Source organism: Actibacterium naphthalenivorans, from assembly GCF_014196965.1.
Lineage (GTDB): Bacteria > Pseudomonadota > Alphaproteobacteria > Rhodobacterales > Rhodobacteraceae > Actibacterium_A > Actibacterium_A naphthalenivorans.
In genome coordinates this window covers 447,927-560,071 of the sequence record NZ_JACIEQ010000002.1, presented here as the reverse complement: position 1 = coordinate 560,071, position 112,145 = coordinate 447,927, and the positions used below count along the sequence as shown (strand labels likewise).

Annotated in this window: 110 protein-coding genes, 2 tRNA genes and 1 riboswitch (1 of these 113 only partly in view); of the genes, 60 read left to right on the top strand and 52 right to left on the bottom strand. The window is 65.3% G+C overall.

Going from position 1 to position 112,145, the window contains the following annotated elements; all coding sequences use genetic code 11:
• Positions 1-645, top strand: partial view of a lysine--tRNA ligase gene (locus tag GGR17_RS11070; RefSeq protein ID WP_054539030.1) — the 3' end only. The gene continues 936 nt to the left of window position 1, outside the view; the window shows 645 of its 1,581 coding nt (coding positions 937-1,581); its start codon lies off the left edge, out of view; it ends in the stop codon at positions 643-645.
• A 3-nt stretch (positions 646-648) separates the two neighbouring features.
• On the opposite strand, the gene GGR17_RS11065 is transcribed toward GGR17_RS11070, so the two are convergent.
• A complete protein-coding gene (locus tag GGR17_RS11065) occupies positions 649-1,554 on the bottom strand; it encodes a CHAD domain-containing protein (RefSeq protein ID WP_054539029.1) in 906 nt (301 codons plus the stop codon).
• A 260-nt stretch (positions 1,555-1,814) separates the two neighbouring features.
• Here GGR17_RS11065 and GGR17_RS11060 point away from each other — a divergent pair, with 260 nt between their 5' ends.
• Positions 1,815-4,130: a glycosyl hydrolase family 28-related protein gene (locus tag GGR17_RS11060; protein WP_328705647.1), complete on the top strand. Its 2,316-nt coding sequence runs from the start codon at positions 1,815-1,817 to the stop codon at positions 4,128-4,130.
• Between the two features lie 53 nt (positions 4,131-4,183).
• Here the strand turns inward: GGR17_RS11060 and GGR17_RS11055 are convergent, their stop codons facing one another.
• Positions 4,184-4,675, bottom strand: coding sequence for a HugZ family pyridoxamine 5'-phosphate oxidase (locus tag GGR17_RS11055; RefSeq protein WP_054539028.1), 492 nt, complete (start codon positions 4,673-4,675; stop codon positions 4,184-4,186).
• Between the two features lie 83 nt (positions 4,676-4,758).
• On the opposite strand from GGR17_RS11055, the gene GGR17_RS11050 reads away from it, so the two are divergent.
• Positions 4,759-5,355 carry a rhodanese-like domain-containing protein gene (locus GGR17_RS11050; protein ID WP_054539027.1) on the top strand — a complete coding sequence of 199 codons (597 nt, stop codon included), beginning with the start codon at positions 4,759-4,761 and terminating at the stop codon, positions 5,353-5,355.
• A 4-nt stretch (positions 5,356-5,359) separates the two neighbouring features.
• Here the strand turns inward: GGR17_RS11050 and GGR17_RS11045 are convergent, their stop codons facing one another.
• Entirely contained in the window at positions 5,360-6,004 is a 645-nt protein-coding gene (locus GGR17_RS11045; RefSeq protein WP_054539026.1) for a hypothetical protein, read from the bottom strand.
• A gap of 149 nt (positions 6,005-6,153) precedes the next feature.
• Here GGR17_RS11045 and parA point away from each other — a divergent pair, with 149 nt between their 5' ends.
• From parA to GGR17_RS11030, 3 genes are all read left to right on the top strand, one after another.
• Positions 6,154-6,783, top strand: a complete 630-nt coding sequence (gene parA / locus GGR17_RS11040; RefSeq protein WP_037208181.1) for a ParA family partition ATPase — start codon at positions 6,154-6,156, stop codon at positions 6,781-6,783.
• 86 nt (positions 6,784-6,869) lie between these two features.
• Entirely contained in the window at positions 6,870-7,277 is a 408-nt protein-coding gene (locus tag GGR17_RS11035) for a universal stress protein (protein WP_054539025.1), read from the top strand.
• A 27-nt stretch (positions 7,278-7,304) separates the two neighbouring features.
• A complete protein-coding gene (locus GGR17_RS11030; protein ID WP_037208175.1) occupies positions 7,305-7,625 on the top strand; it encodes an antibiotic biosynthesis monooxygenase family protein in 321 nt (106 codons plus the stop codon).
• An 8-nt stretch (positions 7,626-7,633) separates the two neighbouring features.
• Here GGR17_RS11030 and GGR17_RS11025 read toward each other — a convergent pair whose 3' ends face one another.
• Positions 7,634-7,957, bottom strand: coding sequence for a DnaJ family domain-containing protein (locus tag GGR17_RS11025; RefSeq protein WP_054540395.1), 324 nt, complete (start codon positions 7,955-7,957; stop codon positions 7,634-7,636).
• Between the two features lie 83 nt (positions 7,958-8,040).
• Entirely contained in the window at positions 8,041-10,236 is a 2,196-nt protein-coding gene (gene uvrB, locus GGR17_RS11020; RefSeq protein ID WP_054539024.1) for an excinuclease ABC subunit UvrB, read from the bottom strand.
• Positions 10,237-10,368: 132 nt separating this feature from the next.
• Here uvrB and GGR17_RS11015 point away from each other — a divergent pair, with 132 nt between their 5' ends.
• The 4 genes from GGR17_RS11015 (at position 10,369) to GGR17_RS11000 (ending at position 14,453) form a co-directional block, all read left to right on the top strand.
• Entirely contained in the window at positions 10,369-10,680 is a 312-nt protein-coding gene (locus GGR17_RS11015) for an ETC complex I subunit (protein ID WP_054539023.1), read from the top strand.
• Positions 10,681-10,724: 44 nt separating this feature from the next.
• Positions 10,725-10,801, top strand: a tRNA-Arg gene (locus GGR17_RS11010).
• Positions 10,802-11,337: 536 nt separating this feature from the next.
• Complete coding sequence (locus GGR17_RS11005; protein ID WP_054540394.1) at positions 11,338-12,321, top strand: glycosyltransferase family 2 protein; 984 nt, start codon at positions 11,338-11,340, stop codon at positions 12,319-12,321.
• On the top strand, positions 12,318-14,453 hold the full coding sequence (locus GGR17_RS11000) for a hypothetical protein (RefSeq protein ID WP_054539022.1): 2,136 nt from the start codon (positions 12,318-12,320) through the stop codon (positions 14,451-14,453). Before GGR17_RS11005 ends, GGR17_RS11000 begins: the two co-directional genes overlap by 4 nt.
• An 8-nt stretch (positions 14,454-14,461) precedes the next feature.
• On the opposite strand, the gene GGR17_RS10995 is transcribed toward GGR17_RS11000, so the two are convergent.
• The 8 genes from GGR17_RS10995 to GGR17_RS10960 all read right to left on the bottom strand — a co-directional run bounded on the left by GGR17_RS10995 (position 14,462) and on the right by GGR17_RS10960 (position 23,113).
• A complete protein-coding gene (locus GGR17_RS10995; protein ID WP_052071387.1) occupies positions 14,462-14,860 on the bottom strand; it encodes a GtrA family protein in 399 nt (132 codons plus the stop codon).
• Positions 14,857-15,759 carry an NAD-dependent epimerase/dehydratase family protein gene (locus tag GGR17_RS10990; protein WP_054539021.1) on the bottom strand — a complete coding sequence of 301 codons (903 nt, stop codon included), beginning with the start codon at positions 15,757-15,759 and terminating at the stop codon, positions 14,857-14,859. Before GGR17_RS10990 ends, GGR17_RS10995 begins: the two co-directional genes overlap by 4 nt.
• 13 nt (positions 15,760-15,772) lie before the next feature.
• Positions 15,773-17,017, bottom strand: a complete 1,245-nt coding sequence (locus GGR17_RS10985; protein ID WP_054539020.1) for a class I SAM-dependent methyltransferase — start codon at positions 17,015-17,017, stop codon at positions 15,773-15,775.
• A 1-nt stretch (position 17,018) separates the two neighbouring features.
• Positions 17,019-18,095 carry a CDP-glucose 4,6-dehydratase gene (rfbG, locus tag GGR17_RS10980; protein ID WP_054539019.1) on the bottom strand — a complete coding sequence of 359 codons (1,077 nt, stop codon included), beginning with the start codon at positions 18,093-18,095 and terminating at the stop codon, positions 17,019-17,021.
• Positions 18,092-18,865, bottom strand: a complete 774-nt coding sequence (gene rfbF, locus GGR17_RS10975) for a glucose-1-phosphate cytidylyltransferase (RefSeq protein WP_037208156.1) — start codon at positions 18,863-18,865, stop codon at positions 18,092-18,094. Before rfbF ends, rfbG begins: the two co-directional genes overlap by 4 nt.
• A gap of 156 nt (positions 18,866-19,021) precedes the next feature.
• Positions 19,022-20,473 carry an FGGY family carbohydrate kinase gene (locus GGR17_RS10970; RefSeq protein ID WP_054539018.1) on the bottom strand — a complete coding sequence of 484 codons (1,452 nt, stop codon included), beginning with the start codon at positions 20,471-20,473 and terminating at the stop codon, positions 19,022-19,024.
• Complete coding sequence (locus GGR17_RS10965) at positions 20,470-21,717, bottom strand: NAD(P)/FAD-dependent oxidoreductase (RefSeq protein WP_054539017.1); 1,248 nt, start codon at positions 21,715-21,717, stop codon at positions 20,470-20,472. The genes GGR17_RS10970 and GGR17_RS10965 overlap by 4 nt, the downstream gene beginning before the upstream one ends.
• Positions 21,707-23,113 carry an NAD(P)/FAD-dependent oxidoreductase gene (locus tag GGR17_RS10960; RefSeq protein WP_054539016.1) on the bottom strand — a complete coding sequence of 469 codons (1,407 nt, stop codon included), beginning with the start codon at positions 23,111-23,113 and terminating at the stop codon, positions 21,707-21,709. Before GGR17_RS10960 ends, GGR17_RS10965 begins: the two co-directional genes overlap by 11 nt.
• Before the next feature lie 179 nt (positions 23,114-23,292).
• On the opposite strand from GGR17_RS10960, the gene GGR17_RS10955 reads away from it, so the two are divergent.
• From GGR17_RS10955 to GGR17_RS10940, 4 genes are all read left to right on the top strand, one after another.
• Positions 23,293-24,048 (top strand): DeoR/GlpR family DNA-binding transcription regulator, encoded by a 756-nt coding sequence (locus GGR17_RS10955; protein WP_054539015.1) that lies wholly within the window; start codon positions 23,293-23,295, stop codon positions 24,046-24,048.
• A gap of 37 nt (positions 24,049-24,085) precedes the next feature.
• Positions 24,086-24,598 carry a TRAP transporter small permease subunit gene (locus GGR17_RS10950; protein WP_157445564.1) on the top strand — a complete coding sequence of 171 codons (513 nt, stop codon included), beginning with the start codon at positions 24,086-24,088 and terminating at the stop codon, positions 24,596-24,598.
• Positions 24,595-25,917 carry a TRAP transporter large permease gene (locus GGR17_RS10945; RefSeq protein ID WP_054539013.1) on the top strand — a complete coding sequence of 441 codons (1,323 nt, stop codon included), beginning with the start codon at positions 24,595-24,597 and terminating at the stop codon, positions 25,915-25,917. Before GGR17_RS10950 ends, GGR17_RS10945 begins: the two co-directional genes overlap by 4 nt.
• A 102-nt stretch (positions 25,918-26,019) precedes the next feature.
• Positions 26,020-27,066, top strand: a complete 1,047-nt coding sequence (locus tag GGR17_RS10940; protein WP_207642734.1) for a TRAP transporter substrate-binding protein — start codon at positions 26,020-26,022, stop codon at positions 27,064-27,066.
• Positions 27,067-27,208: 142 nt separating this feature from the next.
• Here the strand turns inward: GGR17_RS10940 and GGR17_RS10935 are convergent, their stop codons facing one another.
• Genes GGR17_RS10935 through GGR17_RS10925 form a run of 3 tightly spaced genes read right to left on the bottom strand, consistent with a single transcriptional unit; the run spans position 27,209 to position 29,879 of the window.
• Positions 27,209-27,688, bottom strand: a complete 480-nt coding sequence (locus GGR17_RS10935; RefSeq protein WP_054539011.1) for a VOC family protein — start codon at positions 27,686-27,688, stop codon at positions 27,209-27,211.
• A 50-nt stretch (positions 27,689-27,738) separates the two neighbouring features.
• On the bottom strand, positions 27,739-29,724 hold the full coding sequence (locus GGR17_RS10930) for an oxidoreductase (protein WP_054539010.1): 1,986 nt from the start codon (positions 29,722-29,724) through the stop codon (positions 27,739-27,741).
• Entirely contained in the window at positions 29,721-29,879 is a 159-nt protein-coding gene (locus GGR17_RS10925; RefSeq protein ID WP_160173122.1) for a hypothetical protein, read from the bottom strand. Before GGR17_RS10925 ends, GGR17_RS10930 begins: the two co-directional genes overlap by 4 nt.
• A gap of 454 nt (positions 29,880-30,333) precedes the next feature.
• Between GGR17_RS10925 and GGR17_RS10920 the strand changes: the two genes are divergently transcribed.
• Entirely contained in the window at positions 30,334-30,987 is a 654-nt protein-coding gene (locus tag GGR17_RS10920) for a TetR/AcrR family transcriptional regulator (RefSeq protein WP_054539009.1), read from the top strand.
• A gap of 41 nt (positions 30,988-31,028) precedes the next feature.
• Here the strand turns inward: GGR17_RS10920 and GGR17_RS10915 are convergent, their stop codons facing one another.
• Entirely contained in the window at positions 31,029-31,403 is a 375-nt protein-coding gene (locus tag GGR17_RS10915; protein ID WP_054539008.1) for an antibiotic biosynthesis monooxygenase family protein, read from the bottom strand.
• Complete coding sequence (locus GGR17_RS10910; RefSeq protein ID WP_054539007.1) at positions 31,400-31,723, bottom strand: NIPSNAP family protein; 324 nt, start codon at positions 31,721-31,723, stop codon at positions 31,400-31,402. Before GGR17_RS10910 ends, GGR17_RS10915 begins: the two co-directional genes overlap by 4 nt.
• 72 nt (positions 31,724-31,795) lie before the next feature.
• Here GGR17_RS10910 and GGR17_RS10905 point away from each other — a divergent pair, with 72 nt between their 5' ends.
• The gene (locus GGR17_RS10905; protein WP_054539006.1) at positions 31,796-32,479 is read left to right on the top strand and encodes an ArsR/SmtB family transcription factor; all 684 of its coding nucleotides are present in this window, start codon (positions 31,796-31,798) and stop codon (positions 32,477-32,479) included.
• Between the two features lie 17 nt (positions 32,480-32,496).
• Here the strand turns inward: GGR17_RS10905 and GGR17_RS10900 are convergent, their stop codons facing one another.
• From GGR17_RS10900 to GGR17_RS10890, 3 genes are read right to left on the bottom strand one after another with little or no spacing between them, the layout of a single operon-like run.
• The gene (locus GGR17_RS10900) at positions 32,497-33,609 is read right to left on the bottom strand and encodes an ABC transporter permease (RefSeq protein WP_054539005.1); all 1,113 of its coding nucleotides are present in this window, start codon (positions 33,607-33,609) and stop codon (positions 32,497-32,499) included.
• A 10-nt stretch (positions 33,610-33,619) separates the two neighbouring features.
• On the bottom strand, positions 33,620-36,391 hold the full coding sequence (gene rbbA, locus GGR17_RS10895) for a ribosome-associated ATPase/putative transporter RbbA (RefSeq protein ID WP_054539004.1): 2,772 nt from the start codon (positions 36,389-36,391) through the stop codon (positions 33,620-33,622).
• The gene (locus tag GGR17_RS10890; protein ID WP_054539003.1) at positions 36,388-37,458 is read right to left on the bottom strand and encodes an HlyD family secretion protein; all 1,071 of its coding nucleotides are present in this window, start codon (positions 37,456-37,458) and stop codon (positions 36,388-36,390) included. Before GGR17_RS10890 ends, rbbA begins: the two co-directional genes overlap by 4 nt.
• A 522-nt stretch (positions 37,459-37,980) precedes the next feature.
• On the opposite strand from GGR17_RS10890, the gene GGR17_RS10885 reads away from it, so the two are divergent.
• Complete coding sequence (locus GGR17_RS10885; protein ID WP_037210230.1) at positions 37,981-38,925, top strand: hypothetical protein; 945 nt, start codon at positions 37,981-37,983, stop codon at positions 38,923-38,925.
• Here GGR17_RS10885 and GGR17_RS10880 read toward each other — a convergent pair.
• The gene (locus tag GGR17_RS10880; RefSeq protein WP_054539002.1) at positions 38,903-40,663 is read right to left on the bottom strand and encodes an alpha/beta hydrolase; all 1,761 of its coding nucleotides are present in this window, start codon (positions 40,661-40,663) and stop codon (positions 38,903-38,905) included. The two genes, GGR17_RS10885 and GGR17_RS10880, sit on opposite strands and share 23 nt — an antisense overlap.
• Positions 40,664-40,903: 240 nt before the next feature.
• On the opposite strand from GGR17_RS10880, the gene GGR17_RS10875 reads away from it, so the two are divergent.
• The 4 genes from GGR17_RS10875 to GGR17_RS10860 are packed head-to-tail and all read left to right on the top strand — an operon-like array spanning position 40,904 to position 48,424.
• The gene (locus GGR17_RS10875; protein WP_162231820.1) at positions 40,904-42,976 is read left to right on the top strand and encodes a caspase family protein; all 2,073 of its coding nucleotides are present in this window, start codon (positions 40,904-40,906) and stop codon (positions 42,974-42,976) included.
• A 31-nt stretch (positions 42,977-43,007) separates the two neighbouring features.
• On the top strand, positions 43,008-44,066 hold the full coding sequence (locus tag GGR17_RS10870) for a S1 family serine peptidase (protein WP_082386593.1): 1,059 nt from the start codon (positions 43,008-43,010) through the stop codon (positions 44,064-44,066).
• A 15-nt stretch (positions 44,067-44,081) separates the two neighbouring features.
• A complete protein-coding gene (locus tag GGR17_RS10865) occupies positions 44,082-44,951 on the top strand; it encodes a rhodanese-like domain-containing protein (RefSeq protein ID WP_054538999.1) in 870 nt (289 codons plus the stop codon).
• Entirely contained in the window at positions 44,951-48,424 is a 3,474-nt protein-coding gene (locus GGR17_RS10860) for a CHAT domain-containing protein (protein ID WP_054538998.1), read from the top strand. Before GGR17_RS10865 ends, GGR17_RS10860 begins: the two co-directional genes overlap by 1 nt.
• Positions 48,425-48,458: 34 nt before the next feature.
• On the opposite strand, the gene GGR17_RS10855 is transcribed toward GGR17_RS10860, so the two are convergent.
• The 10 genes from GGR17_RS10855 to thiD are packed head-to-tail and all read right to left on the bottom strand — an operon-like array spanning position 48,459 to position 55,821.
• Positions 48,459-49,196: an ABC transporter permease gene (locus tag GGR17_RS10855; RefSeq protein ID WP_054538997.1), complete on the bottom strand. Its 738-nt coding sequence runs from the start codon at positions 49,194-49,196 to the stop codon at positions 48,459-48,461.
• Entirely contained in the window at positions 49,193-49,918 is a 726-nt protein-coding gene (locus GGR17_RS10850; protein ID WP_054538996.1) for an ABC transporter ATP-binding protein, read from the bottom strand. Before GGR17_RS10850 ends, GGR17_RS10855 begins: the two co-directional genes overlap by 4 nt.
• Positions 49,915-50,589, bottom strand: coding sequence for a TenA family protein (locus tag GGR17_RS10845; protein WP_082386592.1), 675 nt, complete (start codon positions 50,587-50,589; stop codon positions 49,915-49,917). Before GGR17_RS10845 ends, GGR17_RS10850 begins: the two co-directional genes overlap by 4 nt.
• Positions 50,586-51,518 carry an ABC transporter substrate-binding protein gene (locus tag GGR17_RS10840; protein ID WP_054538995.1) on the bottom strand — a complete coding sequence of 311 codons (933 nt, stop codon included), beginning with the start codon at positions 51,516-51,518 and terminating at the stop codon, positions 50,586-50,588. Before GGR17_RS10840 ends, GGR17_RS10845 begins: the two co-directional genes overlap by 4 nt.
• Positions 51,515-52,498 carry a HesA/MoeB/ThiF family protein gene (locus GGR17_RS10835; protein WP_054538994.1) on the bottom strand — a complete coding sequence of 328 codons (984 nt, stop codon included), beginning with the start codon at positions 52,496-52,498 and terminating at the stop codon, positions 51,515-51,517. Before GGR17_RS10835 ends, GGR17_RS10840 begins: the two co-directional genes overlap by 4 nt.
• Entirely contained in the window at positions 52,495-53,088 is a 594-nt protein-coding gene (locus GGR17_RS10830; RefSeq protein ID WP_054538993.1) for a thiamine phosphate synthase, read from the bottom strand. The genes GGR17_RS10835 and GGR17_RS10830 overlap by 4 nt, the downstream gene beginning before the upstream one ends.
• A complete protein-coding gene (locus tag GGR17_RS10825; RefSeq protein WP_054538992.1) occupies positions 53,088-53,858 on the bottom strand; it encodes a thiazole synthase in 771 nt (256 codons plus the stop codon). The genes GGR17_RS10830 and GGR17_RS10825 overlap by 1 nt, the downstream gene beginning before the upstream one ends.
• 1 nt (position 53,859) lies before the next feature.
• The gene (thiS, locus tag GGR17_RS10820) at positions 53,860-54,057 is read right to left on the bottom strand and encodes a sulfur carrier protein ThiS (protein WP_037211344.1); all 198 of its coding nucleotides are present in this window, start codon (positions 54,055-54,057) and stop codon (positions 53,860-53,862) included.
• Positions 54,035-55,024 (bottom strand): FAD-dependent oxidoreductase, encoded by a 990-nt coding sequence (locus tag GGR17_RS10815; RefSeq protein ID WP_054538991.1) that lies wholly within the window; start codon positions 55,022-55,024, stop codon positions 54,035-54,037. The genes thiS and GGR17_RS10815 overlap by 23 nt, the downstream gene beginning before the upstream one ends.
• Positions 55,021-55,821: a bifunctional hydroxymethylpyrimidine kinase/phosphomethylpyrimidine kinase gene (gene thiD / locus GGR17_RS10810; protein WP_054538990.1), complete on the bottom strand. Its 801-nt coding sequence runs from the start codon at positions 55,819-55,821 to the stop codon at positions 55,021-55,023. The genes GGR17_RS10815 and thiD overlap by 4 nt, the downstream gene beginning before the upstream one ends.
• A gap of 57 nt (positions 55,822-55,878) precedes the next feature.
• Positions 55,879-55,980, bottom strand: a riboswitch (TPP riboswitch).
• 234 nt (positions 55,981-56,214) lie between these two features.
• On the opposite strand from thiD, the gene GGR17_RS10805 reads away from it, so the two are divergent.
• The 5 genes from GGR17_RS10805 (at position 56,215) to GGR17_RS10785 (ending at position 60,159) form a co-directional block, all read left to right on the top strand.
• Positions 56,215-56,538: a helix-turn-helix domain-containing protein gene (locus GGR17_RS10805; RefSeq protein ID WP_054538989.1), complete on the top strand. Its 324-nt coding sequence runs from the start codon at positions 56,215-56,217 to the stop codon at positions 56,536-56,538.
• Entirely contained in the window at positions 56,535-57,776 is a 1,242-nt protein-coding gene (locus tag GGR17_RS10800) for a type II toxin-antitoxin system HipA family toxin (RefSeq protein ID WP_054538988.1), read from the top strand. The genes GGR17_RS10805 and GGR17_RS10800 overlap by 4 nt, the downstream gene beginning before the upstream one ends.
• A 160-nt stretch (positions 57,777-57,936) precedes the next feature.
• Complete coding sequence (locus GGR17_RS10795; RefSeq protein WP_054540392.1) at positions 57,937-59,169, top strand: amidohydrolase family protein; 1,233 nt, start codon at positions 57,937-57,939, stop codon at positions 59,167-59,169.
• A 106-nt stretch (positions 59,170-59,275) separates the two neighbouring features.
• Entirely contained in the window at positions 59,276-59,698 is a 423-nt protein-coding gene (locus GGR17_RS10790; RefSeq protein WP_054538987.1) for an organic hydroperoxide resistance protein, read from the top strand.
• Positions 59,695-60,159 (top strand): MarR family winged helix-turn-helix transcriptional regulator, encoded by a 465-nt coding sequence (locus GGR17_RS10785; RefSeq protein WP_054538986.1) that lies wholly within the window; start codon positions 59,695-59,697, stop codon positions 60,157-60,159. Before GGR17_RS10790 ends, GGR17_RS10785 begins: the two co-directional genes overlap by 4 nt.
• Before the next feature lie 51 nt (positions 60,160-60,210).
• On the opposite strand, the gene GGR17_RS10780 is transcribed toward GGR17_RS10785, so the two are convergent.
• Both GGR17_RS10780 and GGR17_RS10775 read right to left on the bottom strand, forming a co-directional pair.
• Entirely contained in the window at positions 60,211-61,185 is a 975-nt protein-coding gene (locus tag GGR17_RS10780) for an alpha/beta fold hydrolase (protein ID WP_054538985.1), read from the bottom strand.
• A gap of 147 nt (positions 61,186-61,332) precedes the next feature.
• On the bottom strand, positions 61,333-63,078 hold the full coding sequence (locus GGR17_RS10775; protein ID WP_054538984.1) for a DedA family protein: 1,746 nt from the start codon (positions 63,076-63,078) through the stop codon (positions 61,333-61,335).
• A gap of 593 nt (positions 63,079-63,671) precedes the next feature.
• On the opposite strand from GGR17_RS10775, the gene GGR17_RS10770 reads away from it, so the two are divergent.
• Genes GGR17_RS10770 through GGR17_RS10755 form a run of 4 tightly spaced genes read left to right on the top strand, consistent with a single transcriptional unit; the run spans position 63,672 to position 68,492 of the window.
• Positions 63,672-65,321 (top strand): glucan biosynthesis protein, encoded by a 1,650-nt coding sequence (locus GGR17_RS10770; protein ID WP_054538983.1) that lies wholly within the window; start codon positions 63,672-63,674, stop codon positions 65,319-65,321.
• A complete protein-coding gene (locus GGR17_RS10765) occupies positions 65,318-65,530 on the top strand; it encodes a hypothetical protein (protein WP_054538982.1) in 213 nt (70 codons plus the stop codon). Before GGR17_RS10770 ends, GGR17_RS10765 begins: the two co-directional genes overlap by 4 nt.
• Positions 65,531-65,533: 3 nt before the next feature.
• Complete coding sequence (gene mdoH, locus GGR17_RS10760) at positions 65,534-67,342, top strand: glucans biosynthesis glucosyltransferase MdoH (RefSeq protein WP_054538981.1); 1,809 nt, start codon at positions 65,534-65,536, stop codon at positions 67,340-67,342.
• A 1-nt stretch (position 67,343) separates the two neighbouring features.
• Positions 67,344-68,492, top strand: a complete 1,149-nt coding sequence (locus tag GGR17_RS10755) for an OpgC family protein (protein ID WP_054538980.1) — start codon at positions 67,344-67,346, stop codon at positions 68,490-68,492.
• Positions 68,493-68,617: 125 nt separating this feature from the next.
• Here GGR17_RS10755 and doeB read toward each other — a convergent pair whose 3' ends face one another.
• The 10 genes from doeB to ehuR all read right to left on the bottom strand — a co-directional run bounded on the left by doeB (position 68,618) and on the right by ehuR (position 78,709).
• Positions 68,618-69,619, bottom strand: a complete 1,002-nt coding sequence (gene doeB, locus GGR17_RS10750; RefSeq protein ID WP_054538979.1) for a N(2)-acetyl-L-2,4-diaminobutanoate deacetylase DoeB — start codon at positions 69,617-69,619, stop codon at positions 68,618-68,620.
• Positions 69,616-70,803, bottom strand: coding sequence for an ectoine hydrolase DoeA (gene doeA, locus GGR17_RS10745; protein ID WP_054538978.1), 1,188 nt, complete (start codon positions 70,801-70,803; stop codon positions 69,616-69,618). The genes doeB and doeA overlap by 4 nt, the downstream gene beginning before the upstream one ends.
• A 12-nt stretch (positions 70,804-70,815) precedes the next feature.
• Complete coding sequence (eutC, locus tag GGR17_RS10740; RefSeq protein ID WP_054538977.1) at positions 70,816-71,808, bottom strand: ectoine utilization protein EutC; 993 nt, start codon at positions 71,806-71,808, stop codon at positions 70,816-70,818.
• Positions 71,808-72,803, bottom strand: a complete 996-nt coding sequence (gene eutB, locus GGR17_RS10735; protein ID WP_054538976.1) for a hydroxyectoine utilization dehydratase EutB — start codon at positions 72,801-72,803, stop codon at positions 71,808-71,810. Before eutB ends, eutC begins: the two co-directional genes overlap by 1 nt.
• Positions 72,800-73,597 carry an aspartate racemase/maleate isomerase family protein gene (locus GGR17_RS10730; protein WP_054538975.1) on the bottom strand — a complete coding sequence of 266 codons (798 nt, stop codon included), beginning with the start codon at positions 73,595-73,597 and terminating at the stop codon, positions 72,800-72,802. The genes eutB and GGR17_RS10730 overlap by 4 nt, the downstream gene beginning before the upstream one ends.
• The gene (locus GGR17_RS10725; RefSeq protein WP_054538974.1) at positions 73,594-74,031 is read right to left on the bottom strand and encodes a universal stress protein; all 438 of its coding nucleotides are present in this window, start codon (positions 74,029-74,031) and stop codon (positions 73,594-73,596) included. Before GGR17_RS10725 ends, GGR17_RS10730 begins: the two co-directional genes overlap by 4 nt.
• Positions 74,032-74,046: 15 nt before the next feature.
• On the bottom strand, positions 74,047-75,333 hold the full coding sequence (locus tag GGR17_RS10720; RefSeq protein ID WP_054538973.1) for a TRAP transporter large permease: 1,287 nt from the start codon (positions 75,331-75,333) through the stop codon (positions 74,047-74,049).
• A 10-nt stretch (positions 75,334-75,343) separates the two neighbouring features.
• Complete coding sequence (locus GGR17_RS10715; protein ID WP_235974480.1) at positions 75,344-75,865, bottom strand: TRAP transporter small permease; 522 nt, start codon at positions 75,863-75,865, stop codon at positions 75,344-75,346.
• Positions 75,866-76,035: 170 nt separating this feature from the next.
• A complete protein-coding gene (locus GGR17_RS10710) occupies positions 76,036-77,046 on the bottom strand; it encodes a TRAP transporter substrate-binding protein (RefSeq protein WP_054538971.1) in 1,011 nt (336 codons plus the stop codon).
• 256 nt (positions 77,047-77,302) lie between these two features.
• Entirely contained in the window at positions 77,303-78,709 is a 1,407-nt protein-coding gene (ehuR, locus tag GGR17_RS10705; RefSeq protein WP_207642702.1) for a MocR-like ectoine utilization transcription factor EhuR, read from the bottom strand.
• Positions 78,710-78,774: 65 nt separating this feature from the next.
• Between ehuR and GGR17_RS10700 the strand changes: the two genes are divergently transcribed.
• The 9 genes from GGR17_RS10700 (at position 78,775) to GGR17_RS10660 (ending at position 89,246) form a co-directional block, all read left to right on the top strand.
• Positions 78,775-79,275, top strand: a complete 501-nt coding sequence (locus tag GGR17_RS10700; protein WP_054538970.1) for an Lrp/AsnC family transcriptional regulator — start codon at positions 78,775-78,777, stop codon at positions 79,273-79,275.
• A gap of 132 nt (positions 79,276-79,407) precedes the next feature.
• Positions 79,408-80,847, top strand: coding sequence for an NAD-dependent succinate-semialdehyde dehydrogenase (locus GGR17_RS10695; protein ID WP_054538969.1), 1,440 nt, complete (start codon positions 79,408-79,410; stop codon positions 80,845-80,847).
• Between the two features lie 16 nt (positions 80,848-80,863).
• On the top strand, positions 80,864-82,234 hold the full coding sequence (locus GGR17_RS10690) for an aspartate aminotransferase family protein (RefSeq protein WP_054538968.1): 1,371 nt from the start codon (positions 80,864-80,866) through the stop codon (positions 82,232-82,234).
• 720 nt (positions 82,235-82,954) lie between these two features.
• On the top strand, positions 82,955-84,016 hold the full coding sequence (locus GGR17_RS10685; RefSeq protein ID WP_054538967.1) for a dipeptidase: 1,062 nt from the start codon (positions 82,955-82,957) through the stop codon (positions 84,014-84,016).
• Between the two features lie 55 nt (positions 84,017-84,071).
• On the top strand, positions 84,072-85,667 hold the full coding sequence (locus GGR17_RS10680; RefSeq protein ID WP_054538966.1) for an ABC transporter substrate-binding protein: 1,596 nt from the start codon (positions 84,072-84,074) through the stop codon (positions 85,665-85,667).
• Positions 85,668-86,741 carry an ABC transporter permease gene (locus GGR17_RS10675; RefSeq protein ID WP_054538965.1) on the top strand — a complete coding sequence of 358 codons (1,074 nt, stop codon included), beginning with the start codon at positions 85,668-85,670 and terminating at the stop codon, positions 86,739-86,741.
• Complete coding sequence (gene nikC / locus GGR17_RS10670) at positions 86,741-87,652, top strand: nickel transporter permease (protein WP_054538964.1); 912 nt, start codon at positions 86,741-86,743, stop codon at positions 87,650-87,652. Before GGR17_RS10675 ends, nikC begins: the two co-directional genes overlap by 1 nt.
• Complete coding sequence (locus GGR17_RS10665; protein ID WP_054538963.1) at positions 87,652-88,509, top strand: ABC transporter ATP-binding protein; 858 nt, start codon at positions 87,652-87,654, stop codon at positions 88,507-88,509. The genes nikC and GGR17_RS10665 overlap by 1 nt, the downstream gene beginning before the upstream one ends.
• Positions 88,506-89,246: an ABC transporter ATP-binding protein gene (locus GGR17_RS10660; protein WP_054538962.1), complete on the top strand. Its 741-nt coding sequence runs from the start codon at positions 88,506-88,508 to the stop codon at positions 89,244-89,246. Before GGR17_RS10665 ends, GGR17_RS10660 begins: the two co-directional genes overlap by 4 nt.
• Positions 89,247-89,555: 309 nt before the next feature.
• Here GGR17_RS10660 and GGR17_RS10655 read toward each other — a convergent pair whose 3' ends face one another.
• A complete protein-coding gene (locus tag GGR17_RS10655) occupies positions 89,556-90,485 on the bottom strand; it encodes a LysR substrate-binding domain-containing protein (protein ID WP_054538961.1) in 930 nt (309 codons plus the stop codon).
• Positions 90,486-90,590: 105 nt separating this feature from the next.
• On the opposite strand from GGR17_RS10655, the gene GGR17_RS10650 reads away from it, so the two are divergent.
• From GGR17_RS10650 to GGR17_RS10625, 6 genes are all read left to right on the top strand, one after another.
• A complete protein-coding gene (locus tag GGR17_RS10650; RefSeq protein WP_054538960.1) occupies positions 90,591-91,235 on the top strand; it encodes a peroxiredoxin in 645 nt (214 codons plus the stop codon).
• A 61-nt stretch (positions 91,236-91,296) separates the two neighbouring features.
• On the top strand, positions 91,297-91,740 hold the full coding sequence (locus tag GGR17_RS10645; protein WP_054538959.1) for a Dps family protein: 444 nt from the start codon (positions 91,297-91,299) through the stop codon (positions 91,738-91,740).
• A 61-nt stretch (positions 91,741-91,801) separates the two neighbouring features.
• Entirely contained in the window at positions 91,802-92,671 is an 870-nt protein-coding gene (locus tag GGR17_RS10640; RefSeq protein WP_054538958.1) for an MBL fold metallo-hydrolase, read from the top strand.
• Between the two features lie 124 nt (positions 92,672-92,795).
• Entirely contained in the window at positions 92,796-93,110 is a 315-nt protein-coding gene (locus tag GGR17_RS10635) for a hypothetical protein (RefSeq protein ID WP_157445561.1), read from the top strand.
• Positions 93,111-93,397: 287 nt separating this feature from the next.
• The gene (locus tag GGR17_RS10630) at positions 93,398-93,736 is read left to right on the top strand and encodes an antibiotic biosynthesis monooxygenase family protein (RefSeq protein ID WP_054538957.1); all 339 of its coding nucleotides are present in this window, start codon (positions 93,398-93,400) and stop codon (positions 93,734-93,736) included.
• Positions 93,737-93,761: 25 nt separating this feature from the next.
• On the top strand, positions 93,762-94,634 hold the full coding sequence (locus GGR17_RS10625) for a sigma-70 family RNA polymerase sigma factor (RefSeq protein ID WP_054538956.1): 873 nt from the start codon (positions 93,762-93,764) through the stop codon (positions 94,632-94,634).
• Positions 94,635-94,810: 176 nt separating this feature from the next.
• On the opposite strand, the gene GGR17_RS10620 is transcribed toward GGR17_RS10625, so the two are convergent.
• Positions 94,811-94,900, bottom strand: a tRNA-Ser gene (locus GGR17_RS10620).
• Between the two features lie 156 nt (positions 94,901-95,056).
• Between GGR17_RS10620 and GGR17_RS10615 the strand changes: the two genes are divergently transcribed.
• The 3 genes from GGR17_RS10615 (at position 95,057) to rpmA (ending at position 96,991) form a co-directional block, all read left to right on the top strand.
• The gene (locus GGR17_RS10615) at positions 95,057-95,881 is read left to right on the top strand and encodes a DUF2059 domain-containing protein (protein ID WP_054538955.1); all 825 of its coding nucleotides are present in this window, start codon (positions 95,057-95,059) and stop codon (positions 95,879-95,881) included.
• 197 nt (positions 95,882-96,078) lie between these two features.
• Positions 96,079-96,702: a 50S ribosomal protein L21 gene (locus tag GGR17_RS10610; protein ID WP_054538954.1), complete on the top strand. Its 624-nt coding sequence runs from the start codon at positions 96,079-96,081 to the stop codon at positions 96,700-96,702.
• A gap of 19 nt (positions 96,703-96,721) precedes the next feature.
• A complete protein-coding gene (gene rpmA / locus GGR17_RS10605) occupies positions 96,722-96,991 on the top strand; it encodes a 50S ribosomal protein L27 (protein ID WP_037207477.1) in 270 nt (89 codons plus the stop codon).
• A gap of 59 nt (positions 96,992-97,050) precedes the next feature.
• Here the strand turns inward: rpmA and GGR17_RS20500 are convergent, their stop codons facing one another.
• Positions 97,051-97,182, bottom strand: coding sequence for a hypothetical protein (locus GGR17_RS20500; RefSeq protein ID WP_255353420.1), 132 nt, complete (start codon positions 97,180-97,182; stop codon positions 97,051-97,053).
• 165 nt (positions 97,183-97,347) lie between these two features.
• Here GGR17_RS20500 and GGR17_RS10600 point away from each other — a divergent pair, with 165 nt between their 5' ends.
• The 4 genes from GGR17_RS10600 (at position 97,348) to GGR17_RS10585 (ending at position 101,353) form a co-directional block, all read left to right on the top strand.
• Positions 97,348-97,887: a GNAT family N-acetyltransferase gene (locus GGR17_RS10600; RefSeq protein ID WP_054538953.1), complete on the top strand. Its 540-nt coding sequence runs from the start codon at positions 97,348-97,350 to the stop codon at positions 97,885-97,887.
• A 72-nt stretch (positions 97,888-97,959) separates the two neighbouring features.
• Positions 97,960-98,997: a GTPase ObgE gene (gene obgE / locus GGR17_RS10595; RefSeq protein WP_037207482.1), complete on the top strand. Its 1,038-nt coding sequence runs from the start codon at positions 97,960-97,962 to the stop codon at positions 98,995-98,997.
• Positions 98,985-100,091, top strand: a complete 1,107-nt coding sequence (proB, locus tag GGR17_RS10590; protein ID WP_054538952.1) for a glutamate 5-kinase — start codon at positions 98,985-98,987, stop codon at positions 100,089-100,091. Before obgE ends, proB begins: the two co-directional genes overlap by 13 nt.
• A complete protein-coding gene (locus tag GGR17_RS10585) occupies positions 100,088-101,353 on the top strand; it encodes a glutamate-5-semialdehyde dehydrogenase (RefSeq protein ID WP_054538951.1) in 1,266 nt (421 codons plus the stop codon). The genes proB and GGR17_RS10585 overlap by 4 nt, the downstream gene beginning before the upstream one ends.
• On the opposite strand, the gene GGR17_RS10580 is transcribed toward GGR17_RS10585, so the two are convergent.
• Positions 101,354-101,956, bottom strand: a complete 603-nt coding sequence (locus GGR17_RS10580; protein ID WP_054538950.1) for a histidine phosphotransferase family protein — start codon at positions 101,954-101,956, stop codon at positions 101,354-101,356.
• 30 nt (positions 101,957-101,986) lie between these two features.
• On the opposite strand from GGR17_RS10580, the gene GGR17_RS10575 reads away from it, so the two are divergent.
• The 3 genes from GGR17_RS10575 (at position 101,987) to GGR17_RS10565 (ending at position 103,912) form a co-directional block, all read left to right on the top strand.
• Complete coding sequence (locus GGR17_RS10575; RefSeq protein ID WP_054538949.1) at positions 101,987-102,169, top strand: DUF3553 domain-containing protein; 183 nt, start codon at positions 101,987-101,989, stop codon at positions 102,167-102,169.
• 145 nt (positions 102,170-102,314) lie between these two features.
• Positions 102,315-103,094, top strand: a complete 780-nt coding sequence (locus GGR17_RS10570; protein WP_054538948.1) for a GNAT family N-acetyltransferase — start codon at positions 102,315-102,317, stop codon at positions 103,092-103,094.
• Complete coding sequence (locus GGR17_RS10565) at positions 103,091-103,912, top strand: lysophospholipid acyltransferase family protein (protein ID WP_054538947.1); 822 nt, start codon at positions 103,091-103,093, stop codon at positions 103,910-103,912. The genes GGR17_RS10570 and GGR17_RS10565 overlap by 4 nt, the downstream gene beginning before the upstream one ends.
• Before the next feature lie 78 nt (positions 103,913-103,990).
• On the opposite strand, the gene GGR17_RS10560 is transcribed toward GGR17_RS10565, so the two are convergent.
• Positions 103,991-104,611 (bottom strand): thiamine phosphate synthase, encoded by a 621-nt coding sequence (locus tag GGR17_RS10560; RefSeq protein ID WP_054538946.1) that lies wholly within the window; start codon positions 104,609-104,611, stop codon positions 103,991-103,993.
• A 134-nt stretch (positions 104,612-104,745) separates the two neighbouring features.
• Between GGR17_RS10560 and GGR17_RS10555 the strand changes: the two genes are divergently transcribed.
• The 4 genes from GGR17_RS10555 to GGR17_RS10540 are packed head-to-tail and all read left to right on the top strand — an operon-like array spanning position 104,746 to position 109,115.
• Positions 104,746-105,492 (top strand): RNA methyltransferase, encoded by a 747-nt coding sequence (locus GGR17_RS10555; protein ID WP_037207501.1) that lies wholly within the window; start codon positions 104,746-104,748, stop codon positions 105,490-105,492.
• Between the two features lie 56 nt (positions 105,493-105,548).
• On the top strand, positions 105,549-106,697 hold the full coding sequence (ctaA, locus tag GGR17_RS10550) for a heme A synthase (RefSeq protein ID WP_054538945.1): 1,149 nt from the start codon (positions 105,549-105,551) through the stop codon (positions 106,695-106,697).
• Complete coding sequence (locus GGR17_RS10545; RefSeq protein WP_054538944.1) at positions 106,694-108,172, top strand: carboxypeptidase M32; 1,479 nt, start codon at positions 106,694-106,696, stop codon at positions 108,170-108,172. The genes ctaA and GGR17_RS10545 overlap by 4 nt, the downstream gene beginning before the upstream one ends.
• A 10-nt stretch (positions 108,173-108,182) precedes the next feature.
• On the top strand, positions 108,183-109,115 hold the full coding sequence (locus GGR17_RS10540) for a glycosyltransferase family A protein (RefSeq protein ID WP_082386591.1): 933 nt from the start codon (positions 108,183-108,185) through the stop codon (positions 109,113-109,115).
• A gap of 7 nt (positions 109,116-109,122) precedes the next feature.
• On the opposite strand, the gene GGR17_RS10535 is transcribed toward GGR17_RS10540, so the two are convergent.
• Positions 109,123-109,914 carry an enoyl-CoA hydratase gene (locus tag GGR17_RS10535; protein ID WP_054538942.1) on the bottom strand — a complete coding sequence of 264 codons (792 nt, stop codon included), beginning with the start codon at positions 109,912-109,914 and terminating at the stop codon, positions 109,123-109,125.
• Between the two features lie 103 nt (positions 109,915-110,017).
• On the opposite strand from GGR17_RS10535, the gene GGR17_RS10530 reads away from it, so the two are divergent.
• Positions 110,018-110,395: a PaaI family thioesterase gene (locus GGR17_RS10530; RefSeq protein ID WP_235974471.1), complete on the top strand. Its 378-nt coding sequence runs from the start codon at positions 110,018-110,020 to the stop codon at positions 110,393-110,395.
• Positions 110,396-110,504: 109 nt separating this feature from the next.
• On the opposite strand, the gene speE is transcribed toward GGR17_RS10530, so the two are convergent.
• Both speE and speD read right to left on the bottom strand, forming a co-directional pair.
• Positions 110,505-111,350 (bottom strand): polyamine aminopropyltransferase, encoded by an 846-nt coding sequence (gene speE, locus GGR17_RS10525; protein ID WP_054538940.1) that lies wholly within the window; start codon positions 111,348-111,350, stop codon positions 110,505-110,507.
• Positions 111,347-111,853, bottom strand: a complete 507-nt coding sequence (speD, locus tag GGR17_RS10520; protein ID WP_054538939.1) for an adenosylmethionine decarboxylase — start codon at positions 111,851-111,853, stop codon at positions 111,347-111,349. The genes speE and speD overlap by 4 nt, the downstream gene beginning before the upstream one ends.
• Between the last annotated feature and the right edge of the window lie 292 nt (positions 111,854-112,145).

Genomic DNA, 112,145 nt, shown 5'->3' with positions numbered 1-112,145 from the left:
CTGAGCTATTTCATGTATCAAAAGCCGAAGACGGCCAAGCGCATGTATTTCGACGTGATCCCCAAGGCGATGGACGAATATCATCAGCAGCTGCGCGCCTATGCCGATCAGGATATGGCGGCGCGGGTGAACAACCCGGTGTTCCATATCCATGGCCGCAACGTGCCGGTATCGAACATGGTGGTCCCGTTTTCGATGCTGCTGAACCTGGCGTCGGTGTCGTCGGCGGAAGACAAGGAAACCCTGTGGGGCTTCATCCGCCGCTATGCGCCCGACGCGCGTGCCGAGACGCATGCCGATCTGGATGCGGCGGCGGGCTATGCGGTGCGCTACTTCAACGACTTCGTGAAGCCCGGCAAGGTCTATCGCGCACCGGACGCCAAAGAGCGCGCGGCGCTGGAGGATCTGTTGGCCCGGTTGAAGGGCTGGGACGGCGGGCCGGATGCCGAAGCCTTGCAGAGCCTTGTGTTCGCTGTCGGCAAGGACCACGGGTTCGAGCCGCTGCGCGACTGGTTCAAGGCGCTTTACGAGGTGCTTCTGGGCGCGTCGCAGGGGCCGCGGTTCGGCGGGTTCATCGCGCTTTACGGCGTGGCGGAAAGCATCGCGCTGATCGAAAAGGGGCTGTCGGGCGAGTTGCTGGCCTGAAGATCAGCCGGACGTGCCCCGCCAGAGCTTCCACCAGGCACGCCATCTGCTGACCATCGCCTCGGCCGGTTCCGCATAGAGCCGGCCGCCGAGCGCCAGGGCCTGGGCCTGAAGCTCATCGCGCCGGGCCTCGATCATCCGGTCGAACGCATCCCACATTTCCGGCGTGTCGGGCAGGGAGGGTGCCTGCCGGATATGGGTTTGCAGCACGGTCAGGTCATGGTGATCGCCCAGCATCTCGCTCAGTTCCTTGGCGGCCTCTGTCTGTACGTCCATCGGGGCCGGCCAGATCGGGCTGAGCGCGCGGGCGTGGTACCAGTGGTATTTCACGCGCTTGCGCCATTCATGAACCCGCGCGTCTGACGGCGCCTCTGCGAAGGCCTTCATCGCGGCGCGGCCGCGCGTCCATGTCTGGGAGAGGCCGTCGGCGAGGGCGCCGAAACCCTTCTGTTCGATCTTCCAGCCCGTGGCGCGGTTTCGGATCGTCACCAGCGTGGCGCGGAACCCGGCAAGGTCGCGCAGGGTTTCCGGCGCGGCGGTGGCGTTTTCGCGGCCGCCTTCCAGAAAGGCCAGCACGGGCGCGAAACGGGTTTCGGTGCCCGGATCGGGGGAATGGGCCATCAGCTTGTGAAAGGTCTCGATCATGCCTTCGCGGTCGCGCAGCCCCGACAGGAGCCGGGCGGCATCGCGGATGGCGGCGTTTTCGCGGGCATAGCCGGGGAAGGCCGGGCGTACCAGCCGGATCAGGCCGCGCAGCTTTTTCGCGTGTTTGCGCACCTCGTGCACTTTTGTGTGCAGGTCCATCTGCGGATCGTCGATCTCTGCCAGTGCGGCGTCAATCTCTTCCAGCGCGATCCGGCGCACCGCCTTTTCCACGGATTTGTCCTTGAGGCGGAACATATAAGCCATTTTCTTTCCTTCCCGACCAACGGGTTGGGCGACCCGCGCGTTCCCTATTCATATAAGCGATCCGCAGCCGGTTTGCAGGCATGAACGGCCGCAATCCGCGTTTTTCCGATCCGGGCTTAAGCGCGCGTTAAGCCTTTTGTGTTAGCCCTTTGATCCGGCCCGGACCTGTGTCTCCGGGTGATCTCCTCACAGAGTGGCTGAAAATTGAGCGGCGCTTCGGCCCCCGGCGTTTCGGGCTGTCCGATGGGCCGGGTGCGCGCATGCGCGATTGGAAAGGGGTTTCGATGAACAAGGCAATTACCGACGGGCTTCTGCTGATGCCACCGGAATTCGCGAACGGGCTGGACGTCTGGTCGAGCGAGGATGGCGTGCCGGGGTCGGCGATCTATGAGGGGGCTGCGAATGCGGCGCTTGTCTCGGCGGATCAGGATTTCGGCGGGTGTCTGGAACTGTCGAAAACCGCCGTGACCCAGAAACTGCGCTATATGGGGCAGACACCGATCCTGCCCGGCTGTTACCTGCGGGTCACCGCGCGGGTGAAGGCGATCAGTGGCAACCTGCCGGATGTGCGCATCGCGGCCTGGGCGGGGGATGGCGGCGGCGGCCATGTGAGCGGGCTGACCGAGACAGGCGCCGCCACCACGCTGACCGCCTATGGCCAGGTGGAAACCGTGAGCGCGATCATCGGCACCGGCGCGCGCAGCGGGGTCGATATGGCCTGGGGCACCACGCCCATCTACGCCCATATCGGCCTTGATCTGACCGGCCCGACCGGCGGGGTGGTGCGGATCGACGATCTGGTGGTCGAGGATATCACCAGCGCCTTTCTGCGCACCATGATGGACTGGGTCGACGTGACCGATTTCGGCGCCGCCGGCGATGGCGTCACCGACGACCGCGCCGCGTTCGAGGCGGCGGATGCCGCGGCGGCGGGCCGGTCGGTTCTGGTGCCGGCCGGAACCTATTATCTTGGCGATCACGTCACCTTTGAAAACAAGGTGCGGTTCGAAGGCACGGTGGCGATGCCGCTGGACGCGCGGCTGACGCTGACCCGGAACTTCGATCTGCCAAGCTATATCGACGCCTTTGGCGACGAGCTGGAGGGGTTCAAACGCGCACTGGCGGTGCTGTTCAACTATTCCGACCATGACAGCCTCGACATGAAGGGGCGGCGGCTGGACATTGATCAGCCGGTGGATGTGCAGGCGGCGGTGGCGAACAAGAATACCTATGCGATCCGGCGGGTGCTGCGGAACGGGCAGATCAACGCCGTTGCCTCGGGCAACTGGAACACGGATGTCCATACCTCGCAGGCGAGCTATTCGACGTCGAACCCGCTGCAGCTGACCGGGGTGGCGAATGTGGCCAACATCCCTGTCGGCTCGCTGGTCGAAGGGCTGGGCGTGGGGCGCGAGATCTATGTGCTGAGCAAGAACGCCGGCGCGGGCACTCTGACCCTGAGCAAGCCGCTGTTCGATGCGGCGGGCACCCAGACCTATACGTTCAGGCGGTTCAAGTATCTGCTGGATTTCAGCGGCTTCGCCAGCCTCGACCGGTTCGTGCTGTCCGACATGGAATTGCAGTGCAACGGCGAGGCCAGCGGCGTGATGCTGGCCCCGGCCGGGCTGATCTTTCACATGCGCGACTGTTTCGTCACCAAGCCCAAGGATCGCGGCATCACCTCGATCGGCACGGGGTGCCAGGGGATGCTGATCGACCGGTGCCAGTTCCTGTCGAACGAGCAGACGCTGCGCGCGCAGGACCGGACCAGCATCGCGCTGAACGTGAATGCCAATGACAGCAAGATCCGTGACAACCGGGTGGTGCGCTTTGCCCATTTCGGGGTCTGGTCGGGCAGCGGACATGTCATCACCGCCAACCACTGGTTTCAGGGCGATAACGAAACGGCGGGCATTCGTCAGGCGGGGATCGTGCTGACCTCGACCAATGTGAAAACGACGATCACGGCGAATTACATCGACAACAGTTCGATCGAATGGACGAACGAGCATGACGAGGCGCCCGACCATTCCAATGAATACTCCTTTGGCGGGCTGACCGTGACCGGCAATATCTTCACGGTCAACGACGTGGCGCCGTGGTTCCGCTGGATGGTGGTCAAGCCGGTGGGGCCGGGGCATTACATCCACGGGTTCAACATGTCGGGCAACGCGTTCAAGGCGGTCAACGGCGATGTGGACAGGGTGGATATGGTCGATACCACCTATGCCGATCTGGACCGGGGCAGGATGCGCAACGTGACGGTGGGCGGAAATGCCTTTACCGGGGTGACGCAGGTGATCGCCAACCCGGTGATGCTGCAGTTCGACGTGAACACCGACGTCGCCACCTGGAACTGCGATTTCGCGGGCTTCCTGCCGTTTGACGGCCGGGCCCGCAATGCGGTTTCGGTGGTGGCCGAGGGGGCCATTCAGGATGGCGGCGGCGCGGTGGTCGCGGCCATGCCCTATGCCAAGGTCGAGAAGGGGGCCAACAAGTCTGAAATTCAGCTTGTCTGGCCGTCGCCCTGCCACGGGCGGGTCAATGTCACGGCGCGGATGGACAACGCCACCTGACCTGCGCGTTCTGACGTGTCTTGTATGCCCCGCGGTCTCTGGCCGCGGGGTTTTCACATGCCCGGCAGGTCGGACGGCTGCAGTTGATAGGCCTTGCCGAAACCGACGTTGAGATGCGCGCCCTGAATGTCGAACCGGACGAAGTGGAAATCGGCGAACCCGATATAGAGCCGCGCCTTGGGATGGGTGGCCAGGTAGTGCGCCGCCAGGGCGGCGTGTTCGGGCGCGTCGCGCGGCACGAAGCGGGCCGTGGCCATCAGGCTCAGGCGCGGGTGGGTCAGCGGATCGCCCGTCGGACCGGGTTCGCCCAGCAACAGCGCGCAGGACGGATCGGCGCGCAGCGCCCTGGTGTGATGCGCAAGCTCTGACACGAAGCTGAGCGGCGCACCCTGCGGCGTCTGCCCGATGGCGATGCGCGAGACATAGGGGTGGCCGGTTTCGGGATCGCGCACCGCCAGGGCGCCAAAGCGGGCCTCGCGGATCAGCGCCCGGGCCAGCGCGCGCGCGTCTTCATCTGTCGGGCGTATCGGGTTTTCTTTTGGCATGTGTTTGCTCGGCTGAATTTCCGCTATCCTGCCCCCTGCGCCGCGGCCTGCACAGAGTCGGGCGCCGAATTGAGGAGGATGTCATGCGAATTTTGGCAGCATGTGCGGCATTTCTGCTTCTGGCCCTGCCGGGGCAGGCGGAGGAGCTGAAGGTGATGATCGGCAGGGATCTGCCGCAGGTGGTGGTGCAAACGCCCGACGGGCCGGTCACGATCATGCGCGAACAGGACAGCGCGAACGAGGTGACGGGAGAGTGGGCGCGCACTTCGCGCGACTGTCCGCCGTTCTGCATCCAGCCGATGACGCCCGCCGAAGGGGTCACGACGATCGGCGAGCTGGAGCTGCTGGAGATGCTGCAGGACCCCGAGGCGCTGGTGATCGACAGCCGCACCCGTGATTGGTATCTGCGCGGCACAATCCCCGGCGGGCGGCCCATCCCCTATACCGAGATACTGGACCGGCTGGGTGATCTGGGCTGCGAGGCCGATTTCGATGGCTGGGATTGCAGCGCGGCCAAACGCGTGGCGCTGTTCTGCAACGGGCTGTGGTGCGGGCAATCGCCGACCGCGATCCGCAGCATGGTGGGCGCGGGCTATCCGCCGGAGCGGATCTTTTACTACCGTGGCGGGATGCAAAGCTGGCGGATGCTGGGGCTGACGGTGATGACGCCCGGCGGCTGACCGGCTAGAACGCCAGCCAGGTGCCCAGTTTGATGGCCAGCGGATCGTGCCCCACGGCGCCGGCGCTGAGCCCGAGTTCCACGAACGCCCGGCTGTTCATCCGGTGAACGTAAGACGGCACCACCCGCAGATAGGGCGTGGCATCGGGGTAATCGCCGGCCTGCAGTTGCACGATCAGCAGCGCATCCCGGGCGGTGCGCAGCCCGAACGTCGTATCGGCTTTCAGAACCGGGGTCGTGCTGCTTTCGCGCAGTTCCGCCAGCGTATCGACCGAGACCCAGCCCTGGCCCCAGCGCGTTGCCACGCCGCGCCCCCAGGACAGGCCGGGGCGAAAGGTGAGCGCGCCCTCCGACGTGCCAAGCCCCAGTTCGGCCGCCAGACGGTTCGGCCCCTCGGCCCGGTCGAGCCGGTGGCGCAGGAACAGCACGCCCTGCCGGTCCGCCTCTTCGTTCTGGCCGGCGTCGAGGCCGAGGGTCAGCGCCGGCCGCAGCCCGTATTCCAGCAGGACCGAGGCATAATCGCCATCCCCGTCAATCGCGGCGGTCTGCGAGAAAGACAGGAACACCTCCCCCTCGTCGCGCAGCCATGCCCCGGCGGGGATGTCCGTTGCCCACATGAGCAGGGCCAGAAGGGGCAGTATTGCGCGCATGACGATCTCCCGCGTACCAGTCTGGGGCGCGGTTGGTTAACGTAGGGTTAATCCGCCTTTCCGGGCGCTAACCGGGCATGCTGCGTCATTAAGGGGTGCGAATCTGGCCGGACCCTGACATTCTGCGCTGCAGCATCGAAGGACATGCCATGACAGGCCGGATTATCACGATCGCGCAACAAAAGGGCGGAAGCGGAAAAACCACGCTGGCGGCCAATCTGGCCGTGGCCTTCACCCGCCAGGGTCTGCGCGTCGCGCTTCTGGACACCGATCCGCAGGGCAGCCTCGGCCGCTGGTTCATGGCCCGCGCCGAACGGCTGGGTGATCCCGGCATGGCGCTGTCCACCGCCTCGGCCTGGGGGGTGGGGTATGAGACCGGCAAGCTGGCGGGAGACCACGACATCGTGCTGGTGGACACGCCGCCCAAGGCCGACAGTGATCTGCGCCCGGCGCTGCGCGGCGCGCAACTGGTGCTGGTGCCGGTGGCCATGTCGCAGGTCGATCTGTGGGCGACCGAAGGGGTGCTGGATCTGGCCCGCCGGGAAGGGCGCCCGACGATGCTGATCCTCAACCGCACCCGCGCCGGCACCAAGCTGAACGCCGAAGTCGCGGGCAAGGCCGCCGAGCTGGACGCGGGCCTGGCCGAGGCGGTTCTGGGCAACCGCGTGACCTTCGCCGAAACCCTGGGCCTTGGCCTGGGCGTGCTGGAGGCCGGGCGCAAAAGCAGCGCCGCGGCCGAGGTCGAAGCGCTGGCGCAAGAGGTGCTCGCCGCGGTCTGAGCCGGTTTCGGCAACCTGACCTGCGTCAAGGTGGCGCGCCCGTTGTCGTGCCAGTCTGGCCGGAGCACAACAGGAGGCTGCACCCGATGTACCACCATATTATCGTTCCCATCGCGCTGGATCACGGCCCGAACACCGCAACCGCACTACAGATCGCCCGCGCGCTGTTGGCCGATGACGGGAAAATCACCGCGCTTCACGTGATCGAAGCGGTTCCGTCCTACGTGGCGCAATACCTGCCCGAGGGACAGGAAGAGAAAACGCGCGACGCGGTTCAGACCGCTCTGGTCGCCGAACTGGGGGGTGTGATCGATGTGAAGCCCGCCGTCGTGACCGGCCATGCGGGCCGGACCATCGTGGAATATGCGCAGGAACATGGCGTCGACTGCATCGTCATCGCCTCTCACCGGCCGGGGCTTCAGGACTATTTCCTCGGCTCCACCGCTGCCCGCGTGGTGCGCCATGCGACCTGCGCGGTACATGTGGTACGCTAGCCCATCGCGGGTTCAAGGGAGGATCGGATGCCGACGATTTCAAAAGGCGCGGCGCTGCAGACGGTGATCACCACCTTCGAGGTGACGCCCGGCACATGCCAGGACATTCTCGACGAGCTGGTGGACGCCTATGAGGCGGTCATCTCGAAACAGCCGGGGTTCATCGGCGCGGGCCTGCATGTGAACGACGCGCAGACGCGCATCGCCAATTATTCGCAATGGGAAAAGCGCGAGGATTTTCAGGCCATGCTGCGCACCGAGGAGATGCGGGTGCGCAACCGGCGGATCAACGCGCTGTGCAAGGGGTTCGAGCCGGTGATGTATGACGTGGCCGGGGTGTTCGGCTAGGGGCGCCGTCAGCGGGTGCTGTAGAACTTTCGCCGCGCCTCTTCCTGAATGGCGCGCTTTTGTTGCAGATCGGCAAAGGCCGCCATTGCACGTTTGCGTTCGGCGGGGTCGGTTGTGGCGGCCAGCTTTTGTGCCTGGGCCTTCAGGGCCTTGCGCAGTTCCACCTCCTGCGGCAGGGCGCCGGCCTCTGCCATGATGCGAAACCCGGCCGCTTCGGCGAAATCGCCATGGCCGGGCGGGGGCAGGGGTTTGCCCGCGCCCTCGAGGTTGTCGAACTGGCCTTCGGCCTGGGCCTTGCGAATCTGGTGTTCAGAGAGCTTTGACCATTTCATGGCAAAAACCATAGCACGGCGCGCGCGGCGGCGGAATTGGCGCGATGGTGCTCACGCCCGCGTTTCGGTTTCCCCGAAACGACCTACCGCCCCCGCCGCTTGACGCCGCCTCTCTGCCCGGGCCTTCCCGCCGTTGACCGCCCGCGCGCATTTACGGCGGCGTCGCTGGCCGCCTCCACCGCCGATTGCCGCGCCAGCGGGTCGTCGGAGATCGCGAGATCCACCGCCTCCAGCCGTTTGACCTCGTCGCGGAGCCTTGCGGCCTCTTCGAATTCCAGGTTCTCGGCGGCCTTGCGCATCGCCGCCCGAAGCCCGTCCAGATGCGCCTCGAGGTTGGCGCCGTGCAGGGGCTTGTCGACCGTGGCGGTGACGCGGTTCATATCCACATCGCCCTTGTAGAGGCCGGCCAGAATATCCTCGACGTTCTTCTTGACGGTCGCGGGGGTGATGCCATGCTCCAGGTTATAGGCCATCTGCTTTTCGCGGCGCCGGTCGGTTTCGCTGATGGCGCGCTCCATCGAGCCGGTGATGCGGTCGGCATAGAGGATGACCCGCCCCTCGGCGTTACGCGCCGCGCGCCCTATGGTCTGGATCAGCGAGGTTTCCGAGCGCAGGAAGCCCTCCTTGTCGGCGTCCAGAATGGCGACGAGGCCGCATTCGGGGATATCCAGCCCCTCGCGCAGCAGGTTGATGCCGATCAGCACGTCGAAGGCGCCCAGCCGCAGGTCGCGCAGGATCTCGATCCGTTCGATCGTGTCGATGTCGGAATGCATGTAGCGGACCTTGATGCCCTGTTCGTGCAGGTATTCGGTCAGGTCTTCGGCCATGCGTTTGGTCAGCGTGGTGACCAGCGTGCGGAAGCCATCGGCGGTGACCTTGCGGATCTCGTCCAGCAGGTCGTCCACCTGCATCTCGACGGGGCGGATCTCGACCTGCGGATCCAGCAGCCCGGTGGGGCGGATCACCTGTTCGGTGAAGACGCCGCCGGTCTGCTCGATTTCCCACTTGGCGGGGGTCGCCGATACGAACACCGATTGCGGGCGCATCGCGTCCCATTCCTCGAACTTCAGGGGGCGGTTATCCATGCAGCTGGGCAGCCGGAAGCCGTGTTCGGCCAGCGTCATCTTGCGGCGGAAGTCGCCCTTGTACATGCCGCCGATCTGCGGCACCGAGACGTGGGATTCATCGGCGAAGACAATGGCATGATCGGGGATGAATTCGAAAAGGGTAGGGGGCGGCTCGCCCGGGGCGCGGCCGGTCAGATAGCGCGAATAGTTCTCGATCCCGTTGCACACGCCGGTCGCCTCGAGCATCTCCAGATCGAAATTGGTGCGCTGTTCCAGCCGCTGCGCCTCCAGCAGCTTGCCCTCGTTCACGAGCTGGTCAAGCCGGGTGCGCAGTTCTTTCCGGATGCCGATGATCGCCTGTTTCATCGTCGGTTTCGGGGTCACGTAATGCGAGTTCGCATAGATGCGGATGCGGTCGAATGTATCCGTTTTCGAACCTGTCAGCGGGTCAAACTCCGTTATCGCCTCCAGTTCCTCGCCAAAAAACGACAATTTCCAGGCGCGGTCTTCAAGGTGGGCGGGCCAGATTTCAAGGCTGTCGCCGCGCACGCGGAAACTGCCGCGCTGAAAGGCTGCGTCGTTGCGGCGATAGGCCTGGGCGATGAGATCGGCCATCACCTTGCGCTGGTCATATTCCTGCCCCACGATCAGATCCTGCGTCATCGCGCCGTAGGTCTCGACCGACCCGATGCCGTAGATACACGAGACAGACGCCACGATGATCACGTCATCACGCTCCAGCAGGGCGCGGGTGGCCGAATGGCGCATCCGGTCGATCTGCTCGTTGATCTGGGATTCTTTCTCGATATAGGTGTCAGACCGCGCGACATAGGCCTCGGGCTGGTAATAATCATAGTAGCTGACGAAATATTCCACGGCATTGTCGGGGAAAAAGCCCTTGAACTCGCCGTAGAGCTGGGCCGCCAGCGTCTTGTTCGGGGCCAGGATGATGGCGGGGCGCTGGGTTTCCTCGATCACCTTGGCCATGGTGAAGGTCTTGCCGGTGCCGGTGGCGCCCAGCAGCACCTGATCCCGCTCGCCATTGTTCACGCCGGCCGAAAGCTCGGCGATCGCCGTGGGCTGATCACCGGCGGCGGTGAAATCGGTCTTCATCACAAAGCGCTTGCCGCCTTCCAGCTTGGGGCGGGACTTCACATCCGGCGCGGGCGCGTGCAGCACCGGGGCGGATTTGTCGGAATGGGCATAGGGCATGGGCGAATCCTCTGGCGGCTCTTCACATTTGATCCGTTTTTGTTCCGGTTCAAGGGCGCGTGCGGTGGTTTCGCCTCTTGCGCGGGCTTCCGGGATTTCCGATAAAAGCACCACAGCATGAGGGAGAGCGCCATGCAGGCCCGTATCTATCAGCCCGCGAGAACCGCGATGCAGTCCGGCACTGCCAGGACCCGCCACTGGGTGCTGGAGTTCGCCCCGGCCAGCCCGCGTTCGGTGGACCCGCTGATGGGCTGGACCAGCTCGTCCGACACGCAGGCGCAGGTGCGGCTGCGGTTCGACAGCAAGGAGGCCGCGCTGGACTATGCGCAGGAGCATGGCATCGACGCGATCGTGCTGGAGCCGAAAAAGCGCAAGCCCAACATCCGCCCCCGCGGCTATGGCGAGAATTTCGCGACCGAGCGGCGCACGGTCTGGACGCACTGAAGACTTGCCTTTACCGGGGCTCTCGCGCAAAACGCGTGGCATGCGGTCCCGTAGCTCAACTGGATAGAGCACCTGACTTCTAATCAGGATGTTGAGGGTTCGAGTCCTTCCGGGATCGCCAGCACCTGAACGACCTTGGGGTCCACAGAGCTTGGCAATCAGCTTTGCCGTGCCATGGCCGTCGCGCGGCTATATCGCAGGTGACGGGCGCGGCCGGGCTTGACCTGTGCGCAAGAAGATGGGATTTTTTGCCAAAGGGGCGGCGTTGCGTTCCTTGAATTATATCATAGCCAGCATTTTGCCAGCCAAACAGCTTTTGAACCGCTTCAGATAAGCCTCTGGGCTTGTCGCTATTTGTCAGATCACAGGGCGGAACCCTGTATATTGCGGCCACAGCCCCTTTCGGGCCGGTGCTGGGCCGACGGGACGGTGACGGAATGTATGCGTTTCGGGCAGAGCCAGCCATGCGGTTTCGGAATGAAACAGCCCTGTCGGCGACTCGAGTCCTCCCGCCACCGTGCCAGCGATCTGATCGGAACCAGACACACGCTCCCATCATAGCTCCGGCGCCCGGCCGGTATTCCCGCGCGCGGGGCGAGGCCCTCCTGATTGCAATCCGGCCGCGTTTCCGGCCCTCGGATGAACAAAGAGTTTGACGTGAAAACCATTTCGGTCATTTCCCCCTGCTTCAACGAAGAAGACAACGTCGCGGCCTGTCATGCCGCGGTGAGAGAGATTTTCGAACGCGAGCTTCCGGGCTACCATCGGCAGCACATCTTTGTGGACAATGCGTCTTCGGACAGAACCGTAGAGATATTGCGCGAGATCGCCGCCAGCGATCCCGATGTCAGCGTTATCGTGAATTCGCGGAACTACGGCGTCTTTCGCTCCACTTTCAACGGGCTGCGCCATGCCACGGGCGATGCGATCCTAGTGATGCTGCCGGTCGATCTGCAGGACCCGCCGGAGCTTTTGCCGGAATTCGTCCAGCTTTGGGAAAGCGGGTATGATATCGTGGCCGGCGCGCGCTCCGACCGCGAGGAATCGCTTGTTCTGCGGGGGTGTCGCTGGGCGTTCTACCGCATCGTCAACAGCCTGTCCGATTTCGAGATTTCACCGGATGTCGGAGAGTTTCAGCTGATCGACCGCAAGGTGCTGGAGGCGGTGCTGAAGCATGAGGATCATTACCCCTATATCCGCGGCATCATCGCGTCGGTCGGGTTCAAGAAAATCATCCGCCCTTATACCTGGAAGGCCCGCAAGCGGGGCATTTCCAAGCATAATGTGTTCATGCTGGTCGATCAGGCGCTGAACGGCATCTTCGCCTTCACCCGCGCGCCGCTGCGGATGTGCACCTTCGCCGGCATCGCGATTTCGATCTTGTGCGTGCTGTTCGCGCTGTTTTCCGTGATCGCCTATTTCCTGTCCGATACCGCCGCACCACGCGGGACGACGACCATCATCGTGGCGCTGTTCTTTCTGTCGGGCATTCAGCTTTTCTTCATCGGGATGCTGGGGGAATACGTGACCTCGATCCACAGCCAGGTCCGCCGCGGGCCTTTGGTGATCGAGAAAGAGACGATCAACGTCGCGGGCGCCGAGGCGGGGCGCGCGCCTCGCTCCGTCGGGGCAAAGGCATGAACGCCGGGCGCGAGCAGGCCGGGGTCGCCGACCGCCGGCTTCTGCCTACAGCCCTGTTCGGAGTTGCCGCGCTTGCTGCCTTTGGCGCCGCCGTCGCCGGCGGCGGCACGCCGGACAAGGGCACCTGGTTCGCGCTGTGCGTCTTGCTGGGCTGCACGCTGGGTTTCGCGTTTGCACGGCTTGATGCGCCGCGGGCAGGGGCCCTTACGGCGCTGCTGTTCGCGGGCGGCGCGGCGCAGCTTCTGGTGACCGATCCGGGGTGGTATCAGTTCATTCACCTTTCCCCCGACGGTATCGCCGAGGCATGCCTGTTCGCGCTGATCGCCGCGCAGGGTGTGCTGTCGCTGCTGGCGGTGGTGATGGTGGCCGGACGCGATCGGCTGCAAAAGGTGATAGGCGCATTCGGCCTGTTCAGACTCGTGTCACTGTTCGTGCTCAGCGGGCTCTTTACCGTATCCATCATGGGGTTCATGTGGCGCGGCGATTATCTGGGCTATCTGCTTCATCTCGTTGCGGGTGGTATTTTCGCGGGGATCGGCCTGCTGAACGTGTTGGCGATCGTCACGTCCCCCGATCTGCCGCAGCTCGCCCCCGGCCCGCGCATGGCGGAGCGTCTTTCACACGCCGTTCCGGTGGTGGCACCCCTCGTGCTGTTCATGGCGGCGGTGGCGCTGTCCTGGCTGGCTTTCGAAGGCATCCCGATCGTCGAGGATGAAACCGCCTATCTGTTTCAGGCGCACACCTTCGCGGGCGGGGCGGTGATGGCGCCGCCACTGCCCGCAGGCACCGCGCCCGCCTTCGAATACTACCTTTTGCAGCCGGACGGCCGCGGCTGGTACGCGGTGACGGCGCCGGGCTGGCCGGCCGTGCTTGCGATCGGGGTGCTGCTTGGCGCCCCGACGTTGATCAACCCGTTGCTTGGCGGGCTGTCGGTCTGGCTTGGCCACGGGTTCTGGAAACGTGTCGGCGGGCGCGGGCAGGCCGATCTTGCCGCGCTGCTGATGGCCGCGTCGCCCTGGCTGCTCGGGATGTCGGCGTCTCTCATGACCCATCCGCTGTGCCTGGCGCTGACGCTCGGCGCCTGGCTGCTGCTCGCCATCGCGCGCGACCGGGCCGATAGCGGGGCAACGGGCGTGACGGCCCTGGCCTTTGCGGCGGGGCTTTTCATGGGATGGCTGTTTCTGACGCGTGCCCTTGAAGGCGTGCTGCTGGGGGGGCTGAGCGGGATCTGGCTGTTGTGGCGCTTCGGGCAGCGGCGGCGCTACGGGCCGGTTTTCGGCTATGCCCTGGGCTGTATCGCGACCGGGGCGCTGTTGTTCCCCTATAACATGGTTTTCACCGGGCACCCGCTCGCGACGCCGCAAACCGTTTATCTGGCCGCGCTCTGGGGCGCGGGGGCGAATGCGTTCGGTTTTGGCAAGGATATCGGGCCGCCGGGCGGCTGGGGCACGCTGGACCTGTGGCATGGCCATTCCTTTGCCGAGGGTCTGATCAACCTGACCAACGGCCTCGGCTCTCTGAATTTCGAGCTGTTCGGCTGGACCTGCGGATCGCTGATTCTGATCTGGTGCTATCTGCTCTGGGCGCGGCCGCAGCGGCCCGACCGTCTTATGCTGATTGTCGCGGCCAGCGTTGTCGGCCTGCATTTTTTCTACTGGTTCACGGCGACCTTCTATATCGGCCCGCGCTATTGGTTCGGTGCGTTTTTCGCCTTCGTCATCCTGTCGGTGGCGGGCGCCTCGGGGGTCATCGACCGGCTGCAGGGCGCGGGCTTCGCCGTCGCGCGGCACCGGATCGTGACGGCGATCGTGATTTGTTGCCTGTTCGGCGGCATCGTCACCACCAGCTGGCGCGGGGGAGAGCGTTACAGCACCCGGGCGGGGCTCGGGCGGCTTATCGCGGCCTATCAGATGCCCGAGGCGCCGGAGATCGGGCCGGAGGGGGCCATCGTCTTCCTGCCCTGCCAAGAGCTTGCGGAAGCGGCCATGTACCGGAATGACCCCTATCTGCGGCCGGGGCGCACGATCTATGCGCTCGACCGTGGCGCCGCCGGGAACGAGGCGTTGCTGGGCGCGTTTCCCGATCGCACGCCGGTGGTCGCCACGACCCTGCGCCGGGAATGCAGCGAATAGCGGCGGCGTCAGGCGGGACGCGGGCGCATGACGAAAGAGACCAGAACGAATGTCAGAACCGCCGCCAGCGGTGTCAGCAGCGCCTGTGCCGTCAGCGGTGAAAGGCCGGCGCGGATCACGCCATGCAGGACATAGGCGTTCAACAGGTAAACGGCGATGTAACATGCGGCATAGGCCGGAAGCCGGGAAAACCCGCCGACGCGAAAGACAAACCGCGCGGTGGTGAAGTAATTCCACAAAACCCCCACGAAGAAGGAAAGGAACAGCGCCGGTTGCGGCGGCGTTCCGATCAGGATCAGCGCGGCGTAAAGCCCGTAGCCGAACAGCGTGTTGATCAGCCCCACCAGCACGAAGCGGGCGAAACGCCGGATCGTCTGATGGCGCGCGGCGCTGGCGATCCGTTTCATGGCGTATCCTGCCGCCACCGGGCGATCGTATCGGCGATGCCGGTTTCAAGGTCGAAGGCGGGCTTGAACCCCAGCGCGCCCAGCCGCGCGACATCGCCGACCAGAACCGCCGGATCATCCGCCGCGCGGGGCAACGCCCCCAAAACGGGCAGATCGGGGCGGCCCATCTGCCGGGCCGCTGTCCGCACGAGGTCGCGCACGGCGATGGCTTTGCCGCTGGCGATGTTCACTGCGCCCTCGATGCCCGCGCCCGCGACCAGCGTCAGGGCGCGGGCCACATCGGCGGCATGCAGATAGTCGCGTTGCTGCAGGCCATCGGTGCAGCGCACGGGCACCCCCTGTGCCAGCCCCTCCAGCAGATCGCTGATCAGCCGCCCCTTCGGTTCGCCCGGACCATAGCAAAAGAAAATCCGCGCCTCGGCCACCGAAATCCCCAGCGCCGCCTGCGCAGCCCGGAGCAGCCCGCCGGTCGCGGCCTTCGCCGCGCCGTACAGGCTGGCCGGGTTCAGCGGGGTCGTCGCCTCGGACAGGACCGGCGCGCGCCAGTCATATTCGGCGCAGCTTCCGGCGAAGATCAGCCGCTCTCCGCCGCCCGCCGCGAAGGCGCGCGTCAGCGAAAGGGTGGCTGTCGCCCAATCCAGATTGGATAGTGATGTCCAGCGATCGCGCGGCCCGTCATGCCACGCCAGATGCAGCATATGGCTGGCCGCCGCACCCCGCACCGCCGCCCCGGCCGCCGTGATATCCAGCAGGTCGCATTGCAGGCTGCGCGTGATATGGGGCTGCGGCCGGGCCTGCCGCCCGATGGCCACCACCTCCCACCCGGCATCGGCGAGGGCACGGGTGCAATGCCGGCCGATAAAACCGTTCGCGCCGGTCACGAGGATGCGTTGCGCCATACCGGGCCGCCCTTCAGCCGATTACGGTGATCTTGGGAACCGCGGTGACGAACCGCACACCCTTCTGCCGCAGATCATCCAGCTGCGCGACGATCTCCTCCCGGATGTTCCACGGCAATATCAGGATATCATCCGGCGGGGTCCGGGACAGCGCCTCGACCGGGCGCACCGGGATACGGCTGCCGGGCAGAAGCGTGTTCTGCTTGGCCGGATTCCGGTCCACCACATAGTCGATCAACTCGGGGCCGACCCCGCAATAGTTCAGCAGCGTGTTGCCCTTGGCCGCCGCGCCATAGGCCGCCACGCGCCGGCCTTCGGTCTTTGCCGCCCTCAGATAGGCCAGCAGCCCGTCGCGCACCGCCTGAACACGTGCCTCGAACCCTTCATAGCCTTCGGGCCGGTCCAGCCGCGCCGCGTGTTCCGCCTGACGCACCGCCGCGACGGCCGGCTGTTCCGCCCGGCCCGAAGCCGCGCGGCAGGCATAAACCCGAAGCGAGCCGCCATGGGTCGGCAGGGCTTCCACATCGAACACCCGCAGGCCCGCATCGGCGAAAATGCCTTCGACCGCGACGAGGGAAAGATAGGAATAATGTTCGTGATAGATCGTGTCGAACTGCACATCCCGGATCAGATTGGCCAGATGCGGGAATTCGACCGTGTAAACCGCATCCTCCGACAAAAGCGTGGCCACGCCGGCGACGAAATCGTTGATGTCGGGCACATGCGCCAGCACATTGGCCGAACAGATCAGATCGGGCCGGATGCCCTCGGCGACCAGCGCATCCGCCAGCGCCTTGCCGAAGAAATCGACACGGGTGGGGATGCCCCTGGCCTCGGCCACGGCGGCCACGTTCGCCGCCGGTTCGACGCCAAGCACGGGGATTCCCTGCGCCGCGAAATATTGCAGCAGATAACCGTCATTCGACGCGATCTCGAGCACCAGAGAGGAAGGCCCGAGACCGAACCGCCCGGTGGCGGCTTCGGCGTAATCGCGACAATGCGCCAGCCAGCTATCCGAAAAGGACGAGAAATAGGCATAGTCCTGATTGAAGATCTCCGCCGCCGGAACGACGTCATCGACCTGCACCAGAAGGCATTCATCGCAGACCCGCGCATGCAGCGGGTACATCGGGTCGGGCACGCCCGCCCGTTCCGGCGGGACGTAGGAATTGGCCAGCGGCGACAGGCCGAGGTCGACAAGGCTGCGCGTCAGCGGGGCGCCGCAATGCCGGCATTTCGGGGGCGGGAGTGCCGTCATGTCATATACCTTTTTGCGTGAAGGCCCGAATCTGCTGGCGTGTCACGTCGGCGGCCTGCGCGCCCGCGGCCCAACGGGCGTACCAATCCGCCGTCATGGAAAGCGTTTGCGAAAAGTCGAGAGTGGGCGTCCAGCCCAGTTGCCGCTGTGCCTTGCTGGCGTCCAGGCGAAGAATTCTGGCCTCATGCGGGGCGTTGGGGTTTTCGACAACCTCCAGCCGGCCCCGCCCCAGCGTTTCGACCAGGCCCCGGGCAAGCGCGATCACGGGCCGTTCGTTTTCCGCGCCGGGGCCGAAATTCCAGCCGCTGTCAAAGCCTTCCTCGCCGGAGTGCAGCTTTTCGGCCAGTGCCATATACCCGGCCAGCGGTTCCAGAACATGCTGCCACGGGCGGATCGAGCGGGGCGCGCGGATGACGGCGCGCTGTTCAGGCCCCAGACAGCCGCGGATGATGTCGGGCACCAGCCGGTCTTCGGACCAGTCGCCGCCGCCGATCACGTTTCCGGCCCGCACCGTGGCGATCCGGGCAGGGTGGCCTTCGGGCGCATGGGGTTGGAAAAAGCTCTGACGCATCGCGGCGGCGGCTATTTCCGCGCACCCCTTGGAGGCGGAATAGGGGTCGCGCCCGCCGAACCTGTCCGCTTCGGTGTAGGGCTCGGCGCGCTCGAGGTTTTCATAGCATTTGTCGGAGGTGGCGATAACGACCGCCCGCACCGACGGCGCCCGGGCGACGGCCTGCAGCAAGGACACCACGCCCAGTACATTGGCGGCAAAGGTTTCGACCGGAAGGTGATAGGACCGGCGCACAAGCGATTGCGCCGCGAAGTGAAACACGATTTCCGGCCTGTCACGGGCCAGTGCCGCGTCCAGCGCGGCCTCGTCGTTGATGTCGGCGATGGTCTGGGCGATGCGGTCGTCCAGCGCCAGCAAGGACCACAGATTGGGCAGGCCTTCGGGGGCAAGGGCAAAGCCGCTGATGTGCGCCTTCAGCATGTCGAGCCAGGCCGCAAGCCAAGCCCCCTTGAACCCGGTATGTCCGGTGATCAAAACGCGGCGATCCTGCCAGAAGTCAGGTGTCATTGCCAAAGCTTCCAGGGGGCCTGGCCGCTGTCCCACAGCTCGTTCAGGTAATTCGCGTCGCGCAGCGTGTCCATCGGCTGCCAGAACCCGGAATGGCGGTGGGCCTGCAACTGATCCGTCTCGGCAAGGGTGCGCAGCGGCTCATGCTCCCACACGGTCTGATCCGAGGGCAGAAGCTCGGCCACCGTGGGCGACAGAACAAAGAAGCCGCCGTTGATCAGCCCGCCTTCGCCCACGGGTTTTTCCGAAAAGGTCGTGACCGTCTCGCCGGCAAGTTCAAGCTGGCCGAACCGGCGCGGCGGCGGCACGGCGGTCACGGTGGCGGCTTTGCCATGGGCGCGGTGAAAGGCGACAAGTTCGGTGATGTTCACATCGGCGACACCGTCGCCATAGGTCAGGCAGAAGGCGTCTTCGCCCTGCAGCAGATGCATCACCCGCCGCAGACGGCCGCCGGTCATGCTGTCCTCGCCGGTGTCGACCAGCGTCACCCGCCAGGGTTCCGCGTGGTTCTGAATGATCTCGGTGCGGCCATTGGCCAGGTCGAAGACGGCATCGCTGACGTGAAGATGATAGTTCGCGAAATATTCCTTGATCACATATCCCTTGTAGCCAAGGCATATGATGAAATCGGTGACGCCCCAATGGCCGTAGATCTTCATGATATGCCAAAGGATCGGTCGGCCTCCGATCTGAACCATCGGCTTGGGAATGCGCGTGGTTTCTTCGCTCAGGCGGGTTCCGTAGCCGCCTGCCAGAATTACACATTTCACGATTTCACCCTCAAAAACAGTCGTGGGAAAAGCAGTGGTCCTATGTCTGAAAACTTAACGCCATTCCTTGTTGAAAAAAAGACAATTGGGGGGCGAAACAGGTGAAACCGGTGCGATCAATCCGCAATGACCGCAAGATCGGCGGGGGCCGTGGTGTCAGGATGCGTCTTCGCCGGTTCCACCGGCGCCGAAACCCCGCACCATCGCGCAGGCGGCATCGAAGGCATGGCCGAAGCCGGGCGGCTGGGCGCGCGGGGTGATCCTGCGGCCCGTGGCATTTGCCGCGACCGGCTGGCCGGCGGCTTCGGCCGCCAGGGTGGCCGCGCCGACGGCGGTCAGCTCGGGGGCGTCCGAAACGATCAGCTCCCGCCCCAGCGTGTCGGCCAGAAACTGGCAGAAATAGCGATTGGCGGTCATCCCGCCGTCGATCGGGATCGGGGCGCCGACCGGCTGATGGCGCGCGATCGCCGCGACGACCTGAGCGGTGCGAAAGGCCACGCCCTCCAGCACGGCCTGCATCATGTCGCGCGGTCCGGTGTCCAGCGACAGCCCCATCCAGGCGCCCCGCGCGCGGCGATCCCAGTGCGGGCAGGCCAGACCGGCCAGCGCCGGCACAAACACAAGGCCGCGGCCGATGGCGGGCGGGGTGGTGAAATCGTCGATCTCGGCGAAATCGGCGAACAGCCCGAGGCCGCGCGCCCAGTTCACCGCCGCAGACGCGGCATAGACGCCGCCATCCAGCGCATAGACAGGCGCCGCCCCGGCCTTTTGCCAGGCGACGGTGGGCAACGGCCCGTCCTCTGGCCGGTGCAGGGCAGGGCCGGACACGCTGAGGGCGAAGGCGCCCGTGCCGAAGGTGATCTTGGTATCCCCGGCGTCGCGGCAGCCGTGACCATGAAGCGACGCCTGTTGATCCACGATGCTGGCGGTCAGCGGCACCGCGCGCGCGCCGCAGGCGAGCGCCCCCAGCGCGCCGGTTGTCGGGCCGATCGCGGGCAGCGCCTCGGGCGGCACGCCGAACAGCGCGCAAAGCTCGGTGTCCCAGGTGCAGGTGGCCAGATTCATCAGCGCCGTGCGCGAGGCGGTGGCGACGTCGGTTTCGAACCGGCCTGTCAGGCGGTCGCGAAAGAAGGCATCGGTGGTGCCCAGCCGCAGCCGGCCCTGCGCGGCCAGCGTTGCGGCCTGGGGGATCTCGCGCATGATCCAGCCCAGTTTCGAGGCCGAGAAATAGGCGTCGAGCGGCAGGCCCGCACGGTCGCGCACAAGCGGTTCGGCTCCGGCGCGGCGCAGATCTTCGATGTGATCCCTTGTCCGGTCGTCCTGCCAGACGATCACCGGCCCCAGGGCCCGGCCGGTGTGACTGTCCCAGGCCAGGCAGCTTTCGCCCTGATTGGCCAGGCCGACGGCGGCCAGATCGGCGATCCCGTCGGCGGCGTCCAGACAGGCGCGCAGGTTGGCGATCAACTCTTCGGGGTCATGCTCAACCCATCCGGGGCGCGGATAGGATTGCCGGTGCGGCAGGCCTAGCAGCGGGGTGATCCGGCCCGCCGCATCAACCAGCAACGCGCGCGTGCTCGTGGTGCCCTGATCAATGGCCAGTGCCTTCATGCCGGGCCGTCCTCGAATGAGAGTTCCGCCACCCCCTCGGCCCCCGCCGGAAGTGCGTTGAGGGGCAGGGTGATGCGTCGTTCCGGCAGGGCCGACAGCGCCCGCGACAGAACCACCTCGCCGTTCACCCGAAGGATCAGCCGTCCGCGCGCCGGGCGGGTGACACGAAGCTGGAAGTGCCGCAGCGCGGCAGGGGCCGGACAGGCAGAAAGGGTTTGCGGCAAGATGTATTTCAGAACATCACCTTGTAATTCAATCTTCATGTTCTGAGCGAAGTCTGGAACTTCGTCGCCAAGGCTTTCCGCAATCGCCCGCCCGATGATCCGGCCTTCATTCCAGCTCCAGCCGGCCGTCTCCACGGGGCGCAGCAGGTTGCCGGCCGCGAAATAGGCCGGGTCGGAGCAGCGGCCGAACTGATCCACCACGGGCCCGCCGGTGGCCGGGTCCATCGTCAGGTGGCTGTCGCGCACAAGCGCCGCCTCCGGCCGGAAGCCGCCGGTCACGATCACACCGTCACAGGCGAGGCGTCGCCGCGCGCCATCCGCCGTCTGCAGGCTGACGCCGGTCACCCGGTCGCGGCCTTCGATGGCGGTGATTGATGTGTTGCGCAGCAGCGGCACGCCCTGCAGGCGCGGCAGAAGGCCGGCGGGCCTGCGTGCCGTCACGCGCGGCCCGGGCTCGATCATCGCGGCGGGGCGGATGCCCAGATGGCGGCAAGTCAGCAGCGCCGAGAAGGAAACAAGCTCCGTTCCCAGAACCACCGGATTGCGGAACGGGCGCAGCGCCTGCAGATGCACCATCCCCTGAAGCGCCCCGGTAGAGAGCACGCCGCCCGGCTTGGTGCCGCCGATCAGACGCGCGGCGCGCGTGCTTTCGCGCACCCCGGTGCACAGCAGCACCCGGCGGGCGGTGATCTGCCGCAGCCCGCCCGCGCTTGCCACGCTCAGCCCTGACCCCGGATGCAGGGCAGTGACGGTCACGCCGGTTTTGACGAGGGCCCCCGCCGCCTGCGCCCGCGCCAGCAGCCGTGCGGCATAGGCCGGGCCGCGCAGCAGCCGGTGAAATTCGCGCATCCCGAACGGGGAATGCCCGCAGTGGCGCGGGATGCCTCCGGCCTGCGCCTCGCGCTCCAGCACCAGAACCGAGCCGACGCCGCGCGCCTTCAACTCGGCTGCGGCGGCAAGGCCCGCCGGGCCGGCGCCAACGATCACCACATCGGCGAAACCCGGAAGATCACCGGTCATCTTCTGCCTCCGCCATCGGCTGGGTCAGCCGCCCTTTGGTCAGGGCGGCCAGCGCGGCAGAGCAATAAAACCCCTGGCACCGCCCCATCGTGACCCGCGTGCGGCGTTTCAACCCGGCAAGGCTTTGCGCCGCCAGCGGGCCGGACAGGGCCGCCTCGATCTCGCGCCGGGTGACCCGCTCGCAATGGCAGACGATGCCGCCGTTTCCCGGGCATTGCCAGTCGCGCCGGGCATATTCGCTGATGCCCGTCACCTGTGGCCAGACCGGGGCCCCCAGCGGCGTGCGCTGGTGCCCGAACTCGGCACAGAGCCGGTGAACATGCCGCGCCGTGCCGAGGGCGGAGCTGAGCCCGGTCGACCGGATCGCGCCGACGGTGACATAGTTCAGCCCGGCATGGGCGCGGATCTGATAGTCCTTGAATTCCGACGCCGGGCGCAATCCGGCATAGATCGCCGTCACATCCTGCCCGGCCAGCGCCGGCAGTATCTCTTCGCCGCGCGCGCGCAGGGCGGCGAGCGTTTCGGGCACCAGCGCGGCGGTTTCCCGGTCGTCCTGATCCTCGGCCGTGGGGCCGACGATCAGGTTGCCGAACGCGGTGCGGCAGACAACGATCCCCTTGGTGATCTTGCTGGGCACCGGCAGCAGGATATGCGTGGCCAGCGCGGCCGCCGGTTTGTCATAGACGATGAACTGCCCCTTGCGCGGGCGGATGGTGAAATCGCTGTGGCCGATCAGCCGCGCGTCGATCCGGTCACCATAAAGCCCGGCGGCATTGATCACGATCCCGGCGGAAAGCGGGCCGCGGGTGGTTTCAAGCCGCCACATCGCCCCGTCGAAACCGCCCCCCGTCACCTCGCACCCGCGTAGCAGCGTGGCGCCGTTGGCAAGCGCCTGCAGCAGATAGGCATGGGGGGCGGACCACGGGTCGATCAGATATTCCCGGGGCACGCGGAAACCGGCCCGCACACCGGCCCCCAGCCCGGGTTCGAGAGCGCGGGTTTCGGCAGCACTCAGCGGGGCGATATCGGCCACGCCATTGTCCCGCGCCTGTTGGATCAGGGCCGGCAGCAGGGCTTCCTCCTCTTCGGTCCAGGCGACGACGAGTGCGCCGGCGCGGATCAGGGGCAGGCCGAGTTTGTCATGGATTTCAAGGTATTCGGCGTAGCCCTCGGCAATACAGGCGGTCTCGAGCGCGCCGGGCGGCGCGTCGAACCCGGTGTGCAGGATCGCGCTGTTGCCCTTGGATGCCCCATCCAGAATGTCGGGCGCCTTTTCGATCACGGCCACCCGCGCGCCCTCGAGGGTGAAACGCCGCGCGATGGCGCAGCCGATCACACCCGCGCCGATGACCGCGACGTCGAATGATCCTTGCAAGGCGGAAGGGGCGGCTGGCATCGCGCGACGGATCCTGTTGTGGTCGGGCATGGCGTACGCAAACTGCTGTTTTTCTGACAGCACGTGACCGTTCAGTCAATAAATTCAGTGTTGTTGCACAAAATCCGGGCATCTTGCGGCGAAAGATGTTGACACGGTCACGGCGACCAACTTGCCTTCGGGTGCATCGGGGGCCTTGCGTGAAACCAAAACAGCGTCAGAAGCGGATCGTGGAATTTGTCGGCCAGCACGGCCAGACCAGCGTGGAGGCGCTGGCCCGGCAGTTCGATGTGTCGGCCGAGACGATACGGCGCGATCTTGCCCATCTGGCCGAAACCGGCGCCCTGCAAAAGATACATGGCGGCGCCAAGCGCCTGCGGCTGCACACCGAGGGCAGCTTTCAGGAAAGGATGGCCGAGCATTTCGAGGCCAAGCAGGTGATCGCCGGCAAACTGGCTGTGCTCGTCGAACCGGGCGACACGCTTTTCATCGACACCGGCACCACCACGCAGATCTGTGCCGAGGCGCTGGCCGGGGTCGGGGGGCTGACCGTGATCACCAATTCGCTGGGTATCGCGACAACGCTGGGGCGCGCGGGCAATGGCACACGGGTGTTTCTGCTGGGTGGATCGTTCAGCGGCGACAATTCCGAAACCGTGGGCCCGATCGCGCTGGACCAGATCGGGCAGTTCCAGGCCGATCACGCGGTGCTGACGGTGGCGGCGCTCGATCCCGTGGTCGGCGCGATGGATTCGAATTTCGACGAGGCACAGGTTGCCCGAAAGATGATCAACCACGCGCGCAATACGGTGGTTGTTGCGCATCGCGCGAAGTTCGGGCGCAAGGCGGCGTTCCGCGTCTGTCGTCTGGACGAGATCAATGTTCTTGTCTGCGACGAAGCGCCGGACGAGGCCTTCGCCGCCGCGCTCGGCGCGGCGCGATGTGACGTAAGATAGGCCCGGTAAACGGGCGTGGATGCAGGGAAAATGGCGCATGCCGAATGTGATAAGAACCTATGTCCGGCTGATTGACCGCATGTCGGATTATGTCGGCTATGTCGCGATGTATCTGATCTTTCTGATGGTCGCGATCCTGTTGCTGGACGCGGTCATGCGCAACGTGATCCAGATACCGCTGCACTGGGCGATCGAGGCCGCGCAGTTCACGCTGGCCGCCTATTATTTCATGGGCGGCGCGATGACGCTGAAGAACAACGACCATGTGCGGATGGATCTTTTCTACGAACACCTGTCCGAACGCGGCAAGGCGTGGATGGATCTGGCGACGATCGGCTGCCTGCTGTTCTATCTCGTGGTGATGCTCATCGGCTCGATTTCCAGCCTTGAATACGCCATCCAGACGGGCGAGCGCCGGTTCTCGATGTGGAACCCTTCGATGATCCCGATAAAGGTGCTTATCGTGGCCTGTATCGTGCTGATGGTGCTGCAGACGGTCTCGCTCATCTTCAAGCATGTCGCCACCCTGCGGGGGGCGGACCTGTCATGAGCTATGAACTGATCGCGATTCTGATGTTCGCATCGATGATGGTGCTGCTGATGACCGGGCAGCGCGTGTTTGCCGCCATCGGTTTCGTGGCCGCGGGGGCGGCGCTGTTGCTTTACGGCCAGGGCGCGGTCGAGATGCCGTTCAACGCCACGTTCAAGCTGTTCAACTGGTTCCCGATGCTGACGCTGCCCCTGTTCATCTACATGGGCTACATCCTTTCAGAGGCGGGGATCGCCGAAGATCTGTACCGGATGCTGCATGTCTGGTTCGGGCGGGTGCGCGGCGGGCTGGCCATCGGCACGATCTTCCTGATGGTCATCATTTCGGCCATGAACGGGCTTTCGGTGGCGGGCATGGCCATCGGCGCGACCATCGCCCTGCCGGAGATGCTGCGGCGCGGCTATGACAAGGTGCTGATCACCGGCGTGGTGCAGGGGGGATCGTCGCTCGGCATTCTGGTGCCGCCCAGCGTGGTCATGGTGCTTTACGGGATGATCGCGCGGCAACCGGTCAGCCAGCTCTGGCTGGCGGGTGTCATGCCGGGGCTGCTGATGGCGGCGATGTTCGTGATTTATGTGGTGATCCGCTGCCGCATCAACCCCGAGCTTGCGCCGACTGTCTCCGACGAGGATCTGAACATGCCGTTGAGCGACAAGCTGCGGCTGTTGCGGGCGGGGATCATCCCGTTCCTGATCTTCTTCGCCATGACGGGCCTGTTCATCATGGGCATCACCAGCCTTGTCGAAAGTTCGGCCGTGGGGGCGAGCGCGGCGACGCTGGCGGCGGCCATCAAGGGGCGGCTGACCTGGCGGATGATCCACGAAACCGCGCGCAAGACGCTGTCGATCTCGTGCATGTTCCTGTTCCTGATCCTCGCGGCGCTGGCCTTCGGCGCGGTGTTCGACGGTATCGGCGCGGTGCGCGCGATCGAGTCGCTCTTCATCACCCGCTGGGATCTGTCGCCCTGGCAGATCATCATCATGATGCAGATCAGCTTTATCGTGATGGGCATGTTCCTGGATGACACGGCCATGCTGGTGATCGTGGCGCCGCTTTACGTGCCGCTGGTCAAGACGCTTGAATTCGATCTGATCTGGTTCGGCGTTCTCTACACGATGACCTGCCAGATCGCCTATATCACGCCGCCCTTCGGCTATAACCTGTTCCTGATGCGCGCGATGGCCCCCGAAGAGATCGGGCTGCGCGACATCTACCGTTCCATCTGGCCTTTCGTGGCGATGATGGCCCTGACAATCGCCCTTGTGATGATCTTTCCGCAGCTTGCACTTTGGCTGCCCCAAACCGTCCGCGGAGGCTGAGCGGCATAACACCCGGCCCAGGCGGGCCGTATCCCGACCCAACAAAGGAGTAGACAGAAAATGACCAAAGACACCAAGAACCAGTCACCGTCGGAAAAGATCCTGCAAAGCCGCCGCCAGTTCATGCGGCGCGCGGGGCTGGGCGGCGCCGCCGCCGCCGGGGCGACGCTGTCGGCGCCCTTCGTGAATGCCCAGAGCGCGCCGATCAAGTGGCGGTTGCAGACCTATTCTGGGGCGCCGCTGGGCGCGCATGTGATCAAGCCGCAGATCGAGGCGTTCAACGCCGCCGCCAATGGCGAGATGGAGATCGAGCTTTACTACGCCGATCAGCTTGTGCCCACGTCGGAGCTGTTCCGCGCGCTGCAGAACGGCACCATCGACGCGGTGCAATCGGATGATGCCACCATGGCCTCGCCGGTCGATATCTCCGTCTTTGGCGGCTATTTCCCGTTCAACACCCGCTTCAGCCTCGATCTGCCGGCGCTGTTTGCCTATTACGGCCTGAACGAGATCTGGGAAGAGGCCTACGGCGAGGTCGACAACGTCAAATGGCTGTCCGCCGGGGCGTGGGATCCGCTGCACATCTTCACCAAGGACCCGATCCGCAGCCTCGCCGACATGAAGGGCAAGCGCGTGTTCGGCGTGCCGACGGCGGGCAAGTTCCTGTCGCGCTACGGGCTTATCCCGGTGACCGTGCCGTGGGACGATGTCGAGGTCGCGCTGCAGACGGGCGAGCTGGACGGCGTGGCCTGGTGCGGCTTCACCGAAGCCTACGAGGTCGGCTGGGCCGATGTGTGCAACTACGCCCTGACCAACAGCGTGACCGGCGCCTGGTGCGGCTCGTATTTCGCGAACCAGAAAAGCTGGGATGCGGTGCCGGCGCATCTGCAGCAGTTGTTCATGTCGACCATCGACCAGTCGCATTACTACCGGAACGTCTGGTATTGGGGCGGCGAGGCCAAGCTGCGGGTCGAGGGCGAGAAGATGGAGCTGACCTCGATCCCGTCCGAGGAATGGGCGCAGGTCGTGGCCGACTCCAGCGAATTCTGGGATGACATCGCATCGTCCAGCCCGCGTTCGGCCCAGGTTGTGCAGGCGTTCAAGGATTACGCCGCCGTGATGGAAAAAGCGGGCTATCCTTACCGCTGAGCGATCTGGCATCCCCCGGCGCCGCGCAGGCGCCGGGGGATGCCAGTGTCTTCGTTTGCGGGCAACGCCGTTGCCCTGAAGCGGCATCAAGCCAGACGCGTCTGGCTTGCCTCCTTGTCGTTGCCTTCACCGCACCGCGATATCAGCCCGTCATTTTCATGGATGCGGGGGGCTGATAGATTTCGATCCGCGTCCCGTCAGGATCGGTGCAAAAGACCAGCTCCGTCGATTCGCCGTTGGGGAGCGGAATTGTCGTGCGGGTTTCGTGCAGGATATGGGCGCCGCACGCCTCCAGATGCACGGCTGCGGCGTCGACGTCCTCGACCGTGAAAGACAGATGGGTCAGCCCCGTCCGGGTCATCGGGTTCAGCCCGCCGGCAGGCACGGGGCTGGGCGTTTCGAATTTGATCAGCTCGACGACGAAATGGTCAAGCACCATCATTTGCGTGAGCATATCGATATCGCTGTCCAGGCCCAGCAGCTGCTGGCATTCGTTACCCACGTTGAACGCGGCGGCCTCCTTGAAGCCAAGCCCGTTCATATAGAACGCCTTGGCGCGATCCATATCGGCGACGCAGACGCCAGAATGGGAATAATTGAGATTAAAGGGTCGGTTAGACATGGTTCTCTCCCTGCCCGATTGTATTTCGTTTCCTCATGATGTGGGCCGCATCACAGGCTCAGAGCGATGTTGAAACCGTCATGGATGGCGGCATGAAGATAGCGGGGGCTTGCGCAATCCCCGAGCAGCTCGACACGGCCGCCAAAGCCGGCGGCCGTCAGCTCGTCATAGATATCGTCATTCGGGATGTTGTAGCCGATACAGGCGATGTGATCGGCGGTCAGCTCGATCGGCTGCTTCTCGACGAAAGAGCCGATGACAACGTCGCCGCGCTGATTGACATCGGCGAGATAGCTGTGGGTGTGCAGAGCAAACCGGCCCGTGGCGTTAAGCCGGCGCAGCGCCGGACGTGCCCGCCAGGCTGTGGCCATTTGCGGCGCGAGATCGCCAAATCGCGTGACGAAGGTCACATGCGCGCCCTTGTCCAGCAGGAATTCGGCGACCCCGACCGCCTCGAAATGGCCGGTGTCATCCTCGACGATCACCATCTGCCCCGGTTCGACCGTGACATTGCCCGAGAGCAGTTCGGCAGTGTCCAGAAGCCGCGCCCCGAGGTTGGGCTGCTTTACGGCCGGCGCGCCCAGTTGCCAGCCATCGTCGCGCGGGGTCGCGCCCGTCGCCAGCAACACGACATCGGGCCCGGAGGCGAGGATGTCGTCGGTTTCGACATAGCTCGAGGTGCGCACATCCACGCCAAGCGCATAGACCTGTGCTTCCAGCCAGTGGATGATGTCGGCCAGCCCTGCGAGATAGGGCACCGGCCGCACGAGTTTGAGCGTGCCGCCCAACGCGGGCATCGCTTCGTGCAGTTCAACCTTGTGGCCTGCCAGCGCGGCAACCCGCGCGGCCTCCATGCCGGCCGGGCCACCGCCGATCACCAGCACCTTCCTGGGTGCGCCGGTTTTCGGCACGCCGCCCATGAACGCCCCTTCGCGCCCGACCTGCACGTTCACGGTGCATTGCAGCGGCATGCCCATGAAGATGTTCGAAATGCAAAGCTGGTTGCAGCCGATACAGGGCCGCACGGCATCGGGCCCTTCCTCCATCGTTTTCTTCACGAGGTGGGGATCGGCGATCGTGGCGCGGGTCATGCCCACCATATCGGCCTCTCCCTCGGCGATCACCTGCTCGGCCTCATCGAGCGAGCGGAAGCGGCCCGACATGAAGGTGATAAGCCCCGTGGCCTCGCGCACGCCCCGGTTCAGTTCCAGCTCGACACCCGCGGGGTTGTTGAGCGCCGGCACGATGCTTTCAGGGCTGTGATATCCGCCAACCGACATGTTGAGGAAATCCAGAAGCCCGTCGGCTTTCAGCATGTTCATGGCTTCGATGATTTCGGGCGTGGTCAGCCCGCCGTCCAGAACTTCCGGCCCGACCCGCATGCCCATGACGAAATCGTCCGACACCGCCTTGCGGCATTCTTCCAATACCTCACGGGCAAAGCGCACGCGGTTTTCCAGGCTGCCGCCATATTCATCGGTGCGCTGGTTGCTCCAGGGCGACAGGAACTGCATCGCCAGATATCCGTGCGAACCGGCAAGCTCGGCACCATGCAGCCCGCCTTCGTCGCAGCGCCGCGCACCTTCGGCAAAGGCATTGACGATGAAACGGATGTCCTCGCGGGTGAAGGCGCGGGTGGGCACGCCGGTGAACATGCCGGGCAGGGCCGAGGGCCCCTTTTGCACGACCTGCCAGCCCGAATAGATGCCGCCCCCATGCCAGAGCTGCTGAAACACCCGCATGCCCGTGGGCTCGATGGCCTCCATCAGCTTCCGGTAGCCGGGGATCACATCATCAGTCCAGCTGTGGATGTTGCGCGCATAGTTGCGAGACGCTTCATCGACCCAGGAGCCTTCGAGAATGGTCAGCCCCACACCGCCCTCGGCGCGTGCGAGATGATAGTTGATCAGCTCGTCCGAGATCGTCCCGTCGGCAAAGGCCGTGGCGTGGGCGGTGCGCACCACGCGATTCTTGATCGTGAGGTTTCGGATGGTCAGTGGTGACATCACCCGTTTGAAGGATGTTGCAATGTTCATTCTTTTGTCTCCGATGGTTTTGAGGCGCGCTGCTGGTCGGTGATCATGGCGAGCGCCAGCCTGGCCGTGCGGTCGCCGAAGGCGTTTACCGGCTTGACGGAAAGCAAAAGAGAGCTTGCGGGCCATCCATGCGCCCACTTTGCGTTCTTTGACATCGCATCATTCCTCCCGGTCGTTCTGTCGTCTTGTGTGGCGTATTAATACGCTCGTATTAAAGGTGTGCCGGGAGTGGGCTGAATTTGTCAAGAAGAAGTTGGCCGGTCCGCGCGAACGGGCATTTCGCCGGCGCCCGCAAGGTTCGGCTGTCCGGCGCGGCCCTGGTGACTGCCGTCACCGGCGCGCCGGGCAGGTCCGGCGCCGGGGCGTGTCCGAACGGCGTTGCGCCCTGAAGACCGAATACACACAGGGCGGGGCTGTTTTTCTTCCATAAGCGGCAATGTCTTGACTGTGTTTTTTGATCTTGCGCATAAACGTGATGCCGCGCGGCCCGTCTCATGATGTGAGCGTGCCAACACCCATTTGACGGAGACCATTGGCATCCGCACCGACGAGAGGCTTTCAGGTATGGCCCCCAAGAACCAATCGCGAAAATCCCCCTCCGACGGAGCGATGAAGCTGATTCTCGCTGCCGAGAAGCTGTTCGGGGAACACGGGATCGAGGGGGTCTCGCTTCGTCAGATCATCAACGCGGCCGGCCTGGTGAACAGCTATTCGATCCACCATCACTTCGGTTCGAAAGAAGGGCTGGTCCAGGCGGTTTTCGACAACCGTGTGCCGGCTTTCGAAGAGGCTTGCCGCGCCCGGCTCGACGCCGAAAAGGCGGGGCAGGGGGAGCTGACGCTTCGGGGCCTGCTGGCCGCGCGTTTCATGCCGCTGGTCGAATGCTTCGACGAACAGACACGTCAATCCTATTCGCGGTTTCTGCTGCGGCTGCTCTACCGAAGCGAGGCGGTGCATCCCTATCTGCGGTCCGAAGTTCCGCAACCGGCGATCAACGAGGTCTACAACCGTCTGCGCAATCATTTCGCGGATTTGCCGAACGCAGTCTTTATCAGCCGGTTCCGCTTCGCCTCCGACATGTTCTTCGGAGCGATCGTGGAACAGCGCCGGCTGAAGCGGCAGGCTCCGGAGCTCTATCAAAGCGACGCGGCTTATTGGAACGAGATCCTGGAGATCATCGAACACGTCTTTCACGTGCCTTACCGGGGCCGCCCCGCCGCGCCGTTGACCGGTGCTGATAGAGGCACCGATCCTTTGGGGTGAAGCCCAGGCAAGGCAGAGATGGGCATCGCCTGGGCGCCGCGTCAGCCGCCGCCGGCCCTGATCCCGCCGCCGTCATCGTGATGCCCAAGCGAATCCGCGGGCGCTTCGGCGCGGTCGTTCATGCCGTAATCGCGGATCACATGCGCCACCCGGAGGCGATAGTCGGCAAACACGCCACCGCGCCCATCCGCCTGGGCGGCCCTGTGCTTGATCGTGTTGCGCCACCGCGAAACCGCATCCTCATCGGCGAAGAACGACAGCGAAAGAAGTTTGCGCGGGTCGGACAGGCTCTGGAACCGCTCGACCGAAATGAACCCCTCGATCTGTTCCAGCACCGGGCGCAGCCCCGCCGCGAGGTCGAGGTAGCGGTCGCCCTGGCCATCCTGCGGTTCGACTTCGAATATGACGGCGATCATTCCCGGCCTCCATGCGGCGCCGAGGCCAGTTTCAGAAAGGTGCGGTCTTCGCGCAGCAGGAATTTTTCGGCCTGCGCGAATTCATAATTCTCGCGCCCCAGCGGATCGGCCGCCAGCCGGGCGCGATAGGCTTCGTATTCGGCAAGGCTTTGGACATTGTAAATGCCGTAGGCGAGCGTGCTGGAGCCTTCGTGGGGCGCGAAGTAGCCCACAAGATCGGCGCCGCAACGCGGGATCGCCTGGCCCCAGTTGCGTGCGTATTGAACGAACTGGTCTTTTTTCGTCGGGTCGATTTCATAGCGGATCACGCAGGTCAGCATGGCAGGTCCTTTCTGTTGATGCGAATGTTCTAGCCGATTGCGCGGGGGTAATGCTTCGGTTAGCGTCGAACCATGAGAGAAGGCCCCGATATCTCCCGTATCTCCAGCCTGATCGGTGATCCGGCCCGCGCGAGCATGCTGACCGCCCTGATGGCGGGCAAGGCGCTGACGGCGAGCGAGCTTGCCCGTGAGGCGGGGGTGACGGTGCAGACCGCCAGCTCGCATCTGGGCAAGCTGGAACGCGGCGGGCTGTTGCGCCTTCGCAAGCAGGGGCGGCACAAGTATTTTTCACTGGCGGGCGACGACGTCGCGCATGTGCTCGAGGCGCTGATGGGGCTGGCGGCGGATGCGGGGCATCTTCGCACGCGCCCGGGGCCGAAGAATGCGGCCTTGCGCGAGGCACGGGTCTGTTACAACCATCTCGCCGGAGACATGGGCACGCGCCTGTTCGACAGCATGATGGCGCGGCAATTCCTGTCGCAGCCAGGGGATGACCTGACGCTGAGCCCGGGCGGCGTACGCTTTGTGCGGGAGTTCGGGATTGATCTGGACGCTCTGGCGGCAAACCGGGCGCCGCTGTGCCGCGAGTGCCTTGACTGGAGCGAGCGACGTTCGCACCTTGCCGGAAGCCTCGGGCGGGCGTTGTTGCATCGGATCGAAGAACTGGGCTGGGCCCGGCGCGATCGCGAAACCCGCGCCGTGCTTTTCACCCCCCGTGGCAGGAACGGCTTTGAAGAGTTGATTGCCGCACCCTGAGGCGCGCGGCGCCGGGGCTATCGCAGGAAACGCCGGAACCGCGCCAGAGACAGAAAGAACAGCACCGCCCCGATGGCGGCAAGCGCCAGCAACTGCGGCCAGACGACCGACAGCCCGGCGCCGCGGAGCAGGATCGCCTGCGACAGGATCACGAAATGCGTGTTGGGCGCGAGGAGCATGAGGTTCTGGATGACGTCCGGCATGCTCTCGCGCGGGGTCAGCCCGCCGGAAAGCACCTGCAGCGGCAGCAGCACCAGCATCAGCAAAAGCCCGAACTGCGGCATCGTCCCCCCCAGCGTGGCAAGAAAGATCCCCAGGGAGTTGGTGGCGATAAGCATCAGCACGGTGCCCAGCAGGAACAGCAGCACCGAGCCCTGGATGGGCACGTCCAGCACGCCCTGCACCACCACAACGATTGCGAACACAGAGGCCACCAGCACCACCAGCCCCATGGCCCAGATCTTGGACACCATGATCTCGATCGTGGTGACCGGCATGACCAGCAGATGTTCGACCGTTCCGTGTTCCTTCTCGCGGATCAGCGCGGCACCCGTCAGAATGATCGACAGCATGGTGATCGAGGTGATCACATTATCGATCGCGCCGAACCAGCCCCCGTCCATTTCCGGATTGTAGCGCGCGCGCAGGGTCAGATCGACGGGCAGGTCCGGAGCGGCCCGGTAGCTGTTGGCGAATTCCGACACCTCGCTGGTCACGATCTGCTGGATATAGCCGTTGCCGGTGAAGGCCTGGCTCATCCGGGTCGCGTCGATGTTGAGCTGGATCGCCGGTACCTCGCCCGCCAGCAGGTCGCGCTGGAAATTCGGCGGGATATCGAGCGCGAATGTATTCTGCCCCTCGTCCATCAGTATATCCATCTGGGTGGTGTTGATCATGTCGGGCGGCATGAAATACGGGGGTGTGAACGCCGAAACGATCCGTGACGACAGCGGCGAGCGGTCTTCGTCCACGATCGCGATGGTGGCCTTGCTGAGCGTTTCGGGCATTGCGCTGGACGCGGTGTAGATCGACAGCGAGAAGGCATAGACGATCAGCGCGACCATGACCGGATCGCGCAGCAGGCTCCGCAATTCCTTGATGCCCAGTTGCAGGATGTTTTGCAGATTCATCGCCCCCGCCTCACTTCGCCTGTTTCTTCAGAAGAGCCGTGCCCAGGCCCAGGATGACGGGAACCGCGATCAGAAGGGGCACGAACTGCCCCGAGAGGTTCTGGAAGTCGAGCGCCTTGGAGAAGGTTCCGCGCGATATCAGAATGAAGTAGGTCGTCGGGTAGATCTCGCCGATCAGGCGCCCGATGCCCTGAAGCGAGGATACCGGGTCGATCAGCCCGGAATATTGCGCCCCCGGGATGAGCGTGATCAGGGCGGTGGCGAGGATCGCCGCGATCTGGCTGGAGATCATGGTCGAGATCAGCAGGCCCATGGCCGTCGTCGCCATCACGTAGATCAGCGCCGCCAGGCTGAGGGTGAGCAGGCTGCCGGTAACCGGTACCTGAAAGATGAACACCGCAAACGCGACCAGGGTGACGAAATTGAGCATCGCCAGCACCACATAGGGAAGTTGTTTGCCGAGCAGGAACTCTAGCCGGGTGACGGGCGTCACATAGAGATTGACGATCGAGCCCAGTTCTTTTTCCCGCACGACGCTGAGCGCCGTCAGCATCGCCGGGATGATCAGCAGCAGCAGCGGCACCACCGCGGGAACGATGGCCATGATGCTTTTGACATCGGGATTGTAGCGATACCGGGTCATCAGTTCGAAATCGCCGGTCGTGGCGGCATCGCCATAGATCTCGCGCGCCTTGGCGGTGAGCCAGGCCGCGTGCATCCCCTGCACATAGCCGCGCACCGTCTCGGCCCGGTTGGGGTTCGCGCCGTCGATCCAGGCGCCAACCTCGACCGGACGCCCCCGCGCCACCGAACGCGCGAAGCCGGGCGGAATTTCCAGGGCAAGGCTCAGGTTGCCCGCGCGCATCCGTTCGTCGAGGTTTTCATAGCTGGTCAGGGGCTCCTGCTCGGTGAAATACCGCGAGCCGGAGATATCGAGTATGTAATCGCGGCTGGTCGTGGTCTGGTCGCGATCGAGTACGGCAAAGGACAGATCCTCGACATCCATGCTGATGCCATAGCCGATCACGAACATCAGGATCACGCTGCCCAAAAGCGCCAGCGTGGCGCGGATCGGGTCGCGACGAAGCTGTAGCGCCTCGAGTCGCGTGTAGCTCATCATCCGGCCCAGCCCGAAAAAGCGGTTCTGCCGCGCCGGCTTGTGCGGCGTCGCGTCGGGCGCCGTCATCTCGGGCGCATCCTGCGCGGCGGCGCCATTTTCCTCGATCGCGTCGGCGAGATAGGCAATGAAGGCTTCTTCGAGGTTGGCGGCCCCCTTGCTTTCGGTGATTGCCTGGGCGGTGTCCGAAACCATCACCTTGCCGGCATGCATCAGCGATATCCGGTCACAAAGCTCGGCCTCGTTCATGAAATGGGTGGAGACGAAGATCGTCACCCCGTCATTGCGCGACAGGTCCGACAGGATCTGCCAGAAACCGTCGCGCGCCACCGGATCGACGCCCGAGGTCGGTTCGTCGAGGATCAGGATTTCCGGCGAATGGATCATCGCCACCGCCAGCGACAGCCGCTGCCGCATGCCCAGCGGCAGGGCATCGGGCAATATGTCCATCACCTCGTCGAGGTGGAAATAATCCTCCATTTCCTGAATCCGCGTCGGGATCTTTTCCGCCTCCATCCCGAACAACCGCGCGTGCAGATCGAGGTTTTGCCGCACCGTCAGCTGGGTATAGAGCGAAAAGCCCTGGCTCATGAAACCGACGCGGCGGCGCACATCCAGATTTCTCGGATCGACCTCGTGACCGAACAGGTTGGCCACGCCTTCGCTGGGTTCCAGCAGGCCGGTCAGCATTTTCATGGTCGTGGTCTTGCCGCAGCCGTTGGAACCGAGAAAGCCGAAGATTTCGCCCTTGGGGATACGGAAGCTGACATCGTCGACGGCGGTGAAATCGCCAAAGCGCATGGTCAGGTGTTCGGCCTCGATCGCGCTTTCCTCGTTCGCGCCGGCCTCGCGCGGCGGTATGACCACGCGCCTGTGGCCGGCGCGGTCTTCCTCCGGCAGCAATGCGATGAACGCGTCATCCAGCGTTTGGGTCCCGGTTTTCTCCAGAAGCCTGGCAGGGGTGCCGGTGGCCAGAACCTCGCCCGCGTTCATCGCCACCAGCCAGTCGAACCGCGCCGCCTCTTCCATATAGGCGGTGGCGACGATCACGCTCATTTGCGGGCGGCCCTTGCGGATATCGTCGATCAGATCCCAGAACTGGCGGCGGGACAGGGGATCGACGCCCGTCGTCGGTTCGTCGAGGATCAGGAAGTCGGGGTCGTGGATCAGCGCGCAGCACAGGCCCAGCTTCTGCTTCATCCCGCCCGAGAGCTTGCCCGCAGGGCGATCCGCGAACGGGCCCATCCCGGTGCTTTCCAGCAATTCGGTGATCCTGCGTTCCCGCTCGGCCTTGCCGTGGCCGAAGAGCCGCCCGAAGAAATCGACATTCTCGAACACCGAGAGCGTGGGATAGAGGTTCTTGCCCAGCCCCTGCGGCATATACGCGATCCGGGGGCAGATCGTGGTGCGATGGCGGCGGCTGCGCATGTCGCCGCCCAGCACCATCACCTCGCCGTTCTGAATGATCCGCGCCCCCGCGAGAATCGCCAGCAGGCTGGATTTGCCGACGCCGTCCGGCCCGATCAGCCCCACCATGCGCCCGGCCGGGATATCCAGCGTGACGTTGTTCAGGGCCTCGGTCGTGCCGTAGCGCAGACCGAGCGCGGATACATGGGCGACGGGGCCCGGCTCAACCGTATCCGCCATCTCAACAGCTTCGGTCATTCAGCGACGCTTCCAAGGAATTCCGGCCAGGGGGCATCCGGGTCGAGGCGCAGATAGGCCACGCCGGGCAGGCCGGTTTTGACATAGCGGATATACTTTTTCAGAAGGTCCGGATCGATCCGGGCGCGGATGCGGAACATCAGTTTCTCACGCTCTTCCGCCGTTTCCACCGTCTTGGGGGTGAACTGCGCCACGTCGGCGACATAGCTGACCGTGGCCGGGATTACCGAGGCCGCGGCGGCATCCAGCACCAGCCGCACCTCGGTGCCGATCTGCACCCGCCCCGCCTGCGAGGTCGGCAGGAAGAACGTCATGTAGACATCGCTGAGATCGACGAGGTTCAGGATCCGGCCGCCGGCGGACACGATCTCGCCTTCCTGCGCCACGCGATACTGTACCCGGCCCGAACGCGGCGAGGTCAGAGTGCTGTCATTGATCGAGGCGGTGATGGCGTCGATAGAGGCTTGGGCGGCCTCGATCGCGGCTCGCGCGTCCACCACCTGCGCCTTGGCGGCGCCAATTCCGGCATCGGCCGCGGCAAGCGATGCCTCCGAGGCCGCCAGCCCCGCTTCGGCCTGGCGCGCGGCGGCGCGGTCGTCATCCAGGGTCTGCTGCGATATGGCGTTGGTCTTGACCAGTTGTTCGGATCGGGCCAGCCGCGACGCGGCGGCATCATATTGCGCCTGATGCTGCGCCACCACCGCCTTGGCCGCCTTGCGCTCCGCCGTCGCCTGAACCACGAGGCTGTTGGCCGTTTCCACGCCGATCTGCGCCCGGCGCAGCTGGGCTTCGGCCTGGCGCTTCTGGGCGTTGAGCTGCACGACATCCATCTGGACCAGCACGTCACCGGCCTCGACGAAATCGCCTTCCTTGACCATGATCTCGCTGATCCGCCCCGCGGCCAGCGCGGAGATGTCGATTTCCGTCGCCTCGATTCGGCCGTTGCCAGCCGCGATGCCGGCGGGCAGAGCGCTCTGTCCCAGCTTAGACCAGGCGAAATAGCCGCCGATCACAAGCACAGCCGCCGCGGCCAGCCACCACAGCTGCTGTCTCTTTATATCTGTCATCTGGCACTCCTGTGACGTTCCGATGCGTGGACGATACCCGAGCGCCCCAACAGGCGCCACCATGCATCATGTGATCTCTCTTCGTTTTGATTTGTATCAACAATATTCGATCTTGAGCGGGTCGGAGCGATCGGCAGAAGACTACGTGGCGATCCTATGGGACAACCGGCGGAAAATACAGCCCCCATCGGTGCGCGGGCGGGTTCACGATGCCGCGATCCGGGCAGAATGGCCCGGCCCGGGGATACGCGAAACCGTGTGGCCGCCCGGCGGGGCGCGAATATTTGCCGCAGGCGGCGTCTTGCGGTTAGCATTCATTCACGGGCCGGATATCTGCCCGGATTTTACGCTGATCAGCCATTCATTTCCGACGATGACCCGCATAGCCCGGCCAGACCGCCCCCGCGCTTCCTCGCACCCCGCCCGTTGCGGGCGGATGTGCCTTGGGCCTGACGGGAACCGGCGCGGTGTTTTCAGGCCCGCGCGGCGGGCTGCCCTGTTCTTTCACATCATGAGGTCTCAATGTTTCGGTTCGCAGGTTTCGCGGGCGCGCTCGCCCTGATCTTCACGCTGGTCGCACCCGGGCCCGCGCCGGCCCAGACCACCCGCTATGACATCATGGACAATCAGGGCTTCGCGGCGCCGATGGTGGCCTATACGGTCGAGGTGCCGCAGGGCTGGGCGACAAGCGGGCAGGTGCTCTGGGCCAAGCCCTGCAGCGGCAATGACAATTTCGAGCTGGTGTTTCAGGCGATCGCGCCCGACGGGCGAACCGGGTTCCGGATCATGCCGGGGCATCAGGTGATCTGGCTCGACATGCAGGTGGCCGGGCTCGCGCCCGACATGGCGCAGATGATGCGCGCGCAGATGGCGGCGGAGCGCAACAAGATGCAGACCCGGTTCCGCGGCTCGAACTGCCATGTGGCGCAGGTGACCGGCACCCGGCAACTGTTCGACGAGCTGATCCTGGCGCACCGGCCCGCCGACGCGCGAATTCTGCAAAGCGCGCGCAATCAGCCGATGCTGCAATCCTATGCCAGCGTGTTTCAGGCCGATCAGCCGGGGATGAAAACCTTTTACGACGCGGCGACCGTCCGGCTCGGCTACGGGCTGAACGGGCAGCCGGTCGAAGAGGTGGTGCTGTTTTCGTGGTACATGTTTCAGCTTGAACCGCCGGAGCCGGGGTTCGGCACGTTTTCGCAGCAGACGGTTGTCGATAGCATCCGCACGGCCTGGGTGGCGCCCGAACGCCGCGCGGCCGATGATGCCATGCTCGAGGCGATCATCGGCTCGATGAAGGTGAACCCCGACTGGAACGCGAAGGTGAACGCCTTTGTGCAAAAGCAATCGTCAGAACGTCAGGCCGCCAATGCCCAAACCGCCGCCGAACGCGAACGCCAGCGCCAGATGGACGAGGCCCGCCGCGACGCGCAGCATCAGCAGTTCATTGATATGATCCGGCAATAGCCTGAGGCGCCATCAGCTTTTCCAGAAACGGCTCCAGCTCGTGGCGCAGCGCGATGTCGTCGGTCGTGCGCGCCAGCACGGCGCGGGCATCCTCGTACGTGGCGACGCGGGCCTGACGCATATGGCCGATGACGTCGATCAGGCTTTGCGTCGCGCAGCGCCCGCGCTGATAGCGCCAGATCGGCGGGGCGTCGGCGCCGGGCGATTGTCGCACCAGCCCGCAGCGGCGATCGGGCGGGGCGTTCTGCCAGAACAGCGCCACCATATCGGCCAGCGCCGAACTGTCGTCGGCGAAATAGGTATGGGCCAGCATGTCGTCGCCCAGTTCGGACATGTCGATACTGTCGATATTGTCATCGGCCAGCGTGTCGGCGCCGCCCTGGCCGGCGCGCGGCGCCCCGGCATGCAGCTTGCGCGACGACACCAGCGCCCAGTCGTTTTCCGAGGCGTAGAGCGTCAGGCGGCGGGCGATGGGGCGGAAGGTCCGGACCATGCGGGCGAAGAGGCCGGCATCCACATCCGGGGCCGCGAACAGCACCTGGCCGAACAGGGGCGGGTCGTCGCGGGTCATGCCCCGCTGCAGCGCCATGATCTCCAGCGCGTCGGTCAGCGCCCGGTTGCCCATCGAATGGGCCACGATATTGATCGTCGTCGCGCCCGAGCGTGTCCGCAGATCCTCCAGAAATCCGGCCAGGCGCCGCCCGCTCAGCCGCACCACGGCGGTATCGGCGACATAGCCGATGGTCGATCCGCGCGACGGCCAGGAATAGAGGATCGGCACCCCGGCATAGTTCATGTCAAAGGCAAGCTGCGCGGCCCGTTTGGCGGCCTGATGGAACTCGGTGTTATAGCCGTGAATAAACACGAAGGCCTCGGATTTGGCGCCATCGGCGAATTCGCCCTGCATGCGGGCATAGAAATCATCGGCGGGCACCGGGGTCACGCTGCGCAGGACGACATGCTTGCTGGGCGAGGCCGCGAATTCCAGACGCCAGATCGACGGCGATTCCATCGCCCCCGCCACATGGGTGTTCGGGATCGTCACCGTGGCGACGCCAAGCTCCAGCTCGCCGCGGCCGGCGCCGTAATATCCCACGGGGTCGGGGTCGCCGGTGCGAGCACGGTCGGTCGCATAGTAAAGCTCCACCTCGACAAACCCTTCCCGCGCCCCTCGGGTGGCGCCGGGCGCGCCCGCGTCGGGGGCGGCAAGCGCTTGCCGGCGGAACCGTCCGGCGCTGTCCGCGTCTCCCAGCGCGTCCGACAGCCGGGCAAGCTCGGCATAGCTTCGGGCCAGGGCTTCGGGCGGCTCGTTGCGATCGGCCTGTTCGCCCGCGCGCCGCTGCAACTGCGCCCTGGCCGCACGCAGGTTGCCGGCCTCTTCGAACAGGGCGGCGGCGCGGGCCAGAAGCTGCACCGGATCTTCGCCCAGCCCCGGGCTGCGGTTCGCGAAATCGGCCAGTTCCGCATAGAGCCCGGCCGCCGGTCCGGCCCGGCCGAGCCCGGCCAGAAGGCTGGCCTTCAGGTGCACGAGATCGAACAGCGTCTGCGGATCGGGGGCGGGCTGCGCCCGAAGCTGTGCCAGCGCCGCGTCGATGGCGGGCAGGGCGGCCTCGGGATCTTCTTCGGCCAGAAAGGCGATCTCTGTCAGGGCGGGGGCGTCTTGTGCCGCCAGCGTGCGCCACACCCCCGGGCCGGCGGCGAAGAAAATGAAAATAGCAAAGCCAGATAGAAATTTCATGGGTGTAACCGGATTAAAAAATACTGTCCGGATCAGCCTAGCCCGCAAATGAAACAACGCAAGTCCGCAAAAATAGATTGTCTTGCGCGGGGTATTCTTTCTACTGTCGAAGGCACCTGAAGGCGTGATTATTTGAACGTCGCGGAGGGTTTTGATGTGCTGCGGGGCTTTTTTGCCGTTATATTGTTTTGCACTTTTGCCGGGGCCGCCCCCCTTCGGGCCGATATAAAAGCGGTTCTGGTGGGTGTCTCCGACTATGACGAAACCATCGGGCTGGCCGATCTGCGCGGGCCGGCCAATGACATCCGGCTGCTGCAGGCGGTCCTGCGCGACCGGGGCGTCACCGATATTGTTGTCTTGGCCGATGGTGTCGCGGGGGGCGTACGCCCAACGCGCGCGGCGATCCTGGCGGCGCTGCGGGACGCGGCGCAAACCGCGCGCGCGGATGATTTCGTCTATGTGCATCTCAGCGGCCATGGCACCCAGCAGGCCGACCCCCAGGGCGATGAGAGCGACGGGCTCGACGAGGTGTTTCTGCCCGCCGATACCGCCCGTGCCGACCCCGGCGCCGGGGTGATCCCCAACGCGATCGTCGATGACGAGATCGGCGCCGCCGTCGATGCGATCCGCGCCACCGGGGCCGATGTCTGGCTGGTGCTGGACAGTTGCCATTCAGGCTCTGGCCTGCGCGCCGCCTCGCCGCGCGCGGCCGCGCGGTTCGTCGATCCGCAAACGCTCGGGATCACCGCCACCCGCAGCGCGGTTGCCGAGGCCGGGGCGGTGGACCATGCCGCGCCGGATCTGCCCGGCCGCTATCTGGCCTTCTACGCCGCGCGCTCGAACGAGCTTGCGCGCGAGGTCGATCTCGCGCCCGAGGGCGCGACCGAGCCGCAATGGTACGGGCTGTTCACCGCCAAGCTGGCCGCCCGGCTGCAGCAAGAGGCCGCGCCCAGTTTCCGGCAGCTGTTTCAGGCGGTGCTGCGCGACATGAACGATGCCAGTGTTCCCGGCGGTGCCCGGCTGCAGACCCCCTCGTGGGAGGGGGATCTGATCGACGCCGCCCTGTTCAGCGGCGAGAGGGCAGAGGGGCGGCGGCGGTTTTCGGTGCGCGGCGATCAGCTTTCGGCGGGGCTGCTGCACGGGTTGGGCAATGGCAGTCTGGTGGCGCTCTATGCCAATCCCGCGGACCCCGAGGAGGCCCGGCTAGGCTTTGCCCAGGTCGAGGATGCCGAGGCCACGCTGGCCTTTCTGCGGCCGGTCGCGGCCGATTGCCAGCCCGCCGCCGGTGCCTTTTGTGCGCGGGCGGGGGCGCTGCCGCCGCAGGCCCGCTTTGCCCAGCTTGCGGCCCGGCCCGTGGATCTGCGCATCGCGATCGCGCCGCCGGTGGATCTGCTCACCGGCGAAAGGCTGGGGTCCGCCCATCCGGCGGCTGCGGGCCTTGCCGCGGGCATCGCGCAAGGCGGCTCGGCGGTTGCGGGGTTCGAACTGGCGCTCGATCCCGACAGCTACGAGATCGAGACGGTGTGGGACGGCCACGCGCTGTGGTTCGGGTATCGCGCCAGCCTGGGGGCCCAGCCGATGGGCCTGTCCTGGGTGCCGGAGGCCGAGCCGCTCGCGCCGCTGCTGGAACGGATCGGCCGGGCCGAAACGCTGGCGCGGATGCTGGGCGCGCTGGTCGGGGGCGGCTCGATCCTGAACCCCAACCCGGTGGCGCTGACGGCGGATTACCGGCCCACCCGGATCGACGATCTGGCGCCGGTCGGCGCCGGGGTTTCGCCGGTACGCGAATGCCGCGCGGCACTGGCCAACGTCATGGGCAAGCCGGCCGAAAGGCTGGAGCAACGGGCCAGCCTGAAACAATGCGATCAGGTGTATTTCGGGGCGCAGGGCACCACCGCCGGCGCGCGTGACGTGAACCGCATCCATATCGACGCGCAATTCTGCATCCACGCCGAATACGCGCGGATCGAGGGCAGCACCGCGCCGCACCCGCTGGGCCCCGAGATGACGATCTGTTCCGATTGCCCCGGCGGCTATTCGGCCGGGGAGGAACGCGTGTTTCTGGTGGTCACGGAGAATGCGGAAAATGCCGAGGCGCTGAACCTTGAAGGGTTGGTTGAAAACTGCGGTGCCGCCGCCGGGGGCACCCGTGGCACGGCGCAGCGGCAGACGATGTCTTTTCTGGGCCGGATCGCGCGGCGCCCCGACACGCGCGGCAGTTTCGGCGCGGTCGGAATATCCGATATCTGGGTCGAGGAAACGGGCTGGACGGTGCTGCCGCGCGAACAGGCTTTCGCGCGGGCCGGTCACTAGGGAACGAACATTTTTGGTGGGAGCGATTTTCATGAACAGACATTCAGGTGTGATATTGGCGGCGGCGCTGGCGGCGGCCCTGGCGCCCGCCGCGCGGGCGCAGGAAAGCGGCGGGCTGAGCCATATTGCCGTTCCCGCCGGGTCGGGGCAGGTTGCGGTGCGGGCTCATGTCCTGGCCGCCAAGCAACGCGTGACACCGATCGACGGCGCCGCGGCCTCGCGGATCTTCGGCGGGCGCCCGGCGCAGGAGGGGGCCTGGCCCGCGCAGGTTTCGCTGCATTCGGCCAACATGCCCGATCAGAGCGCGGAAAGCCTGTTCCAATCGCAATTCTGTGGCGGCACGCTGATCGCCCGTCAATGGGTGCTGACCGCTGCCCATTGCGTCGTCGGCGAAGACGGGCGCGTGTCAGAGCCGGGGTCCATTCTGGTGCGCACCAGTTCCGTCGCGCTGGATCGCGGCGATCTGCGCCCGCTGGCGCAGGTCATCGTGCACGAGCGCTACAACCCGACGCTGATCGACAATGACATCGCGTTGCTGCAACTGGCCGCGCCGATTCAGGACGCCTCGGGGCCGGTCGGCGCGATCCCGGTGTTGCCGCAGGGCGCGGCCGTGCCGCAGGGGGCGGCGGTGGTGGTCGGCTGGGGCATGATGGAGGAAGAGAAATTCCCCGCCACATTGATGGAAACCGATATCGACATCGTCCCGAACACGACCTGCAACAAGGGGATGGCCGAACAGACCAAGCGCGATTTCGGCAGCTTCCTGCTCGGCATGGGGGCCACCAACCGGATCCCGCAGGAAAACCTGGAACAGGCGTTTCAGATCCTGACCTCGAACATGGGCGACGCGCTGACCGACAACATGATCTGCGCCGGGGTCGCCTCCGGCTCCAAGACCTCCTGCAGCGGCGACAGCGGCGGGCCGCTGATGGTGCGCCAGGGCGATGGCAGCTGGGTGCAGGTCGGGATCGTCAGCTGGGGGCGTGAGCCCTTGGGCGCCACCCAGCGCTGCGGCCACAAAGACCTCTATTCGGTCTATACCCGCGTTTCGAACTATTTCGACTGGATCGCGGCGCATCTGCGCGGCTGAGGGGAGGGCATCAGCATGTTCAGCATATCAAAGGCCGGCCTTCTGGCCGTAGCGGTCGCGGCAATGGCGATGCCCGCCGCGGCGCAATCGGGGTTCGGTGCCGGCTCGTTCGGCGATGGCTCTTTCGGGGCGGGAGGCACGCCGGCCCCGGTGCCGCAGCCTCCGGCGCCGGGGGGCGGCGATTTCGGTGGCAGTTTCGGGGGCAGCTTCGACGGCGGCGCCGCGCCCGCGCCGCAGCCGCAACCCGCGGCGCCGCCCGTCGGCGGATCGGATTTCGGCGGCAGCAGTTTCACCCCCGGCGCAGCGCCGCCCGGCCCTACGCCGCCGGTGGCCGGGGGCACGCAGCCGCCGCCGCAACCCCAGCCCCCGGTCCAGCAACAGCAACCGCCGGCGCAGCAGGAACAGCCCGGGCTTCAGGTTGATCCGCAGATCCTTGCCTTCGAAAGCCGCGATTTCGGGGTGCCGCCACAACAGCAGCTGCGGCAGGGGCAGTTCCACGCCCCGACGCCCACCAGCCTGCCGGGCGCCAATGTCGTGTCGACCGCAGGGCTGGCCACGGCCTTGAACAACGGCATGCAGATGGTGCTGATCGATGTGCTGGGCGGCGACTACAGCCTGCCGAACGCCTTTGTCGCGCCGGCGATGGCGACACCGGGCAGCCTGAACGACCGCATGCAGCAGCAGACATGGCAATGGCTGGGGCAGATCACCGACGGGCAGACGGACACGCCGATCGTGATCTATTGCAGCGATCCGATGTGCTGGCTGAGCTATAACGGGGCGCTGCGCGCCGTCGCGGCGGGCTATTCCAACGTCTATTGGTATCGCGGCGGGATTCAGGCCTGGCAGATGGCCGGTCTGCCGCTGATGCCGGCCGGCTATTGATGCGGGCGCGCGCGGCTGTTCTGGCCGCCGCGCTTTGGTGCTTTGCCCTGCCGCTTCGGTGCGGGGCGGAGCCGCTGGCCGCGCTGCAGGGCGGGCTGGATGCCACGGTCGCCGCCCTGTCCGAGGGGCGCACGGAAGACGCCATCGCCCTGGCGCGCGAGACGCTGGAGCTTGCCCGCCGCCATCCCGCGCCCGACCCGCAGCTTTTCGCCTATGCGCTGAACAATCTGGCCTATGGCCTGCAGCTTTCCGGTCAGGCCGGGCAGGGATCGGGCGTGCTCTACCAAGAGGCGCTGGAGCATCTGGCCGCGCGGGGGCAGGATGTTTCGCCGGCGGCGCTGACGGTCACCGCCAATCTGGCGGGGCTGGAGGCGGCGGCGGGCAGCCCCGAGGCCGGCGGGCAGCGGCTGCTCCGGTTTCTGACCGCCGCCCAGGGCGGTCCGCTGGAGGGTGCGGCGCTTGGCGCGCTGTCCAGCTTTCACTTCACCGAAGGGGGCTATGACGATGCGGCGCGCTATCTGGAACAGATGCTGGCGGTCGAACCCGCGTTGCTGAGCGGTATGTTCGGGGCAGTGTTTCAGGCCTATTCCGCCGCTCAGGACGCCGCCGAGGCCGAAGAGCGCCATCTGGATGCGGTTGCCCTGATCCGGGGAAAGATCAGCATCCTGCGGGCCTTTCTGCCCGATGAGACAGAGGCGATCCGCAGCTATCTGCAAAGCATCTATTTCCACTATCACCAGGCTGGCGAATATGGCCGCGCCGCGCAGGCCATTCGCGACTGGGCCGCCGAGGCGCCGCTGAGCGACGAGGATCGCGCCTATGTCGATGAAACCGCCTCGCTGTTTTTGCAGGCGGCGCAGCTTTCGGGCTATACCGAGCGGCGCGATGTCCAGCTCGACTACACCGAACTGGCGGTGGCCTTCGCCGAACTGCTGGATGGCGGCGCCGACCCCCGGCTGGGCCACGCCCTGCGCGAACGGGCCGCCGCGCGCGAGAACCTGGGACTGACGGAGGAGGCGACTGCCGATCTGCAAAAGGCGCTGGCGGTGTTGGCGCAAAGCGACGCGGGGCGCCAGAGCCTGTTTCTGGTGCTGTCCGATCTGGCCTCGCTGTCCTGGCTTGCCGGCGATTATGGGCGCGCCGAAGATCTCTATGCCCAGGCCGATGCGGCCTATGCGCGGGCGCTTGCGCTCGGGGCCGCGCCGCTGACGCCGGTCGACCTTGTGATCGAAGGCACCAACCGCGCCGGCCTGGCGATATCGCTGGGCCGCCCGGAACAGGCGCTGGCCATGGCCGCCGAGGCGCGCGCGCTGTTCCGCCGTGATGCCGAAACCCAGGAGCAGAAGTGGAACACCCGCTATCTGGCGGCGCGCATCGACGGTGTCGAGGCGCTGGCCTATTCCGAACTGGGGCGGAACGCGGCGGCCGAGGCGGCCGCGCTGTCGGCGCTGGAGATCGCGCGCGCCGCGCTGCCGGCGGGCCATCCCGATCTGGCCCTCACCCTGACCAACACCGCGGATCTGCTGTTCGTGCTGGGCCGGCGCGAAATGGCGGTCCGGCTGGTCCAGGAGGCGGTGGAGATCAACCGCGAGGCCCTGCCCGAGACGATGCCGAACGCGATCGAGACCGAACTGAAACTGGTGCTGTTTCATCTGACCGCCGGCAATCGCGCGCAGGCGATCGAGGGGCTGCGCCGGATCACCGAACGGCGTAAATCGCCCGCCTATCGCGCCGCGCTGCCCGAGGCGTCGGGTGATTTCGAGATGCTCGCCTGGGCGCTGCTGGCAGAGGGCGACGACGATCCGGCCATTCTGGACGAGGCGTTCACGGCGCTGCAATGGACCCAGATCACCCGTTCGGCGGATGCGCTGGCGATGATGGAGGCGCGGCTGAAACTCGGCGATCCGGAACAGGCGGCGCTGCTGCGGCAGCGTCAGGACCTGCTCGAGGATCACAAGAGCAACAGGTCGCGCCTGCTGGCGGGCTATGCCGCGGGCGAAGGCCAGCAGGCCATCGCGGCGCTGACACGCCGGAACGATGAGCTGGAGGCCGGGTTGCAGCGGGTCGATGCCGCGCTTGCGGCGCTGGGGCTGGAGGGCACCGGATTTGGCGGCGTCACCCCGGTTTCCATCGCCGAGGTTCAGCGGCTGCTGGGCCCGCGCGAGGCGCTTGTCACCTTCCTGCTGCCGGGGCTGCGCGCCGATCAGGTGGTCGGGCTCGAGGCGTCTTCGAACATGGTTGTGGCGATCACCGCCGATGGCGTCTCGATCGCGCCGGTGCGCGAAACCAGCCGGCGGGTGCTGCGCGCGCGAATAGGCGATTTCCGCTGTCAGGTGGCGGTCGGCGAGCCGGGCTGCGCGGGTGGCCGGGCGGCCGGCACGCGCGGGGCGATGGTCGGGCTGTCATCGGATGACAGCGAGGGCGGCGCGGAGGGGTTCGATCTGGCCGGGGCGCATGCGCTTTACCTCGATCTGTTCGGCGGGGTCGAGGCGGCGCTGGACGGGCGCGATCACCTGATCCTTGTGCCGCCGCCCGACCTGCTGCGCCTGCCGTTCGAGGCGCTTGTCACCACCGCCCGAACACCCGGCACGCTGGCCGATGCCGATTGGATGGTGCGGCGCCACGCGATTTCGGTGCTGCCTTCGGTGCCCAGTTTCCGGGTGCTGCGTCAGGCAGTGCGGCCCGCAGGTGCAGCGGCGGGCCATCTTCTGGCGGTGGGCGATCCGGCGATCGGCAGCGCGGCCGATGCGGATTGCGGCGCGATGGAACTGGCGATGCTGCGCGCGGCCCCGCCGACGGGCAGCGTGATGTCGGGCAAGGCGGGGCGCGACGGGCTGCTGCTGGCCGATACCGCCGCCCTGCGCGCATTGCCGCGCCTGCCCGATGCAACCTGCGAGCTGCTGGCGATCCGGCGCAACTTCGGCGCCGCTCCGGCGACGGTCCTGCTGGGCGCGGCGGCCACCGAAAGCGCGATCAAGGATATGGACGCAGCGGGCGGGCTGGCGGCCTATGACGTGATCGTGTTCGCGACCCACGGGCTGACGGCGGGCGAAAGCGGGGCGCGCGCGCCGGGGCTGGTGCTGACCCCGCCCGACGCGGCAAGCGCCCGGGACGACGGTTTGCTGAGCGCGGCGGAAATCGCCGTGCTGCGGCTGAACTCGGATCTGGTGGTCCTGTCGGCCTGCAACACCGCCGCCGGCGAGGCGGGCGACGAAGACGGCCTGTCGGGTCTGGCGCGGGCGTTCTTTCACGCCGGGGCGCGGTCGCTGCTTGTCACCCACTGGCCGGTTTATTCGCAGGCGGCGGTGGAGATCTCGACCGGGCTGTTCGAAGAGCGGAGCCGGCAGCCGGGCATCAACACGGCCGAGGCGCTGCGCGGGGCGGTGCTGCGGCTGCTGGCGCGCGCGCGGGGCGACGGGATCCGGGCGCACCCGTCCTATTGGGCGGCGTTCGCGGTGGTCGGCGCGGGATAGGCGGGCCGCAACCCCATGGCGGGGTGGCGCGCGGCTATGTGCGGCCGCGAAGGGCACGGTCGCAAGCCGCGTCGATCGCGGCATGCAGCAGCAGCGTGAGCACCGCCAGCACCAGAAGGGCCGCGAACATCAGATCGGCCTTGGCCCGGCCGTTGGCCAGCAACATCAGATAACCCAGCCCTTTGGACGCCCCGACCCATTCGCCGATGATCGCGCCGATCGGGGCATAGACCGCCGCCAGCCGCAGGCCCGAGGCAAAGCCCGGCAGCGCCGCGGGCACGCGGATCTGCCACATCACGCGCCAGAAACCGCCCCCCATGACACGGGCCATGCCCAGCCAGGCCGGGGGCGTGCGCATCAGCGCGTCGAAAAAGGCCGAATTCACCGGAAAGAAGATGATCAGCAGCGCCATCGCCACCTTTGACCACAGCCCGTAGCCCAGCCACAGCGTCAGGATCGGCGCCAGCGCGAAGACCGGGATCGCCTGGCTGAAGACAAGCATCGGCCGCAGGATGCCGCGCGCAAAGGGCGAGGCGGCCAGAAGGATCGCCGCCCACCAGCCCAGAAACGCGCCAAGGCCCAGCCCGATCAGCACCTCGGCGGCGGTGATGGCCGCATGTTCGGCCAAAAGCGCGCGGCTGGTCCACAGGGTTTCGGCGACGCGCGCGGGGGCGGGCAGCAGAAAACCGGGAATGCCGGTCAGGCTGACCACCCCCTGCCAGAGCAGCGCGAACAGCGCCACGAGGCCGAGCGGGCGCAGGGCGCGGCTCATGCCGCCGCCATCAGCCGGCGGTGCAGCGCCGCCTGCAATTCCAGCGTGGCCGGGGCGTCGAACGGGCGCGGCGTGGGCGTTGCAGGGGCGGGCAGGGGCTCTGTGCCGCCGCTGTGCATGTGCAGGATGTGGTGGCCCAGCCGCGCGGCCTCGGCCGGATCATGGGTGACATGCAGAACGGTGCGGCCCTGAAGCAGCGTGGCCGAAAGCTCTTGCACCTGCGCCCGGGTGCGCGCGTCGAGCGCCGAGAAAGGCTCGTCCAGCAGCACCACCGGGCGATCTTCCAGCAGGGTGCGTGCCAGCGCCGCGCGCTGCCGCTGACCGCCGGACAGGGCGTTCGGTTTCTTCTGCGCGTGATCGGCCAGGCCCACGCGGGCCAGGATGTGCCGGGCGGCGGCCATGTCGGGCGCCGCGCCCCGCAGGTGCGCGCCCAGCGTGACATTGCCCAGCACGTCGCGCCAGGGCAGCAGCAGATCCTCCTGCGCCATCAGCGCGACCCGCCCGTGCAGCGGCGCGTGATCCGAGGCGCCGAAGCTGCCGCCAAAGGTGATGCCGTCGTCCAGCCCCGCGAACAGGCGCAGCACGGTGCTTTTTCCCACGCCCGAGGCGCCCAACAGGCAGGTCCATTGCCCCGGCGGCACCTCGAACCGGACCGGCCCGAAGACCGGGCTGCCGCCGATCGCGGCCGTGCCGTCAAGGAACAGGCCGGGCGGGGGGGTCATGGCGCCAGGCCCATGTCCCAGAACCCGGCCTCGAGCCGCGTGGCCAGGGTGAACCGGTGGCACAGCGTGGCCCAGCGGGCGCTTGCCTGCGGCGCATCACCGATCCGCCGCGCCACGGCGCCGTCGATCAGCGCGCCGACGCCGTGGCAGACCTGCTGATACTCCGCGCCGCCATAGGTGGCGATCCAGTCCGCATAGGGTGTTTCGCCCGCCGCGCGCATCAGCCGCGCGCCGATCTCGCCATAGCCCAGAACACAGGGCGCGAGCGCGGCCAGCAGATCCAGAAAATCGCCCGAATGGCCGGCGTCCAGCACGTAGCGGGTATAGGCCAGGTTCTCGACCCGTTCCTCGGCCGCCTGCAGCGCGGCCTCGGAAATCCCGGCCTCGGCGCAGGTTTTCACGTGCAGGCGCATCTCCTCGTCGATCAGCGCATGGACGGTGGCGGCGCAGATGCGCATTTCGTCCGGCGTTTCGGCCTTTGTCACGGCCAGCGCCCAGGCGCGCGAGAAATGGATCAGGAACAGGTAGTCCTGCGTCAGGTAATGCAGGAAGGCAGCGCGTGGCAGCGAGCCGTCGCACAGCCCCGCGACAAAGGCATGGCCGGTATAGCGCTGCCACGCCCCGCCCGCCGCCGCGCGCCAGAGCGGGAAGATGTGCCCGTAATCGCTCATGGCGCGCCCAGATCGACGGCCAGCCCCGAGACCGGCCGCGCGGCCGCGATCAGCCCGGCCTGATGCAGGAAGACCTCGAACCGCGCATAGCGGCCCGCGTCCAGCGCGGCGGGGCGCAAGGCAAAGCGCGGCAGCGTATCGGCCCAGGCCTTTTCGTTCAGCGCGTCCTGCAGCTCGGGCGAGGTGCCGGCGAAGATCTCCCAGCTTTCCCGGGGATGGTTCACGATATACTGCGTGGCCTTTTCGGTCGCCGCCAGAAAGCGCCCGATCATGTCGGCATCCATGGTTTCGGGGTTGGCGACATAGATCAGCTCGTCATAGGCGGGCAGGCCCTCTTCCTCGGGATAGAAGCAACGGCCCGGAACGCCCTCGATTTCCATCTGGTTCAGCTCGAAATTGCGGAAGGCGCCAATCACCGCGTCGACCTGGCCCGACATCAGCGCGGGCGAGAGCGACCAGTTGACGTTCACCAGCGTGATTTCGTTCATCGACAGCCCGTTGCGGGCCAGCATCGCCGACAGCAGCGCCTCTTCGACACCGGCGACCGAAAAGCCCACCCTGGCGCCTTTCAGGTCGGCGATCGCTTTCACCGGGCCATCCTCCAGCACCAGCAGGCAGTTCAGAGGCGTTGCCACCAGCGTGCCCACACGGATCAGCGGCAGGCCCTCGGCCACCTGCAGGTGCAGCTGCGGCTGATAGGAAATCGCCAGATCGGCGCGGCCGGCGGCGACCATCTTGGGCGGGTCGGCGGGATCGGCGGGGGCGATCACCTCGACCTGCAGACCCGCATCGGCGAAATAGCCGTTCTCCTGCGCCACGATGATCGGCCCGTGGTCGGGGTTCACGAACCAGTCCAGCACAAGCGTCATCTGATCCTGCGCGGCGGCGGGGCTGGCCGCGAGCAGGGCGGCGAAAAGGAGGTGTTTCATGGTCTCTCTTCGGTTGGGTCGCCAAGGGCGACGAGGATGATCTCTCCGTCCCAGCAGCGTGCCAGGCGGTCTGCCGCCTGCCAGGCGCGCAGCCCGGAGCGGCAGCAGAAGGCGGCGCGCTGGCCGGGGGCGGGGCGGGGGCCGTCGGGGCCGATGTCGGCCACGCTCAGGCGGCGGGCGGCGGGATGGGGCGGGGGGCCTTCGCCGGGGCCGCGCAGATCGACGATGAAATCGCCCGCGTGCAGCGCGTCCGGGGCGGCGAAGCGCCGGGCGCGGGCCGGTTCGGGCGCGCCATCAAAGCGGAACCCGCCAAAGCGCGGGCCGTGCGCGTCGAAGGTGACAAGCTGGCCCAGCGGGCCGGGCGGCAGCTCGGTCAGCAGAGCGATGGCCATCTGCGCCTGAAGCGCGCCGATGGTGCCCACGACCGGGCCCAACACGCCGGTTTCGGCGCAGCTTGCCATGCGCTCGGGCAGATCGGGGAACACCGCCCGCAGGCTGGGCGCGCCGCCGCAAAACCCGCCCACATAGCCCTCCAGCCCGATGACCGAGGCGCTGATCAGGGGGGTGGCCCGCGCGTGGCAGATATCCGACAGGATATAGCTGGCCGCGAAGCTGTCGGCGCAATCGAGCACGATTTCCGCCCCGGCACAAAGATCGGCGGCATTGGCGGGGTTCAGCGCCGTGACGCGGGCGTCAACCACAGTGTCGGGGTTGAGCGCGGCAAGGTGGCGGGCGGCGCAGCGCGCCTTGGGGTGGCCCAGATCCTCCGCGCGAAACAGCGTCTGGCGGTGGAGGTTCGAGACATCGACGATATCGGGATCGACCAGCCGGATATGCCCGATGCCCGCCCCGACCAGATATTGCAGCACCGGCGCCGCCAGCCCGCCGGCGCCGACCACCAGAACACGGGCCCGGCGCAGCGCCTCCTGCCCGGCGGGGCCGAACTCCGGCACGGCGATCTGGCGGGCATAGCGGGTCATCGCGTGGCCTCCAGCCATTCGCGCACCCGCGCCTCCGGGTCGGGGTTCAGCGTGATGTCCGTGACCGCCGACACGATATCGGCCCCGGCGGCAAAGGCACCCGGTGCGCGCGCCACGCTCATGCCGCCGATGGCGACAAGGGGAATGTCGCCGATCCGCGCTTTCCATTCGGTCACACGGGCCAGGCCCTGCTGGTGCCATTTCATCTTTTTCAGGATGGTCGGATAGACCGGCCCCAGCGCCACGTAATCGGGCGCCAGCGCCAGCGCGCGCTCCAGCTCGGCATGATCATGGGTACTGACGCCCAGGTTCAGCCCGGCCCGCCGGATCGCGGCGATGTCGGCGGTCGCCAGATCCTCCTGGCCCAGATGCACCCAGTCGCAGCCCGCATCGATGGCAAGGCGCCAGTGGTCGTTGACCACGAGTACCGCACCGTGGCGGTGGCACAGCGCCTGCGATGCGGTGATCGCCGTGCGCAGCGCCTGCTCGGGCTGGTCCTTGATCCGAAGCTGCACGAGCTTCACGCCCAGCGGCAGGGCGCGTTCGAGCCAGCCGGGGCTGTCGAAGATCGGATAGAAACGGCTCGGCATCACAGGAACGCCCTGCCGATCACCGGGGTCGAGGGGGCGGCCATGTCGCGCGGCTCCATCGGGTCGGCCTCATGGGCCAGCCGCCCGGCGGCGACGGCCTTGGCGAAACCTTCGGCCATCGCCGCCGGATCGCCCGCCCGCGCGACGGCGGTGTTCAGCAGCACCGCGTCAAACCCCATCTCCATCGCCATCGCCGCCTGGCTGGGCAGGCCCAGCCCCGCATCCACCACCATCGGCACGTCGGGGAACTGCGCGCGCAGGGTCCGCAGCCCGTAGATGTTGGTCAGCCCCAGCCCGGTGCCGATCGGCGCGCCCCAGGGCATCAGCACCTCGCAGCCCGCCGCCAGCAGACGGTCGGCCAGAACGACATCCTCGGTCGTGTAGGGAAAGACCTGGAAACCGTCATCTGTCAGGATCCGCGCGGCCTCGACCAGCGCGAAGGGATCGGGCTGGAGCGTGTCGGCATGGCCGATCACCTCGAGCTTGATCCAGGGCGTGCCGAACAGTTCGCGCGCCATCTGCGCCGTCGTCACCGCCTCGCGGGCCGAGTGGCAGCCGGCCGTGTTGGGCAGCACCCTGACACCCAGATCCCGCACCAGCGCCCAGAAATCCGCGCCGGCCTGGTCGCCGCCCGCCTCGCGGCGCAGCGACAGGGTGGCGATACCCGCGCCGGATCGCCGGAACGCTTCGGCCAGCACCGCCGGCGAGGGGTATTGCGCCGTGCCCAGCATCAGACGCGAAGACAGCTCTGTGCCATAGAAGGCCACCATGTCAGCCCCCCTGCCGCGGCGCGACGATTTCAAGCCGGTCGCCGCTGGCCAGCGTCACGCCCGCGCGCGCGGCGGCGGGCACGAAGCTTTCGTTGACGGCGGTCGCGACTTTCGCGTCGCCATAGCCCAGTTCGCGCAGAACCTCGGGCAGGGTGGCCGCCTGTATGTCGGCCGGATTACCGTTCACCGTGATCTTCATCCATCACCTCCGGGTTCTTGTTGTCGCAGATCAGATCGGCGGTCATGCGCGCGAGCGCCGGGGCCAGCAGGAACCCGTGCCGGAACAGACCGTTAACATGGATGGTCGCGCCGCGCCGCCGGATGCGCGGCAGATTGTCGGGAAAGGCGGGGCGGGCGTCGGTGCCGATCTCCAGCACGGCGGCCTCGGCAAAGGCCGGGTGCAGGGCATAGGCCGCCGTCAGCAGCTCCAGCACCGAGCGCACGGTCGGCCGCCCGCGTTCGCCGCTTTCGATCTGCGTCGCGCCCAGCATGAAGACACCATCGCCGCGCGGCACGATATAAAGCGGAAAGCGCGGGTGCAGCAGGCGCACGGGGCGGTGCAGCGTCACCTCGGGCGTGTGCAGCACGATCATCTCGCCCTTGACCCCGCGCAGGTCGGGCAGGGTGTCGCGGGCCTCAAGCCCCCGGCAATCCACGGTGATGCCGGACGGGGCGGCCGGGCTGGCATCGAGGGTCGCGCCCTGGTCCACCAGCCTGTCATGCAGGGTCGCAAGGGCCGCGCGGGGGGTGATATGCGCCTCGTCGGGAAAATGCAGGGCCCCGTCGAAACGGCCCGCCAGATCGGGTTCGAGCCGGGCGAGCGCGTCGCGATCCAGCGCCCGGTGCCCGGTCGTGCGGCGGGCGAAGCGCGTGATCTCGTGCCGGTCCCGTCCCAGCGCCAGCACGAGGGTTCCGTTGCGGATGACGGGAACGCCCTGCCGCGCCCACCAACCGGCCGCCTCCCGACCCAGCCGGACGACCGGCTCCTCGGCGGTTTCGCCCTCGCAGAAGGGGGCCAGCATGCCGCCGGCCCACCACGAACAGCCATGCGGGCCGGGGCGGGCGGCGCGGTCGCGCAGCGTCACGCTCACCCCGCGGGCGGCCAGTTCCGTCGCCACGCACAGCCCCGCGACCCCGGCGCCGGTCACTGTGACGGGGCCGGTCATGCCCAGACCTCGTGAAAATGATGCACCGGGCCATGCCCGTGGCCGATCTCCAGCCCGTCGGCGGCGGCGATGGCCGCGTGCAGCCAGCCATGCGCCCGTTTCACCGCCTGTTGCGGCGCGGCCCCCCTGGCCAGTTCGGCCGCGATCGCCGCCGACAGGGTGCAGCCGGTTCCATGGGTGTTGCGCGTCGCAAGACGCGGCGCCTCGAACAGCGTGATGCCGCTGGTGGTGATCATCCGGTCGGTGCAGACCGGGCCCTCGGCATGGCCCCCCTTCATCACCACGGCGCCGGCGCCAAGCTGGAGCAGCGCCTTGCCCTGCGCCTCGATCTCTTCATCGGTGCGGGCCTCGGCCGTGCCGAGCAGCCTTGCCGCCTCGGGCAGGTTGGGCGTGAGGAGATCGGCCCGGGGGAGCAGGTGGCGGATCAGGCTGGCGACTGCATCCGCCGCCAGCAGGGGCGCGCCCGACTTGGCCACCATGACCGGATCCAGCACCACCGGCCCGTCGAACGGGCGCAGCGCACCGGCGACTTCCGCGATGATTTCCGCGTTGGCCAGCATGCCGATCTTGATCGCCGCAATGCCGATGTCCGACAGAACAGCGTCGATCTGGGCGGCGGCCATGCCGGGCCAAACCGGCTCTGCCCGGGTCACGCCGCGGGTGTTCTGGGCGGTGATCGCGGTGATCGCGCTGCAGCCGTAGACGCCGAGCGCCGAGAACGTCTTCAGATCGGCCTGGATCCCGGCGCCGCCGCCGCTGTCGGAGCCCGCGATCGTCAGTGCTGCCGGGATGGCCATCGTTTCTTTCTCCCAAGGCGGCGCGGAACGCGGAAGAAAGAAGGGCCGGGGTGCGGCCTCTGCTCTGGCTCCGTTCCCTACGCCGGTATTGACCGGATCAGGTTCGATGGGTTGGCGATGTGCCTCTCAGCCCCTCTCGGGGCACCCCAACGGATTCGCGGTAACGGTAATCCTCCTGGCGCGGGCGGGCAAGACGCATGTTGCCGGCCGGGGCGGCGCCGTTTTGGTTTTCTACCCGCCTGATGGGGAGGCACTTGATAGCAATAAGGATCATATGTGATCCGTTATTGCCATATTATCAATTTAAAAGATCGTATTTGATCCTGATAATTGTCATCGCGTACATGTTCCGATAGGATGAATTTGTCATCCCGACAATGGAGGGGCAGCTTTATGCGGGTCATACCCGGTCTCGACACACCCGAGGATATTCGCGAACAGGTGCGCCAGGCGGCGCAGGCCCGTCGTATCGCACTGCGCATGACCCAGGACGAGCTCGCCCAACGGTCAGGCGTGGCCATCGCGACCCTGAAACGGTTCGAGCAGAAAGGCGAGGGCTCTTTCGCCACGGTGTTGGCAATCGCCGCGGCGCTGGATGCCCTGGATGAATTCCGCCTTCTCTTTCCGCAGGTCGAGGCCGAAACGCTCGACGATCTTGAGCGCCGCATGAAACAGCGCGGACCGGTCCGGGTGCGGCGCAAGGCTGACGGGACGTGACCGGCCGGCTGAACATCGCGCTCGATTTCGGCGCCGGAACCGGGCCCGTGGCTGTCGGGCAGATGGGGTGGGACAATATGCGGCGCGAGGCCGCTGCCGAATGGGATCCGGCGTTCGCGGCGCGCCCGCTGCCGATCTCGCCCTTGCTGGTCAAGACCCATGCGGGGCTGCTGCGCCCCCGCGGGCGGGCGTTCGACGGGCTGCCCGGGGTCTTCGGTGACAGCCTGCCGGATGGCTGGGGGCGGCTGCTCATCGACCGGGAGCTTCAGTCCCGCGGGCGTTCGCTGGCTGACATCACGCCGCTGGACCGTCTGGCCATGGTTGGCCTGGACGGGATGGGCGCGCTGACCTACCGGCCCGAAGAGGTTCCGGAGCCGGTGGTGGAGATCGATCTCGACTGGTTCGCCCGGCTCGTGCCCCAGGTGGAAGAGGGGGCGAGCACCTCGGAGCTGGAGCGTTTGCGCGCGGTCGCGGGCGGCTCGCAAGGGGCGCGGCCGAAATTCGTGGCGCAGCTTTCGCCCGATGGGGATCGGTTGCGGAGTCACCGGCTGCCGCTGGCGCCGGGATGGCGTCATGTGATGATCAAACGCCGGGCCGTGCGTGACCCGGCCGGCGCCGTCGAGGCCGAGGCCGCCTATGCGCGCATGGCCAAGGATGCCGGGATCGAGATGGCATGGACCGGGGTGCTGCGTTCTGACCGGGGCGAGCCTTTCTTCGTGACGGATCGTTTCGACCGGGAGGGGGCGGGGCGGTTGCATATGCAAACCGTCGCGGCCCTGCTCGAGGTCGATTTCCGCGAGGCCACGCTGGATTATTCCGAACTGCTTCGGGTGGTGCATGGCGTGACCCGAGACATCCGCGCCACCGAAGAGATGTATCGGCGCATGATCTTCAACGCGCGCGCGCTGAACCGGGACGACCATCTCAAGAACCATGCTTTCCTTATGCACGGCTCGGGGGCGTGGCGGCTGGCCCCGGCCTATGATCTGAGCTTCAGCCAGGGCCCGGGCGGAGAGCACACGCTGACCATTGGCGACGAAGGGCGGCGACCGGGGACATCCGCCTTTGCGGAAGTTGCGAAGCGCGCCGGGATCAAGCCGCGCCGCGCCACGGAGATCATCGCGCAGGTCGATGGTGCGATCGCCAGATGGCATGACCATGCACAGGCCGAGCAGGTGCCGCCCGCATTGCGCGCGACGATCTCGGATGCCATGGCCGAGGCGAAGCGCTGGCCCTGAGGCGGCGGGCGCCATGGATTTCGGCTTGTTGGATGGCCCGGTGCGCCATATCCTTGTCCCGTCTCGGAATTTTCACCAGTTCCGGCCTTTTTCTGCCGCCTGCGCGCCAGACGAAAACACGCCGGATCGCCCCTTTCACAAAGCGGTACGCCTGACCGGTATGGCTTTCATCCTCGACAATATCGGCCTTCCGAACGGGCAGAGCGGCCTGTCGCTTCATGTTGCGCGGGGTGTGATCGCCGCGATCGGTGCGCGCGGCGACATGCCTGCCGATCTGCCCCGCCATGACGCGCGGGGCGCGCTGTTGTGCCCGGGCTTCACCGACGCCCATGTTCATCTCGACAAGGCGATGATCCTGGGCCGATGCCCGATCTGCGAGGGCACGCTGCCAGAGGCCGTGCGCCTGACCGCCGATGCCAAGCGCGGCTTTACCGAAGAGGATGTCTATGCGCGCGGCGCGCAGGTGCTTGAGATGGCGGTGCGGGCGGGCACGCAGCGGATGCGCAGTTTCGTCGAGGTGGACCCGCGCGCCGGGCTGCGCAGCTTTCGTGCGCTCAAACGGCTGCGGGCGGATTGGTCCGATCTGATCGACCTGCAGCTTTGCGTCTTCGCCCAGGAAGGGCTGACGCAAGAGATGGCGACCTGCGGGTTGATGGAGCAGGCGCTGGCGCAGGGCGGTGATCTGGTTGGCGGCTGCCCCTATACCGACCGGGATCCGGTGGCCCATGTCGGGTTGATCTTCGATCTGGCCGAGCGTTTCGACGTGGACGCGGATTTTCACGCCGATTTCGATCTCGATCCGGATGGTTCGATCCTGCCGGAAATCATCGCCCAGACCATCAGGCGCGGCTGGCAAGGCCGGGTGGCCGTGGGCCATGCGACGAAGTTCGCCGCCTTCGCGCCGGAGCGGCGCGCCGATCTGGCGCGGCAGATGGCAGAGGCGGGGATCGGGCTTGTGGTGCTTCCGGCGACCGACAGTTTCCTGAACGGTGACCGGGCCGATCCGCTGCGCCCGCGCGGGGTTGCGCCGGCCCATCGGATCGCGGCGCATGGCGCGGCGGTGGCGCTGGCCACCAACAACGTGCAAAACCCGTTCACACCTTTCGGCGATGCGTCGTTGCTGCGAATGGCGAATTACTACGCCAATATCGACCAGCTTGCCACCGATGCCCAGATGCGCGGCGTGTTTGACATGATCACCGATGCCCCGGCCCGGATCCTGCGCCGGCCCGCGCCCGAACCGCAGGCCGGGGCCGCGGCGGATTTCATCCTGCTCGCGGCGCCCGACGTGGCGGCGGCGGTGCGCGCCAATGCGCCTGTGACGGCGGTGGTGCGGGGCGGAAAGCTGCGGCTTTGGGCCCCGCGCGCGCCGCTGATGCGCGATCCGGCGTGATCGCCGGGGGCGCGCGGTTTTTCGGCCGGGCCGGTGATCTGCCCTTGCAATAGTATTGCTGGCAAATACACAGCTAGCCACATGCGTTCGTGAAAGGACAATCATCGTGAGCCCCCTTTATTCCACCACGGTCAGGGCCACCGGCGGCCGAAATGGAGCCAGCGAAAGCACGGACGGCCTTCTGGCGGTCGGGCTGGCGATGCCGAAGGCGCTTGGCGGCAAGGGCGGCGCCACCAACCCCGAGCAGCTTTTCGCGGCCGGTTACGCCGCATGCTTCGGCAACGCGGTGATTCACACCACGCGCAAGAGCGAACAGAAGATCGGCGACGATGATGTCGAGGTCGAGGCGACGGTCGGCATGGAGCCGGACGGCGCAGGGTTTCGCCTGACGGTCGCGCTTGATGTCATACTCAAAGGCGTCGATCAGGCGACGGCAGAGGCGGCGGTTGCCGACGCGCACAAGGTCTGCCCCTACTCGAACGCTGTGCGCGGCAACATCGATGTGGCCATCTCCGTTTCGACAAAATGACCGACCGGCCCGATGACACCCCCGCGGCGGACGACCTGCTGCGCCTCGACCGGCAGGTCTGCTTTCCGCTCTACGCGGCGACGAACCTTCTGCAGCGGCTCTACAGGCCGCTGCTCGCGCCCCTCGGCCTGACCTATTCGCAATATCTTGTGATGCTTGTGCTGTGGGGGCGCGACCCCGTTTCCGTCGGCGATCTTTGCGCCTGCCTTCATCTCGACAACGGCACCATGAGCCCGCTGCTCAAGCGCATGGAGCAGGCGGGGTTCGTCGCGCGTCAGCGTGACCCGGATGACGAGCGGCGCGTGCTGATCACCCTGACGCCCCACGGGCGTGCCTTGCGGGAGCAGGCAGAGGAGGTGCCGAAAGAGCTCGCCCGGCGGATCGAGGCCGCGCCGGACGAGATCGCGCATGTGCGCAGCGTCGTCCAGTCGCTGGTCGGAAAGCTTGACGAGGCGGTGTAGCCGGTTCGAACGGTCAGGCCCGGGGCCTGCACGGCCCTGAGCGCGCGGGTGTCAGGACAGCGCGGCCGGCGCGGGGCCTGGCGTCTTCGACTCTGCAAGCAGGTGCCGCAGCGTGTCTTCGACGAGGGTGGAGCGCAGGATGTGCAGAAAGTGGCCCGCGCGTTCGACGAGGACGACACGCCGGCGGGCGACGCCCACAAGACGTTCGGCGAGATAGGCGGCGTTTTCGGCGGGCACGAGCGTGTCGTGCAGCCCCTGCAGGATAGTGACCGGCGCGCGGATGCGCCCGATGCGCTGGCCGAGCGCCTCCAGCTCGCGCCGCAGCACCAGCAGTTCGGCGTTGGAATGGACAAGCGGCCGGGGCAGCAGGCTGCTCACCGCGCGCAGCGCGGCAAGGCGCTGAGCGGGATGTGTCCGCTCGCGCACGGGGTCCGCGGCGGCGCCCACCAGCAGCACGCCCGACACCAGATCGGGGTGGTTTGCAGCGAGCTGCAGCGCCACCGGCCCGCCATAGGAAGAGCCGACGACGACGGCAGGCCCGGGGCCCGCCTCCAGCAGCGCGGCGATCGCGCGGGCCTGTTCGGGCAGGGCGACGACGGGCGCGCCGGGGCCACTGCGGCCAAAGCCGGGACGGTCGATCGCCAGCCGGTGCTGGCCGGCGGGCGCGCGCCGCAGGAACGGCGCCCAATCCGACGCCTCGCCGGGCGTGCCATGGATGAACACCACCGGACGGCCAGCGGAATCGCCCGCCGCGAGGTAGCTGAGCGCCGGCAAGCCGTTGCGCCCCGGCAGGTCATGGCGGGCGAGCGCGGCCTGGCCTGAGGCGGGATGGGTCAGCCCGACGTTGGTGATGGCCTGAAACCGCTCGCGCATCGAGCGGCGGAACTGGGCGAAGGGGCCGTCGGGGCGCCGCTCGGCTGCGGCGATCACCACCACGTCCTGCGCGGGCATGCCGCCCGACATCAGGCGGGCCGCAAGCGAGCGGTCTGCGGGCGCCGCGCCGGGGTGCGTGAGAACATCTGTCATGGATCTGCCTGCGCCTTCTGCCGATAGGGTTGCTGGCGAAACCGTACCCGTGATCCGGCGAAGCACCCGGAGCCTCGGCACGGGGCATCCGCCCGGTTGCCTTGCAGATGGGCAGGCCCGGGCAGGGATGCAAGTAGGCCGTCCGGTTTACGATGAAGGCGGATAGCGCCCGATCAGGCCGGTCTGTCGCCGGGCGGCGCGCAGGATCGCAAGCGGCCCCGGTGTCTTCCAGCCGCGCTGCCGGTTCATCGCGCCGATCTCGAAAAGCATGCGCTGATGCGCGAGCAGCCGGCGGTAAACCTCAAGCAGCGGCGTCTTGGGATCCCACGCGCTGATCGATTCGCTGCCCGCGCCGTTGATCTCTATGATGAGGAAATCCTCGCCCTCCTGCAGCCGCTCCATCGAGGCGAAGCGGATGTCGTAGCGGCCATAGTGGAACTCCGGCATCGACCGCGAGATCGCATCGAAACGTTCCGAAAGCGCCGGCGTGATCTGCGCGCCCGCGTCGCGGTAAAGGCCGCCGACCCGGATCGAGCCGATGAAGGAAAGCCGCACGATCTCTCCCGCGCCGGGAATCCGGTTCAGCATCTGTTGCGTCAGGCCTCCGTGCCTGTTCTGCAGGCCGAAGTGCAGCCCCGCCTTCCACGATGCGCGCTGATCGGCGAGGATCAGGTCACGGACCGTCTGCACCCCGTCACCGATCACATGGGGGAAGTAGCGCAGGGTAAGCGCCACGACCTCGCCCCGTTCCTGATCCGGCCGGCGCACGTAGAAAACGCCTGCCTCGCCCTCCCACGGGGCCAGCTGCTGCAGCATCAGCGTGGCACCCGCGGGGAAGGCCGCCACATAGGCCAGCAACTCGGCCTCGGTGGCGAGGGAGCGCACGCCGTAGCCCTGCCAGCCGATGTCGGGCTTGGCGACAAGCGGGAAGGTCAGGCCGTTTTCCCGGGCGAGGGCGGCGGCCCGGCGCCCGTCTGCGGTGCCGTCCGCCGATCCGCGCGCCATCATCACATAGGGCGCGATCCATTGCCGGGCCTCGCCTGACACCATGTCGAGATACACCTGTTTCGACTCGCCCCAGAGCCCGCCAACCTCGATCAGCGGGTTGACCAGCGTCGGAAGCGACAGGCTGCGATACCTGGCCGAGAGCCAGAGCCACTGAAACGCCATCGGAACGTAGAAGAGTTTCGGCGGGATCCTCTCCGCCAGCCCGATGCGCGAGGAGAGGGCGCCGAGAGACGGCATCCCGGCATGGCTTTTGCCGACCCCTTTGATGGCTTTTCCGGCCTGCCGGAACACCCCCGCAAACCCGAAGCGGCCGACACGCAGCATCAGGCCCCACGGCGGGTTCCGCGCCCGGTTGGTGATCAGGATCACCAGAATGGTGAGGGTCAGAACCCACGCCCAATAGCCGGCCCCCGAGAGCACGTCATCGCCGAAGCGGACCACGAGCCAGAGCAGCGCGGGCAAATAGACCGCGGCCGTCGCCATCGTGATCAGCGCGAACACGGCGGTCCGCACCCCCAGAAGGCCGCAGCCCACATAGACCGGGAAGATGACACCGGGGACGATCCGCGCGACGATCATCGCCGCCGGCACATGGCCCAGCAGCCACGCGTTGGCCCGCTCGACCCTCGGGTGCAGCAGGAGCCGCCGAAGCCGGTTGTTCCGCCGGGCGAGCCTGCCAAGGCCGAACAGCAGGAAATCACTGGCCACGATCCCGGCGTAGAGGCTTGCCAGGGCCAGCCCGAACGGCAGCCGCTGCTCGACGATGAGAAGGCCGCCGACGACGATGGCGACATCCTCACGTGCGAAGGGCGCCAGAAAGAGGATGAGCGCCTCGATCGGCCGCGAGCTTGCCATGTCGAGCAGGGTCTGAAGGATGTCGAGCATTGTCAGCGGTGCCTGTAGGACGCTCGGTCAGCCATCATCTTGCGCATAGGCCTCTTTCTAGGCCGATCACGGGGGAACGGCAGCCTTTGAAAACAGCGGGTTGCCGGATGGAGCGCACCTGCTTCGGGCACGCTACCCGAACCTGGAAAATTAGTCGAGGCGGCAAGATGCCAGAAAGCCGGGCGCCGCCTTGCCCGCCGGCACGGGGGCGAGGGCCTGGGCCAACGGGCACGGGCGTCCGGCGCCACTCCCCGTGAAACACGTCGCTTGATTCCGGACAGACCTTTCCGCGCCTCCGCCAGATCCGGCCGCCGCCTGGCGCTCTTTCAAGATCCCGATGATCCGTTCTTCGCTGAAACAGCTTATTTCCTGCTATTCTTCGCAACAACAGCAGCGGTTTGGCGGCGGAGCCGCTCTTGCCGGCAGGTCGGCGACCTGCGAAAAACCGCCAGTTCTCAACCGGTTCAACAGATTCATGTGGCGGTGCGGCGAAACTGGTCATAATTGGTCAGGGTCACGGAACTGTCATGTGAGTGAGTCGCATGCGCAGGATGACGTGTGTACGAAAGCAAGTTCGGTTCAATGTGTGTGCAATGTCTGTAAAGTCGCAGTCTTCTGAAGCGGGCCTGTCCCGCCTCACTCGTCGTACAGTTCTTTCCACTCTTTCGGGATCTGTGGCCGCTGTCGCCTTCGCGCGCCCGGCTCTGACGCAGGAGGCCGCCGCGCCAGAGCCGGGGGCGCCCGAAGCCGTGGCCCAGCCCGCCCCCGCGCCGGCCGAGCCGCAGCCGTTTTCCTTCGACTGGCTGGATGCGCGCATGGCAGAGGCGGCCCGATCCGATTACCGGGCGCCCGCCGATGCGGCAGAGGTGATCGCGGATCTCGACTACGACGATTATCGCAAGATCCAGTTCAATCCGGACCGCGCGCGCTGGCGCGACGACGGCGCGCTGTTCCGCGTGCATGCCTTCCATCCCGGCTGGCTGTACAAGCAGACCGTGGCAATCCACGAAGTGATCGACGGCACCCAGACGCCGATGAGCTTTTCCACCGAGGATTTCCTCTACTACGATGATCTCGCCGACCGTGTGCCCAAAGGTCAGGATTTACCGGGCGTGGCGGGCTTTCGTCTGAACACGCCGCTCAACCGCGCCGACAAGTTCGACGAACTGGTCGCTTTCGTGGGGGCGTCTTATTTCCGCGCTCTGGCCCGAGGCAGCAGCTACGGGCTGTCCGCGCGCGGGCTCGCGATCAACACCGGGCTCGGCGGCGAGGAGGAGTTCCCGCGCTTTTCCGAATTCTGGCTGGAGCGTCCCGCCGACGGGCAGGAAACCGCCGTGCTCTACGCCGCGCTCGACAGCCCGTCGTGCACAGGCGCCTACCGTTTCGTGATCCGTCCGGGCGCGGAAACCGTGATTGATGTGACCGCCAGGCTGCATTTCCGCCGCGATGTGGAACAGCTGGGCGTGGCGGCGCTGACCTCGATGTTCCTGTTCGACGAAAAGAATGGCGATGCCTTCGATGACTACCGCCCCCAGGTTCATGACAGCAACGCGCTGATGGTGGTGCGTCAGGACGGCGATGTGCTCTGGCGCCCGCTCAACAACCCGCCGCGGCTGGCCAGCTCCTACCTCACCGAGCCGAACCTCAAATCCTTCGGCCTGATCCAGCGCGACCGTTCGTTCGACGATTATCAGGACGCGGGCGCCCATTATCAGGATCGCCCGTCGGTGCTGATCGAACCGCGAGGCGATTGGGGGCCGGGCGCGATCCGTCTGGTCGAGATCCCCTCCGACCTGGAGGGCAATGACAATATCGTCAGCTTCTGGGTGCCGTCCGACAAACCGAAGGCGGGCGAGACGCGCGAATACGCCTACCGCCTGCGCTGGGGCGTGCTCGGCACCGACCGCGAGGGAGACCGCGCGTGGATCGTCAACACGCTGGTGGGGCGGGGCGGGACCTCGGGCGTGTCCGACACCAAGGCATCGGTGCGCAAGTTCGTGATCGATTTCGCGGGCGGGCTGATGGCGGGGCTGCCGGAAGATGCGGTGTTGGAACCGGTGGTGACCATTGCACGCGGGAAAATTCAACATATCGCTCTTTCAAAGATCGAAGACACCAACAAGTGGCGGCTTGTCATCGATGTAAATGGTGGAAATGAGCGACTGGTGGAACTTGTTGCCCATGTCGCGGGTTTTGGGAGAAAGCTCACCGAGACATGGATTTACCAATGGGTACGCGAATGACGACGCAGATCAGTTCTTCCGTTTCCGATGGAAACACCTTCGCCTTTGCCACGCGCAAGGCGGCTATCCTGCGCGAAGCCGCGCTTCCCCACGCGCCCCTGGTGATGCCGAGGCAGGTGATCGAGGCGCCCTTTGCCGGTGGCAGGACCCTGCATCGCCTGCTTATGGCGTGCGCCGCCGGGTTCGGTCGAACGGCGCGCGGCCGATAACGGATGATCCGGACAACGTCCTCCGGCGGTGCGCTGTCGGCGCGTGCGTTTGCGTTGCTCGTGAGTGTCGGCCTCGGGGCCGGCGCTGCGGCGCTGTTTTTGCAATTCGGCGCCGCCGACGGTTATCAGGTGGTCGACGGGGTGCGCGCGGCGCTGGTGTTCATCACGACCTTCTGGCTGGCCTGGGGGGCGATGCAATCGGTCGAGGGGCTGATTTCCGCGCGCAGGGCGCCCCCGCCGCTGGTCACGCCCATCACCACCCGCACCGCCATCCTGATGCCTGTCTACAACGAAGATCCGGCGGTGGTTTTCGCCCGTGTGGCGGCGATGGATGATGCGCTAACCCGATTGGGGCTGGCGGCGCATTTCGACTTCGCGATCCTGTCGGATACGCAGGACGAACGTGTGGGCGCCGAGGAAGAGCGCTGGTTCGTGCATCTGTGGGACGACCGCGCACAGGATGCGCGGCTGAAGGCGGGCAAGAAAGCCCGGTTCTTCTATCGCAGGCGGCCCCGCAACACGGGCCGCAAGGCGGGCAATATTCAGGATTTCTTTGAAACCTCGGGGGCGCATTACGATTTTGCCCTGATCCTCGATGCCGACAGCCTGATGGAGGGCGAAACCATCGCGGAGATGGTGCGACGGATGCAGGCGGCGCCACGACTTGGCCTGCTGCAGACGCTGCCGCGCATCACCGGCGCGCGCTCGCGCTTTGGGCGGGCGATGCAGTTCGCCGCCGGGTTCTATTCGCCGGTGTTCGCGCAGGGGCAGGCCGCCATGCAGGGCGTCACGGGGCCGTTCTGGGGGCACAATGCGCTGGTGCGCGTGCGCGCATTTGCCGAAAGCTGTGCCCTGCCCGAACTCAGCGGCCCGCCGCCCTTCGGGGGGCACATCCTCAGCCACGATTATGTAGAGGCGGCGCTGCTGGCGCGTGCGGGATGGTCGGTGCGCCTGGACCCCGACCTGACAGGCTCGTTCGAAGAGGGGCCGCAGAACATGATCGATTTCGCCAAGCGCGACAGGCGGTGGTGTCAGGGGAACCTGCAGCATGTGCGTCTTCTGTCGGCCCCCGGCCTCAGGGCGTGGTCGCGGTTTGTGTTTTTCCAGGGCATCCTGAGCTATATCGCGCCGCTGTTCTGGGTGATGTTCCTGGCCTCGAACCTCTACGCGACGGCGACCGCGCCCGAGCCGGATTTCTTTCCCGAACCGTTCCAGCTCTTTCCCGTCTTTCCCTCGGACCAGACGTCGAAAGCGGTCGGTGTCGCGGTGGGTGTGTTCGGTTTGCTGGTGCTGCCCAAGGTGCTGATCCTGCTGGACGCGATCATTCGCGGGCGGGTGGAGGGATTCGGCGGGCGGTTCATGGCCCTGCGCGGCATGTTGAGCGAATTGCTGATGTCTTCGATCAACGCGCCGATCATGCTGATGTGGCAAACGCGGGCGGTGCTTCAGGTGCTGATGGGGCGCGACGGAGGCTGGCCGGCGCAGACCCGCGGCGACGGGCAGCTGACGCTGCCCGATGCCTTTGCCGCGGGCTGGTGGATCCAGCTCTGGGGCGGCGCCGTCATTTTCCTCACGCGGAGCCTCGCCCCCGATCTCATGCTCTGGGTGCTGCCGATCGGGGTGCCGCTGGTGCTGGCACCGCTGGTCATCTGGGCCAGCTCGCAGCCGTCCGCGCCGCCGCTGTTCCTTACGCCCGAAGAAACCTGCATCCCGCAGGTGATCGCCGACCATCGCCGGATCGTGACCCTGTGGACCGGCTCCGCGCCTGCCGCGCCCGCTTCTGCCGCCGATGCCGTTGAAGTAACTGCCTGAGATGCCCCCGACCAAAGCTCCGCTGGGCGCGCCCGCGTCGACACGTGACCCCCGGCTCGACTTCTTCCGTGGTCTCGCGCTGGTGATGATTTTTATCAACCACGTGCCGGGCAACCCGCTGGAAACCCTGACCAGCCGAAATTTCGGCTTTTCGGATGCGGCCGAGGGCTTTGTGTTCATGTCGGGGATGGCGGCGGGGCTGGCCTATCCCGCGGCCTTTGTCTGCCTGCCGCTGTGGCGCGCCGTCGCGAAATGCTGGGGCCGGGCATGGACGCTTTATTCCGTGCATCTGGTGATCTCGGTGATCTCGCTGGCGATCATGCTGGGCGCGGCCTACTGGTTCGGCGCGGATCAGATGCGGACGCTCAACAACGTCGCCCCGTGGATCAGGGCGCCGGAGAAAGCGACCATCGGCATCGCGACGTTGGGGCATCAGTTCGGCTATATCAACATCCTGCCGATGTACGCGGCGCTGCTGGTGATGACGCCCGTGATGATCCTGATCGGCCAGCGCAATATCTGGGTGATGCTCGGGGGATCGTTCCTGCTGTGGGTCATCACCGGCGAGGCGCGGCTGAACATGCCGGCCTTCCCCAATGAGGGAGGATGGTTTTTCAACCCGTTCGCCTGGCAGTTTCTGTTTGTCATCGGCCTTGCCACGGGGATGCGGCTGAAAACGGGCGAGCGGCTGTGCCCGAATGTAACGTGGGCACGCTGGCTGTCGCTGGCGGTGCTGGTGTTCGTTCTGGCGTGGGTGAAGATCGGCGTGATCCGTGACCCATGCAATGCCGCCCTCGGTTTCTTGCAGGACCACGGCTGGCCCTTCTATATCGTCAGCTTCGACAAGACCTTCCTTGCCGCTCCGCGCCTGCTGCATCTGCTGGCGCTGGTCTATTTCCTTTCGACCCAGAGGTGGGTGATGCACCTCTCCGCCAGCCGCTGGGTCTGGCCGGTACTGTTGATGGGGCGGTTCGGCCTGGCCTGTTTCGCGCTCGGCACGGTGCTGTCGATCCTTGGCCAGTCGATCCAGGCGGCGTTGATTGACGGTACCTGGGTGTTCGACATGGGCTATGTTTTCCTGGGGCTGGCGGTGCAGATGGCTTTCGCGCGGGTAAAGTGGCAACTGGCGAAGCCACCGGCCGAACGATAGCCGCGTGGCGCGGCTGCCGGGGCGGCGGGTCCCGGGCATGCACGCCCACCGGCTGGGAGCGGAAAGGCACCTGAACCCGCGCGGAACCGTGTCAGGGCCGATTGTGGCATCGATAACGTCTCGGCCTATGCCGCGCTCGCGGTTGTCGTGCCGATCACGGCCAGACAGTCGCCGGTCTGGATCAGCCCCGGAAAGTGGCGCGCCGCAAGAATGCCGGCCCGCTGGGCAAAATATTCCAAAGGCACGACGCCGGTTCTGTCAACGGGCCAGATCTTGGCGATCGGCTGCCCCTGCGAAACCTGATCGCCCAGATCCACAAGGGGTTCGACAAGCCCCTCGGAGGTTGCGAAATGGTAGCAATCATTCCCCGGCATATCGAGCATCAGGGACGGCTCGCGCTCGATCTCGCCGCGCAGGATGCCCGCGTGGATCAGCACGTTGCGCGCGCCCTTGCGGGCAATGCGCGCGGACCGCGCCGTCGCGGTGCCGCCGCCGCCAAGCTCGGTGGTGACGAAGACCTTGCCCTGCATCTCGACGGCGGTGTCATACATGCCGACATTGTCGATCTCGCGCAGCATCAGCGTATAGGGGGCGTTGAAGGCCTCGACCGCCGCGATGCAGGCTTCCTGCTGGGTTTGCGTGTCCAGATAATGCGCGCAGGCAAAGGGCAGGAAATCCAGCGTCTTGCCGCCGGAATGATAGTCGAGAACGATGTCGGCCATGGGTACGAGAATATTGTGAAAGTAATCCGCGATCTTTTCTGTCGCGCTCCCGTCCGCACGTCCGGGGAAGATCCGGTTCAGGTTCATTCCGTCGATGGGAGATACCCGTGTGGCGGCCCGGAAGGCCGGAAAGTTCATGTAGGGCACAATGATCACCCGGCCGGTGATTTCTTCGGGCTGCAGCTCATGCGCCAGCCGTTGCAGTGCGATCGGCCCCTCGTATTCGTCGCCGTGATTGGCGCCGGTCAGCAGGGCGGTGGGCCCGTCGCCGTTGCGCACCACCGTCACCGGGATCATCACCGCGCCCCAGGCGCTGTCGTTGCGCGAATGCGGCAGGCGCAGAAAACCGTGATGTTTGCCGTCCTTCTCAAGGGGAACGGTCGGGGTAATGGGGTTCGCGTTCATCCGTCTTTCACCATCAGCTTGCGGGGCACATCGGCAAGGCATTCGGGCGCGCCGTCGCCGATCACGATGCTTTCCGTGATTTCAAGGCCCCAGTCGTCCATCCACAGGCCGGTCATGAAATGAAAGCACATGCCGGGCTGCAATTCCGTCGTGTCGCCCGCACGCAAGGACATCGTCCGTTCGCCCCAGTCGGGCGGATAGGACATGCCGATGGGATAGCCGGTGCGATTGGTTTTCTCGATCCCGTAGCGGGCCAGAACCCCGAAGAACGCATTGGCGATATCCTCGCAGCGGTTGCCGGCGCGGGCCAGTTCAAGCCCCGCTTCCATACCCTCGAGCGTGGCCTTTTCGGCCTCGACGAAGGTGGGCGTCGGCTTGCCCAGAAACAGCGTGCGCGACAGCGGGCAGTGATAGCGATGCACCACGCCCGCGATTTCAAAGAATGTGGCTTCTCCGGCCTTGAGAGGGCGATCGTCCCACGTCAGATGCGGCGCCGAGGCATCGGCCCCCGAGGCCAGAAGCGGCACGAGGGCAGGATAATCTCCGCCAAACCCCAGCTTCGGGTCATAGCGCAGCCCGGCGTCATAGATTTCCGCGACCAGATCGCATTTGCGCATTCCCACTTCGGCCAGATCGAAGATGCGCGCATGCATCCGTTCGACGATCCGCGCGGCAGAGCGCATATAGCCAAGTTCGGCCTTGGATTTCACCGCGCGCTGCCAGTTGACCAGGGCGGTGGCATCTACCAGAACGCCCCGTGTCTGCCGGTCCAGCGCGGCATGGGCGGCGGCGCTGTACCAGTAGTTGTCCATCTCGACCCCGATGCGCCCGGCGTCCCAGCCCCGTTCGGTCAGCTTGGCGGCCAGGTAATCCATCGGGTGGCGCTCGGTCGATTGCACGTAGTGGTCGGGATAGCCGATGATATCGCCGTCGGCCATATAGCAGGTCCGCACCGCGCCGTTCGCATCCTGCCCGCGTCCGAACCAGACGGGTGCGCCGGTGGGTCCGATGATGACGCATTGATGCACGTAAAAGGACCAGCCGTCATAGCCGGTCAGCCAGGCCATGTTGGACGGGTCCGACACGATCAGGGCGTCAAGCCCGCGCGCCTCCATCGCCCTGCGCGTGGCCGCCAGGCGGGCCGCGTATTCGTCCGGTGTGAACAGAGGAGAAAGGTTGGGCATGACGGCCTCCGGTCAGGTGTTGAAAAGGGTACCAAGCCCCTGCGCGCGGGCACGGCGCAGGGCATGGATGGCGATCACGGTATCCTGCACGCCCGTCCCGGTCAGATCGGCGATGGTGATCTGTTCGGGGGTGGCGCGTCCCGGCGCGGTGCCTGCGACGATATCGCCCAGTTCGGGGAAACGGGCGTCTGCGGGCAGGGCGCCGCTTTGCACGGCGCTGCGCAATTCGCCCAGGGCCCGCGTCTGCGACAGGCGGTCGGGCACATAAAGATCGGCGCGGGCAAGGCTGGCCGGGTCGAGTTCGTTCTTGCCGTGCTGGTCTGACCCCATGGCGGTGACGTGCTGGCCCGGGCGCAGCCAGTCGGCCAAAAGGATGGGTCGCGTGGCCGGGGTGGTCGTCACGATCACATCCGCCTGTGCAACGCAGGTGGCGGGATCGGCGCAGGCGGTCGCCTTGATCCCCAGTTCTGCACCCATTTCGCGGGCGGCGGCATCGGCCCTGGCCGGATCGCGTGCCCAGAAGGTGGCACGGCGGATCGGACGCACGAGGCTCAGCGCGCGAAGCTGCATCCGGGCCTGCATGCCCGCCCCAAGGATACAGGCATGGGACGCATCCGCGCGCGCAAGGTGGCGCGCGGCCACGGCCCCGGCGGCGGCGGTGCGGATATCGGTCAGATAGCCATTGTCCAGCAACAGCGCCTGCACCTGTCCGGTGCGGGCGCAAAACAGCATCATAAGCCCCGAAGTGGACGCAAGGCCAAGCGCGGGATTGTCGAAGAACCCCGGCGACACCTTGATGGCAAAGCTGGGCAGCCCCGGCACATAGGCGGTCTTGACGTCGACCTCGCCATTGGCCTCGCGGATCGCCATCGACAGGATCGGCGGCATCACCACCGTTCCGGTGCCGAGCGCGCGAAACCCGTCCTCGACACACTCGACGGCCTGATCGTCCAGCGCGACGCAGCGGCGCAGATCGGCCTCGGACAGCAGGGTGATCTCGACCATCAGGCGCGCTGCTCCTGCATCAGATCCACGTCTTCGCCCGAGATCAGCCGATGGTGAAGCGCCATGTCGATGTTCCCACCGCTCAGCAGCACACCGACCGGTCCTTGCGCCGTGATCCGTCCGGACAACAGCGCCGCGACCCCGACGGCGCCCGCGCCCTCGACGATCTGGCGTTCCGCAAAGTAGCAGTGGCGTATGCCGGCGGCGATTTCAGGCTCGCTCAGCGTGACGACATCGTCCACAAGATCGCGCGCCATGGCAAAGCTGTACTGGTTCGCCAGGCCGATCCCGCCGCCCAGAGAATCCGCAAGCGTCGGCAGTTCATCCACCTGAACCGGACGGCCCGCGGCAAGGCTGGCCTGCATCGCGGCGCCGCGCTTCATCGAGATGCCGATGACCCGGATATCGGGGCGCTGCGCCTTGAGCGCCAGCGCCACGCCCGCGATCAGCCCGCCGCCCGAAAGCTGCACCAGCATCGTCGCCAGATCCGGCACGGCCTCAAGGACCTCAAGACCCAGCGTACCTTGCCCGGCGATGACGCGCGGGTCATCGAACGGGGGGATCATCACCATGCCGTCTTCCTGGATCATACGGTCCACCTCGGCCTGAGCCTCGTCTTGCGAGCGGCCGATGATGCGCGTCTCGGCACCCTCGGCGCGAATCGCCTGCAGCTTGTTGTCGGGCACCAGCGCAGACATGCAGATCACGCAGCGCACCCCGGATTTGCGCGCCGCATAGGCCAGCGCGCGACCGTGGTTGCCGGTAGACACGGCCACGACACCGCGCGCGCGTTCCGCAGGCGTCAGTTGCGCCACTGCGTTCGCCGCGCCGCGCAGCTTGAAGCTGCCGGTATGCTGGTGGTGTTCCTGCTTGAGCCAGACCGGCTGGCCCATATGGGTGCTGAGCGATGGAGAAGGGTCGCATGGGGTGGCCCGGACAATGCCCGCAACGCGCTGGTGTGCGCTTAGGATATCGGCAAGGACCGGTGCGTTCATGCGTGGCGCACCTTTTCCCCGAAGGCGTGGATCCGTCCGAAACCCGCCGGGATGGGCAATCCCGCAAGGCACAGCATGGCCCAGAAGCTGGCTTGGTTCGAGGTAATGACCGGCTTGCCCAGCTCTGCCTCGAGCGCGGCGATCAGCGGCACGGCGGGAAGGGCCGTGCAGGACAGAAACAGCGCCTCGGCCTCGGGGGTGTCGGCGTCGCGGGCCGCGGCCAGAATGGTCCGGGCGGACAGGCGCGCCATGTCACGGTCATCGGGCAGGCCAAGACAGGTGCAGCGCGCGACAGCGATCCCGGCCGCATCGAAATAGTCCAGCATCGGCGCGGTCGTTTCCGGCAGGTATGGCGTGAGAACCGAGATACGAGAGGCGCCAAGCGCCCGAAACGCCTGTGCGGCGGCAAGGATCGGCGTGACCACCGGAACGCCGGGCCGGGCCTGCCCGATATGTCGCGCGACCTCGGCGTCTCCGATCGCCACCGAGGCCGAGGTGCAGCCGTAACAGATCGCCGCAAGCGGTATGTCAGGCAACAAAAGCGCGGCGGCATCCGCAAGCTTGGGCGCCATCGCGCGCAGGTTCTCGGGCGTCGTGGGGTTGGCGAAGGGCACGCGCGTGACGTGCAGGGCCACGTCGTCTTGGGGCAACAGCCTGCGCGCGTCCCGCTCGATCGTCAGATCCGTCGCCAGCGCGATCAGACCCAGCCGCACGGGCCGACCGGGGGCGTCGAACTCCAGATCGCCGGCGAACTCCGAAACGATCCGGGGCGCTTGCGGGGCGGGGCGCGTCATACGACCAGAACCGGGCAATCCGAAAGCCCGGTCACCTTGTGCGAAACGCTGCCCAGCAGATACCCCTCGACCGACCCAAGCCCGCGCCGGCCAAGAACGATGAGGTCAACCTGATGGTCTTTCGCGAAGGCGACGAGCGAACGTGACGGATGCCCCGGTTTGACGAAGGCGCGGATATTGCTCAGCCCGGCGTTCTGCGCGACCGATTTTGCATGTTCCGCCACGCTTGTCGCATGTGCGCGCATCACGTCATCCATGTTCTCGGGCTCGGTGGGGCGGACCATGGAGAACGACGCTTCAAGAAGGCTGTGATGGCGGAAGACTGTCATGAGGTTCAATTCCGCGCCCCAGATCTTGGCAAGCTCGATCGCTTTCATCAGCGCCGCCTCCGCCCCTTTGGATCCGTCGAAACCGACAAGTATGCGTTTGAACACCGTGCGGCCCTCCGGTCAGTCGGCAAAGGCGAGATCGCGCAGGAACAGGGCGATCTGCGGAAAGAAAATCAACATCATGGATACGCCGAGCAGGATCACGATGAAGGGCGGCGTGCCCTTGATGACCTCGGCATAGGGGCGTTTGAAGACCGCGATGGCGGTAAAGATATCGCAGCCGAAGGGTGGCGTGGCCGACCCGATGGCGACCTGCAGCGTGATGATCGTGCCGACCAGCACCGGGTCCAGCCCGACGCTGTCGACCACCGGTGTGAAGATCGGCACGAGGATCAGGATGACGACGATCGGGTCGACGAACATGCAGCCCACGAAGAAGGCGATCGAGATGACGAACAGCACACCGATCGGCCCTATGTCAGAGATGCCGACGGCCGTCAGCATCTGCTGCGGGATCTGGGCGAAAGAGATGACCCAGGAAAACGCCGCCCCCGCCGCGACAAGAATGAACACGACGGCGGTGATCAGCCCGGTGGATTTGGCCGTATCATAGACGCCTTTCAGATCAAGCGAGCGGAAGATCGCGAATTCGAGGATCAGCGCGTAAAGCACGCAGACCGCCGCCGCCTCGGTCGGGCTGAAGATGCCGCCATAGATCCCGCCCACGATGATCGCCGGAAAGCCCAGCGGCCACAGCGCGCGCTGCACCGCGCGCAGCCGCTCGCCCCATGTGGCCTTGGGCTCGGTCGGCACGTTGTTTCGGATCGCATAGATCACGCTGTAGATCGAGAACAGCAGCAGGATCAGCAGGCCGGGCCCGACACCGGCGATGAACAGCTCGGCGATCGAGGTGTTCGAGACCACGCCATAGATGATCATCCCGATCGAGGGCGGGATCAGAAAGGCGATGTCCGAGGCGTTGATGATCAGCGCCAGCACGAAACTGTCCTTGTATCCGGCCTGAAGCATACGCGGACGCAGAGGCGACCCGATCGCGACGACCGTCGCCTGGGTCGAGCCCGAGACCGCGCCGAACATCGTGCAGGCCGCCGCCGTGGAAACGGCAAGCCCGCCTTTCACGTGGCCGACGAATTTCATCACCATGTCGATCAGCCGGTCAGCGGATTGGCCGCGCGTCATGATATCGGCGGCAAAGATGAACATCGGCACCGCGATCAGCGACGCGGGCCGGATCCCGGCCATCATCTGCTGCACCATGGTTTCCATCTGGCCAAAGCCGCCGAACACCATGAAAAAGCCGACGAAGGCGCCCATGATCAGCGGGATCATGATCGGAAACCCTAGCAACAGCAGGATGATCATGATCGCGAATATTGTGATGGCCATGCGCTAACCCTCAGATTTCGGTTTCGGTGTCGTCATAACCTTCGAGCACGCTGGTCGAGAGATAGATATCCTTGTCCAGCAGGTTCTTCACAGCCGTCAGCGCATATTGCGCCCCGGTCATGAAAAACCCCACAGGCACCCAAAGGTAGATGACCCAAACCGGGATCTGCAGCGATGGCAGCACGCGCCCCCGCGAGGCCAGCGTCACGATGTAGCTGACCGAGTAATAGCAAAGCGCGAACATGAGGATCGCGGTGATGATCGAGATCGCCACCATCAGGATCTTGCGCGCAGGCGCGGGCAGCGCGTCGTAGATCGCCGACATGCGGATGTGGCGCCCGTGCCGCGCGGCATAGCTGATGCCGGCAAAGGTGATCAGGACAATCAGGATGCGGTTCAGTTCTTCCGAGAAAAAGAGGCTCGACTGAAACACGAACCGCCCGATGACGTTCGAGATCGTGTTGAGCGCCATCAGCAACACGCCAGCGGCAAGCATCACCGCCTCGGTCCGGGCAATGGCAATGTCGATCATACCCAGAACACCGGGCAGCGCAGAGCCTTCGCCGCCCGTCACATCAGGATCCGTGGCGGCGGGCCGGGGCTGGTCTTCGGGATCTGCCGGGCTCATCAAAGCTTCTCCGTCATTCCTTGGGGGCATGCCCGCAGGGGCGGGGCGGCCGGTTGGCCGCCCCGGTCGGGCGGTTATTCGGCTGCCGCCGCGAGATCGGCTTTCATCTGCTCGAGGATCTTCTTGCCGCTGTCCCCGGTCATTTCGATGAAGGTCTCCTCGACGGTTCCGGCAGCGGCCTTGAAGGGCGCGCGTTCCTCTTCCGTCAGCACGATGACCTCCATTTCGGGCTTGGCCTTCTTGATCGCCTCAAGCGCCACCGACTCGAGATCCTTCTGATAGGCCAGGATGTATTCGAAGGCCGCGTCCGTGGCATTTTCGATCACCTGCTGGTCCGCTTCGGGCAGGGCGTCGTAGAAGTCCTTGTTGGCCATCAGGGCGGTGGTGAAGTTGTTGTGCCCGGCATAGATGATCACATCCGTCACTTCGTAAAGCTTGGTGGATTCGATGAACGAGGTGGGGTTTTCCTGACCCTGGATGATGTTGGTCTGCAGCGCGCCATACACCTCGCCCCACGGCAGCGGCGTGGGGGTCGCGCCGAACGCCTTGTAGCTTTCCACCAGCAGCGGGTTGGTCATGACGCGGAACTTCACCTCGTCAAGATCCTCGGGGCTGTGCACGGGCTTTTTCGTGGTCATCGCCACTTCACCCTCGGGGAACATCGTCAGAAGCTCCAGGCCCTGCGCGGCATAGAGTTCGGGGAACATCTCGTTCAGCGCGACGGAGTTGCGGAAAAAGCTGTTCAGCTGCTCGGTGTCGCCGGGCAGCAGATAGGGCACGAAAAAGACCTGCGCCTCGGGGATCAGCGATCCGGTGAAGCCCGGAGACTGATCGACGAATTGCAGGATGCCGGCCTGGGCCTGCTCCATGATATCAGCGGATTCGCCCAATGTGCCATAGGGGAAAAGCTGGATCGTGTGATCGGAATTGGCTTCGACCTCGGCCTTGAACTTCTGGGCGAATTTCCCCTGAACCTCTTCCAGCGCCTCTTCAAACGCATAGCGCCAGGTGTCGGCATGTGCAGCGGACAGGCCAAGGGTCATGGTTGCGACGGTTCCGGCGACAATCGCCGTGCGAATGGTCATTTCTATTCTCCTTTACGGCGTCGGGATCTGGCCGATCTCGATCACGCTGCAGTGTGGGAAACGGTGCTGAAAGCGCGCCTCTCAGGCCTGTTGCCTTGCAAGCTTGGGTGAGGCTGGCCATTGAAGAATGGTTTGTAAGCTGCGGCAATCAAATCAATCGATATATTAAATCATGACAATTTGACCGGGTTTCATAATCGACATTTCCGGGCGTTCGTTCTCTCGGAGCCCGGTTGGGTGGCGGTTTGCTTAAAAATTAATCCGTTTCATAAATTCGATCCGGGGCTTTCCCTTGTTCCGCCGGGCCGCTCAGCAATGTGGCAACGATGTCTATGCCGGTTTCAAAGGCTTTTTCGGAACGGTTCCCGACACAAAACCGGATGCCGGGATGATAGCTGGCGTCGTCGAGTGCGAACGGATTGCCGGGCGCAACGGCCAGCCCGCGTTCGCGCAGGCGGGCAACGACGGCAGCTTCATGCCCCGGCTCGGACAGCGGGATCCAGATGTGAAGGCCGCGCGGTGCGGCGCGGTGCCTTATCGGGCCCAGCCGATCCGCCGCGAACTGGTTGCGCCGCGCCAGCGCGCGACGCTGCCAGTGCAAAAGCTCTTCGGCTGTGCCCTCGGCGATCCAGCGCGCGCCGATTTCGCCCATCAGGGCCGTCGCCATCCAGCTCGTCGCGAGATGGCGATTGTTCGCGGCCTCTGCCAACCGCGGGGGAACGACAAGATATCCCACGCGCAGGCCGGGCAGCAGGCATTTGCTCAGCCCGGTGAAGTAAAGCGTCCTTTCCGGTGCGCGCATCGCCAGCGGGGCAGGGCGGTGCGGTTCAAGCGGGCCCCAGGCGTCATTCTCGACGATCATCAACCCGTGATGTCTGGCGACGGCACAGATCGCGTCGCGACGCTCGTTTCCCATGGTGCACGCCAGCGCATTCAGACCGGCCGGCATGGTATAGAGCGCCTTGACCTGCGTCGCGCTGCACAGGTTGTCGAGCGCTTCGGGCAGGATGCCCTCGTGATCCATTGGCAGTGCGGCAAGCCGGAGCCCGAGCGTGCGCGCCAGCGTCGGCAGCGTATGATGCCCCATCGCTTCGGTTGCCACCAGATCCCCTGCGGTCGTCACGCTTGTCAGGGCAACCGTCATGGCCGAGGTGCTGCCGTTGGTCATGATGACGCAGTCCGATGCGGTGCGAACGCCGCAACGTTGCAGCCAGGTCAACGCGGTCTGCACATGCGAACTATGCGCCGGCTGCGGGCGAAAGGACTGCAGCACGGCATCGGGCAGCGCGCTGGCCATGCCACCAAGCGTTTCGCTCATTTTCCGGGTGTGAAGCTCGGTCACGATCGGCGTCAACATGGAACAGTCGATGACTTTCTGCTCCGGGGTGACACGCTGATAAGGCGGCGCCGCCTCGCGCGCCGCAGTGGACACGAAGGTTCCGCGCCCGACCTCGCCGACAATCATCTGGATGCGGATCAGTTCCTCATAGGCGCGGCTGACCGTCTGAACCGACAGGCCCAGCTGATAGGCCAGTTCGCGGTGGGTCGGAAGCCTGTCGCCCGGGCGCAGGGCGCCGGTTTCAATGGCTGAAACGATCGCCTGGGCAAGGTACCGGTAGGCGGGTCGTTTCAGAGTGCCAGGGCGGGGAGGCCAGATTGTCATGCAACAATAGTTGGCGGGCACAGAAGAAATTGACAAGCCGGATCATAATTCGCAAGGGTGCGCGAATGTCAGAACATGCGCTCGATGATCGTGATATCGCGATCCTTTCGATCCTCGCGCGCGAGGGTCGCATCTCGAAGACCGAATTGTCGCGGCGGGTGAACCTGTCTGCAACGCCCTGCTGGCAGCGGCTCAAAAAGCTGGAAGCCGCCGGATTGATCACCGGCTATCACGCGGATATCGCGCTGACAAAGCTCGGTCCTCATGTGGTTGTCTTCGTGACGATCGAGCTGGAAAACCACCGCGCCGAGAATTTCCAGACCTTCGAGCGCACTATCCTGCGCTATGAAGAGGTGACCGCCTGTTGGGCGATCGGCGGGGGGTTTGACTATCTGCTGCAGGTCACCACGCGCGACATCGGGCGCTATCAGGATCTGATCGACGCGATGCTGGACGCCCGGATCGGGTTGAAGCGGTATTTTTCATATATCGTGACAAAGGCGGTGAAATCGGGCGGTGCGCCACCGTTTGACCTGCTCGTGAACGGCGCGCCCAGCAAGGGTTGACTGTCGGCGGGCGCCGAAATGGTGAAATCCTCTTTTTCCGGGCCAAGAAAAACGGAATCCTCCTCCCGTGTCAGAGGATGATGGTGCGTAGTCAAAACCCTGGAGCACCCGCGCGTGAACAGCCTGTCATCCATGCTGACCGATCCGGGCCTGTTGCATGAGGCCTCTTATATCAACGGGGACTGGGCCGATGCCTCCGACCGGATCGCGGTGCATGATCCGGCAACGGGCGGCGCGGTGGCCTGCATCGCGCGGATGGGGGCCGCGCAGGCGGCGTGCGCCGTGGATGCGGCTCAGGCCGCGTTTGGCCCATGGGCGCGGGCTTTGCCGCAGGAACGCGCGCGCCTGCTGCGCAACTGGTTCGATCTGATGATCGCGCATCGCGAGGATCTTGCGATCCTCATGACGATGGAGCAGGGCAAGCCCCTGTCCGAAGCGCGGGGCGAGATCGACTATGCCGCCGCGTTCCTTGAATATTACGCCGAAGAGACCCGCCGTCCCAATATCGAAAGCGTCACCTCGCATCTGCCCGATGCCGAGATGGAGCTGTGGCGCGAACCCGTTGGCGTGGCCGCGCTGATCACGCCCTGGAATTTTCCGTCCGCGATGATCACCCGCAAGGCCGCCGCCGCGCTGGCCGCCGGGTGCACGGTCGTCATCCACCCTTCGGCGCAGACGCCGCTTTCGGCGCTGGCGCTGGCGGACCTCGCGGCGCGGGCCGGGATACCCTCGGGCGTGCTGAATGTTGTCGCGGGCGATGCGGCCGAGATTGTGGGCACCTGGACCGCCGATCCGCGCGTGCGGGCGCTGTCCTTCACCGGCTCGACCGAGGTGGGCAAGCTGCTGTATCGCCAGTCCGCCGAGACGGTGAAACGTCTGGTGCTTGAGCTTGGCGGGCACGCACCGTTTCTGGTTTTCGCCGATGCGGATATGGATCTGGCGCTGGACGAGGCAATCAAGGCCAAATTCGCCACCTCCGGGCAGGATTGTCTGGGCGCCAACAGGTTTCTTGTCGAACGTCCGGCCTACGCGCGGTTCTGCGAAGGCTTTGCCACACGGGCCGCTGCGCTGACGCTGGGGCCGGGGATGACGGACCGCGATCTTGGCCCGCTGATGAACGAAGCCGCCGTGGCGAAACAACAGGCCCATGTGGCCGACGCGCTTGCCCGCGGCGCGCGGCTGCTGACCGGCGGTGCGCGTGATCCGCAGGGGCCGCTGTTCTTTCAGCCCACGGTGCTGGCCGACGTGCCCGCCGATGCACGCATCATGCACGAGGAAACCTTTGGCCCCGTCGCCGCCATCGCGCCCTTTGATACCGAGGAAGAGGCGATCACCCGCGCCAATGACACCGAATACGGGCTGGTCTCCTATGTCCACAGCACCGACCCCGCGCGGATCTACCGCGCCTCGCGCGCGCTGCAGTTCGGGATGGTGGCGGTGAACCGCACCAAGGTCACCGGCGCGCCCATTCCCTTTGGGGGCATGAAACAATCCGGCCTCGCCCGCGAGGGCGCCCGTCATGGGCTCGAGGCCTTTACCGATATCAAATATGTCTGCCGCAACTGGGCGTGACACGAAAGGAACGACAATGCTGACGAACGATCAACTGGCCGCCTGGGACCGCGACAATTTCTGCCACCCCTCGACCCATCTGGGGCAATTCGCGCGCGGAGAGGCCCCGCAGCGGATCATCACCGGCGGCAAGGGGGTTTTTATAGAGGATCGCGACGGCAACCGGTTTCTGGATGCCTTCGCCGGGCTTTACTGCGTGAACGTGGGCTATGGCCGCACCGAGATCAGCGACGCGATTGCCGAGCAGGCCCGCGAACTGGCCTATTACCACGCCTATGCCGGGCATGGCTCCGAGGCGTCGATCACGCTGGCCAAGATGGTGCTGGACCGCGCGCCAGATCACATGTCCAAGGTCTATTTCGGCCTGTCGGGGTCGGATGCGAACGAGACCAACATCAAGCTGATCTGGTATTACAACAACATCCTGGGGCGGCCCGCGAAGAAAAAGATCATCTCGCGCTGGCGCGGCTATCACGGGTCGGGGCTGATGACCGGGTCGCTGACAGGGCTTGAGCTGTTTCACAAGAAGTTCGACCTGCCGCTGTCACAGGTGATCCACACCGAGGCGCCGTATTATTTCCGCCGCCCCGACCCGGCCATGTCCGAGGCCGCCTTTACCGCCCATTGCGTCGCCGAGCTTGAGGCGCTGATCGCCCGCGAAGGCGCCGACACGATTGCCGCCTTCATCGGTGAGCCCGTTCTGGGCACCGGCGGTCTGGTCCCGCCGCCCGAAGGCTATTGGCCCGCGATTCAGGCCGTGCTGAAACAGCATGACATCCTGCTGATCGCCGATGAGGTCGTGACCGGCTTTGGCCGGCTTGGCACGATGTTCGGCAGCGACCACTATGGCATGACCCCGGATTTCATCACCATCGCCAAAGGGCTGACCTCGGCTTATGCGCCGCTGTCGGGATCGATCATTTCGGACCGCGTGTGGCAGGTGCTGGAACAGGGCACCGACGAAAACGGCGTGATGGGCCATGGGTGGACCTATTCCGCGCATCCCATTGGCGCGGCGGCGGGCGTGGCGAACCTGCGCCTGATCGACACGCTCGGCCTTGTAGACAACGCGGGCCACGTGGGCGCTTTGCTGACAGAGCGGATGCGCGCGGCAATCGGCGACCATCCCAATGTGGGCGAGGTGCGCGGCGAAGGCATGCTGTGCGCGGTGGAGCTTGTGGAAGACCGCGCCGCGCGGCGCTTCCTTGATCCGGTGGGGCAGATGTCGGGCAAGGTGGTCGCCGCGATGCACAGGAACGGCGTGATCGCGCGGGCGATGCCTCAGGGCGACATCATCGGCTTTGCGCCTCCGCTCTGCCTTGATGCGGACGAAGCGGATCAGATCGTGGCGGTGACGGCCCGGGCCATCACGGAAACATTTGGCTGACGGGGGGCGCAAGGCTCTGAAGTGGCCTTGCGGCTCGCTCTGAGCGCCCTGAACCGCGTGGTTTGGAGTCGGAGTTTTCCGATAAGCTTCGCTGGCCGGGAGAGGAGCGGAATCGCATGAAAACGCCAAGTTCCCGGAGGCGCACAGGGCGTTCAACTTGACGCGGGGTGAAGAAGGTACTCCGGTGGCCGAGATCTCCCGGCAGGCAAGGATCAGACAGGCAAGCTATTCAATTTGAATAAGAAGTCTCGCGGCCCTGTGCCCGATGTGACCCGCCGAACGCTCTGAGCGTCTGCCCGCAAGCTGAAGCTTGTCGACGAGATTCTGGTTGACTGGGGTGCGCAGGTCCGCCGGGCCCGCCGGGCGCCGCGGTTCGACATTTCGTGCCACCACGACACGTCCCGCCGCACGGGTCAGGCCGGCCTCTCAGGAGGGATCAACGAGATATGCGAGACCCCGGTTGTGCCTCGGAGTCTGCTTCAGACTGAAGACCGACAAGCCGGTGGAAGAGCGACGCAGCGACAAGCGGATTGAACTCTCCCCAGTGATGTCGCAGTCGCAGCAATGCGCGAAGCGCCCGATATTCGGGCAAACTGGTCAAGTTTCGGTTGCCATACGGGTCTCGATGAAAAAACTTAGCTTTCGAGTTCTCAAAACACATTGTTTTTCGGGCTCTGAAATTTCCTTTCATGTTGGGGTGGCGCGTCACCGGGCGGAACAATGATCACAACAGAAATACCTATCGTCTTTGACGGGCATAACGACGTTTTGCTCAAACTCTATCAAGCCGGTGGCGTTAGCGCCGCGGAGAGTTTCCTGAGCGGTCGCGATGGCGCGATCGACTGTCTCTCGGCCAAGGCTGGTGGGTTTGGTGGCGGTTTCTTCGCCGTCTATGTGCCGTCGCCTCAGGACCTCGAGTTCAAATTCGATCAGATGACGCAGGCGGCCTATGACCTGCCTTTGCCCGATCCGATCGATTGGCAGGACGCCTTTCCAGTTGTCATGGCGCAGGCGGCAATTCTGTTCGATCTCGAAAAGCGCGGCGCCTTGACCATCTGCCGGAGCGTCGCAGACATCCGCGCGGCCCTTGCGCAGGGGAGAATGGCGGCGATTTTTCATATCGAAGGGGCAGAGGGTATTGATGCCGATCTCAATGCACTCGAACTGCTCTATCGGGCCGGATTGCGTTCGCTTGGGCCCGTCTGGAGCCGTCCTACGATTTTTGGCCATGGCGTTCCCTTTCGGTTCCCGAGCACAGCGGACACCGGGCCCGGCCTGACGGAGCACGGGATCAATCTGGTCAAGCGCTGCAATGAGCTGGGGATCATGATCGATCTCTCCCATCTCAATGAGGCCGGATTTTGGGACGTGGCGCGCCTTTCCTCCGCGCCGCTTGTCGCCACGCATTCCAATGCTCATGCGATTTGCCCGCACAGCCGGAACCTGACCGACAAACAATTGGCCGCCATTCGCGAAAGCGATGGTATGGTGGGGCTGAATTTCGCGGTGGCATTCCTGCGCGACGACGGGCGCATGATATCCGATGTGCCGCTGACGCAGCTGTTGCGGCATCTCGACCATTTGATCGATCATCTGGGCGAGGATCGGGTGGGGTTGGGATCGGACTATGATGGCGCTGTGGTGCCTTCCGATCTGACGACCTGCGGCGGCCTGCCCAAACTGAGACAGGCAATGGCAGGGCATGGATATGGCGAGGCGTTGATCACCAAGCTGTGCCACGAAAACTGGCTGCGCGTGCTGGAAAAAACATGGGGGGGCTAACCCCCGAAAATTGCGCAGAGCTTACTACAACCGACCAACCGGAGAGGGTTAAAACATGAATGCTTTGAACAGACTACTCAGCGGCGCCGCAATTGGGCTTGCCGTAACCGTGACGTCCCTGGGTGCCTGGGCGGAAACGCCCGCCAATATGCTGGTCATCGCACACAGGATCGACGACGTGACCACGCTCGACCCGGCGGAGAGCTTTGAGTTCGCGGGCGGCGATATCAGCCGCAACGTCTATGGCCGCCTGGTCACTCTTGATCCGATGGATCTGGCGGCGGGCTATAAACCTGATCTGGCGACCGGCTGGGAGGTTTCCGAGGATGGCAAAACCATCACCTTCACCATGCGCGAAGGCGTGACCTTCCATTCGGGCAATCCGGTACGTGCAGAAGACGCGGCGTTTTCGCTGCAACGTGCGGTGATCTTGAACAAAACCCCGGCGTTCATTCTGACGCAATTCGGCTTTACCCCCGAAAACGTCACCGAGATGATCACGGCCGACGGCAATACGCTGACCCTCACCACGGACAAGAAATACGCCACCTCCTTTGTGCTGAACTGTCTGACGGCGACCATTGGCGGGATCGTCGACAAAGAGACGGTCATGGCGAATGAGGTTGACGGCGATATGGGCAACACCTGGCTGAAAACCAATTCGGCCGGCTCTGGCCCCTACAAGCTTGACGGCTGGAAGCCCAACGAGAGCGTTTCGCTGTCGTCATATCCCGACTACTACGGCCGTGAGCCAAGCATGAAGCGGGTGATTGTGCGCCACGTGATCGAAAGCGCCTCTCAGCGGTTGCTTTTGGAACGCGGCGACATCGATATCGCGCGTAACCTGAACCCCGAGGATATCGCGGGCGCCTCGGCTGAAGAAGGCATCAAGATCGAGGACGAGCTGAAGGGCCGTCTGATGTATCTTGCGCTGAACCAGAACCACCCGGTGTTGTCCAAGCCGGAAGTGCGGCAGGCATTCAAATATCTGGTCGATTACGAGGGCATGAAAGACAGCTTTCTGAAGGGCCAGTACACCATTCATCAAAACTTCCTGCCGGCGACCTATCTTGGCGCATCTGACGAGAACCCGTTCTCCTTGAACATTGAAAAGGCCAAGGAGCTTCTGGCCGAGGCCGGTGTCGAAGGGCTCGAGATCGAAGCGGGCGTGCGTGAAGCGCAGGAGCGGATCGAGATCGCGCAATCCGTGCAAAATACGTTGGCGCAGGTCGGGATCAAACTGAACATCACCGTTGGTACCGCCAAACAGATCCTTGCGCGCTATCGCGCCCGCGATCTGGATGTCTATCTTGGTGCCTGGGGGCCGGACTACCCCGATCCCCAGACCAACGCGGGCACGTTCGCCTACAATCCCGACAACAGCGTCGAGGCCAATGCCACCGGCCTGCTGGCGTGGCGGACGGCGTGGAATCCGGGTGACTTGACCGAAAAGGTCGACGCGGCGGTGACTGAAACGGATCGCGATACGCGGATCAAGATGTATCAGGACATGCAGGCCGAATTCCGCGAGGTTTCGCCCTTCGTCATCATGTTCCAGCAGATTGAGCAATCCGCCCTGCGTGAAAACGTGATGAACTTTTCGACGGGGCAGGCCGTGACCTCTGCCGCGTATTGGCAGGTTACCAAGTAAATGGCCCTTGCCGACAATGCAGATACGAGGCGCCCGAACCGGGCGCCTCTTTCCAGAGCTTCGTGGTCGGTGATCAAGACCGTCCTGAGCACCATAGGCTCCGTCGCGGTGACGCTTTTGGGGCTCTTGCTTGTCACCTTTGTCATTGGCCGCGTCATGCCGATTGATCCGGTTTTGTCCATCGTTGGCGAACGGGCGTCGCAATCAACCTATGACGCCGTATTTTACGAGTTGGGCCTCGACAAACCGCTGCTGGTTCAGTTTCTGTACTACCTCTGGGATGTGCTGCATCTGGATTTCGGCATTTCGCTTTTGAATGCGCGCCCCGTGTCCGAGGACATCGTTCGCGTTTTTCCGGCCACGCTCGAACTGGCCACGGTCGGCATACTGCTGGGCGTCGTCATCGGGGTGCCTCTGGGCGTTCTGGCGGCCGTGCGCAAAGATTCGTGGATCGACCAGATCGCGCGTGTCGTCGCCCTGGTTGGCTACTCCATGCCGATTTTCTGGCTGGGGCTGATGGGGCTTTTGATCTTTTACGGCATTCTGGGATGGGTCGGAGGGCCCGGACGCGTCGGCATCTTCTACGTTGATGTGGTTCCGACCGTCACCGGCTTGATCCTCGTGGACAGTCTGCTCGACGGAAACATCGAGATATTCAAGGATGCTTTCAGCCATATCATCCTGCCTGCGTCCCTGCTCGGGTATTACTCGCTTGCCTATATCAGCCGGATGACACGCTCCTTCATGCTGGAACAGATGAATGCCGAGTATATCACGACGGCGCGGGTAAAGGGCCTGTCGGAATGGGATGTGGTTTGGAAACACGCCTTCCGGAACATCCGCGTGCAGCTGATCACCGTGATCGCGCTGAGTTACGCGGGGCTTCTGGAGGGATCGGTGCTGACCGAAATCATCTTTAGCTGGCCCGGCATCGGCAGCTATATCACCACCGCGCTTCTGAGTGCGGATATGAACGCCGTACTCGGCGGCACGGTCGTGGTCGGGTTGATCTTCATCCTGCTCAACATCTTCTCTGACCTGCTCTACAAAATATTCGATCCGAGAGCGAAATAGTGTCTGACAGGCAAACCCTCAGAGATTGGCTTCTGACAGAGACGCCTACGTCGCGCCGGCATGCAAAACTTTCGGCGCTCTATCATGGCTGGCTGACGTTTCGGTCGAACTCGATGGCGATGCTCGGGCTGGCCATTCTTGTGGCTCTGGTGCTGACTGCGCTGTTCGCTCCGCTGCTCGCGCCACTCGATCCGTTCGAGCAAAACCTCAGCCAGCGGCTTTTGCCGCTCGGGGCCGAAAATCATCTGTTCGGCACGGACAGTCTTGGCCGGGACATTCTGTCCCGGCTGATCTATGGCGCACGCATCACCCTGTACATCGTGGCGCTCGTCGCCCTGATCGCCCCGATCGTCGGGCTTCTGGTCGGAACGGTCTCGGGCTATGTCGGCGGATGGATCGACACGGTCCTGATGCGCGTCACCGACATCTTCCTTGCCTTCCCGAGACTGGTTCTGGCTCTGGCCTTCGTCGCGGCGCTTGGCGCGGGGATCGAAAACGCGGTGATCGCCATCTCTCTCACCGCATGGCCGCCCTATGCCCGCATCGCGCGGGCCGAAACGCTTACCATCCGTTCCTCGGATTACATCAGCGCGATCAAGCTTCAGGGCGCAGGGCCGCTCAGGATCATCACCAAACATATCTGGCCGCTGTGCATCTCCTCGCTCATCGTGCGCGTCACGCTCGACATGGCGGGGATCATTCTGGCGGCGGCGGGGCTTGGTTTTCTTGGCCTCGGGGCACAGCCCCCCAGCCCGGAGTGGGGGGCGATGATTTCCGAAGGTCGGCGCTTCATTCTCGACCACTGGTGGGTCGCCACCATGCCCGGTCTTGCGATTTTCACCGTGTCTCTGGCCTTCAACCTTTTGGGCGACGGGCTGCGGGATGTGCTTGATCCAAAGGCAGGTGACTGATGTCCACCCTTCTTGATGTCGAAAACCTGTGGGTGAAATTCCCCAGCCGGCAGGGCGTCTTCGATGCCGTGCGCGGCGTGTCCTTCACGCTGGGCCGGGAACGGCTTGGTATCGTGGGCGAAAGCGGATCCGGCAAATCCATGACCGGGCGCGCCATCTTGCGCCTGATCCGCGCGCCCGGAATTGTCGAGGCAGATCACATCTCTCTCGAGGGCGTCGATCTGCTCAAGATGTCTGAGAAAGAGATGCGGGCCGTGCGCGGGCAACGCATCAGCATGGTGATGCAGGATCCGAAATTCTCGCTCAACCCGGTGATGACGATCGGTGATCAGATCATGGAGGCGTATCGGCTGCATAGCAGAGCCTCGAAAAGGGAAGCTTTCGCGAAATCCATCGAGATGTTGGAGGCGGTGTCGATCCGCGATCCATTCCGTGTGATGCGGGCCTATCCGCATGAAATGTCGGGCGGTATGGGGCAGCGGATCATGATCGCGATGATGCTGATCCCCAATCCCGAAATTCTCATCGCCGATGAGCCGACATCGGCCCTGGATGTGTCTGTCCAGAGGCAAGTTCTTGATATCATGGACAAGCTCGTCAAAGAGCGGGGCATGGGGCTGATTTTCATCAGCCATGATCTGAATCTTGTCGCCGACTTCTGTGACCGGGTTCTGATCATGTATGCCGGGCGTATCGTCGAAGTTTGCGAGGCGGACAGGTTGCACGAGGCAAAGCACCCCTACACTCGCGGCCTGCTGAACTCCTTGCCACGTCTGGACGCGCCGCGCGACCGACTCGAGGTGCTTGAACGTGATCCGGCATGGGCCGAGGCCCCAAGTGTGAGCGGACGGATATGAAGATGCTGGAAGTCAAGGCGCTCAACGTGTGGTTCGGAGCGGGCCGGGATCGGGTGGATGCCGTGAAGGGCGCGAATTTTACGGTTGAAGAGGGCGAGAGCTTTGGTCTCGTGGGCGAAAGCGGGTCCGGAAAATCGACCATTCTGCGCGCGATCAGCGGGCTTGCGCCACAGTGGTCCGGCGGGATCAACGTCAACGGTATGAGCCTTGGAAGAAGACGCCCGAACGCGTTCTACAAAACCGTGCAAATGGTCTTCCAGGATCCCTATGCATCACTTCACCCCCGTCATTCCGTTGATCAGGTTTTGGGGGAAACCCTGTATTTGCATGGCTTTCGCGACATCGACGCGCGGGTTGTTCGGCTGTTGGATGACGTGGGGTTGGGACAAAAGTTCCGCTTCCGTTACCCGCATCAGCTGTCAGGGGGGCAACGGCAACGCGTGGCCATCGCCCGCGCACTGGCGCCTGAGCCAAAACTGTTGCTGCTCGATGAACCGACCTCGGCCCTGGATGTGTCTGTTCAGGCCGAAGTCCTCAACCTGTTGGCGGATTTGCGGGCGGATCATGGATTGACCTATCTCATGGTCTCGCATGACCTGTCGGTGGTGAGCCATGTGTGCGACCGCCTGGCAGTGATGAAAGACGGAGAAATCGTCGAGGTCATGGATGTCGCAGCGCTGCGCCAAATGCGGGCGACCCACCCCTATTCGCAACAGCTTTTGCAGGCGTCGATATGATAGCTCAGGGGCCTGTGCCAGAATTGGGCACTCCAAGAGCCAGGTCCCTCGCTCCCCGCGATGCGGCTTGGCTTTGAAACATGCGGCTGCGGTATTCCCAAATTGACAGGTGGTGGAGAGACAGCTGAACTGATGCGGCGGATGCCCCCAGACGGCATCGGATGTGCCATAACAGTTTCGTAGGAACCGACGCCCGTATCCGAAAGGCTGACCATGGGCTGGTCGATGGGAATTCCAAATTGAACCTGTTTCCGATGCTGTCTCTTAACTTCGTCAGCGAAGGCGGATGTGCGAATGGGGCGGAAGCCTTTACGTTTGTTCCGAGGTTTCGACGCTGGCCCGGGTGGTGACATCTGACAGTTCTTGACGTTTGCGCCGCAACAGGGCGCCGAGCTTGCTGAAGAGCTCTGACCGCGCGGACCCAGGGCGCCAGGCAAGAACCACATGACGGGGGCAGGCGTCGGGGAGGGGCGTCAGCTGCACCTGTTCGGTTCCGACCACGCCAGCCTCCACCGCGAGGTTTGGCAAGAGGGTGATCCCCAAGCCTTCGGAAACCATGGCGATCAAGGTGGTCAGGCTGGTCGCGGCAAAGCTGTCTTCAGCGGCAGATATGCGCCCCGGATAGGCTTCCAGCGCATGACGCTGGAGGCAATGACCCTTCTCGAGGAGCATCAGCTGCCCGCTTTGCGTCAGTGCTTCGGCACCTTGCGGCGTGGGCCAGCCGGACGGAGAGGCCAGTTGATAGCCGTCTTCGAACAGCGGCAGGATATCCAGTGCGCCGGTCTCGAAAGGCAGGGCGATCAACACCAGGTCGAGACGCCCCGCGGCGAGACCCTCGATCAGACTCTCGGTCATCTCTTCCCGCAGGTAAACGCGCAGCTTCGGAAAGGCGCTCCGGATCGCGGGCAGGGCACGGGGCAGCAGGTAGGGCCCGATCGTCGGGATCGAGCCGAGCTTGAGATCGCCTTCGAACGGGTTTTGATGGGCCTGGGCGAGGGTCTCGATCTCGGCGGCGTCCAGCAACAGACGCCGGGCACGGGCGGCGATCTCTTCGCCCAAGGGGGTCAGCATGACGCTGCGCCGGGTCCTTTCGATCAACTGCACGCCCAAACGCTCTTCCAGCTCCTTGATCCCGGCACTGAGAGTTGGTTGGGTGACAAAGCAGATTTCAGCCGCGCGCGAGAAATTCAACGTCTCGGCGACGGCGGTCAGAAAACGCAATTGGCGAAGGGTCAGCATTGATAGATCTAACCTATAACTCCTAGAGTTATATTCAATTTCATCTATAAGTGTCCAGCGGCTATCTTTGTTTCATCGAGACGCTGATAAGAAGGACAGCAAAAAATGACCGATCAAACCCAACACACCGGCGCGCGTCTGAATGAAGCCGCCCCCGCCTTTGATGCCCCCACAACCCATGGCCGTAAAACGCTTGAGGATTATCGCGGCAAGTGGCTTGTCCTGTTCTCGCACCCTGCCGATTTCACGCCCGTTTGCACCACGGAATTCATCGCTTTCGCCAGAAAACATGATGATTTCGCCGCGCGCAGCACAGAGCTTTTGGGCCTGTCCATCGACAGCCACTACAGCCACATCGCCTGGGTGCTGAACATCAAGGAGAAGTTCGGCGTGGATGTGCGCTTTCCGATCATCGCAGACCTGAACATGGCGGTGGCCCAGGCGTATGGCATGATCCAGCCGGGGGCCTCTGATACAGCGGCGGTGCGCGCGACCTTCCTGATCGACCCCGAGGGGGTGCTGCGCGCCATGGTCTACTATCCGATGAATGCGGGCCGCTCTGTCGACGAGATCTACCGCCTGCTGGTCGCGATGCAGACCGCTGACGAGCACAAATGTGCGATGCCCGAGAACTGGAAACCCGGCGAGCCTGTCATCGTGCCGACACCCGCGACACCCGAAGCCGCAGTGGCGCGTGCAGGCGAAGGCTTTGATACCGTCGACTGGTATTTCTCGACGCGGACGCTGTGACGCTGTCGGGCGGGCCCGCTGGGGCCCGCCCCCCTTTCAATTCATTTCAGGAGGCAGACCCATGACCACCGCGACCCAAGCGAACATCGACGCCCTCAACGCCGTACTCAGCCAGACCTTCCGCCTCTATGTGCAAACCCACGGCTATCACTGGAATGTCGAAGGCCCGGATTTTCGCCAATTGCACGCCGTGTTCGAAGCGCAGTACCAGAACCTCTGGGGCGCGCTGGATGACATCGCCGAGCGTATCCGCATTCAGGGTGCCTACGCCCCCGGCACCGTAGCGGATCTCATGACCAATGCGGGCGCCGAAGACGCGCCCGCGCAATCCGCAGAGGAGATGGTCGAGAAACTCATCGCTGGACACGAAGCGCTCGCCGCCACCCTGCGCGACGCCATCGGCACCGCCGGTGACGCAGGCGACGAGGTGTCCGCCGGGCTCCTGACCGATCGGCTGGAGTGGCACGAAAAGGAACTCTGGATGATGAAGGCCAGCGCCCGCTAGGCCATGCTGGCCGGGAGCACAGGCCTGGCCAGCGCACGAAAGAACGACAAGGAGCAGAGACATGACCAATCCCATCGTCAAAGCGTTCTGGGACAAACCGACCGGAAGCTGGCAATACGTCTTTCATGATCCCGACACGATGAAAGGCGCCATTGTCGACCCGGTCCTCGATTTCGATCCGCTGGCCGGCGCGACCTCTACCGCGAATGCCGAGCGTCTTCTGGAATACGTGCGCGAAACGGGGATCGAGCTTGACTGGATCCTCGATACCCATCCGCACGCCGATCACTTTTCGGCGGCGCAGTGGCTCAAGTCGCAGACGGGCGCGCCCACCGCCATCGGGGAAAAGGTGATCGAGGTTCAAAAGCTGTGGCAAGGCATCTACAACCTGCCCGAGGATTTCCCGACCGACGGCCGCCAATGGGACCATCTGTTCGCGGATGGCGACAGCTTCATGGTGGGCAACGTGCCGGTGACGGTGATGTTTTCGCCGGGGCATACGCTGGCATCCATCACCTATGTCGCGGGCGATGCGGCCTTCGTGCATGACACGCTGATGATGCCGGACAGTGGCAGCTCGCGCGCCGATTTCCCGGGCGGCAGTTCCAGCGCGCTTTATGACAGCATCTGTGCCATCCTCGCCCTGCCAGAAGAGACGCGGATCTTCGTGGGCCACGACTACGCCCCGAACCGTGAGGCGCAATGCGAGGCCACGGTGGCCGAACACCGCGCGGAGAACATCCACTGGAAGGGCGCTCCGTCCGAGGCCGAGTACCGCGCCGTGCGCGATGCCCGCGATGCGACCCTGCCGCTGCCCAAGCTGATGCTGGCCGCCTTGCAGGTAAATATCCGCGGCGGCCGCCTTCCCGAACCCGAGGACAACGGCCGATCCTACCTGAAGCTGCCCCTCAACGCATTCCAAAGCCGCTGATCCGCAGCCGCCACAGCCTTCAGCCGCGCCGAGGGGAGTGGCGGCCTTTTACGCAGCGCAACATGAATCTCAGCCCCGCCCGAAACGGCGGGGCTGTGCCGTTTTCGCGCGGGCGTGCCCTGCGGTGCGCGGGGGAACCTTCCCAGAAAACGATTGTTCCTGCGGGCGGAGCGAGCTTGCCCCTGGTGAGGCTCTTCCTGATTTGCAGGGTTTTGGTGCGTCTGTATTCTTGGCGACTTACGCGAGCGATCAGCAATTGCCGGGCTATGATGAGTTCGGAGTGATGTGTGTGACGAGCAACACGCCGTTTGATGAGGTTACAAAAGCGGCAGTTTTGATCAGCGATACCAATGCTTCTCATGTAACGCGCACCGTCGACGATGCTCACGATCCATCAGATGACCATGATCCGGGTCCTACCGATTACATCCCGTTCTAAGCTGAATTGTGGGCGCATATCCCTTGTGCGCCCACATGCGGAAATCCGCATCCATGTATGCGCCATTGTTGCGAGATCTCGTAACGCATTGAATGGAAAAGTAACATGGCGGGCCGAAGCCGACGAAACCGAGAACTACGTCTACGCTATAGCCCTCCAAAATGACTGATTTTGTTCCATGCGCGGAGTTAGCGCCTCTCCTCAGTAAGATTTTTCGCGCAGCGATGTCACATCTGGAGAGCCTGCCTTGTCATCCTTTTAGTAGCCACATTTCAAAGGAGACAAAGATGGCCAACGAAAATACCACAATAATCGATCCAAAGGCGAAGTGCCTGACCCTGATTAATGTCTATGAGGTCGATCCCGAGAAGCAGGCCGAATTGGCTGAAGCCCTCGCGGCCTCGACGGAAAGCACCATCCGACATCAGCCTGGCTTCATCTCGGTCTGCATTCACAACAGCCTGGATGGCATGAAGGTTGTGAACTATGCGCAATGGGCGACCAAGGAAGATTTCGAGGGCTTCATGAAAAAGCCAGAGACGCAGGCGCAGCTCAAGCAATTCGCAGGCCTCGCAAAATCGGTCGCACCAAGTCTCTACAAGGTCGATACTGTACACGCAGCATAGGAAACCCCGACAGGGTATTGGCACGATGAATGATATTCAGTCCGATCCAACATTTTCCGAAATCCGGCCTCGGCTTGTTCGTTTGGCTTACCGGATGCTTGGCTCGGTGGCGGATGCGGAAGATATCGTCCAGGATGCCTACCTGCGTTGGCTGGCCACTGACCAAAATGTCGTGCGCCAGCCAGTGGCGTTCCTGCACACCATTGTCACCCGGCTTTGCCTGAACGAGCTGAAATCCGCGCGCCGGAGACGTGAGACTTATGTCGGCCCATCGCTGCCCGAACCCATCATCAATACCGAGGAACCGGATTCCATTGATGATATCACGCTCCCGCTGATGATCGCCTTGGAGCGCCTTTCTCCGTTGGAACGCGCGGCATTCCTGCTTCACGATGTCTTTGGCATGGGGTTCGACGACATTGCAAACGTCATAGACCGCGAAACGGCTGCCTGCCGCAAGCTGGCAAGCCGGGCTCGCAACCATATCGAGGCCGCGCGCCCCCGCTTCCCCGTGACGAAAGAGCATGGGCTGGAAATCGCGACCGCCTTCTACACCGCATCACGCAGTGGGGATATGAAAACACTGCACTCACTTCTCGCGCAGGATGTAATCGCCAGCACCGATGGCGGAGGCAAAGTGCCCGCTTCGTCACGCCCGTTGATCGGCATAGACGAGGTGATGGCACGTCACGAACAGCTCGCACAGGAGTTCGGCGCAGCGCCATCGCTACTGGTCCGTTTTGCCTTGATCGACGGGCTTCCCGGTTTCATCACGGTCGAGAAAGACGGGATTGTTCAGACTACAGCCTTGCAGATCGACCAAGAAAAGGTGGTCGCCATCTATATCACCCGAAACCCGGACAAGTTGCAGCACTTGGACGGCGTTTCGCTGCAATAGGCAGAAAGAGCAGTGCGGCGGCGCTCAACACCGGTGCCTGCCCGCGACATGGCGGGGTCTCTCAAGAAGAACTGATTCATCAAATTCACCTCGGAAATCCAAGATAAACTCAAACTCTTGGGCGGGCGGTGATCGACGGCACATAGGCTATTGGATGCGGCAAGCGCAGCTCAAAATGGCGGAGAGACAGGGATTCGAACCCTGGGTGGGCTTGCACCCACAACGGTTTTCGAGACCGCCCCGTTCGACCACTCCGGCACCTCTCCGCAGGCCAGTGGCTTGTGAGGGGGGGATTTAGTGCCAAGCGCGGGGCGGTGCAAGCCGTTATTTTCGGGTCCGTGTTCGGGTCCGTGATTGCGCCTTGGAAAACCCCGCCCAGACCCTTACCTTTGTGCAAACCGACGCAAAGGCCCGGGTGCCCCATGTTCCAGCGTATTCTGCCGTTCATCGCCTTCGTAACTCTTGCCCTGCCGCTGCGGGCCGATCCCGCCGCGCGGGTGGATGATCTGCTGGCCGCGCTGCGGCTGCCAGAGACGCTCGAGATCATGGCCCAGGAGGGCATAGAATATGGTGGCGAGCTGGAGGCCGAGATGTTTGCCGGCCATGGCGGCGCGCGCTGGCAGGCGATGGTGGCGCGCATCTATGACGTATCGCGCATGGAAGAGATCATGCGCGAGGCGCTGGAACAGGAACTGGCCGGGCAGGACGTCGCCGCGCTGACCACCTTCTTCGCGTCGGAACTCGGCGCGCGCATCGTCGATCTGGAGATCGCGGCCCGGCGCGCCCTGCTGGACGATGACGTCGATGCCGAGACCCGGCTGAAGGTGGAAGAGATGCGCGCCGATGACGACCCGCGCCTGGAGCTGCTCGAACAATTCGTGACGGCCAATGAACTGATCGAGTTCAATGTGGTCGGCGGGCTGAATGCCAATTACGCCTTCTACAGGGGGCTGAGCGATGGCGGCGCGTTTCCGTTCGAGCTGAGCGAAGAAGAGATGCTGGCCGATGTCTGGTCGCAGGAAGACGACGTGCGCCAGGAGACGGAGGAATGGATGTATTCCTATCTGTCGCTGGCCTATGAACCGCTGGAGGATGCCGATCTGTCCGCCTATATCACCCTGTCGGAAACCCCGGCGGGGCAGGCGCTGAACCGGGCGCTCTTTGCGGGCTATGACGTGGTGTTCCGGGCGATTTCGCGCGAATTGGGGCTGGGCGCGGCCCAGTTCATGGCCGGGCAGGATATCTGAGCCGGCCTGGCACCCCCGAAAACCGGCATTCCGGCTTGACTTGTGGCGGCTCTTCCCCGATAAGCCGCATCTCTGCAAGGGGTTGGCTCTTGCGGATTCGTGAAATATCGCCCGAACAGGGCGCGCTGTCCGAAGGCGCATGCGCGTGAACGCCGCGAAAGCGGGGCCAAAGGACGCGGTAGAAAAAGGAAGAGCACATGTTTGCGGTCCTCAAGACCGGCGGCAAGCAGTACAAGGTTCAGTCTGGCGACGTTCTGCGCGTCGAGAAACTGGCCGCTGATGCTGGCGAAAAGATTCAGTTCAACGAAATTCTGATGGTCGGCGCCCAGGTTGGCACGCCCACCGTCGATGGTGCCGCCGTGCAGGCCGAGGTGATCGAACAGATCAAGGGCCCCAAGACGATCAACTTCGTCAAGCGCCGCCGCAAGCACAGCTCGCAGCGCACCAAGGGCCACCGCCAGCAGCTGACGCTGCTGCGCGTGACCGACATCCTGGAAACCGGCGCCGATGCGTCGGGCGTCAAGGCAGCCGTCGGGGCAGGGTCCGTCGCGGCCGCGGCACCGGCGCCGGCCAAGACGGCTGCGCCGAAAGCCGCCGCGCCGAAGACCGCCGCCGCGACCGGTGCGGATGATCTGAAAAAGCTCTCGGGCGTTGGCCCGGCGCTTGAAAAGAAACTGCACGAGGCCGGCGTGACCACGTTTGCCCAGATCGCAGCCTGGAGCGACGAAGATGTTGCCGCGATGGACGAGAAACTGTCGTTCAAAGGCCGTATCGAGCGTGAAGGCTGGATCGCCCAGGCCAAAGAACTGGCCAACGGCTAAGGTATAGGAGAACAGCGATATGGCACATAAAAAAGCAGGCGGTTCATCCCGTAACGGGCGCGACTCCGCCGGACGCCGTCTGGGCGTCAAGAAATATGGTGGCGAAGCCGTGATCCCGGGCAACATCATCGTGCGTCAGCGCGGCACCAAGTGGTGGCCGGGCGATAACGTCGGCATGGGCAAGGATCACACGATCTTCGCCACGACCGAAGGCGCCGTGACCTTCCGCAAGGGGCTCAAGGGTCGCACCTTTATTTCGGTTCTCCCGGTGGCGGAGGCCGCAGAGTAAGCCGAAACCTCAGGCACTGACAATTTCGTGGGGGATCGGCAGGGCGCCGGTCCCCCATTTTATTTCATTTTCCGAAAGGCGGCCGGAATGGGCGCGACGGCAGAACAGAACCGTATTCCGATCCTGCCCTTGGGGCCGGCGGCGTTCACCTTCGCCGTGATCGCCTTGTCGGGGCTGGCGGCGATCGCCATTTATTCATCGTCGGGCCGGGCCGCATCGCGACCGGGCCGACGTACGGGAGAGAGGGTCCTTGTTCGCGCGGCGTTGTGGCGTGGCGGGCGGGGAGTATTGAAACGGCCGCTGGCGGGGCTGCCTGCCGCCGGGGGCCGGAATGTGCTTTTCGGAGGAGCGAAGGCATGAAAATGGATTCCATCGTGTCCCAACCTGTGATCGAAACCGAACGCTTCCAGCTGCGGCCGGTGCGCAAATCCGACGCGGGCCTGTTGCAGATGTACGCGGGTGACCTGCGCGTGGCGCGGTTCACCCGTTCGATTCCGCACCCGCTGCCGCCCGGCGCGATCGAGGCCTATATCGCCCGCGCGCAATCTGAAACCCGCACCGAAGATGTCTGGGTGATGGACGGGTCGGACCAGAGCCTGTCCGAAGTGCTCGGCGTGGTGTCGCTGGAACGGATGGAGCGTGCGCAATCGCAGATCGGCTACTGGGTGGCGCCGGCGTTCTGGAACACCGGCATCGCCTCGGAAGCGGTCAATGCGCTTCTGGCGGCCGATCCGCAGAAAAGCCAGACGGTTTTCGCCGAGGTGTTTCAGGACAACCCCGGCTCTGCCCGTGTGCTGACCAACGCCGGCTTCAACTATATCGGCGACGCCGAGGCCTATTCGGTGGCGCGCGGCGGCAAGGTTGCGACCTGGACCTATCTGAAGAAACTCAACTGACCGGCGGCGGGGCTTGAGAGCCCGCCGCTTTCCCGCTATCGCCTGCCGGGAAGCTACAAGGGCCTGTGACCGATGAAATTTCTCGACCTCGCGAAAGTCTATATCCGCTCGGGTGGCGGCGGGGCCGGTTGCGTCAGCTTCCGGCGCGAGAAATATATCGAATACGGCGGTCCCGACGGCGGCGACGGCGGTGATGGCGGCAATGTCTGGGCCGAGGCGGTGGACGGGCTGAATACGCTGATCGATTTCCGCTATCAGCAGCATTTCTTCGCCAAATCGGGCCAGCCCGGCATGGGCAAGCAGCGCACCGGCAAGGATGGCGACGACATCGTGCTGCGTGTGCCGGTGGGCACCGAAATTCTCGACGAGGATGAAGAAACCGTTCTGGCCGACATGACGGAGATCGGCCAGCGGGTTCTGCTGGCCCGTGGCGGCAACGGCGGTTTCGGCAACCTGCATTTCAAGACCGCCACCAATCAGGCGCCGCGCCGGGCCAATCCGGGGCAGGAGGGCGTCGAGCGCACCATCTGGCTGCGGCTGAAGCTGATTGCCGACGCCGGGCTTCTGGGGATGCCCAATGCGGGAAAATCCACCTTCCTGGCCGCCACCTCGAACGCGCGGCCCAAGATCGCCGACTACCCGTTCACCACGCTGCACCCCAATCTGGGCGTCGTCGGGGTGGACAATGCCGAATTCGTGATCGCCGATATTCCGGGGCTGATCGAGGGCGCGCACGAAGGGCGCGGGCTGGGCGACCAGTTTCTCGGCCATGTCGAGCGGTGTTCCGTCCTGCTGCATCTGGTCGACGGCACGTCCGAGGATGTGGTGGGCGATTACCGCACCATCATTCATGAGCTGGAGGCCTATGGCGGCCATCTGGCCGACAAGCCGCGCGTGACCGCGCTGAACAAGATCGACGCGCTGGACGAGGCGCAGCGGGCCGAGCGGAAGGCCGAGCTGGAGGCTGCCGTGGGCGGGCCGGTGCTGATGATGTCGGGCGTGTCGGGCGAGGGGCTGACAGAGGTGCTGCGCGCGGTGCGCGCCGAGATCCGGGAGGACAAGCTGCGCCTGAAATCCGCAAGCGAGGAGCCGGACGCGTGGCAACCCTGAACGACGCCCGGCGGCTGGTCGTCAAGATCGGCTCGGCGCTGCTGGTGGATCGCGCCAGCGGCCGGTTGCGCGCCGAATGGCTGCAGGCGCTGGCCGAGGATGTGGCCGAGATCAAGAGCCGGGGGGTGGACGTGATCCTGGTTTCCTCCGGCTCGATCGCGCTGGGGCGCGGTGCGCTTGGCCTGCCGGCCGGCCCGCTGGCGCTGGAACAATCGCAGGCCGCCGCCGCCGTCGGGCAGATCCGGCTGGCCCGCGCCTATGAAGAGGCGCTGGCGCCCCATGGCATCATCACGGCGCAGGTGCTGGTGACGCTGGAAGACAGCGCCAACCGCCGCCGCTATCTGAACTCGCGCAATACGCTGGAACAGCTTGTCGGCCTCGGTGTGGTGCCGATCGTCAATGAAAACGACACGATTGCCACGGATGAAATCCGGTTCGGCGACAATGACAGGCTTGCCGCGCAGGTGGCGGTGACGGTGGGCGCCGATCAACTGGTGCTGCTCTCGGATGTCGACGGGTTCTATACCGCCAGCCCCGCGACCGATCCGGGCGCCAGGCGGTTCGACGTGATCGAAGAGATCACCCCGGAGATCGAGGCGATGGCGGGCGATGCGGCCTCGGGCCTGTCGAAGGGCGGGATGAAGACCAAGCTTCTGGCGGCCAAGACGGCCACCGGCGCGGGCTGTGCGATGGCGATCACCGAAGGGTCGGTGATGCGGCCGCTGCGGGCGCTGGCGGCGGGGGCGAATGCCACGTGGTTCCTGCCCAAGGAAGATCCGCAGACCGCGCGCAAACGCTGGATCGCGGCGATGAAGCCCAAGGGCGAGATCCACGTGGATGCCGGGGCGGCGCGGGCGCTGGCGCAGGGAAACTCGCTGTTGCCGGCCGGGGTTGTCCGGGTATCGGGCGCGTTCGGCCGCGGCGATCCGGTGGCGATCGTGGCGCCCTCGGGGGCGACGCTGGGCAAGGGGCTGACCCGCTATACCGCGCTAGAGGCGCAGGCGATCAGGGGCTGTCAGTCGCGTGACATTGCGGCCATTCTGGGCTATCCGGGGCGGGCCGCGCTGATCCACAGGGACGATATGGTGCTATGAAGGATATGGAAAACATCCCCGCGATGATGGCCGAGATCGGCGCGCGCGCACGCGCCGCCGCGACGGAGCTTGCCTTTGCCCCGTCGGATGCCAAGACCCGCGCGCTGAATGCCGCCGCCGATGCGGTCTGGGCCCGGCGGGAAGAGATCATCGCGGCGAATGCCCGCGACATGGCGTTCGGCCGTGACAAGGGTCTGTCGCCCGCCATGCTCGACCGGCTGATGCTCGACGAAACCCGCATTCAGGGCATCGTCGCCGGCCTGCGCGCCGTGGCCGCCCAGAACGATCCCGTGGGCGAGGTGATCACCGAATGGGACATGGACAGCGGGTTACACATCAAGCGCGTGCGCACACCGCTGGGCGTGATCGGCGTAATCTATGAAAGCCGCCCGAACGTGACGGCGGATGCGGGCGCGCTGTGCCTGAAGGCCGGCAATGCGGTGATCCTGCGCGGCGGGTCGGAAAGTTTTCATTCCTCGGGCCTGATCCATGAATGCCTGCAGGCGGGGTTGCGCGCCGCCGGCCTGCCCGAAGACGCGATCCAGCGGGTGCCCACGCGTGACCGCGAGGCCGTGGCCGAGATGCTGCGCATGACCGATTTCATCGACGTGATCGTGCCGCGCGGCGGCAAGGGCCTGGTGGGCCTTGTGCAGCGAGAGGCACGGGTGCCGGTGTTCGCCCATCTGGAAGGCATCGTGCATATCTATGTCGACAAGGCCGCCGACCCTGAAAAGGCGATGAAGGTGGTACTGAATGCCAAGACCCGACGCACCGGCATCTGCGGCGCCGCCGAATGCCTGCTGATCCATCGCGATCTGGCCGCGGGGCTGGGCGCCGATCTGATCGCCGCGCTGGTCGCGGCGGGTGTGACCGTGCACGCGGATGCGGCGCTGGCCCGGCTTCCCGGAACAGTGCCGGCCACGGATGACGACTGGGGGCGCGAATATCTGGACATGGATATCGCCGCGAAGCTGGTCGATGACGTGGATGGCGCGATTGCGCATATCCGCCGCTACGGCTCGAATCACACCGACGCGATCCTCACCGAGGATGACGCGGCCGCCGAGCGATTCTTTACCCGGCTCGACAGCGCGATCCTGATGCGCAACGCCTCGACCCAGTTCGCCGATGGCGGCGAGTTCGGCATGGGCGCCGAGATCGGTATTGCCACTGGCAAGATGCACGCGCGCGGGCCTGTCGGGGCCGAGCAGCTGACCAGCTTCAAGTACATCGTGCTGGGGGACGGGGCCGTGCGCGGCTGATCAGAACCGGACGGTGATCGCGTCGGGCCCGAGATCCATGTTCAGCGGCTTGCCGTCGCGGGCGCAGGCGTCGCGCAGCAGCGCGAACTGAACCTCAGCCGCGGTGAAGCTGCCGGGGGCGTGCGGATCCGCCATCGCCTTCCACAGCCTGTCATCGAGCGAAAGCCGGGGCCCTGCCGCCGACAGGTGCCAGGCGCCGGCGTCGGCGCGCACCGCGATGTCTCCACCCGTGGGCAGCGCGGTTTCGAGGCACAGGATCAGCAGCAGCGCGAGCCGGGCATCGGCGCGGGCCATGTCAGCCGGCAGATCATGGGCCAGCGCGATGCGCCCCTGCCCATAGGTATCATCCAGCACCGAGGCCATTTCCCCACGCCCGATCGTCTGATCCGGCGGCGCGGTGCCAAAGGCGATGCGGAAAAACCGGATGCGGGCGTTGGCACTGCGGGCGGCGGCGGAGACCAGAGACAGTTCCGGCCCCTCGGCGACGCCGGCCATCTGCAACAGCTCCAGCCCATTGCCGATCGCGCCCAGAGGGCTGATAAGGTCATGGCAGATGCGCGAACCCAGCAGCGCGGTCAGATCGGGCGGCAGGCTGTCTGTCACGGCCGCGCCCGCCGCGAGGAAGGATCACCGATGGGCGACATGAACGCATTGCTGGAACCCGGCCAGCTTGTCCGCCACCCGTTGCGGCCCGATTGGGGGCTGGGGCAGGTCCAGTCCAACATCGGGGGAAAGATCACGGTGAATTTCGAGCACGAGGGAAAGGTCGTGATCGACGGGTCGCGGGTCGAGCTCATGCCGGTCTATGACTCCTGACGGAAACGGGGGCCTTGCCCGAGCTTGTGCATGCGAATCTTAACGGAAAGTTAACGCCCGGCTTTCCGCGGCGGTGTTGCAAATCGCGGCGGCGCTGACTAGAACCGGCCCAGCCGCTGGCCCGAATGGAATTCTTCAGCCTCACATGCGCTCTATCGACGACCATTTCGAGCTGAAGCTCGCCAAGGACCCCGCCGATCTGAAGGCTGCGCAACGGCTGCGCTACGAGGTGTTCGTGGCCGAGCTTGGCGGCGACGGCCCGCTGGTCGATCACGACGCGCGGCTGGAGCGGGATGCGTTCGATCCCTATTACGACCACCTGCTGCTGATCGACAAGCGGCGCGACGCGGCGGCGCTGGAGCATGTGGTGGGCGTTTACCGGCTGTTGCGCGATGATCAGGCCGGGCGGATCGGCCGCTACTATACCGAGTCCGAATATGATCTGACGGTGCTCAAGCAAAGCGGCCGCAAGTTGCTGGAGCTTGGGCGATCCTGTGTTCACCGCGATTATCGCGGCGGCATGGCGCTCTATCATCTGTGGAACGGTCTGGCCGCCTATGTGTTCGAACATCGGATCGAGGTGCTGTTCGGCGTGGCCAGCTTTCACGGCACCGATATCGAGGCGCTGAAACTGCCGCTTGCCTATCTGCACCATTTCCACCTGGCGCCCGAGGCGCTGCGGGTGCGCGCCCAGCCCGAGCATTTTCAGCGGATGGACCTGATGGAGGCCGCCCGGATCGACCGCAAGCAGGCGATGCTGCTGACGCCGGCACTGATCAAGGCCTATCTGCGGCTTGGCGGCTTCGTGGGCGAGGGCGCCTATGTGGATCATGAGTTCAACACGACCGATGTCTGTCTGATCATGGATACGGCGCGGATGACAGACAAGCGCCGGGCCAAGTTCGAAAAGGACATCCGGGCGTGAACGCGAGCTGGACGGGGGGCGCACCGCCCGAAGACCCGCCCTTCGGCCCCTTGGGTTGGCTGCGCGTGCTCTGGCGCGGCGCGGCGCTGGCAGGCGTCACATTCGCCGGGCTTGCGGTGTTGCTGTTGCTGCGCCTGATCGAGCGGCCGTTGTTCGGGCTGCACCGCCCGGTGACCCCCTTCATCACCCAGTTCGTCTGCCGCACCGCCTTTGTCATTCTGGGGATGCGCTATCAGGTGCGCGGCACGCCGATGGCCGAGCGCGGCGCGGTGGTCGCCAACCATTCGTCATGGCTGGATATTTTCACGCTGAACGCCCGCAAGCGCATCTATTTCGTGTCGAAATCCGAAGTGGCGGGCTGGCCCGTGATCGGCTGGCTGGCACGGGCGACCGGCACGGTTTTCATCAACCGCGACACCCGAGAGGCGCGGCATCAGAAAGAGGTTTTCGAGGCGCGGCTGAAGGCGGGGCACAAGCTGCTGTTCTTCCCCGAGGGCACATCGACCGACGGGATGCAGGTGCTGCCGTTCAAATCGACTCTGTTCGCGGCGTTTTTCAGCGATGCGCTGCGGGGATTTCTGCATGTTCAGCCTGTCACCGTGATCTACCGCGCCCCCGCGGGGCAGGATCCGCGGTTTTACGGATGGTGGGGCGATATGGAGTTCGGGCCGCATCTGCTGAAGGTGCTGGCGGCCCGCCGGCAGGGCAGCGCGGAGGTGGTGTATCATCCGCCGCTGCGCGTTGCGGATTTCGAGAGCCGCAAGGCGCTCGCGCGCGGCTGCGAGGAGGCGGTGCGCGGCGGCTTGCCGATGAGGTAAGTGGCGGCTCTTGCTGCGCGCCCTCACGGGCGCGGATTGCCTCCGGCGGGGATATTTCTGGAAAGATGAAGGGGGCCGTCAGCCCATTGCGGCGATCAGGGCCGCCAGGGCAGCGGCGGGATCATCGCTGCGCCAGATCTCTTCGCCGATGCCGAAGAAATCGGTGACGGGGGCGAGCCGGGCCATTGTCTCGGCGGTGATCGCGCCTTCGGCGACGACCGGCACTTCGATCATTTCCGACCACCAGGTGAACAGCTCGGTTTCGGCGCGGGTGCCGTCGCCGAGCGCGCTGTCGCCGACCGGACCGAAGCTGATGTAATCGGCCCCGGCTTCGCCCGCGGTCATGCCGTCGTGGCGGGAGGTGCCGCAGAAGGCGCCGACGATGGCGTCGGCGCCGAGTTCCTTGCGGGTTTTGCGCACCGAGCGTGCGCCATCGGTGAGATGCACCCCGTCGAGGCCGAGCCGTTCGACGAGCTGGACATGCGTCTCGATCGTCAGGGCGATGTCGCGGGCGTGGGTGATCTCGCGCAGCGCATCGGCGGCGCGGGCGACGCGGTCTTCGTCCTTGCTGGCAAGGGCGAGGCGGACGCAGGCCACGGGATGGGCATCGAGCACCCGGGCCAGTCGGTCGGGGAAGCCCGACAGTTCGAAATCAGGCGGGGTGATGAGATAGATCTGCGGGCGCTCGACGTCGGCCATTGGCGGGCTCCTTGGCTTGGTTGCGCCCCTATAGCCGGGATTTGCGGGCTTGGCCATCTTCCGTTCGTGGCGGCGGCTTGCCTTGGGCGGGTGGGCGGCGTATCACCCGCGCGACCTGACCGCGAAGAGAGTTCATGACCAGCCCGACCCCGCAGCCCGCCTTTATCCTTGTCCGCCCGCAGATGGGGGAAAACATCGGCGGCGCGGCGCGGGCGATGTGGAATTTCGGGCTGGACCGGATGCGCATCGTGGCGCCGCGCGATGGCTGGCCGAACCCCAGGGCGGTGGCGATGGCAAGCGGCGCCGGGCGATTGCTGGACGAGGCGGGGCTGTTTGACGGAACCGGCGCGGCGGTGGCGGATTGCGATTTCGTGTTTGCCACCACGGCGCGGGGCCGGGGCCTGACCAAGCCGGTGATGACGCCGGAACGCGCGATGGAACATGCGCGCGCGCTGATCGCCGGGGGGCGGAAGGTGGGCGTTTTGTTCGGGCCGGAGCGGGCCGGGCTGGAGAATGACGATGTGGCGCGGGCCAATGCGATCATCTCGGTGCCGGTGAACCCGGCGTTTGCCTCGCTCAACCTTGCGCAATGCGTGTTGCTGGTCGGCTATGAGTGGCAGCGGCAGAGTGTGGACGTGCCACCGGAAGTGATGGAGATGGCGAAGACCGAGTTCGCCTCGCATATCGAGATCGAAAAGCTGGGCGATCATTATGAGGAACGGCTGGAGGAGGCCGGGTTCTTTTTCCCCGCGCAGAAGGCCGAGGGGATGAAGCAGAACCTGCGCAACCTGTGGTCGCGGATGCCGCTGACCCGGGCGGATGTGCAGATCTTTCACGGGGCGCTGCGGCAAATGGTGCGCTGGAAAGAGCATGGTGAATGACTTGAAGGGCAGGGGGCGCGGGCCTACTGTCCGGTCGTGAAACGACGGGGGGCGGCATGAGCGGCAAGCGCAGCATTTTCGAAGAGGTCGGCGGTGACAAGGCCCCGGCCCGGCCGGTGCCGCAGCCGGGCCTGATCGACAAGGCCCGCCGGGGCGCGCGCGGCGCGGTTCGGATCTGGCTGATCGTGCTGTTCGTGATGGTGGCGGCGATGATCCTGGTGGGCGGGCTGACCCGGCTGACCGACAGCGGTTTGTCGATCACCGAGTGGAAGCCGGTGACCGGGGCGCTGCCGCCGATGAATGCGGCGGACTGGGCCGATGCCTTTGAGAAATACCAGGCGATTCCCGAATATCAGATGCAGAATCGGGGCATGTCCCTGTCGGAGTTCCAGTTCATCTACTGGTGGGAATGGGGCCACCGGCAGCTTGGCCGGGCGATCGGGCTTGTCTGGGCGATCGGGTTTTTCTTCTTTCTGCTGAGCAAACGCATCCCCACCGGCTGGACCGGGCGGTTGCTGGGCATCGGTGTGCTTGGCGGGCTGCAGGGCGCGATCGGCTGGTGGATGGTGTCGTCGGGGCTGACGGGCGGGCGGCTGGATGTGGCCTCCTACCGGCTGGCGACGCATCTGGGGCTGGCCTTCGTGATCCTGGGCTTCATCACCTGGTATGTGCTGACGCTGGGCCGGGCCGAGAAAGACCTGATGCAGGCGCGGCGCGGGCGCGAGGGCAAGCTGTTTTCCATGTCGACCGGGGTGATGCATTTCGCCTTTCTGCAGATCCTGCTGGGCGCTCTGGTCGCCGGCATCGACGCAGGGCGCAACTTTACCGACTGGCCGTTGATGGCCGGCGGGTTTCTGCCGCCCGATCTGTTTTCGTTGAGCCCGTGGTGGCGGAATTTCTTTGAGGATGCGGGGCTGGTGCAGTTCATGCACCGGATGGCGGGCTATCTGCTGTTCATCTTCGGGCTGGTGGTGTGGAACCGCGCCCGCAAGAGCGGCAATATCAAGACCCGCCGTGCCTTTGACGCGATGGCGCTGATGCTGCTGGGGCAGGTCGCGCTGGGGATCGTGACGGTGATGAATTCCTCGCCGCTGCAGATCGCCATATTCCATCAGCTTGGCGCGATCGTCCTGTGGGTGCTGATCCTGCGTGCGCGCTTTCTTTCGCAATATCCCATTGCCCAATCCATCCGGGGGACCGCATGACCGCTTTTGACAGCCTGATGGCTTTTCAGCATGAGACAGAGGCGCTGGCGCAGGTCGCCGGCCGCCTTGGCTGGGATCAGGAAACGGTGATGCCGCGCGGCGCCGCCGCCCAGCGGGCCGAGGAGATCGGCGCGCTGGAAGCGGTGCTTCACGCCCGCCGCACCGATCCGCGTGTGGGCGACTGGCTGTCGGCGATCGACGACGCCGCGCTTGATCCGGTCGGGGCGGCCAAGATGCGCCATATCCGCAGGTCCTATGCGCGGGCGGTGAAGCTGCCCGAAACGCTGTCGGCGGCGCTGGCCCGCGTGACCAGCCGCGCGCAGGGCATCTGGGCCGAGGCGCGCGCCGCCGATGATGTCGGGCATTTCCTGCCGGTGCTGGAAGAGGTGCTGCGCCTGAAGCGCGAAGAGGCTGCGGCGCTGGCCGATGGCGGCGATCTTTACGACGCGCTGCTGGATGATTACGAGCCCGGCGCCACGGCGGCCGAGATCGGCGCGATGTTCGACCGGATGCGCACGCGGCTGGTGATGCTGCGCGAAAGGATCATGGGCGCGGGGCGCGATCCGGCGCGGCTGAGCGGCCAGTTCCCCGAAGAGGGGCAGCTGCGCCTCGCGCATGAGGCCGCGACCCGTTTCGGCTATGACTGGCGGCACGGGCGGCTCGACAAGGCGGTGCATCCGTTCAGCTCGGGCTCGGGCACCGATGTGCGCATCACCACGCGGGTGGATGAGCGCGACCCGTTCAACTGCCTGTATTCCACGATCCACGAGGTCGGCCACGGCTGCTACGAACAGGGGATCGACCCGGCCTATCTGCTGACCCCGCTGGGGGCGGGCGTGTCGATGGGCGTGCATGAAAGCCAGAGCCGGATCTACGAGAATCAGCTCGGCCGCAGCCGCCCCTTCACCGGCTGGCTGTTCGGGCGGATGCAGTCGATTTTCGGCGATGCCGGGGCCGCCGATGCCGAGGCCTTCTACGCCGCCGTCAACCGCGTGCATTCGGGCTACATCCGCACCGAGGCGGACGAGGTGCATTACAACCTGCATATCATGATGCGCTTCGATCTGGAGCGGCAGTTGATCGCCGGCACGCTTGGCGCCGCCGATCTGGAAGAGGCCTGGAACACGCGTTTCGAGCATGACTTCGGTGTCGCGGTCGACAGGCCCTCGAACGGGGTGCTGCAGGATGTGCACTGGTCGGTGGGGCTGTTCGGTTATTTCCCGACCTACACGCTGGGCAATGTCTATGCGGGTTGCCTGAACCTGGCGCTGCACAGCGCGCTGCCCGATCTGGACGCGGCACTCGCCAAAGGCGATACCGGGGCCGCCACCGGTTGGCTTCGCGAACACGTGCAGCGGCATGGCGGGTTCCATGAGCCGAAGGCGGTGATCGAACAGGCCTGCGGCTTTGAGCCCAACGAGGTGCCCCTTCTGGATTACCTCGACGCGAAATTCAACGCGCTCTATCACCTGTGACCCGGTGCGCATGAAACAGGAACAGGGGCCAGCCATGGTACCGGATTGCCGTGTCTTCGTCTTTTCGTTCAACCGCGGCCCCTATCTGAAGAACTGTATCGACTCGATCCTGCGCCACGCGCCGGGCCTGACGGTCACCGTGGTGGACGACGGCAGCACAGATCCCGAAACGGTGCAGGTGCTTGCCGCGCTTCCGGTAACGGTCGTCACCCCCCGGGCCGAACGGGTCGGCCGGCACGGCGGGCTCTACGCGAATATGCAATGGGCGCTGGAAACCTGCGACAGCACCCTGGCGCTGTTCATGCAGGACGACGTGCAGATGGTGCGCGACCTGGCGGCGGACGACTGGCAGGCGCTGCAGGCGTTTTTCGACGCCGACCCCGGGCATGCCTTCGTCCATCCCTGTTTCCCCATGGGGCCGCGCAAGCCGCGCAGCCGCCATGAATACAAGCCCTGGCCGCCGTTCCGGGGCTATTGCAATGACAATGGCGCGGCGGATCAAAGCGAAAGATCGCGCCGCTGGGTCTATGACGTGACGCTGTGCCACGCGCCGCGCCTGCGCGCCGCGGGCTGGGCCTTCGGCCCGACCGAGCGTGAGAACTCGAAACGTGCCGCCGGGTTGTTCGCGCCGATGCTGCATTTCGCGGACCCGTTCATCTGTCAGTTGCCCGAGGTTGCCACCCTGCGCTTCGGCCGCCGGACCCTGGGCGCGCGGCTGGCGGAATACCTGTCGGGCGAGGACGTCAAATCCTTCGCCCCGATGACAGGCGCCGAGATCGCGGCGCTGAAGACCCGCCCGCTCAACACGATCACCCTGGCCGAGGACGTGCTGCGCCCGGTCAATCCCGGCGTGCGCCGGCCCTTCGTGCACAAGGGCGTGAACCGCCGCTGGTACACCCGCGCGCTGAACAAGCTCGAACTGGCGTTTCGCCGGAGGGCCTGAGCCGGGGCTAATGCGGCCAGTCCGGCGGGCGCTTTTCCAGAAAGGCGGCAATGCCTTCCTCGGTGTCACGGAACAGCATGTTCTGCACCATCACGTCCCCGGCATAGGCATATGCCTGATCAACGGGCATCTGCATCTGTTCGTAAAAGGCCGCCTTGCCGATCTTCACCGCAGCGCTCAGCTTTTGCGCCACCATCCCGGCCAGCGCCCGCGTCGCCTCGGCAAGCTCGCTCGGTGGCACGGCGCGGTTGATCAATCCCAGCGCCTCGGCCCGTTCGGTGCCGATGAACTGGCCCGTCGTCAGCATTTCGAAGGCCTGTTTGCGCGGAATATTCCGAGAAAGCGCCACCATCGGGGTGGAACAGAACAGCCCGATGTTCACCCCGTTCACCCCGAACCGCGTGCCCTCGGCCGCGATCGCCATGTCGCAGGAGGCGACAAGCTGGCAGCCCGCGGCGGTGGCAATTCCGTGCACCTCTGCGACGACCGGCTGGGGCAGGCGTTGCAGCCCGATCATGACGCGTGCGCAGCGGGCGAACAGATCGGCGAAATAGGCCTTGCCGCCATCCTCGGCCTGCCGCCCGGCTGTCATCTCCTTCAGATCATGGCCAGCGCAAAACATCTTGCCCGCCCCGCGCAGAATCACAGCCCGCGTGGCGCTGTCATCCGACAGGGCGTCGATCTGCGCCTGCAAAGCTGCCAGCATGGCGTCGGACAGCGCGTTCAGCCGGTCCGGCAGGTTCAGCGTCAACTCGGCCACGCCATCCCGGTCCGCGCGCAAAAGGATTTCTTCGCCCATCTTGTCATTCCCTCCCTTTTGGAAAAGTCTATGCGCCAAAGCGAACGGGGGGAAGCGCGTGCAGCCGGTTATGGGGATCACGGAACTCGAAGGGTTCCTCGCAATGACTTTTCCGCAAGTCAGCGACGACTTCACGATCGAGGACATCGGCCCGATGACTGCGCGCCTGCGCCTGAATGTGGGCGAACAGCACCTGCGCCCGGGCGGTACCGTTTCGGGTCCTTCGATCTTCGCGCTGGCGGATGTGTCGGTCTACCTGGCGATTCTGGCAATGATCGGGCCACAGGCGCTGGCTGTGACCACCAATTGCGCGATTGATTTCATGCGCAAGCCAGAAGCGGGCAAAGACCTGATCTGCGAGGCCAAGCTTCTGAAACTCGGCCGCGTGCTCGCCGTCGGTGACGCGCTGGTTTTCTCACAAGGACTGGCGGCGCCGGTGGCCCGGGGCGGGCTGACCTATTCTATCCCGCCGAAACGCTAGCCTTTTCATCTTTCCCGAAATATCCCCGCCGGAGGCAAGAAAGTTGATGTCGCGCCGGTAGAGTTCGATGCCTCCGGCGGGGATATTTCTTGGAAAGATGAAGGCCCTTTCAGGGAAGCAGACGCTTGATGTAGCCGGGCAGGGCAAAGGCGGCCTTGTGGACCTCGGGGGTATAGTAACCCGTCTCTATCTTCGCCGTGTCGAACCGGCTCTGCAGCACGTCCAGCGGCACCCTGCCGGCGGGGCCGTCGGTGCCCCAGCCAAAGGCCATCGGCCCGCCGGCATAGGTGGGGATCGTGGCGGTGTAGCAGCCCCAATCGGCGAACAGCGCCTTGAAGGCGCGCATGGAGTTGGACAGCTCTGCGCCCTGAAGGAAGGGCACGCCGTTCTGGGTGACAAGAATGCCGTCCGCGGTCAGGGCGCGCCTGGCGTGGCCGTAGAAGGTATCGGTGAACAGCACCTCGCCCGGGCCGATCGGATCGGTGGAATCGACGATGATCACGTCGAATTTTTCCGTTGTTTCGCGCATGAAAGCGGCGCCGTCGTCGATGACGAGGGTCAGGCGCGGGTCTTCGAACGCGCCCGCCGAAAGCATCGGCAGGTACTCTTTCGAAAATTCCACCACGCCCGCGTCGATCTCGACCATGGTGACATGGTCGAGTGATGTGTGGCGCAGCACCTCGCGTGCCATGCCGCCGTCGCCGCCGCCGATGATCAGCACGCGCCTGGCGGCGCCATGGGCGAGGATCGGCACATGGGTCAGCATTTCATGGTAGATGAAATTGTCGCCCTCGGTGGTCTGCACCACGTCGTCGAGTGTCAGGACACGGCCGAAGGTGCCGTTCTGAAACACCTTGAGCCGCTGATGCTCTGTCTTGCTGTCGTAGAGCATTTCGTCCACGCGCAGCGCCTGGGCGTAGTCGGGATGCAGGGTTTCGCGCAGCCAGTCGCTCATGCCGCTGCGGCCCCGGTCACCAGCCCGTCGCCGCGCAGCAGTTCCTTGACGCGCACGTCATCGGTTGCGAAGGCGCGTTTCAGCACGTCGACCGCCTTCCAGGGGTCAGCGTCGCCGCACATGAACACATCGAACGCGCCATAGCCGATTTCGGGCCAGGTGTGGACGGAGATATGGCTTTCGGCCAGCACCGCCACGCCGGAGACGCCCTGGGGGCTGAACTTGTGCGTATGGATGTGCAGCAGCGTTGCGCCACAGGCCGTCACGCAATCGCGGAAGGCCTTTTGAATGCCGGCTTCCTCATCCAGACCGTGGCCGTTCACCACCTCGATGATCAGGTGCGTTCCGGCAAAGACCCGGCCATCGCGGCGGATGAAGTGATCATCGCGCGTTTCGTCGAAAATGTCAGGTGTGTCGTTTGCAGCCGAAAGGCCGCAGGTGTCTTCCGCGTGGGCGCCTGTCTCCAGACCGATCCCCAGTTGGAAGAGGTTGGCGCGTTCCATGGCGCATCCCCTTCTTACCAGCAGATTGAATCCAGAGGTTCCTTAGCGCCCCCCCGCAGCGCGGGGTTGGGATCGGTCCCTCATATGGAGAGCGGATGTAGGGGGATGCGGCGGCGCGCGCAAGTGAAACTTTTTGGACAATACCGGGGGTTCGGTCGTATTGTTTCGGAGTGTCACCCGAGCGACCTGTCCTTTTGGGCAATAAACCTTTTCAAAAGATAGGGTTACGTAGCGGCATGGCTTCATCCCCCGGACCAGTCCCGGCTATATCGGCCTTCGCAAATACGCGCAC

Coding starts and splice junctions, on each gene's coding strand:
- uvrB (WP_054539024.1), bottom strand. CDS start 10,236: ATGCCCTATGCCCATTCCGACAAATCCGCCCCGGTGCTGCACGCGCCC.
- GGR17_RS10985 (WP_054539020.1), bottom strand. CDS start 17,017: ATGACGGCACTCCCGCCCCCGAAATGCCGGCATTGCGGCGCCCCGCTG.
- mdoH (WP_054538981.1), top strand. CDS start 65,534: ATGATCCGGACAACGTCCTCCGGCGGTGCGCTGTCGGCGCGTGCGTTT.
- GGR17_RS10815 (WP_054538991.1), bottom strand. CDS start 55,024: ATGACCGGCCCCGTCACAGTGACCGGCGCCGGGGTCGCGGGGCTGTGC.
- GGR17_RS11065 (WP_054539029.1), bottom strand. CDS start 1,554: ATGGCTTATATGTTCCGCCTCAAGGACAAATCCGTGGAAAAGGCGGTG.
- GGR17_RS10665 (WP_054538963.1), top strand. CDS start 87,652: ATGTCCACCCTTCTTGATGTCGAAAACCTGTGGGTGAAATTCCCCAGC.
- GGR17_RS10765 (WP_054538982.1), top strand. CDS start 65,318: ATGACGACGCAGATCAGTTCTTCCGTTTCCGATGGAAACACCTTCGCC.
- GGR17_RS10650 (WP_054538960.1), top strand. CDS start 90,591: ATGACCGATCAAACCCAACACACCGGCGCGCGTCTGAATGAAGCCGCC.
- GGR17_RS10655 (WP_054538961.1), bottom strand. CDS start 90,485: ATGCTGACCCTTCGCCAATTGCGTTTTCTGACCGCCGTCGCCGAGACG.
- GGR17_RS10585 (WP_054538951.1), top strand. CDS start 100,088: ATGAAGGATATGGAAAACATCCCCGCGATGATGGCCGAGATCGGCGCG.
- GGR17_RS10530 (WP_235974471.1), top strand. CDS start 110,018: ATGACTTTTCCGCAAGTCAGCGACGACTTCACGATCGAGGACATCGGC.
- thiS (WP_037211344.1), bottom strand. CDS start 54,057: ATGAAGATCACGGTGAACGGTAATCCGGCCGACATACAGGCGGCCACC.
- GGR17_RS10960 (WP_054539016.1), bottom strand. CDS start 23,113: ATGCCAGCCGCCCCTTCCGCCTTGCAAGGATCATTCGACGTCGCGGTC.
- GGR17_RS10690 (WP_054538968.1), top strand. CDS start 80,864: ATGCTGACGAACGATCAACTGGCCGCCTGGGACCGCGACAATTTCTGC.
- GGR17_RS10615 (WP_054538955.1), top strand. CDS start 95,057: ATGTTCCAGCGTATTCTGCCGTTCATCGCCTTCGTAACTCTTGCCCTG.
- thiD (WP_054538990.1), bottom strand. CDS start 55,821: ATGGCCATCCCGGCAGCACTGACGATCGCGGGCTCCGACAGCGGCGGC.
- GGR17_RS10945 (WP_054539013.1), top strand. CDS start 24,595: ATGAGCTATGAACTGATCGCGATTCTGATGTTCGCATCGATGATGGTG.
- GGR17_RS10685 (WP_054538967.1), top strand. CDS start 82,955: ATGATCACAACAGAAATACCTATCGTCTTTGACGGGCATAACGACGTT.
- eutB (WP_054538976.1), bottom strand. CDS start 72,803: ATGAACGCACCGGTCCTTGCCGATATCCTAAGCGCACACCAGCGCGTT.
- GGR17_RS10860 (WP_054538998.1), top strand. CDS start 44,951: ATGCGGGCGCGCGCGGCTGTTCTGGCCGCCGCGCTTTGGTGCTTTGCC.
- GGR17_RS10730 (WP_054538975.1), bottom strand. CDS start 73,597: ATGACGCGCCCCGCCCCGCAAGCGCCCCGGATCGTTTCGGAGTTCGCC.
- GGR17_RS11025 (WP_054540395.1), bottom strand. CDS start 7,957: ATGAAATGGTCAAAGCTCTCTGAACACCAGATTCGCAAGGCCCAGGCC.
- GGR17_RS10755 (WP_054538980.1), top strand. CDS start 67,344: ATGCCCCCGACCAAAGCTCCGCTGGGCGCGCCCGCGTCGACACGTGAC.
- GGR17_RS10900 (WP_054539005.1), bottom strand. CDS start 33,609: ATGAATCTGCAAAACATCCTGCAACTGGGCATCAAGGAATTGCGGAGC.
- GGR17_RS10885 (WP_037210230.1), top strand. CDS start 37,981: ATGTTTCGGTTCGCAGGTTTCGCGGGCGCGCTCGCCCTGATCTTCACG.
- GGR17_RS10905 (WP_054539006.1), top strand. CDS start 31,796: ATGAGAGAAGGCCCCGATATCTCCCGTATCTCCAGCCTGATCGGTGAT.
- GGR17_RS10710 (WP_054538971.1), bottom strand. CDS start 77,046: ATGACCATTCGCACGGCGATTGTCGCCGGAACCGTCGCAACCATGACC.
- GGR17_RS10660 (WP_054538962.1), top strand. CDS start 88,506: ATGAAGATGCTGGAAGTCAAGGCGCTCAACGTGTGGTTCGGAGCGGGC.
- GGR17_RS10545 (WP_054538944.1), top strand. CDS start 106,694: ATGACCGCTTTTGACAGCCTGATGGCTTTTCAGCATGAGACAGAGGCG.
- GGR17_RS10965 (WP_054539017.1), bottom strand. CDS start 21,717: ATGACCGGTGATCTTCCGGGTTTCGCCGATGTGGTGATCGTTGGCGCC.
- GGR17_RS10925 (WP_160173122.1), bottom strand. CDS start 29,879: ATGTCAAAGAACGCAAAGTGGGCGCATGGATGGCCCGCAAGCTCTCTT.
- GGR17_RS10535 (WP_054538942.1), bottom strand. CDS start 109,914: ATGGGCGAAGAAATCCTTTTGCGCGCGGACCGGGATGGCGTGGCCGAG.
- GGR17_RS10910 (WP_054539007.1), bottom strand. CDS start 31,723: ATGCTGACCTGCGTGATCCGCTATGAAATCGACCCGACGAAAAAAGAC.
- GGR17_RS10930 (WP_054539010.1), bottom strand. CDS start 29,724: ATGAACATTGCAACATCCTTCAAACGGGTGATGTCACCACTGACCATC.
- GGR17_RS11015 (WP_054539023.1), top strand. CDS start 10,369: ATGCAGGCCCGTATCTATCAGCCCGCGAGAACCGCGATGCAGTCCGGC.
- GGR17_RS11060 (WP_328705647.1), top strand. CDS start 1,815: ATGCGCGATTGGAAAGGGGTTTCGATGAACAAGGCAATTACCGACGGG.
- GGR17_RS11055 (WP_054539028.1), bottom strand. CDS start 4,675: ATGCCAAAAGAAAACCCGATACGCCCGACAGATGAAGACGCGCGCGCG.
- GGR17_RS10700 (WP_054538970.1), top strand. CDS start 78,775: ATGTCAGAACATGCGCTCGATGATCGTGATATCGCGATCCTTTCGATC.
- GGR17_RS10675 (WP_054538965.1), top strand. CDS start 85,668: ATGGCCCTTGCCGACAATGCAGATACGAGGCGCCCGAACCGGGCGCCT.
- GGR17_RS10680 (WP_054538966.1), top strand. CDS start 84,072: ATGAATGCTTTGAACAGACTACTCAGCGGCGCCGCAATTGGGCTTGCC.
- obgE (WP_037207482.1), top strand. CDS start 97,960: ATGAAATTTCTCGACCTCGCGAAAGTCTATATCCGCTCGGGTGGCGGC.
- GGR17_RS10555 (WP_037207501.1), top strand. CDS start 104,746: ATGACCAGCCCGACCCCGCAGCCCGCCTTTATCCTTGTCCGCCCGCAG.
- GGR17_RS10970 (WP_054539018.1), bottom strand. CDS start 20,473: ATGAAGGCACTGGCCATTGATCAGGGCACCACGAGCACGCGCGCGTTG.
- GGR17_RS11050 (WP_054539027.1), top strand. CDS start 4,759: ATGCGAATTTTGGCAGCATGTGCGGCATTTCTGCTTCTGGCCCTGCCG.
- GGR17_RS10715 (WP_235974480.1), bottom strand. CDS start 75,865: ATGATCGACATTGCCATTGCCCGGACCGAGGCGGTGATGCTTGCCGCT.
- rpmA (WP_037207477.1), top strand. CDS start 96,722: ATGGCACATAAAAAAGCAGGCGGTTCATCCCGTAACGGGCGCGACTCC.
- ehuR (WP_207642702.1), bottom strand. CDS start 78,709: ATGACAATCTGGCCTCCCCGCCCTGGCACTCTGAAACGACCCGCCTAC.
- GGR17_RS10995 (WP_052071387.1), bottom strand. CDS start 14,860: ATGAAACGGATCGCCAGCGCCGCGCGCCATCAGACGATCCGGCGTTTC.
- GGR17_RS10795 (WP_054540392.1), top strand. CDS start 57,937: ATGGCTTTCATCCTCGACAATATCGGCCTTCCGAACGGGCAGAGCGGC.
- GGR17_RS20500 (WP_255353420.1), bottom strand. CDS start 97,182: ATGGCGATCGCCGCCAGCCCCGACAAGGCGATCACGGCGAAGGTGAAC.
- speD (WP_054538939.1), bottom strand. CDS start 111,853: ATGGAACGCGCCAACCTCTTCCAACTGGGGATCGGTCTGGAGACAGGC.
- GGR17_RS10600 (WP_054538953.1), top strand. CDS start 97,348: ATGAAAATGGATTCCATCGTGTCCCAACCTGTGATCGAAACCGAACGC.
- GGR17_RS10540 (WP_082386591.1), top strand. CDS start 108,183: ATGAAACAGGAACAGGGGCCAGCCATGGTACCGGATTGCCGTGTCTTC.
- GGR17_RS10720 (WP_054538973.1), bottom strand. CDS start 75,333: ATGGCCATCACAATATTCGCGATCATGATCATCCTGCTGTTGCTAGGG.
- GGR17_RS10935 (WP_054539011.1), bottom strand. CDS start 27,688: ATGTCTAACCGACCCTTTAATCTCAATTATTCCCATTCTGGCGTCTGC.
- GGR17_RS10950 (WP_157445564.1), top strand. CDS start 24,086: ATGCCGAATGTGATAAGAACCTATGTCCGGCTGATTGACCGCATGTCG.
- GGR17_RS11045 (WP_054539026.1), bottom strand. CDS start 6,004: ATGCGCGCAATACTGCCCCTTCTGGCCCTGCTCATGTGGGCAACGGAC.
- GGR17_RS10645 (WP_054538959.1), top strand. CDS start 91,297: ATGACCACCGCGACCCAAGCGAACATCGACGCCCTCAACGCCGTACTC.
- GGR17_RS10695 (WP_054538969.1), top strand. CDS start 79,408: ATGCTGACCGATCCGGGCCTGTTGCATGAGGCCTCTTATATCAACGGG.
- GGR17_RS10575 (WP_054538949.1), top strand. CDS start 101,987: ATGGGCGACATGAACGCATTGCTGGAACCCGGCCAGCTTGTCCGCCAC.
- GGR17_RS10630 (WP_054538957.1), top strand. CDS start 93,398: ATGGCCAACGAAAATACCACAATAATCGATCCAAAGGCGAAGTGCCTG.
- GGR17_RS10920 (WP_054539009.1), top strand. CDS start 30,334: ATGAAGCTGATTCTCGCTGCCGAGAAGCTGTTCGGGGAACACGGGATC.
- GGR17_RS10610 (WP_054538954.1), top strand. CDS start 96,079: ATGTTTGCGGTCCTCAAGACCGGCGGCAAGCAGTACAAGGTTCAGTCT.
- GGR17_RS10855 (WP_054538997.1), bottom strand. CDS start 49,196: ATGAGCCGCGCCCTGCGCCCGCTCGGCCTCGTGGCGCTGTTCGCGCTG.
- GGR17_RS10640 (WP_054538958.1), top strand. CDS start 91,802: ATGACCAATCCCATCGTCAAAGCGTTCTGGGACAAACCGACCGGAAGC.
- GGR17_RS11000 (WP_054539022.1), top strand. CDS start 12,318: ATGAACGCCGGGCGCGAGCAGGCCGGGGTCGCCGACCGCCGGCTTCTG.
- GGR17_RS10865 (WP_054538999.1), top strand. CDS start 44,082: ATGTTCAGCATATCAAAGGCCGGCCTTCTGGCCGTAGCGGTCGCGGCA.
- GGR17_RS10880 (WP_054539002.1), bottom strand. CDS start 40,663: ATGAAATTTCTATCTGGCTTTGCTATTTTCATTTTCTTCGCCGCCGGC.
- GGR17_RS10560 (WP_054538946.1), bottom strand. CDS start 104,611: ATGGCCGACGTCGAGCGCCCGCAGATCTATCTCATCACCCCGCCTGAT.
- ctaA (WP_054538945.1), top strand. CDS start 105,549: ATGAGCGGCAAGCGCAGCATTTTCGAAGAGGTCGGCGGTGACAAGGCC.
- GGR17_RS11035 (WP_054539025.1), top strand. CDS start 6,870: ATGTACCACCATATTATCGTTCCCATCGCGCTGGATCACGGCCCGAAC.
- GGR17_RS10830 (WP_054538993.1), bottom strand. CDS start 53,088: ATGCCGAGCCGTTTCTATCCGATCTTCGACAGCCCCGGCTGGCTCGAA.
- GGR17_RS10770 (WP_054538983.1), top strand. CDS start 63,672: ATGTCTGTAAAGTCGCAGTCTTCTGAAGCGGGCCTGTCCCGCCTCACT.
- doeA (WP_054538978.1), bottom strand. CDS start 70,803: ATGCCCAACCTTTCTCCTCTGTTCACACCGGACGAATACGCGGCCCGC.
- GGR17_RS10850 (WP_054538996.1), bottom strand. CDS start 49,918: ATGACCCCCCCGCCCGGCCTGTTCCTTGACGGCACGGCCGCGATCGGC.
- GGR17_RS11030 (WP_037208175.1), top strand. CDS start 7,305: ATGCCGACGATTTCAAAAGGCGCGGCGCTGCAGACGGTGATCACCACC.
- GGR17_RS10845 (WP_082386592.1), bottom strand. CDS start 50,589: ATGAGCGATTACGGGCACATCTTCCCGCTCTGGCGCGCGGCGGCGGGC.
- GGR17_RS10625 (WP_054538956.1), top strand. CDS start 93,762: ATGAATGATATTCAGTCCGATCCAACATTTTCCGAAATCCGGCCTCGG.
- GGR17_RS10805 (WP_054538989.1), top strand. CDS start 56,215: ATGCGGGTCATACCCGGTCTCGACACACCCGAGGATATTCGCGAACAG.
- GGR17_RS10825 (WP_054538992.1), bottom strand. CDS start 53,858: ATGGTGGCCTTCTATGGCACAGAGCTGTCTTCGCGTCTGATGCTGGGC.
- speE (WP_054538940.1), bottom strand. CDS start 111,350: ATGAGCGACTGGCTGCGCGAAACCCTGCATCCCGACTACGCCCAGGCG.
- parA (WP_037208181.1), top strand. CDS start 6,154: ATGACAGGCCGGATTATCACGATCGCGCAACAAAAGGGCGGAAGCGGA.
- GGR17_RS10775 (WP_054538984.1), bottom strand. CDS start 63,078: ATGCTCGACATCCTTCAGACCCTGCTCGACATGGCAAGCTCGCGGCCG.
- GGR17_RS10785 (WP_054538986.1), top strand. CDS start 59,695: ATGACCGACCGGCCCGATGACACCCCCGCGGCGGACGACCTGCTGCGC.
- rfbG (WP_054539019.1), bottom strand. CDS start 18,095: ATGACACCTGACTTCTGGCAGGATCGCCGCGTTTTGATCACCGGACAT.
- GGR17_RS10835 (WP_054538994.1), bottom strand. CDS start 52,498: ATGACCCGCTATGCCCGCCAGATCGCCGTGCCGGAGTTCGGCCCCGCC.
- rbbA (WP_054539004.1), bottom strand. CDS start 36,391: ATGACCGAAGCTGTTGAGATGGCGGATACGGTTGAGCCGGGCCCCGTC.
- eutC (WP_054538977.1), bottom strand. CDS start 71,808: ATGGTCGAGATCACCCTGCTGTCCGAGGCCGATCTGCGCCGCTGCGTC.
- GGR17_RS10870 (WP_082386593.1), top strand. CDS start 43,008: ATGAACAGACATTCAGGTGTGATATTGGCGGCGGCGCTGGCGGCGGCC.
- doeB (WP_054538979.1), bottom strand. CDS start 69,619: ATGAACGCGAACCCCATTACCCCGACCGTTCCCCTTGAGAAGGACGGC.
- GGR17_RS10890 (WP_054539003.1), bottom strand. CDS start 37,458: ATGACAGATATAAAGAGACAGCAGCTGTGGTGGCTGGCCGCGGCGGCT.
- GGR17_RS10840 (WP_054538995.1), bottom strand. CDS start 51,518: ATGAAACACCTCCTTTTCGCCGCCCTGCTCGCGGCCAGCCCCGCCGCC.
- GGR17_RS10780 (WP_054538985.1), bottom strand. CDS start 61,185: ATGACAGATGTTCTCACGCACCCCGGCGCGGCGCCCGCAGACCGCTCG.
- GGR17_RS10990 (WP_054539021.1), bottom strand. CDS start 15,759: ATGGCGCAACGCATCCTCGTGACCGGCGCGAACGGTTTTATCGGCCGG.
- GGR17_RS10915 (WP_054539008.1), bottom strand. CDS start 31,403: ATGATCGCCGTCATATTCGAAGTCGAACCGCAGGATGGCCAGGGCGAC.
- GGR17_RS10570 (WP_054538948.1), top strand. CDS start 102,315: ATGCGCTCTATCGACGACCATTTCGAGCTGAAGCTCGCCAAGGACCCC.